Source organism: Flavobacterium sp., from assembly GCF_031422135.1.
GTDB lineage: Bacteria > Bacteroidota > Bacteroidia > Flavobacteriales > Flavobacteriaceae > Flavobacterium.
In genome coordinates this window covers 57,672-173,014 of the sequence record NZ_JANOQD010000003.1, presented here as the reverse complement: position 1 = coordinate 173,014, position 115,343 = coordinate 57,672, and the positions used below count along the sequence as shown (strand labels likewise).

The window sequence follows — 115,343 nt, the reverse complement described above, 5'->3', positions numbered from 1 at the left end:
GACACCGAAGCAATATTATAGAAAAATTAGGTTTGCCTAAAGAGAAAAACACGTTGTTAAAATGGGCAATTCTGCGAGCAGATATTTAAATTTCTGCAATGGTATTAAATTGTTTATTTTTGTGCATTAAAATTCAGTAATGCCAAAAGAACTTTTACTTCAAGTTACACCCGAAATTGCATCAAATGAAAATTTGCTAAAACATCATTTATCGAAACAAATTAATGTTTCGGTGAATGAAATTAAGCATATTTCGATTTTAAAACGTTCTATTGATGCACGTCAAAAAGCCATTAAATTCAATTTGAAAGTCAATATTTATTTTCAAGATGAGGTTTTTATAGACCAAAAAATCGAACTTCCAGAGTATAATGATGTTTCAAAATCACAAGAAGTAATTGTAATAGGAGCAGGTCCATCAGGACTTTTTGCAGGTTTGCAACTCATAGAATTAGGTTTGAAACCAATTATCGTTGAGAGAGGAAAAGATATTCGTGGCAGAAGAAGAGATTTAAAAGCCATAAATGTTGATCATATTGTCAATGAAGATTCTAACTATTGTTTTGGGGAAGGTGGAGCAGGAACGTATTCGGACGGAAAATTATATACACGTTCAAAAAAACGAGGAGATATAGATAGAATTCTTCAATTATTAGTTGCTTTTGGAGCTACTCCAGATATTATGGTCGAGGCCCATCCGCACATTGGAACCAATAAATTACCACAAATCATTCAAGACATTCGAGAAAAAATAATTGAGTTTGGTGGACAAGTATTATTCGAAACTCGAGTTACTGATATTTTAGTGAAAAACAACGAAGTTGAAGGCATCGAAACTCAAAATGGAGAGCGAATTCTTGCCAATAAAATTATTCTTGCTACAGGACATTCTGCCCGTGATATTTTTGAATTATTAGACCGAAAAAAAATTCTAATCGAAGCCAAGCCTTTTGCATTGGGCGTTCGAGCAGAGCATCCACAGAGTTTGATTGACCAAATTCAATATTCTTGCGATTATCGTGGCGAACATTTGCCGCCAGCGCCATATTCTATTGTAAAACAAGTTAATGGGCGCGGAATGTATTCGTTTTGCATGTGTCCGGGTGGTGTAATTGCGCCTTGTGCAACTGCTCAAAACGAAGTGGTTACTAATGGTTGGTCTCCATCAAAACGAGATCAAGCCACAGCAAATTCAGGAATTGTTATTGAATTAAAACTCGAAGATTTCGAACCTTACAAGAAATTTGGTGCTTTGGCAGGATTAGAATTTCAGAAGCAAATAGAACAAAAAGCTTGGAATTTAGCCGGAAAAACGCAGAAAGTTCCTGCGCAACGTATGGTCGATTTTACTCAAAATAAAGTTTCTAGTTCCATACCAAAAACGTCTTATGTACCTGGAACCACATCAGTAGAAATGGGACAAGTTTTCCCCGGATTTTTAAGCCAAATTTTGCGCGAAGGTTTTACCGAATTTGGTAAAGCTATGAAAGGTTATCTTACAAATGAAGCCATTCTGCACGCTCCTGAATCAAGAACATCATCACCAGTGCGAATTCCAAGAGATAACGATACTTTAGAGCATCTTCAAATAAAAGGATTGTATCCTTGTGGTGAAGGCGCTGGTTATGCTGGAGGAATTATCTCGGCAGCTATTGATGGCGAAAAATGTGCTTTGAAAATTGCAGAAAGCTTGAAAATTAACTTGTTTTAAAAAGCAGCTATTTTTCCATCTTTTCATATAAATTGTGAATTTTAAGCAGTATCACACCAAACACGATTGCAGTTACAATTAGTACAATATTCAATATTCCCTCCGTACTAAAAGATAACTTAATCAAAATGGTTGAAATTATAAAGCCTGAATTTCTAATTACCCTACTAAATTTATCTGAGTGCAAGAATGAAAACAACAACAACAAAACATCTACAAGAATCAGTATCGTAAAAAAATCATCAAAAAACACTTTGTTTATGTCTTTAATGTCGGTAACAATTTTACTGATAGAAAAAAAGCTTTCATACAACCAGTGTCCAAGACTATAAATCGAGAGTGCTAAAAAAACAGGAACTAAACAAGTGGCTATAGTCTGTTTTAAAGAGATGAATCTCATGATTTTTGGTTTGGCAATTTCAGGTTCAGTTGGGATTCCCTCTTTAACTAGTCTATAAAAAATAAAAATTAGAAAGAATAAAATTAGAATAGCAATTAAGTCACTTGTAAATAAGATATCATTTTTGATGAAAAACCAGTTGGTAGAAAATTCTACATTTGACAAATCTTTAAAAATTCTTCGTATCACAATTAATGAAATTATTTCATATTGTTTTCCAATATAAATTGAGGTCGATTTCGGTAAATAATACAACAATAAATAAACTTCATAAATAAGTATAAATGAAAATGGAGTATAAATGGCTGATATTGGATTGCTCAATAATTTTGAATGATCATTAATCACAATTATATCCAGGTTTACTAAACCAATGAGTAATAAGTGCAAAAGGAAACTTATTATGGCAAAGTATATTATGACGACTTCGCTTTTTTGTTTTACTTTTTCCGAGAGAAAATAATTATAAAAAGTCAATAGTATTTTATTTGATTGCGACATATTTTTTGTTTAACAAAAATAAATAAAGAATAAACAGTTTTTTATTTTATTTTTTTGTAAATTTACAAATAGCTTGATAGTAAATCGTTTAACAACTGTTAAGATGTTTTAAATTATAAAAAAATAATTATGTTTAATAAATTCAAAAAGTCAGAACTTTTCACCTTGGTTGTTGTAATCTGTTTAATTTTCATATCTGAATATATTTATTTAGTAGAAGAAAATTTCGAAAAAGCAGTTTTTATAGGTCTTTGGCCACCTACAATTGTTGGGTTGTTAATTTTCTTTAATTTAAAATTAAAAAAATAGATGAAAAATTTAGATGTATTAATATTTACAGGTATTGTGGTAATCTGTTTTATCAGTTTTTTTATATCAACATTCAGAGCATTTGAAAATATTGCAACCAAAAACGATTACATTTCTAAAAAGCGGGGTATAATATCTCGATTTTTAGCCTATCTAGAAAGTTTAGTTGCTGATTAGTGTTGTTTTTATTCAGTTTGCATTTTTATTGAATAGTTAATTTTAGTCTCGCAATAATTTTTTCGTTTAAGTATTTAACTTTTCAATGCTATTTATCATTATATCGATATCGTAAATTCTTATCAAGAAAGCTTTATTTTTATGTTTCAAAATTTGTATTTTTATCAAAAACTATGCTATGAATTTAATACCTGACGAATTTAAAATTACTTCACTACTTACACAAGATACTTATCTAGTAAACGGAGAATTAAAAAAATGGACTGGCGAGACCACTTCAGTTTATTCAACAATTTCTTCCACAGAAACCTATCAACCTACAGTATTAGGATCCATTCCTTCTATGGGGGAAGTGGAAGCCAACTTAGTGGTTGAGGCAGCTGTTGCGGCCTATGATAAAGGGCAAGGATTGTGGCCAACAATGAAAGTGGTAGATCGAATCAAGTGTATGCAAAATTTTGTAACACAAATGAAAGCGACACGAGCTGAAGTGGTAAAGTATTTAATGTGGGAAATTGGAAAATCACTACCCGATTCTGAAAAAGAATTTGACAGAACAGTAGAATATATTAATGATACCATTGAAGATTATAAACAATTAGATAGGAATTCTGCTCGCTTTACAAAAAGTCAAGGGGTAAATGCCATGGTAAGACGTGGGCCATTGGGAGTTGTTTTGTGTTTGGGACCGTATAACTATCCTTTAAATGAAACTTTCTCATTGCTTATTCCTGCAATAATTATGGGAAATACGGTTATTTTTAAACCAGCAAAACATGGTGTTTTGTTATTATCGCCATTGTTGGAGGCTTTTAGAAGTAGTTTTCCAAAAGGCGTAATCAACATTGTTTATGGTAGAGGCAGAGAAGTGGCTTCTCCTATTATGAAATCAGGTAAAATAGATATTTTAGCGCTCATTGGAAATAGCACTTCCGCCATTGCTTTGCAAGACCAACATCCAAACAAAAATAGATTGAGACTTGTATTGGGTCTAGAAGCTAAGAATCCAGCTATTATCTTACCTGATGCCGATTTAGATTTGGCCATCCAAGAATGTATAGCGGGAACTTTATCTTTTAACGGACAACGTTGTACTGCCTTGAAAATTTTATACGTGCATGAGTCTGTTGCAGAAGAATTTAACAGAAGATTTGCCCAAAAAGTCGACGAACTAGTTTTTGGAAATCCATGGGACAAAGCAGTATTATTAACCCCATTGCCTGAAAAAGAAAAACCAGCCTACATTCAAGAATTAATTGATGATGCCACTAGCAAAGGAGCAAAAATAATTAATACAAAAGGAGGAGCGTTGTCGGATAATTTTATTTTTCCAGCTGTTTTATTTCCTATTAATAAAGAAATGCGAGTGTATCATGAAGAGCAATTTGGGCCAGTTGTGCCTATATTAACTTTCAAAAATATTCAAGAACCATTGAACGACATGGCCGAATCTAATTATGGTCAGCAAGTAAGTTTATTTGGCAGAGATATAAAAACGATTGCGCCACTTATTGATACCCTAGTAAATTTAGTTTGTAGAGTGAATTTAAACAGCTCATGTCAGAGAGGGCCAGACGTTTATCCGTTTACTGGAAGAAAAGACTCTGCTGTAGGTACTTTAAGTATTTATGATGCTTTGAGATCTTTCTCTATAAGAACTTTTGTGGCTTCAAAAGACAATGAGTATAATAATGAAATATTGCAAGCTTTGTTGAACAGTAAAGAGTCTAACTTTATTAGCACAGATTATATTTTGTAAAAGCTTAATATTACTTTAAATAAAAAAAACAATCCGAAGATTGTTTTTTTTATTTAAAGTAATATTAAGCTAGCTTCTGTTTTGAATATCCAATCGCATATTAATTAAGTGTTTTTTGAAACCTACTTTTTCATATGCACTAATAGCAGATGGATTATCATTGTAAACATCTAATCGTAATTCGAAAATGTTTTTAGTAGCGCACCATTCTTTCAAATAGTCAATTATTTTGGCATTTATTCCTTTGCCACGATGTTCAGTATCAGTATACATAAATCCTAAATAGGCATATAATTTGTGATTTAAGTATGGTTTTGCTTCTTCAATTCTGGCATAGCCTGAACCTACAATTTTAGTTCCTATTTCAGCTACTGCCACTTCAATAGTCGGAGCTAAAATCATTTTTTCAATATTGTAATAGGTTATTTTTTCTGACTTTAAAGTAGGGTCAAAAGGACGCTCAGTTTCAATAATTCCTTGTTCAAATTCAAGTAGAATAGGTAAATCTTCTAGTTTTGCTTTTCTGATTTTTAACATTGCATCCATTGTAATTGTTTTTTAGTTTTCAAAAATAAATAATTTAATCTAAAACAATTTGAAACAGAACGTTAAACGATTATTATAAAAAAATCTTTTTTCGTATTTTTACCAAGTAAAATCTATTTATGACCGAAGAACAAGTAATTTTAGTTAACGAAAACGATGAACAAATAGGTTTAATGCCTAAACTCGAAGCCCACGAAAAAGCAGTTTTACATCGCGCATTCTCCGTATTTGTTTTAAATAGCAACAATGAGATTATGTTGCAACAACGTGCTCATCACAAATACCATTCGCCATTATTGTGGACTAATACGTGTTGCAGTCATCAGCGCGCTGGCGAAACCAATATTCAGGCTGGAACTAGGCGGTTGGAAGAAGAAATGGGTTTTACAACAGAACTTAAAGAGCTTTTTCATTTCATTTATAAAGCGCCTTTTGACAATGGTTTGACAGAACACGAATTGGATCATGTGATGATTGGATATTATAATGAAGAACCAAAAATTAACAACGATGAGGTCGAATCTTGGAAATGGATGGCTATTGATGCTGTGAAATTAGACATGCAACAAAATCCAGAGCAGTATACCATTTGGTTTAAGATAATTTTCGATGAGTTTTACCATTTCCTAGAAGATCATAAATTGTAATTCAATGACAATTTCAAAAATAAATTTCAATATTAAATCAAAAATCAAATGCGAGTAACTATTTCCAGAAAAGCTCATTTCAATGCAGCACATCGATTGTACCGAAAGGATTGGTCTTTTGAGAAAAATGATGCTATTTTTGGCAAATGCAACAACCCAAATTTTCACGGTCATAATTATGATTTGACTGTTAGTGTAACGGGCGAAATCGATCCGGAAACGGGTTATGTGATGGATGTGAAGTTCCTTTCTGATATCATAAAAACAGAAATAGAAAATAAGTTTGACCATAAAAACTTGAATCTTGATGTTCCAGAATTTCAAGATTTGAATCCTACTGCCGAAAATATTGTGGTGGTAATTTGGAGCAAAATTAGAAAAAAAATAAAATCAGAATTCGATTTAGAAGTTGTTTTATATGAAACACCACGAAATTTTGTAACTTATAAAGGAGAGTAATGGCGTTAAAAGTAGGAGATATAATTCCGAATTTTGTATCAAATGACGGAAACGGAAACATTTTTGATGTAGCAAATTATGTCGGTAAAAAACCATTGGTTATTTATTTTTATCCAATGGACAATACACCAGGTTGCACAGCTCAAGCGTGTAGTTTTCGAGATCAATACCAAGATTTTACAGATTTAGGTGCAGAAGTAATAGGAATAAGTAGTGACAGCGAGAAATCTCACGAAAAATTTGCTTCCAAATACAAATTACCCTTTATTTTGCTTTCGGATAATGACAAGAAAATACGCAAACTGTTTGGAGTTTCAGCTGGTTTGTTTGGACTTATGCCTGGACGTGTAACTTATGTAGCGGATAAAAATGGAAAAATTGTACTAATTTTTGACAGTATGATGGCAACAAAACACATTCCAAAAGCACTTGAAGCAATAAAAAAATTGGTTTAGTTTATGAAATTTCAACCCTATCCCATACAATTTTATCCAATTCTGAAAGACAGAATTTGGGGTGGAGAAAAACTCAAAACGTTTCTTCACAAGCCTATCACTTCTTTGATTACTGGCGAAAGCTGGGAAATCTCAACTGTTGAAAACGATATAAGTATTGTTTCAAACGGATTTTATTCAGATAGTAGTTTGAATGAATTGTTATCAGTTTATCCAAAAGAAGTTTTAGGAACTGATGTGTATGAAAAATTTGGAACGCAGTTTCCGCTACTTTTTAAATTTTTAGATGCCAAACAAGATCTGTCAATACAAGTGCATCCTAATGATGTGTTAGCAAAAAAAAGGCATAATACTTTCGGAAAAACGGAGATGTGGTATGTGATGCAAGCTGATGAAGGTTCTAAAATTATTGTTGGTTTTAACGAAAATTCATCATCGGAAGAATATCTACATTATTTAAAAAACAAATCACTAACTTCTATTTTAAAAGAAATTCCAGTAAAAGTTGGGGATGTTTTTTTTCTAGAAACTGGAACAATTCACGCCATAGGCGCAGGGATAGTTGTTGCAGAAATACAACAAACATCTGATATTACTTATCGTGTTTACGATTTTGATCGAAAAGATGCAAATGGGAACGAGCGCGAATTGCATATCGATTTAGCGCTTGAAGCGATTAATTACAACACAACAAAATCGCAAAAGCACTATTCTAAAAATACAAATGTATCGAATGAAATTGTTGATTGTCCATTTTTTACAATCAATTTTATTCCGTTAGATGGAAAATACGAATGTGTTAAAAATGAAAACCACTTTCGAGTGTATATGTGTGTTGATGGTTTTTTTGAATTAGAGTATAATAAAGTAATATTAAAATATAAAAAAGGAGATACGCTATTAATTCCTGCTGCAATGGAGTCCTTTTTTATGATTGGAAAAGGTTCGCTACTAGAAATTTATATTTCATAGTCCATATTATAAAGATTATATGTACTTTTGCACCGAATTTATAAAAAAAATAAATTTCTAAATAAAAATAAAAATGGCAAACGTTAAGAATTTAAAGAAAGACATCAACTACGTATTAGGTGATATTATTGAAGCAGTTTATTTATACGAAATGACTACTACAGGACAGCCTACTGAAGCTACAAATGGTTTAATCGATGAAGCTATAGCTACTTTTGATGGTTTAATTGTAAAAGTTAATGCTAAAAATGTAGAAAACAAAAAAGCACATTTCAAGCAGATAAATGTAGATTTAGAAGCGGCTGCAAATCAGTTGGTTGGAAAAATCAATGCATTGTAGTTAAAAATATTTCAAAAAAAGCGTGAAAATATTTTGGAAATCCAATTTTCGAAATTATATTTGCAGCTGTATTGAGTCGCCAGCGTAGCTCAGTTGGCTAGAGCAGCTGATTTGTAATCAGCAGGTCGTGGGTTCGAGTCCCTCCGCCGGCTCAAGTAAACCATCACTTTTTAGTGATGGTTTTTTTATACAACTATTTGTGAGTTTTGAACATAAAAAAACCATTCGAGTGGAATGGTCATTTATAATATAAAGAATAATTTATTCTTCTTTCTTTCTATCTGCTACATATTCTTTAAGTTTCAAACCGTATTTTGATTTTGCTACTTTCGGAGACATCGATTTTTGAATGGTGTCTAAATACTTCATATTTATATCAAAAATATCAGTCAAAGCGATATATGGTGATACTTCGTAATCAGAATGTGTAACGGCAAAATTCGCCGCATACAGATAGCGACGTCTTAAAAGAACATCTTGTTTTTTAATATTATCTTCTTTAGAAATCACTTTTTTGCCTTTTAAAGCCATCAACTCGTCTTTTACTAATTCAAGTTGTTCGTAGTTGAATTCTGAGATAATATCTTTATATTCAAGATACAATTCATTGTTTTTTGACCCCGTAACTTTAGCTTTTGCTAAAAATAATTCTAGTTCTGTGTCAATAGTCATCTTGCCTGGTTCTGCAAAGAAAAGTAAATTGTTATCTACAGAATTTGAAACACCACGATCCACATATAAATATAACATTTCAGGTGAATCGAGTTTGATGTTGCTCACAAAATTAGAACTTCCGTTTAGGATTATGCTATCAAGTATCACAAGTGTTGAGTCTTGAACTTTTTGTATGTAAAGTTTTCCTTTTTTTAAACCTTTAATATTTCCAGTTATCTCCACTGAATTTGTTGATTTTTCTTCGCCACACGAAGTAAGAATAGTTACTGATAGTAAAGCAATTAGTATTTTTTTCATTCTATTTTTAATTTGGCGCAAAATAACAAAAAAATCCTCAAATCACTTAAATTTTGAGGATTTAATCGGTATTATTTAGTTAAATTATCCTTTGAGCCACGACTCTTTTAGGTTTTTTTTGCTTTGATCTGTTACTTCAAATGTATCGGATAGTTCTTTGGGTAAAACAACTTTGCCTTTCAGCTCTGTTACTTTATTATCTCGCTTTATTTTTAGGGTAATTTTATCATTTTGTTTCCAGTTTTGACTTTCAGATAATAACTCGTAAATATTGTCAAGATTGTACTTTTTGTTATTTACACTTGTAATTACATCTCCGTTTTGAATGCCTAAACTACTATAAAATTCAGGTAGTTCTTCATTTGGAATTACTTTTATTTCTTTAGTGCTTTGATCCACATCTATATATGGTTTTTGGCCTTTTAAAAAAACATTTCCAGTTTTTGAACTCGCTATTCTGCTTACTCCAACTTTTGCAAAATAGTCATCATATGGAATTGAATTTGAGCCACTAACATAAGTTTCTAAAAAAAATTTAACTTCTGGATAGGTCATTGCAGTGACTATGTCAAAAAGTTCATCGTCATTAAACGGTTTTTTTGCACCAAACTTGTTTGACAATTTTTGCATTAAATCGAGCACTCCTTTTTTGCCATTACTCTTTTCTCTAATAATAATATCGATGCACATTCCTATTAATGCTCCTTTTTCATATACATTCAAATATTGTGATTTGTAGGGTTCTATTAAAACATTTTCGCTCATTTTGGTAAATGGCATCTTATCATTCATTGCTGAGGCATTGATAATTTTACTTGATAGTCTTTTGTAAAAATCTTCTTCAGTAATTAGCCCCTGATTTACTTGAAATAAATTAGCAAAATATTCTGTTATTCCTTCATACATCCATAAGTGTTTTGACATTTTGGGAGCATTGAAATCAAAATAATGTATTTCGTTTGAATGAACTGTTAATGGGGTTACAATATGGAAAAATTCGTGTGAAACTACGTCAATTAAGGCTTCAACCATTTGCTCTTTTGGCATCATTTCAGGCATTACAACCGTTGTCGAGGTAGGATGTTCTAAAGCGCCAAAACCTTTTGCATCTGGTTTTTTTAGATCTGATAAATAGAGTAAAACGGCATATTTCTTTGTACTGTTTATTTTTCCAAGAAATTTCTTTTGGGCTCGCATCATTTTTTCCATTTCAGTAGAAATATCAGTTGCTTTATAATTCCCGTTTGGGGAATACACACTAATTAAAATTTCCATACCATCGACTGTGAATGTAGTGTAATCTGGTTTGGTATACATAATAGGATGGTCTATTAATTCCGCATAACGACTCATTTTATAAACATCAACTCTATTACTTTTGTTGGTATCTGTCATAGATGTTGATCCAAATAATGTTTCAGAATGTGTAATAGTTACCGTATATGGAGTTTCATTTGTATGAGAAAAGAAGCCTACAAAACCATGTAAATTCAACATATAATTGTTTGGAGAAATGTTAGTTCCAGCTGGTGAAAACACTTTGTGTTGCGATTCTATATCGTAAGTATCGTTTACTAAATATGTAACTTTATACAGTTTTTTTGCTTCAAAAATTTTCCAAGTACTATCATCTATTTTTATGATTTGAATTTCATTTCCTAACGAATCATACGCTTTTAGACTTTCAATATATTTTCCATAATTGTCAATAGAGTAAGTGCCTGGAACTGTTTTTGGAATATTAAAAAAAACATTATTCTCCATTGATGGAGGAACCAAGACAGTTACTGCCACTTTATCGTTTTTAGTATCATTTAGGTTTATTAATACTTCAATTGCTTTTTGGTTATTAGCCATTTGCCCTGATTTACAACTCCACAATAAAGTAAGTATCACAAGTGCGTAAACTATTTTTTTCATCTAACTATTTTTGATTGCTAGGTTATTAAACGATAAAAGTATAAAAAACTTATGTAGCATTCCATTTTTTACCTATCATTTATTGATTTCAAATATAGTTTAAAACTATGCACTCTTTGTACATTTCTCGCTTTAGATTCTAAAAATTTTACCTCGAATTAGACTAATTTCTATGAATTAATTCGTAGAAATTAGTCTAATTCGAGGTAAATACTCGTTTTTAGCTTGCAGATTTAGTTTGCAAAACCATAACTATAGGCTTTAAGTTTGTAATGGTTTATTTTACTTGTAGTGCAATCCATTTTGAAATTTCTTGTAATGCTATAGGTGAAAATGTCTGTTCAATACTACCATATTCATTAGGTGAACCTGTTTTGCATTCTTGAAATAAGTGATTTAAATTTGGAATTTCTATTGTGGTTATTTTTTTATTGCCACTTTTTGTCAAAATATTTTTTATAGCGACTAAGTTTTCTTTTGATGGAACTTGCAAATCTTTTTCGCCGTTCAACGCTAAAACGGGACATTTAACTTTTTGTAATGCTTGGGTTGGATCATATTTTATAAAATACTGCATCCAAGGAGTAGCAATTTGATTCAATTGTATTTTTATAAAATCATCATCAGACATTCCTGCTGGTTTTACTGATGTTAGATTTTCTTTTAGTGATTGTTTCAGATGAATTGATAAATCGGTTTTTAATTGTTCTAATTTTTTTGATTTTTTTACAATCTTGAAAATATCGATATTAGCATTTTTTGTTTTTTGAATTTCTGTATCAGGTACTCCAGATGCTTTTGCAATCAACTCTTGTTGTAGCAAAAGAATTTGATCTCCGGCAATTCCAGGTCCAGCTAGTAAAACGATGAAGGCAATTTCTTTGGATTTTGCTGCTAGCATTGGAGCTATTAATCCACCTTCGCTATGTCCTATTAGTCCAATTTGGTTTTGATTTATCTCCGTTCGAGTCTTTAAATAGTTTACAGCGGCTTGGGCATCTGTAGAAAAATCTAAACTAGTTCCTGTTTTGAAATCTCCTTTTGACTCTCCAGTTCCTCTGTCATCGTACCGTAGAACCGCAATTCCGTTTCTAGTTAAGTGGTCTGATAAAACCAAAAATGGTTTGTGCCCTAGAATTTCTTCGTCTCTGTTTTGTGGGCTACTTCCACTAATTAGAACCACTACAGGAAATTTTCCTTCTTTTTTTGGAAGTGTCAAAGTTCCAGCCAAAGTGATTCCTGCTTGTTTGTTTTCAAATGTTATATCTTCTGATATATATGGATAAGGTTTTGTAGGTACTTGTGGTCTTACTATTTTTTCTTTTTGGACTTTTTCTTTAGATAATAGTAATGGTATGGATTGTCCTGCCTGTTTAAAATTACCATTTATAGTGGAATCTTTCGCAAGAATTCCTTCAAATTCAATTCGTGCATTTGCAATGGCGATTTTTAAAATTGAATTTTCAAAACTCGTACTTGTAGTTGGAATTCCAAAAGCTTTTTGGTCAGGACTATCCATCGTAGATGTATATCCATTTTCTGATTTGTTTATATTGAAGGTAATATTCAATTGCATTCCTGGAATTTTTAATATGCCATACCATTTTCCTGAAATGTCCTGTGCGAATGTTGATGCGGTTGTCAATACTATGATAAGTAAGATTGTTTTTTTCATTTTGTATGAATTTAATTTATGGTTTTACTGTGTTTTAAGCTAACTGTGAAATTAGTATTCTAGAGAGATAATCTGCCATAAATACAGCTATTGCAAAATATATTTTGTGATTGGTTTTCTTAAAGTTAGTTGCCGTTTTGAAACCATTATAGAGCAAAACGATTGCCCAAATCAAAAGCGCTAGAGATGCTATTGCGAAAAGTGGGAGTATAGGAAAATCAGTTACGGTTATGTTTTTAAACTCCCTAGCAACAATCATTGTTTTTAATGATTCGCTGGAATTATACATATAATCATTAATATTTGAAAAACTCACTAAATACAATGGTATTTTAGCAAACAAACTAGTGTTTAAAATGTCAATAAATCTTGTCTTAGAATTTATAATTTTACCAATTATAAATAAAACTACCGATAAACAGAGTAGTATAACAACCGATTGATAACTTGTTTTAATAAGGCTAATTGTACCATCAAATTGAATTTTCATAAATCCAATAGCATTTACATTGAATAGGAAGAATAGAAATGTACCTAGTATATTTGCAAATACTCCTATAGCTAATAAATGAACGGAATTGTATTTTTCGAATGGATTAAAAAATAGTTGTTTCATTTTAAAGCTTTATTTTTAAATTATTGATTTTCAAAATAATATCATCCAGTTTGTTTCGAACGGTTGGATAACTATTCCCCATTTGAGAAGCCATTTCTTTCAGGCTTCCGCTGGTTAATAAAAATTGAAGGATGAAATTTTGCTCTTCTTCAGAAATTTGAAGGAGTAAGGGTAACGAATAATTACCAGAAACGGATGTAGAGCATTGGCTACAGGAAAGCTGTGTTACGGAAAGGGAACTTTCACAGCTGGGACATTGAATGGGAAGTTTAGGTTGCATACATATGATTTAATTGCACACAAAACTAAATAATATTTAAGTATAAATCAATTTTATTTATAAAATAATTGATATTATTTATTTTTAATAAAAAAAACTCCTGTAAAAACAGGAGCTAAAATTTAATCAAATTTATTTTTTATATAATATTTTCCGTCTAAATCTTCATCAAAATCATCAATTTTGATTTGTTTGGGTTTGGGTTTTGCGGCATTGGCTTTCTTCTTCCAGGTCTCAAATTTGTCGGCAGAAAGTTTCTTCTTCATTATTTCTAGCACTTGTTTCTCATCAATACCAAGGTCTTTTTTGATGATTTCAAAAGGATTTCTTTCTTCTTGTGCTAATGTAATTAGTTTTTGAGTGTCATCCCAACTCAACTCTACGTGTTTACTCTTTTTCATTTTTTTTATTGAAAATAATGCTGTTTTCTGATTAAACAATTTATATACCAATATTAATAAAATTTTAAATACTTTTCAATTATTTTTTTAATTTTTTATGTTGTAGGGTGTCTGTAATTTTTGAAAGGAATTTTGATTAGATTGGACAACTCATTATTCTCCTTAGAATCCATATGCGTATCAACGCCATAAACTATCTTATTACTAGGTAACGTCATAAAGGTACCGAATAATCGGTCCCAAATCGAAAATATATTTCCGTAATTACTATCGGTATATGGTAAAACATAATGGTGATGTACCTTGTGCATATTTGGAGAAACAATAAGATAACTCAATATGTGGTCTAGCTTTTCTGGCAACGCTATATTAGCGTGATTGAATTGTGTGGCTATAACTGAAAGGGTCTGATACAGAAAAAACAACCATATAGGTGCACCAACAAATAGTATGGCTAAAGTAGTAAACACAAATCGAATCACACTTTCTCCAGGATGATGTCTGTTTGCAGTAGTCGTATCAACCCAAGTATCGGTATGATGGATGAGATGAAAACGCCATAAACTTTTTGTTTTATGTTGCACTAAATGCGCTAAATAGGCACCTACTAAATCCATAACAAACAAACCAAGTAGTGCTTGAATCCAAAGTGACTCAAGCGGTAGCCAATATAGTAGCCCAAAGTGATTTTCAGAAGCCCAAACCGAACTTTTAAACAATATAAAAGCCAATGAAAAGTTGATTAAAATGGTAGTTAACGTAAAAAAAATATTGATTCCTGCGTGATGCCACTTTTTATAATTCATTTTTAACAAAGGGAAACCACTTTCTAATAACCAAAAAAAGGTGATTCCACCTACTAGAATTAAACTTCTATGTGATGATGGAATGGTTTCAAAATATTGCGTAATTTCAGTAATCATTATATTTAATTTTTTTATCAAATTTATAAAACAATAACTTAAATAGCACTATTTGAGTATTCTAAAAGTCAGATTAATTCTTGAATCAATTTTTTTAGCAGTTTTTGGAATTTGATGCTTCCAAAAATGCTGTGTTGTTCCTTTCATTAGTAGTAAACTTCCGTGTTGAAGAATGATGTTTCTCTTTGTATCTGGAAGTGTATTGTGTTTCAGTTGAAAAACCCTTTCAGCTCCAAAACTTACTGATGCAATTATTGGATTTCGACCTAATTCTTTTTCATTGTCTGCGTGCCAACCATTGCTGTCTTTACCGTCGCGATACTGATTGAGTAAAACGGTGGTAAAATTCTCGGGACAAACTTCTTCAATTTTATTTTTGATATGCATAAGGAGTGGTGACCAAGAATTTGGTTGCATAATAATGTTAGAATATCCATAAGGTTTTCCTTCATTTCCGAACAAAGAAGTGAGTCTAGGTTGTGGGTGTGTTTTGCCAAAAACCGTAATATTATCTTGTTGCCATGGAATTTCGTTTGCAAGTTTTTCAAATAATTCGTTGGAATTCTTGAAATCAAAAAAATAGGGATAATATTCGACCTCGGCATCAGGCAAATCAAATACTATTTTATCATTAAGAAAAAGCATTTTATTTCTTTGGGAATTTGATATTCATAATCACAATGGCAAGTATGATAAGTACAATCCCAACCCATTGTCCAAAAACAACATTTTCGTTTAAAATAAAAAATGCCATTAGTACTGAAACAGGTAACTCCAAAGACGAAACGATACTGCCTAAACCAATTCCTGTATGAGGAAATCCTGCATTCATTAACATAGGTGGAATTATGGTACCGAAAAGCGATAGGACAATTCCCCACTTCATAAATATTTCAAAGTTAAATGGAGTAACTTGAGTGGCAATAGAAAATCCAAAAACTATTATAGCACCTCCTAAAAGCATATACAAACTTCGTTGCGCCGAAGAAATTTCTGTAGCGACTCTGTTTGCGGTAAACATTGTAGTAGTAAACGAAGCTGCTGCAAGTATTCCCCACATAATGCCACGCCAATCCATATTGATATCCGTTTTTAATAAATTTGTTGCGAGAGCAGTTCCAATAAGAACAATAACAACAGCTATTATTTTTTGCAACGAAGGTGCTTTTTTGTCCAAAAACCATTCAAGTAAAACACCCATCCAAACGGTTTGCATTAGTAATACTATTCCAATCGAAACAGGAATATATTTTACCGCTAAATAATAAAAAACACTAGTCATTCCTAACGAAGTTCCAGCCAGCATTAAATGATATATATTTTTACCAGAAGCTTTCATAGCTGTATTCTTATTTCTAGCTTTTTGAAATGCATTGATAATTAAAATTCCAATAATACCCAATACAAATTGTGATGTAGTTACTTCGGCAGTGGTGAAATTCTCTTGATAAGCGAGTTTTACAAAAGTAGCTAGCATACCATAACTTGTGGCGCCTAGTCCAACTAAAAAGACTCCTTTTAAAATCGTATTGTTTGTCATTTTTTTTAAAAATTTAAGCTGGCAAATATAGTTTATTGTAGTGAACTTTAGAACTGAATGTGTTTTTTATTTTCAAAGGAATGAAAAATTAGGAATGATTTTTGATATTTATTTTCACGCAAATCTCCCTACAATTATGAATCGCTTTTTACCATTATTCTTACTCATACTCTGCAATTGCAATACAAAGACTGTTGAAAAAGACTATATCACAAAACACCAAGAAGCTTTGAGTTATTGCAAAGAAAACGGTTTTAATGATAATTATTATTTCTTGATTGATTTAAGTTTGCATTCTGGTAAGAACAGATTTTTTGTTTATGATTTTAAAGAAGTAAAAATTACAAATCAAAATTTAGTTACGCACGGAGCTTGTGATCATTTTTCAGTGAATTTGAATAAATATAAAACGGCTAAATTTTCAGATAAAATAGACAGTCATTGCTCTATGAAAGGGAAATTTAAAATTGGCAAGCGTGATTATAGTTCTTGGGGAATTAATGTGAAATATTGGTTGTATGGTTTAGAAGTCACAAACAAAAGTGCAGTTGACAGAGTGGTTGTACTTCATTCGTGGTCAAAAGTTTCAAATAAAGAAATAGCTCCTGATTATTCGCCATTAAGTTGGGGTTGCCCTGCTGTTTCTGATGTTTTTATGAAAAAATTAGATGTAAAGCTTCAGGGTTCAAAAAAACCAGTCTTACTATGGATTGTGGATTAAAAGAAACGCTATCGGAACTTAAATTATTTAAAAATTTGAGATATATTTATTATATTTGGTAATCTTACCTTTTTCTAATCTTTTTTTATGAATAAAAACAGTACAGATGAACAAAAAATTACTTCTTTATTAGAAGAGTCCTTTACTGTACGTGTCAACAACTTAACTAAAAGTGTGCAACTTGCTGAGGAAGCGTTGGTATTAAGCAAAAAAATAAACAGTAAACCATTAATTGCTAAATGCTTAAATCAATTGTCATTGTACTTTATGGTAATTGGCGATACCAAACTTTCTGCAAAATATGCTAAAGAAGCAATTGTCTATTTTGAAGAGTTAAATGATGAACAAGGCATTGCAAACGCAAAATACAACATTGCTGGAGTTCATTATAAAACCAATAATTATCAGTTAGGAATTGTCTATTTTATTGATGCATTAAAAATATATCAGAAATACGAAGACTGGTTTAATCAATCCCGAGCTGAGAAATCATTAGGAACAATTTACGAACTTATTGGTGATTTATCAAATGCAAAAAAATCTTATAAAAGCGCGATACAATCCGCAAAAAAAATTAACGATCTTAATCTGGAATCTAATGCATACAATACTTTATCAGGTATTTTATTGAAGAAAAACAAAGTTGTGGAAGCTTTTGAAATGATTCAATTGTCAGTTAAATTAAAAACAGAAACCAATGATTTAAGAGGTTTAGCTTTCGCAATATATGGTAGAGGAAAAGTTTATCTATATAAAAATGAATTTCAAGAAGCCGAAGCTGATTTTCAAAAAGCGGTTAAAATGCATATTGAAACAGGTGACTCCGTAGGACTATCTATGGCATATATTAAGCTAGGGGATATGTATTTGAAAAACGGAGTATTAGATAAAGCAGTAATAAAAGCAAATGAAGCGCTAGAGATTAGTATGAAATACAATGTAGTAATGATAAAAATTAAAGGCTATCATTTGCTATATAGAATTTTTAAAACGGATCATAATAGTGCAGAAGCATTAAAATATTTTGAATTATTTCTCAAAGAAAAAGATGAAGTACTCAATTCTCAAACACTTAAAGTTATTGAAAGTTATGACACCATTGTCAAAATGAATACTTTTGAAAGAGAACGACAGTTACAAAAAGAAAAACAAGAATTACTTGAGAAAAAAAACAAAGATAAAATTGAATCGTTGCGTTTGAAACAAGAGTTTTTATCAATAATGAGTCACGAAATAAGGACGCCTCTAAACGCAATTACAACAATAGTTTCAATGTTAGATTTGGACGATAAAAATATGTTGTCAAGTTTAAAGTTTGCTTCAAATAATTTGATAAATATTGTGAATGATATTCTAGATTTTACAAAGTTAGATTCAAATAAAGCTAAAATTGAGACAAATCCTGTAAATTTTAAAGAATTTACTGATAATATTGCTACTATTTATAATTGTTTGGCTACTGAAAAAGGATTGGACTTTAGTTTTAAAAACGAAATAGCTTCAAATACTACCTATTTGTTAGACGAAACAAAAATTACTCAAATCTTAACAAATCTGATTACTAATGCTATCAAATTTACAGATAATGGTCGCATTGAAGTTAGTATAACAAAAGTAGCTGAGGCCAAGTATTTCGACACTTTATTATTTAAAATATCTGATTCTGGAGAAGGAATATCTAGAAATAATCTTTCGGAAATATTTGTAAGTTTTTCTCAAATCAAACCAGTACTTACCCGAAAACAAGGAGGAACTGGGCTTGGATTGGCAATTGTTAAAAAACTAATTGAGCTGCATAAAAGTAAAATCGAAGTAAAAAGTACCTTGGGTAAAGGTTCAGAATTTTATTTTAAACTTAAATTAAAAAGAGGTAAGCAAATTGAAACTTGTGCTGTTATGAATTTCTACGAGTTGAATAATAAAACAGCTTTGTTGGCTGAGGATACTCCCATAAATGCTTTACTAATGAAAAAATTGCTTTCTAAATGGGGAATTTCTACTGATCATGTTATTAACGGAAAACTTGCTGTTGAGAAAGCGAATCAAAAAAAATACGACTTTATCCTAATGGACATTCATATGCCAGAAATGAACGGGTTTCAGGCTGCAAAACTAATTAAAACGAATAATAATCTCAATAAGAATACTCCAATATTTGCTTTAACAGCTGATGTTACATCTGAAAATAATGAACAAAATCGATTTCTTTTTAATGATTTTTTGTGGAAACCATTAGAAATTGAAAAGCTATATGCAGCTTTGGGTAACGAGATTAATAAGACAATTTTGTTGTAATATTTCCTAAAATAATCCTTCTAATTTTTTGTTTTGAATTCCAATTTTTGTACAATCAAAATTCAATTTATTTTGCAAAAGGGAAGCATAAACACTTCTAAAATCGATTTCGTGTTTTAAATCTCCGTTGTTTAAATTGGATAAATTTGGATTATTGCCAATAATTTTTCCTTTAGTATTTCCACCAATAATAAACATAGGTGCTGCAGTTCCGTGATCGGTTCCCTTTCCATTGTCTTTTACGCGACGACCAAATTCCGAAAAAACTACAACTGTTACGTTTTGTAACAATTTTGCATTTTTCAAATCAGTATAAAAACTAAAAAGAGCATCGTTGAGTTCTGTCAATTTATTTTTATGTGTTATCAACTGGTTGTCGTGTGTGTCAAAACTTCCAAGTGAGGTGTAATAAACCCTTGAGTTCAAATTCCCTTTGATTAATCGAGCAATCCATTCCATATTTTTTGCAAGTCCTGTTTTAGGATATGTGGTTTCTGAAATTGAATTTGACAACGCATTCTGAATATCATCAGAACCTTCCAATACAGAATTGGCAATTTTCCGAACAAAATCCAATTGTGGGTTATTTGACAATTTTATATTGTCGTCAGCATCAGATTTTATTTTGAACCTACTTGGATCTTTTACAGTTATCGAGTTGGGTTCTTGACCTTTTAGAGCCAAATTATCAATCGAATCAATATTAATTCCACCAGTTGGATTGTTTTCTTTATACTTCAAATCAAGATAGCGACCCAGCCAGCCATCATTCAAGTATTCATTAGTTGCAGAGGCTGTTTGCCAAATTTCTTGGCTGCGAAAATGGGAACGAACAGGTTCAGGATAACCCACATTTTGAATCACAGATAAATCACCGTTTTGTTGCATTGTGGCAAATCCTTTTAAAGCTGGGTGAAATGCCATATTTTGATTTTTACCCACTACTTCGTCTTTTGAAAGTGCAATGTTTGGGCGTAAATTATAATACAAAGTATCTTCAAAAGGCACAAAAGTATTTAAGCCATCATTGCCTCCATTTAGCTGAACAAAAACCAAACATTGTTCTCCAACAACCAAATTAGGTTGTGAACCCAATGCAAATAGAAAATCAGGGAGAAGCAAAGCACCACCAGTAAAAGTTCCTGTTAACGATAAAAAATTTCTTCTTTTCATTTCTTGAATTTAAAATATTAGACTTCTGATAACTAGAGTTTTAGATTAGTTGATATTCTGGTAATTTAACCATAGCATTAAATAATCTCAATACGGCTTGATCTGCATTTTGCGCTTCAGGATTAAAGTCATATTTCAAAATTGCTTCAAAATCTTTTTGTGTAGCTTCGTCAACCTGAAAAAGCAACCTTTTTTTGAGTTCGGAAATTATAGTTTTATTGTTTCCGTTTTTTGACCATTTGAGATCCAACTTCGAACTGTTTTCTTGATTTTCAGACATCATTTCAGAATCATTTTCAGCTTTTTTGGCTCGATTCAAATTTTTTCCACTGCAGAGTAAATCTGCGGCGTTGTTGCGTTGCAAATAAATTTGTGAGGTCAGCCAATTGTTACCGCCATCCCAACCTTTCACGTTGGGTTGATTGAATAAATCCATTCCTTGTTGTTTGATAAAAATCGAAATTAGCTTTGACTTTATGGTTTTATTATTCAATTCATCAACGAGTTGCAATGTATATTCAATGGGGTTTTTAATTTTTGAACCAGCAGTATTTTTGGCAAATTCTTCTGTAAAAATTCTAGTTAGTAATGGCTTGATTTCAAAATCTACTTTTCTGAAATAATCACCATAATAGTTGACCAGATCTTCCGATGGATTATCATAAATAAACCATTTTAAAATTTTTCTAGTCAGTAAGTAGGGAATGTTTTTTTGTTCAAAAATAATATCAATCATTTCCTCAATTTTAAAACTCCCATTTTTGCCTAAATAGTCAAAAGGTTCAGGATCTTCAAATATTTTTCTATAAATAGCATTCTCATCTCCAATGCCTAATCCAGCCAAACCTTTTGCTCCGTTTTTAATATCATTTTCGGTGTAATTTCCAATTCCAAGTGTGAAAAGTTCTAGCAATTCGCGACTTAAGTTTTCGTTCAATTTACCTTTTCTATTATCAGTATTGTCAAGATAACGAACCATTGCATTGCTTTTAATCATTTTTTTGGTAAGATCTTTAAAGTTACCAAATGCATTTTCTCTCAAAATTTGATTGTGCTGAAAAATCCAATAATTTACTTTTACTTTTTGATAAGTTGAAACATAATGGTTGTGCCAGAAGCAAGTCATTTTTTCTAGAAGCGGTAAGTCATTCGTTATCATTTTATCAATCCACCATCCTTTCATTTCTAAAGAAGTACTAATTTCTTTTTTTAAAAATTGTTTTTTTTCTTCTTCAGTTGCTTCTTTTCTATTTTTTCTAATTGCCTTAAATTCTTCCAATGATTTTGGACTGTCTTTTAAGAAATCGGGAATTGATGTATCAAATTTTGAATTAAAGGAGTCTTCTAGAAATTTTGCGATACCCGATTTTTCAATTACTTTTTCTTGTTTATTAGAAAAACCAAGCCGCAACGACCAAAGCGTGTTATTATTCATAATCTAAATTTTAAATTAACGTCTACCTCTTTTAGAATGCTTAACAACTTTTACGTTCGATTTTTTTGGAGTTTTAACGTCTTTTACTTTACGATTGTTACTTTTTACAACTACAGTACTGTGTTTGTTATGATGAACAACTATTTTAGAATAACGTCTTTTTGGAATGTATATTTTTTTTACAAAAACCAATCTTCTATTTGGAGTTCGGTGATAGTAAACTCGATGCGGTGCACTACGGCTGTAAAAAAAAGAATATCGGAAAGGTCTCCAAGGTTTCCACCAGCGTGGATGAAACCCAAATCGATATGGAGAAGTCCAAATCACATAATTTGGAGCATAAACAAAACGAACACAAGGCCAAAACCAGACATTTACTAAACGACTAGTAGTTGTAATTTCTCCCAGAGCTGGCCCACCTTTAGTTTTTTCTATTTTATCTGAACTGTCAAAAGGTTCAGCAATTGTATTTGTTGCATACAACTCTTCATCGCCCTCCATTTGTAATGTTGCTTCTTCGTTTCCAGTTTTTTCGATACCAATAGTAGCAATGTCTTGTTTTTCGTTTTCATTTAAAAAAGTACTCAAAACAATAACGTGAGTATTACTTTCTTTAATAGCGTCTACATTGATATAATCTATATTACCATCGTCATTCAAATCAAGATTGTTGACGTTGTTATCTTCTTGATTAATCATTTTTTCAAATTCTTCGAGTGAATTTGCTTTTTTGAATAATGCTAAAGCACCTTCTAAACTAAAATTTTCGCCTGTAAATTCTGGATTGTCATTTTCTTGAGCGGAACCAATTGTTATTCCTAGAACAATAAAAAAGAGTGTGGTTATTTTTTTCATAATCTTAAAATGTTTATTAATAAGACTATAAAAAAGCGGAAAGGTTTAACTAGTAACAAAAAAAACCTGCAAGTTCTCACTCGCAGGTCTATCCTCTATTTGTCTATGATCTAACAATCTATTTAATCAACTCAAAACTTCTTTTTACAAAAGCAGTCAATTCCTCTCCTTTTAATAAATTTTGAGATAATTTTGCCAAGTCTAACGCTTGTTTTACGAAACTTTCTTGAGCAGAACTAAACGTTGTGCTTAGAATAATAACTGGTAGATTGGATATTTTTTTTCATAGTCTATTAAATTTATAATAAGACTATGAAGTATTAATAAGACTATGAAGTATTAATAGATATAACAACTATTTAAGATTAGTCAATTTGGGTATTACAAAATTACCTGACAATGTGAGAATTTTTTCAAACAATCAGTTTAATAAATTTAATAAAACAATTAATTTTAATAGAGCGGTTTGATTATCTAATCCTTGATTCTCTAAATTGATTTCATTTACTTTAGTCCGTATTGTTTTGAGCCCTGAAACAGAACGGTTATACACTGTTTTTTTCTTAATATTTAAATATGCTGCGGTTTCTTCTATTGAATAATTTTTTTTTAGCCTGCAAATAAAAACTTCTTTGGTTAGGGCTGGTAAAGTATCTAGAATTTCATCAATAAGAGTATGTATTTCTTTTTCGTGTATTTCTTCAAGAATATGTGAATACGATAATGTACTTTCTAAATTATCATATTCCCAATCGTTGGCCATAGATTTGTTTCTTTTATTATTAGCGCGTAAATAATCTAGGATTCGATAAGTAAAAAAATGTAACAGAAAATTTTTTGCAGAACCTTCTTCGTTGGTTTTAATTATGTCAGGATTGATCCAAAAACTTGACCAAAACTCTTGGGTTACTTCATTGCAAACTTCATAATTTCCAATTCGATTATATGCCCATTTGTATAATAATACAGAATAATTTTTATAGAATTCATTAAAGGCAATTTCATTTTTGTGGGCAATTTTTTCTAATAATTCTTTATCTGATGTTTTCATATAAATTAAAACTATAAAATTGGTCTAACAAATCTGTAATAATGAATGGAGACAAAAGTAATTTTAAATAATTGTTTAAAAGTTATGAAATAGTTAATATAATTGTAGGTTTTTTTTGGCTTTTTTAAGTTTTATAAATAAATAAAAATAAGTGTGATATTCATATAATATTGATGATTAACGTTTTATTCACAAATCCACAACACAATCATAAACTCTTTTTTTAGCAAAAAGGCCCCAACAATACGATTATCTTTTAGAGACACTAATCACACATTAATTAAATTACACTTTAAACATTTAATGAAAGACAATACAAAAAAATATTTTCGAAATAAGGAATCTGCTCTGCATTGGGTTCATGAATTGTTTGAGCGTTACTTTCAGGGTGAGGCTACAGAGAAAGAAAAAAAAATAGTCGAGAAGTGGGATCCTGAAATTCAAAATTTTAATTATAAAATATCTGATGCCTCTGCTCAAAAGATATGCGATGATATTTGGCTAAAATTATCTGAAAATTTCGATTTTGATAATGAAATGGTTTTTGAAAATACCAAAGTGCGTAAAATACAATGGCACCGATACTCGAAATTTTCTGTAGCAGCAAGTATCACATTTTTTATGGGACTAGGGTTTTATTTTTTTTATTTTGATCATAATGCTAAACCTAGCTTTCAAAATACTACGGCAATGATGATGACCCATTACAAATCTGGCGAAGGAGAAATGAAGAAAATGATGTTGCCCGATGGATCAGTAATTTATCTAAACAGCGATACCAAGTTGGCACTATCAACAAAAGCTTTCAATAAGCAAAAAAGGGAAGTATGGCTACAAGAAGGTGAAGCTTTTTTTGAAGTGGCTAAGGATCCTAGCAAACCTTTTATAGTGCATACCCAAAATATTGAAACCACAGTTAAAGGAACGGCCTTCAATGTCAAAGCCTATGGAGCATTGAACGAAAGTGCTGTTTCTGTCAAAGAAGGGAAAGTGGAGGTAAACAATAATGGCAATGTACTGGGAATTCTTACTGCAAACAAACAAATAACCTACAATAAAACAACAAAAACCTCCAAAACAGAAATTGCGGTTTGGGAAGATGCTACTGCTTGGATGGATCACAGATTGGTGATGTATCATGCAAGTGCAGACGAGCTGAAATTAAGACTAAAACAACATTTTGGAGTTGAAGTCATATTGCAAGACAAAGTTTTAAAAACCGCATTATTGAATGCCTCCTTTAAACAAGACGCTACACTTACGCAAGTAGCAGAGTCTATAGGTGCATTGTATATGGTGAAATATAAAATAGTAAACACAAAATCAATAATTTTTTATAAATAAATAAATCAATCAATCGATGGGATTAAATAGGTACAATAAATTACGAAGCAACTTTTTATTCATACTGTTCACCATATTAACATCACAATTTATAACAGCCAATACAGTAAAACTTCAAAATATAAACAATGAATTTTCCGCCGAACTACTAGAATCACGTTTATTTAAAATAGAAAAAATAGGTAAAATCAATATTGCTTTTGATGTGAATATGGTAAAAAAGACCGAAGTGCCCGCACTAAGTGCAAAAAATAAATCTGTAGAGAATGTACTCAAAAGTACACTATCAACCACTAGTTTTATGTATAAAAAATTATCAAATGACGATTATATCATAGTTGAAGATAAAACGCCAGTTCAAAACCAGCAAAAAGGAACCATTAAAGGTACCGTTCTAGACCAGCAAGGTTTGCCAGTACCTGGTGTTAATATAACAGTGGTTGAAACTGGTGCTGGTACTCAGTCAGGTTATGCTGGCGAGTACAGCTTGTCTCTTCCACAGGGCACTTACACGCTAGATTTGTCGATGCTTTCCTATAAAAAGAAAAGAATAACCGCGGTAGTTGTAACCTCAGGAAAAACTACATCGTTAAATATAGTGATGGATGAAAGTACCAATGTCTTGAATGAGGTGGTTGTAACCACCAGTTACAGAAAAGCATCCACAGCCAGCTTGTTTGCCTTACAAAAAAAGACCGTATCCTTTACTGATGGTATCAGTGCAGAACAAATAAAACTAACACCAGATAACAATGTGGCCGATGTACTCAAAAGAGTTTCTGGAGTGACCATGCAGGACAACAAATTTATAGTTGTGCGCGGTATGAGCGAACGATACAATAGTGTACAACTCAATGGAGCTTCATTGCCCAGTACAGAACCCAACCGCCGTAACTTCTCGTTCGATATTATACCTAGTAACTTAATTGACAATGTGATTATTGCTAAAACCTTCACACCCGATATGTCTGGCGAGTTTGCCGGAGGTGCGGTGCAAGTAAACACACTGTCTGTGCCCCAAGAGAAATTCTTAACCTTGAGCATAGGAAACGGATTTAACTCTCAAAGTTTTGGCAAAGATTTTTTTAGCAATACCAGATACAAAGAAGATTATTTTTTAGGCACGGACAAACGCGACTGGTTCAAGAACGGTTGGAGCGATGAATATAAAAAAGTATATTTAAGACAAGACTTAGGTATAAACCCAAATGCACAAGCACAATACAACCTAGCTGGGGAGTTGCCCAACCATTGGGGGTTACAAAAGTTTAATGCCAACCCCAGCCAGAGTTATGCCATTACAGGCGGTATGCCTTTTACTTTTCAAGACGGCAGTACCATAGGTTTTACATCTGCTTTTACCTACCGGAATGAAGAAAGCCGTGAAGATTATGAATGGAATGATCGATTTTTTCCAGAAGAAATTTCTAAAGATGGAATTAAATCTTCGTTTGTAACCGTTGTAGCAGGCCTTTTTAACACGGGTTGGAAAAATACCAACCACCGTGTTGATTTTCGCAATATATACAACCGTCGCTTTACGCACGATAATTCGAGTCAGACTGATTCTAGTCCTGCTTTTGTTCCAATTGGCTTTCAATTCAGAACCATTAGTAGTGTTAGAGAAAATACTTTGTGGCAAACCAGACTCGACGGAGAACACAAACTGTTTAATAAAAAAGTTATTTTCAATTGGTTTGGCGATTTTAATGAAGTGGTTCGAGACCAGCCAGACGATCGTTTTAATACTGCCGATGTATTTGCATTAGCCACACCTACAACACCTCCAGTGTACAATTGGTTTGAAGCGAATACGGGTAATAATAATGTTTTTAAAGGTGCTGGATTATTCGCTAGTATATTAAAAGAAAAAAAATGGAATGCTGGAACCAATATAGAGTTTAATTTTAAAGTAGCTGGCAACAATCAAAAACTTAAGACAGGCTATTGGGGTACTTTTCGTTCTGCAGATTATCGCCAAGATTTACAATCCATTACCGTTAATCGTAATATTATTCTGACAAGTGAACTCTATGCTACTATTAAGCCCATTCAAGAATTGTTTGCGCCAGAAAATTTTACCTCTGGAGCTTATCTTTTAGAGCCTTATAATGTTGGATTAGCAGGTACATCTAATAATGCTAACAAATATGATGGCACCCAAAATATTAATGCAGGGTATATTATGGGCGATTTTACTTTGTTTAAAAAACTGCATTTCATTGGAGGTTTTCGACTTGAATTAACTGACATCAAATTAAATACGGTTGGTCGCAAGGTCGGACCAACGGGTGGACGAATATTTGTAGATAGTTTATTAACTTTTAAAGAAAGAGATGTACTTCCGTCTATCACAGCCACCTATGATCTCCTATTCTCACTCAAATTTAGGGCTGCCTATTCACGCACCTTGGCGCGTCCAGATTTTAGAGAGCGAGCACCATTTATTTATTTTGATTTGAATGAGCGTTTATCAGTTAATGGAAATGGAAGCTTACTTAATCCTTCTGCTACTAATTATGACCTTCGATTGGAATGGTATCCTTCGCCCAGAGAAATTGTTTCTATCTCTGCTTTTCGTAAATATTTTACCAATGCTATTGAAACTGTTGTTACTGCTTTTAGTGGTGGTGAGACTAGTTTATATATTAATTTAAATGAGGCCAAAGTAAAGGGTATAGAATTTAATGCCAGAAAACACTTTGGTTTTATCACCAAAGACCTTGAAAACCTATATGTTAGTGGCAATTTATCTTTATTAAAAGGTTCTGTCTCTTTAGATCCTGTTGATGTTGGGGGTAACCTTGTTCGTGGTTCTACAAGAGATCGTAATCCAAATGGGCTGTCACCACTCAATTGGAATGCGGGTTTGTCTTATAACTTGGACAAGATAGGAGCCACAGTGAATTATAATTATTTAGGAGAAAAAATTCGTTTTGCAGGTGCAGATGAAGAAACAGATATATACGATGCTGATCGTGGCACACTCGATGCACAATTGCGTTTTAAATTGATGAAAAATAAAGTAGAGTTAAAATTGAATGCCAGTGATATTACAGCTCAGCCTTTTATAGTCTATGTAAATGCTTTTGATTTTAAAGATACTAATGATCAGACTTTAGGTCGTATTGCCACAAACGGCAAAGGCTATGACGAAGGAGAAGACAGGGTACTTAGAAAAAGTTTGGCAGGCACCACCTATTCTTTTTCTATTACGTATTCTTTTTAAAAAAAAATGTTTAATAATTAATTTTTAATAATAATAAAACCATTGGGTGTAATTAATTAGATTATCTAAAAAATGATTTTCTATTCAAATTAAAATCCATTAAAAACCAAAATGTCAGTCTGAGCTTGTCGAAGACTCACTTAAAATAAACTTCGACAAGCTCAGTTTGACAAAACTGTAAAAATTTTAGCTAAAAAAATGAATTACACCCAACGGGTTAAAAATATAAAGAAACTGTTCAAATACTAAAACATTTATTGTAAGGTACCGTGCAATAGTTGCCATAGTTGTTTGGAATGTAAATAAGAGAAAAGGTCAATGCTACTCTTTTTTTCTTATTAAACTTAATAAAGTAGCGCAATAAAAAACTAAAAAAATGAAAAATTTATTTTTGAAAAGGTTCGCAAGTGCGACGAGTTGTTTTGCATTGGTTTTGGCTATGTCATCCTGTACTCAGGATTTCTTGTCAGACGCTTTAGACGGATCAGACAACGATTCAACTGCCAAAGGGGTTCAGGCTACTATTACTTTGCCAAATGTTATACAACCAGGTACGCCTGGTGTTGTACTAGTAGGTGGAGTACAAACTTTTTCTTTAGTTGCTGCTAACACTTACATCGCAGATGGGAAAGTAGTAGTTAAAGGTGGTGTTACATTAAACATTGAAGCAGGTACAAGAATTGAAGGTGTTTTCAAAGCAACACCAGCAGATGCTTCTGCTATCATCATTACAAGAGGATCTAAAATTAATGCCATTGGTACTAATACGCTTCCAATAGTAATGACTGGTCGTATAGATGCTAGCAATCCTTCATTGAATGCTGGTGATTGGGGCGGTTTGGTAGTTATAGGCAACGCTCCATCAAACCATGCAACTGTAGCAGTAATAGAAGGAATTAATGTTCCGAGTCTTCCTGCTGGTGTTACCAATGCAGATGTAAGCTATGGTACTACAACAGGCACAGTTACAACTGACAATTCAGGACGTTTGTCTTTTGTGAGAGTTGAATATGCTGGTGCGGTTATTGTTGATGGCAATGAGTTAAATTCTTTCACTTTTGCAGGTGTTGGAAATGGTACTACATTAGATCATTTACAGGCTTACAGAGGTGCCGATGATGCTTTTGAATTTTTTGGAGGTACAGTAAATGCTAAATTTTTAATAGCTACTTCTGCCAATGACGATTCTTTTGACTTTGATAATGGCTACAATGGAAGAATACAGTTTGCAGTTTCTGCATTAAACCCTACTACAGTATATGGATCTGGTACCAATGGTATAGAAAGTGACAATGATGCTGCTTCATCTTCAAATGCTCCAATTACGCGTGCAGTACTTTCAAACTTTACTATAGTAGGTACTTCAACTGGTACTTCTTCTGGTGCTGGTAGTGTTTTACTTCATGGTGCACTAATCCGTAGAAATTCAAATGTTGTTTTCCGTAACAGTGTTGTTTACGGTTTTGGTACTGCAACTAGTCTAAATGTTATAAGAGATGATAGTCCGCAAACATTTAGCGTATTAAACAATGTTATAGGTCTTATTCCTGGATCTTCTGCTGTTGGAGCATCTGCAGCTTTTGCACCAGCTTTTACACTTGATGCAAGCAATAGTGCACCAGCAACTACTGGTCTTGTTCTTTCAGGTCCATTTACAACCAGTGGTTATTTTAGTACTGCTAGATCGTTAAGACCTAATGCCAATCCAGCACTTTCAGGTGCAAACTTTGCTGGGTTTCCAGCTGGAGCGGGAGTAAACTCTACACTTACCGCTACCGCATACAAAGGTGCTTTTCCAGGTACCAATACTACTTCAGCAACTACATATTGGATCAATGAAAATTGGGTTAACAAAATTTTCTAATCAGTGTTAAGAAGTAAAAAATAATAATAGTAAGGTGTTGGGAAAGGAATTAAAAATTCCTTTCCTCACCTTTTTAATATAAAGCAACAAACTTTTAAATAATAATAAAATGAAAAATAAAATGAACAAATTTTACAAAATAGGAGTAGTATCCTTGCTGTTTTTTAGTGCAAAGGCACAAACCAATCTTTTAGTAAATGGTGGTTTTGAAGGTGCTTTTACAAATAATACACCAGCAGGATGGGTAACACCAAGTACTACTTTGCAAACGAGTGTTTCCTCGGCAATTACTACTATTATGCCGCAAGAGGGCGCAAAAGCATTAAAATTATCTGTAGACCAAGTTCAAGGTATACTTGGTGATGTTTCCCAAATAGTACCTGCAATAGTGGCAGGTTCAAAATATGATGTTTCTTTTTTTTATAAATACAAACAAGTTGATGATGGCTCTGGTGGATTTCTTAGTTTGCAGTGGTTTGATACCATGGGTGACGATGTACCACCTCTTGATGAAGATGCAGAATTTTTTGGTTTTAATCCAGTTCCTTATTTGGCAAAAGACATTTGGTTGCCTTTCACTACTACAGTTACTGCACCTGCTACCACTACCCAACTTTTATTAGTTATTAATTGTGGTGGCGCTACAGATTTTGTTATTGATAACGCAAAAGTAATCAAACAAGCACCCTTAGGGATCAATACTATAGAGAAAAATACAGTCAAGATGTATGCGGAAGGCAACAGTCTGTATGTAGCAACACAAGAAGGCGAACAAGTAGGTGTATACAACTTAATGGGGCAAAAAGTAACAAATACTTTGGCTCAAGGAAATACTACAGTTACTGTATTAAATGATTTGCCTTTAAACCAAATGCTTATTGTAAAGGTTGATAATAAATCTGGAAAAGTTATTTTAAAATAAATTAGTAAACCTTGCGAATTCCCGATAATTAAAGTATTGTATTTATCAGCTAATTTTGATAGGGTACTTACTTAAAATGAATGTAAAGTAATATTTAATAGGTTTAATAAATTTAATAATAAAAATAAATGAAAACTAAAAATAAAATGAGGAATTTAGGTATTGTAGTATGGGTTACTATAATGTCATTAGGGGTAAATGCTCAAGATACAGCTGTAGAAAGATCTCAAATTGGGAATCTTTTGGTAAACGGTAATTTTGAAGGAACCATAGGAGCCAACAATATTCCTTTTGGTTGGACAAGCAGCGATATTCAAACACCGGCCAGTTTATCCTTAATTACTACTGGTATAAGAGTAGGCTGTTTAGGTAAAAAAGCTTTAAAAATGTCTTTGGATACTGTTCAGGGTAAAAGTGGCGATGTGATACAAGTAGTGAGAGGTATTAAACCTGGCAAAACTTACAATGTTTCTTTTTGGTACAAATACACAAAACCAGACAGAGGCGATGGTTCTACAGGATTCAGAGTGTTACAATGGTTGGATGCTAATGATGTAGATATACCACCAACAAGCGCAGATAGTGCCTTGTTTGGTTTTGAAGCTTCTGCTTTTAATGCTATTAATGTTTGGAACAGACAAACCATCAATGTTACAGCGCCACCAATAGGTTCAGATGGTACAGTAGCCAAACTTTTAATTAATATTTCATCAGGTGGTGTTACAGATTTTATCATAGATGATGTAGAAATAGTACGAAAAAAGTCGACAACATCAAAACTTGATATTTATGTGGACGGTAGCATTGTTTACGTAGATACCGAAGCAGGAGAGCAAGTACAGGTATTTGATTTGTTTAATCAAAAAATTGTGGATATACCTGCGGGAGACCCTGTTACAGTATTGGCAAACTTACCAAAAAATAAAATTCTTATTATTCGGGTAGATAATAGGTTTGCGAAAGTTGTTTTAAGGTAAATTTTAACACCTTTTTTCTATACTATTTCGGGACTATAGAAAAATAAGGGGGAGTGAAGAAAAAAATTGGGAATGGCAAGAAGTAAAAATTTTAAAATAAGTAAAAGCCTTTGTCTAAGTTTTAAAAGTTTAGGCAAAGGTTTGTTTTAAATAAATTGTTTACAACATAGTAATAAAAAAAGCAACAATGAAAAAATACATAGTATACATATTAATACCAATAATTACTGCATTTATAATTAACTCGTGTACTACAGAAGGTAAGTATGAAGTAGAGGATACCCTGGTAACTGTAGCCACTAAAATCCCTTATCTAGAAAATCCAAATGCAAGATATCGCATTGATTTTGGAACTACTAAATTGACAGACAGTTTGCCTTTTATTAATAGTGATGGTACTCAAACAGTATTTGAAAGCACTGTAGCTTATTTTAAAGAAAAGGAATTGACACAAGATTTAAAAATATGGCGATTGGGTGCCAGTGGCACAGAAACATTAGAATCGACCACTCCAGTTACTGCACCAGCCAATGGGTTTATATCCTTATTGCAATTGTCTGATAGCAGCCCACTTACTGTTTATAATCCTATAGCACCACCAGCAGATAAAACTTCGCAAACCAATGTGCAGTTTTTTTATGCCAATGCGGCACAGCCAAATCAAGTAAGGGTAACTATCTTGGCAATTGATTTTATAGAATTTTTAACTACAGCGGGACAAAACTTTAATAATCTGACAGCAGATAAAAAATCAGAAATAGCCACTTTTATCATAAACAAAGGAGAATTGAGAGCACCAGTAACCTTAGATCTTAAATTGTTTAACAGTGCCGGTGCCAATGCATTTTTTTATAAAATAACTGATCCAGTATCAGGTGTTATATTACAAGATTATAAAGCCAATAGTAGTATTACAAATAGTAGAATAGCTATAACAACAACAGGAACAAATCCTAAATTTAAGTTTTCTTTATTTCAGTGGGGCTACACATCATCAATTGTACCTTTTAAAGCAACTGCCTTAATTGATGGGGACGTTTGGTAAATCATAACATAACGAATATAAATATAGGTAGTCTATTTTTTATTTTGTTACCTCGAGCGCAGTCGAGAGTCATCAGGGGTTTTAAAATGAGCTCGAGCAGGCAATAGAGGGCTAGATTATATAGTTTAAACGACAGTACACCCAATGGGTGATATATAAAAGAATAGTTAATTGTTGGTTTTTTTATTTTGTGATAAATACCCTGAAATTTTTTTGGGGTATTTTCTAATAATAACAAACAGATAACTTTTAGATTAAATTCATTTATTGAACAACAATTACTCTTATGGTACTTTAAAAAAATACCCTAAATCAATTTACTTATGAAATTTTTTTTATTTTTATTGGTTAATTTACTTTTATGCATTGCAAACTATGGGCAAGAAACTGGTATATTTGGTAATACAAATTGGCTTAGCAACTGGACAAATTTTAAACCCAAAACTACCCTTTATCCAGATTCGACTAATATTTTAAGTGGTGTCATTGATGCAAACCTCACACTCAACAAAAAAAATGTCTATCTTATTTCGGGTATTGTTTATGTAACCAAAAATGCAATCCTTACTATTGAACCTGGAACTGTAATTCGTGGTGATTATGATTCTTGCGGTACTTTAGTGATTACAAGAGGATCAAAAATTATGTGTGAAGGAAAAGAAACAGAGCCTATAATTTTTACCTCAAACAAAGAAGCTTCGGAAAGAAAACCAGGCGATTGGGGCGGCATTATAGTATTGGGTGGTGCACCAACAAATAGACTTGGAGGCATAGGAAGTTTGGATTTTAACTTAGATCAAAAGTTTAACATCTATGGTGGCACAAACGATCAAGATGATTCAGGAGTTTTAAAATATGTTCGTATAGAATTTTCAGGAAGAAAGTTAAATGCTTTAAAGGAACTCAATGGACTATCACTTGCTGGTGTAGGAAGAAAAACCAAGATAGAATTTTTGCAAATAAGTTACTCCAACGACGATTCTTTTGAATGGTATGGGGGCAATGTGCTTGTCAATAATCTAATTTCATATAGAGCGACTGATGATGATTTTGATTTCACTCAAGGCATTCAGTGTTCCATAAACAATAGTATTGCCATACGCCATCCTTTCTCGTCTGATGCCTCACGATCACGATGTTTCGAGATTGATTCTTACGATAAAATTGAACATTTTGATGCCTCTAGAAGTCAAACTAAAATAGTAGCAAAAAACGTAACATTTGTAAATAATGAAGATAATGATCAAGGACTTGTTAAAGAAGCAATTTATGTTAAGAAAGACAGCAATTTAGAAATTAAAAATAGTATTATTTCTGGTTTTAGTCAATGCTTAATTTTAGAAGATCGAATTTTAAGTGATATGAACAACTTACAAAAAATAAAACTTGAAAATATGGTTTTTCATAATTGCAAAGGCTATATACAAACTGAATCAAATAGCAACAACAAACAAATAGAAATTTGGTATAGCAACGAAAAGTTTAATATTTTTTCTTCAATAATTCCTAAAATAGATTTGTTTTTTGAATTTGATATTAAAAAAACACCCGATTTTAGATTAAAATCATCTGCAATGACTACGCGTTTGGCTTCAAACTAGTTGTTAAAAGGAAAAAAAATAGATTCTAGAATTGATAATATTAAATTGATAATAGAAATTTAAAAGCATAAATATCTATGGTAGAAAATAGGCAATGTTACTCAAAGGGTATATGAGCGTGGGTGATTCCATTTTAATTTTAAATAAAAATTCAATTAAACTAATTCACTCAATTCAAGTCTAACGTTTAAGCAAAACAATTAATTAAAAATTTAAATTAAAAAAAATGAAAAAAAGAATGATTTTATTTGGTGTGTTGACTTTGTTATTTTTTAATACCAATCTTTTAGCACAAGACAAAGGATGGGAAAAAATTGGCGCTAGAAAAGTTGATTATCGGGTTGAGAAGGATGTACTTCCAGTAACTGCTGCCAAAGGTACTTTTACAAAACTGAAATTTTTTGTCAAAAATGGGGCAGTAAATTTTAAGGATATAAAAGTCTTTTATAGAAATGGAACAGTACAAGATATTGAAATTAGAAAAAGAATTGCTGCAGGTGGTGAAACTCGTCTAATTGACCTTGATGGGAAAGAAAGAGTAATTACTAAAATTGAGTTTGTTTATGACACTAAGAATTCTGCCGATTCAAAGGCAACTGTAGTAGTGTTCGCAAAAGAATAAAAGGCATACTGTAAACATAGATATCAAGGATAAGCTAGAAATTTGTTTAGCTTTTTTTATATAATAGTACGTACAAAAACTATAAAGACATAATCGCAGTCTATGCTTTGCAACATACATTTTGTTAACCTTATTATAATTTAAATTATTTGTTGAGTGAATAAAAAATTAAATGTTTTAAATGCAAATCTTTGACATATATAATTTTATGATTATTTTTTTGTGACTCAATTTTTAGTCACAAAAAAATAATCATAAAATAAAATAACTTGATGGGTTCAATTAGAAAGTTAATTAAAAAATTGATTTTCTATTGAAAGTAAAATCTATTATAACTAAATTATTTGTCTGAGCTACGTCTTTAATAACAAAGGAAGTATCGAAGACCCCAATTAGAAGATACTTTGCTTCTTTAACCAGCGCAAGCTAAGCTAAGTGAGACAAAATCGTAAAAAATTATCTAAAAAAAATAATTGCACCCAACTGGTTTAGTCCCTAATAACTACTTAATCAACTCAAAACTTCTTTTTACAAAAGCAGTCAATTCCTCTCCTTTTAATAAATTTTGAGATAATTTTGCCAAGTCTAACGCTTGTTTTACCAAACTTTCTTGAGCTGTTTTATCTTTGTTATTCAAGATAGAACTTGCTAAATCCGAATTGGTATTCACTACCAAATTATACATTTCAGGCATATGATTCATTCCAAACATACTACCACCACCAGATTGGCTCATTTCTTTCATTCGACGCATAAATTCTGGTTGCGTAATGATGAAAGGAGATGCGCTACTGTCTAAAGCTTCCAATTGGACAGAATATGCTTTTGGTATAAATGATTCTAAAGATGTTTTTAGACTTTCTTTTTCTTCATCAGATAATTTTGAAATTGCAGTTTCTTCTTTCTTGATTAAATTATCAATATGATCAGAATCCACACGAACAAAAGTTAAATCTGGATTATCACCTTCAATTTTTTGAATCAAATGCGAAATAATAGGAGAATCTAAAAGTAAAACTTCATATCCTTTTTCTTTGGCAGTTTCAATGTATGAATGTTGAGCATCTTTGCTTCCAGCATATAAAACAACCAATTTTCCGTCTTTGTTGGTTTGCTTTTCTTTTAGATTTTCTTTTATTTCATCTAAAGTAAAATATTTACCATCAACTGTTGGATACAAAACAAAAGCACCCGCTTTTTCATAAAACTTATCCTCAGAAAGCATTCCATATTCTAAAACAATTTTGATATCGTTCCATTTTTGCTCAAAATCTTCACGGTTTTCTGTAAATAAGGCTTTTAGTTTATCAGCAACTTTACGAGTTATATAATTGGATATTTTCTTTACAGCACCATCCGCTTGTAAACCAGAACGAGAAACATTTAACGGAATATCTGGTGAATCGACCACACCACGAAGCATCATCAAAAATTCAGGAACAATTCCTTCTACATTATCCGTTACATAAACTTGATTTTGATACAATTGAATCTTGTCCTTCTGAATTTGCAAATCAGAACCCAATTTTGGAAAATATAAAATCCCAGTCAAGTTGAAAGGATAATCAACATTCAAATGAATATTGAACAAAGGATCCTCAAATTGCATTGGATACAATTCTCTATAAAACGTTTTGTAATCTTCGTCCGAAAGTTCTGTTGGTTGTTTTGTCCAAGCTGGATTTGGGTTGTTGATGATATTGTCAACTTCTACTTCGGTAAAAATATTATCTTTATTTTCTGGAGTGATTTCTTCTCCTTTTTTCTGCTCGATTTTCTCGGTTCTAGTTCCAAATTTAATTGGAATAGGCATAAACTTATTGTACTTATTGAGTAAACCTGAAATTTTTGAATCTTCTAAAAACTCTAAAGAATCTTCAGCGATGTGAAGGATAATTTCAGTTCCACGAGTGGTTTTGTCAGCAGAAGTCAACGTAAATTCGGGGCTTCCGTCGCAAGTCCAGTGTGCAGCTGGTTCGTCTTTGTATGATTTTGTAATAATTTCCACTTTTTCTGCTACCATAAAGGCCGAATAAAAACCAAGACCGAAGTGACCAATAATTCCAGAATCTTTGGCGGAATCTTTATATTTGTCCAAAAATTCTTCTGCGCCAGAAAAAGCGACTTGATTTATGTATTTTTCAACCTCGTCAGCTGTCATACCAAGACCTTGATCTATAATGTGAATTTTTTTGCCTTCCTTGTCGATTTTCACTTCGATAATTGGGTTGCCATATTCTACTTTGGCTTCTCCAATGCTAGTCAGGTGTTTTAGTTTTAGGGTGGCATCGGTTCCGTTTGAAATTAACTCTCTCAAGAAAATTTCGTGATCGCTGTATAAGAATTTCTTGATTAAGGGAAATATGTTTTCTACTGAAACATTAATTTTTCCTGTTGTCATAGTTTTTAAATTTAAAGGTTTTTTTTAATCATTTTAATTCTCTCAAATAGAATACCAATTGTATTAACAATGACAAATTGTCGTTACAGTATAATTTTGATGAAAAAAATAATAATTTTGAAACAATTTAGATTTTAAGCTTTTGTATATTTGTTAAAATTTAAATTTATAGTTATGAAAAAAACAATTGTAGTATTGATGTTTTCAATTTTAGCTTTTGGGTGTAAAACGCAATCAATTACCAGTACAAAGGTTGACAACAAGACAGAAAGAGTAATCAAAGGAGATTGGACAATAAGTGGAGTGACTTATCCTGGTTCAGAATATTTTAAAGTGAATTCTTTCGATATTGCTGATTCAAAATGTTTTGTAGGTAGTGCTTGGAAATTTGTATCGAATAATAATAAAGGGACTATGGCATTGACTAGTTCAAGTTGTCCAAATTTTGCTTCTGACATTACATGGTTTATTAATAAAGAAGGACAATTTGTAATGAAAATTTTGGCTGCTGGCGATAAAGCAAAAAAAGTGAGAGATGGTTACATATTGAATGTTGCAAATGTTACGGAAACCTCTTTTCAATTACTAGATAGAATCGATGTAGGTGGAAAAGTAGGAAATGTGGTGTATCAATTTCAAAAAAAATAATTTAAATTTAAAATATGAAAAATATAAAAATAGCGATAGTTGCCATTTTAATGGTTTTAAGCCCAATACTTATAACAAGTTGTGAGGCTGTAAAAAATACAAATAAAACACAAAGAGGTGCTGGAATTGGAGCCGTTGGTGGTGCCATTATTGGGGGTGTTTTAGGGAATAACATTGGAAAAGGTGGAAATGGTGCTCTTGGTGCTGTTCTCGGAGGTGTTATTGGTGGCGTTGCTGGTGGTGTAATTGGTAACAAAATGGACAAGCAAGCTAGAGAAATTAGTACCAGTTTGCCAGGCGCAAAAGTGGAGCGAGTTGGAGAAGGAATTAAATTAACGTTGGGCGAAAATGCTGTGCGTTTTGATACTAATAAATCTACATTAACATCAAATGCTAAAGGAAATCTAGATAAGTTAGTGCCAGTTTTTAACGAATATCCTGATACTGATATTCAAATATATGGATATACAGACAGTGCAGGAGCTGATGATTATAACTTGAATTTGTCCAAACAGAGAGCCGCTTCTGTAAAAACCTATTTGTCGGGAAAAGGCTTAGCATCTTCAAGATTTGTAACTACAGGTTTAGGAGAAGTAGAACCAATAGCTTCAAACGATACTCCTGAGGGTAAATCACAAAATCGTCGTGTGGAGTTTGCAATTACGGCCAATAATAAAATGGTACAAGACGCTAAAAAAGAAACAGGAAACTAAATAAATAATTTATTCTTACTAAAAAAGCGATTTCAGTGATGAAATCGCTTTTTTTTATTTAGTTATTGTAAACTTCAAATGCTGGTAAGGATTTAAAATTAAAATCCCATAAGCAGTGGTTTTCCCACGATGACCCTGTTGTTGATGTAGCTGTATTTCCTGGAAATGAAACCCAGTCAGGAGCCCAATAAACAAATCCAATGCCTTTGTTATTAGGTATTTTTTTTATGATTGAAACTATTTTCATAAGATATTCTTTTTGACCTTTTGAAGTAGCAGGATAATCTGGAATGATTTCATCTAATTGACCAATATAGTTATTTAGATTGTCATTATATCTTAAAGTAAATGGATAGGATACTTCGACTAACATTATCTCTTTATTAAATTTTGATGCAAGCGTATTTAGTTTTGTTTGCACTACATTTAAATCTTTAGTTTGAAATTGAGGGTAATAGGATAATCCAATAACATCATAATCAATAGTATAAGGCTGTAATTTATCAAAAAAATAAATAGAATTTTCTACACTAGAATTGTGCAAAATGATTTTAGTTTTGTCGCCATTTACTTCTCTCACCGCTTCAACTCCTTTTTTAATTAAGGCTACATAATTTCCCCAATTACTATTGAATTCATTCCATACTCTACCATAATTCCAAAAAAAAACCACTATCGGTTTCATTTCCTATTTGTACAAATTCTGGAATGGTATTTTGATTTTTTAATTGTTGCTAAACATCTTTAGTATATAAATACAATTCGTCTTTAAGTTGATTTTGAGTTAAATTTTGCCAAGCTAATGGTGGAGTTTGATTGCCTGGATCAGCCCAAGTATCTGAATAATGAAAATCAAGCATAAACTTCATATTGTTTTATACGCAATGCATACGCCATAACTTGTTCTAAAGTATTTTGATTATCTAGAGGAGTATGCCAAATTTTGATGCGAACTAAATTACAACCTTTATTTTTGATATAAGGCAAAACTTCAATAGGATTATTATTAGCATCTTTATAAACAATAGGGTAATTTTCTAATTCAGATTGAAAAGATAAATCCATTCCTTTATAAAAAACTTTTTCCGTTGCAAGTATCTGTGATGGTGCAGTTTAATTATTTTTACTACAAGAAAAGGTAATGATTATTACTAGTAGCGATAGACTTTTTTTCATCATCGAAAGTTAAAAAAACAAACAGAAAAAATAAGTATCATTTTACTTTTTTATTTTCATTTTTTTTGAAAGACATTTAACAAATATTTTGTTTAACAGATATTAAAAATAAATAGACAAGTGGTATATTTACATAAAATTATACGACTATGGCAACTGCAAAGAAATCGACAGAAAAGAAAACACCAATCGATGACAATCATATCATAAGTTTATATATGAATGATGTTCTAGAAAACAATCATAATACTAAAAACGTATATGTTTTTTGTAAAAACAATGGGATTGAAGAGACTGATTTTTATATGTATTTTGGTTCACTCGATGCGGTAAAACAAGCTATTTGGACTAAGTTTTTTCAAAATGCGGTTATTACTCTAGAAAAAGATAAAAGCTATGCTAATTATCCTGATAAGAATAAATTACTATCCTTATACTTTACTTTATTCGAAATTTTGACATTAAATAGAAGCTATGTTGTTTATTCGTTAATGGAGAATAAAGAAGGAATGAAAAACTTGAAAGATTTCAAGGAATTTAGACATCATTTTAAGGAATTTATCAAAGACATAATGGAAACAAGCACTTCAGAAAATAGCAGTAGAGTAGCGAAAGTAGCTCGACCTGTTTTTTCTGAAGGTGCTTGGATTCAATTTTTATTCATCTTGAAATTTTGGATAGACGATACATCAAAATCATTTGAAAAAACAGATATTATTATCGAAAAATCAGTCAATACAGTTGTTGATTTATTAGACACAAAACCTCTTGAAAATTTATTCGATTTAGGAAAGTTTCTTTGGAAAGAAAAAATGATGTAATTGATTTAATTAAAAAAAACACTCCAAATGAAAACCCTAGATAAAATCCCAACAACCAAAATAGAACGTGCCAGCCAACTTTTAAAAACAGGTGTCAAAGTAAGTGGAAATTACATCTCATATTACAGTGAGAAAATAGTAAATCCGTCACTAACTCGTGATAAACTTAACGAAAATAATGCTGAAGATATCTATGATGGACTCAAAAATCTAAAAGGAAGCGCTTTGAAAGTAGCACAAATGCTGAGTATGGACAAAAGCATTATGCCTCAGGCCTATGTAGACAAGTTTTCGTTATCTCAATTTTCAGTTCCAGCCTTATCAGCTCCATTAGTTCGTAAAACATTTAAAAAATATTTAGGAAAATATCCAGAAGAAATATACGATACGTTTTCTCCAGACTCCGTAAACGCAGCAAGTATAGGACAAGTACACATAGCTACTAAAAATGGTAAAAAACTAGCTATTAAAATTCAATATCCTGGGGTTGCGGATAGTATAAGTTCTGATTTGGCATTAGTAAAACCTATTGCTACAAGAATGTTTAATTTGAAAGGAAAAGATTCAGAAAAATATTTTCAAGAAGTCGAAAACAAACTCATCGAGGAAACCGATTATATTTTGGAGTTAAAGCAAAGTGAGCAAATGTCAGCTGCATGTAAAAATATTGAAAATTTAAAATTTCCAAAATATTATGCTGATTTGTCTTCAGAAAAAATTCTAACAATGGATTGGATGGAAGGAGAGCATCTTTCCGAGTTCACTTCTCACAACCTAGACAGCTCGAAAGGCGATAAATTAGGGCAAACAATGTGGAATTTCTATATGTTTCAAATGCACAGTCTGAAGAGGGTTCACGCTGATCCACATCCAGGAAATTTTTTGGTTGATGCAAATTGTAATTTAATAGCAATTGATTTTGGGTGTATTAAAGAAGTTCCAAACGAATTTTATATACCGTATTTTGAACTTGCAAATCCAGAAGTTATCAATAATCCAGTCTTGTTTAAAGAGAAAATGTATGAACTTGAAATACTTCGTTTAGATGATTCCGAAAAAGAAATTGCCTATTTTTCTGAAATATTTTTTAGATTGTTGAGTTTGTTTACCAAACCCTTTCACGGAGATTATTTTGATTTTTCAGACGATGATTTTTTTGGACAGATAGCCACTATGGGAGAAGAATTTACTAAAGACACACAACTTCGCAAAATGAATGGAAATCGTGGGTCGAAACATTTTTTATACATAAACAGAACCTTCTTTGGTCTTTACAATTTGTTACACGATTTAAAAGCTAGGGTCAACACGCAAGAATTTAAAAAATATGAAATAGCATAGTTTGTTTTTTTTTATGTTTGTTTGAAAAAGCACGATTGTTTAAGAATCGTGCTTTTTTTTGTACAAAAAAATAGAATGATTGATAAAAGTGCATTTAAACGTTTTTATTAATCATTTTGTCGATTTTTTTTTTAGTTTTGTATTTATAGTAGCACTGTGAGGTCTGATTCTTACTTTTATAAAATAAATTCATTTTTTTGTTAAAATTTTAACATTTGTTGAGTTTTAATTTAGCTGTTTTATATTTTTACTATTTAATTTTAATTTTTTAAGTGTATGAATGTCAGTCTTATGGACAATGTGGAGAATGAATATTTAAAGAAAATTATAGGTAAACAAACGAATGTATTTTTTCAGTTTGTTTTGTCTTCTGAAAATGCTATCGAATTTAATTATTTGAATGGAGCTGTTGTCGATATTTTTGAACTATCTATTGAACAGGTTAGAATAAGCCCAAAACTAATATTGGAAGATAGTATTCATGCTGAGGATTCTATACGTTTTAAAAATTCCATATTTAAAGCATTTAACTCTTTAGGAAAATTTGAATTAGATTACAGGATTATTCTGCCATCTCAAAAAATAAAATGGGTTAGGGTTTCAGCAGAAACAGAAAAAGCTGAGAATGGAGGAGTTGCTTTTTATGGAACAATGTCTGATATTTCTTCAATAAAAGAGAAAGAAGAAGATTTTAAAATTTTTGAAGCCAGGAGTCATTTTGCTAATCTAGCTTCAGGAATAGGAGTTTGGGATTGGGATATGGTTACTAATAAAGTTTTTTATTCTACACAATCATTAAAAATTTTAGAATTAGACGATAGTGATTTTGATTTGATTGATAACCCAGAAAAATGGGATGATCGAGTACATCCAGATGATCGTGAAGCTTATTTTGGAAATATTAACTTGCATTTTGAAGGAAAAACACCTTATTATGAAACCTATCACAGGATCTTATGCTACGGAAAATACAAATGGATATTGGATCGAGGTAAAGTTATTTCTCGTGATGTGAATGGTAAGCCACTTCGAATTATTGGAACTCATACCGATGTTTCTGCTCAAAAAGACAGAGAAGAAAAACTGGAAGAAACATTAGGCTTGATAAATGAACAGAAAAATAAATTACTCAATTTTGCTTATATAGTATCTCATAATCTGAAAAATCACACCTCAAATTTGAGCTTATTACTACATACTTTTGATAATGATATACTGACTGCTAACGAATTAATGCCAAATATTAGAATTATTTCAAAAGAACTAAATGGAACAATCGAAAATTTAGTCGAACTTGTTAGTATTCAAACTAATTCTCAAATTAATTCACAGAATTTAGTTGTTTCGGATTATTTAAATAAGGTTTTTGTAGTATTAAATGATGAAATTATTAAAAATAATATTTTGATAGTCAATACTGTTCCAAAAGATTTTAACGTAAATTGTATCCCCGCTTATTTAGAAAGTATATTTTTGAACTTAACAACGAATGCTATAAAATATTTGAGAAAGTCACAACAATCTACCATAGAATTTTATATAGAAAACAAAGATGATTATAAAGTATTGTGTGTAAAAGACAATGGTTTAGGAATAGATTTAGTAAAATATAAAGACTTAATTTTTGGAATGTATAAAACATTTCATAAGCACAAAGATTCAACAGGAATAGGGCTTCACATCACAAAAAATCAAATTGAAGCAATGGGTGGTAAGATAGAGTTGGAAAGTGAAGTTAACGTAGGTTCAATTTTTAAAGTGTATTTTAAATAAGTGACCCTTCATTTTTTTTGTAATAAATAGTAATGTTTTTTTACAATCATCGTAACTTTGGTTTAAAATAGTAAAATGCTTCAAGTACAAAACATTTCATTTGGATATGATTTTCTAAATCCAATACTACACAACATTGATTTCTCAATAAACGAAGGTGAAAATATTGCCATTATTGGTGAGAGTGGATGTGGAAAAAGCACATTACTCAAATTAATTTATGGATTGTATGATTTAAATCACGGACATATTCTGTGGAATGGCACCGCCATTCTTGGACCAAAATTCAATTTAATTCCAGGAATGTCTTTTATGAAATATCTCGCACAAGATTTCGACTTGATGCCCTATATAACAGTGGCTGAAAATGTAGGTCAATACTTGTCTAATGCAAACCAAAGGGTAAAGAGCGAACGCATTCAGGAACTACTAGAAACAGTCGAAATGGCCGAGTATGCTGGTACAAAAGCACAGTTTTTAAGTGGAGGACAGCAACAACGAGTTGCTATTGCTAGAGTTTTGGCGCTTGAGCCAGAGATTCTGTTGTTAGACGAACCCTTTAGTCATATTGATAATTTTAGAAAAAACGCCCTTCGCAGAAATTTATTTGCCTATTTAAAAAATAAAAATATTACCTGTTTAGTGGCTACCCACGATAGTACCGATGCTTTATCCTATTCTGATCAAACTATCGTTTTGTATGATGGAAAAATGGTAGAAAAAACAGATTCTCATACTATTTATATAAACCCAAGCACTAAATATGTTGCGTCTCTTTTTGGAGAAGTTAATGAACTTAAACTATCCGAAGTGTCTGTTTTAGATGGAGATGATAAAACCATATTACTCTATCCACATCAGTTAAAAGTGGATCCAAACGGAATTTTAGAGGTTAGTGTTCGGAAATCATATTTTAAAGGCAGTTATTACCTCATAAAAGCAGTTTTTGACAAAAAAGTAATTTTCTTCGAGCACGATTGTAACTTGATTTTTAATGAGAAAGTGAGTTTGACTTATCATCCTTAACTCGGAAACGAAATTTTCCCCATTGTAACCGACGGAATTCCTTTTCTATTCCCAAAATTTGATGTCCCACCTGAAACAGTTTCATTAGCCAAAATGGCAAATAGCACTGCTTCTTTGGCATCGCCAGAAATGCCCAAATCGTTCGTTTTTAAGAATGTAAATGGCAACAATTCTTTTAGCCAACTTACTAACAACGGGTTGTGCATTCCGCCGCCAGACATATAAATAGTAAATGATTCATCGGCAATGTTTTCTATGGATAGTTTAATTGCTTCGGCAATGGTTTCAGCACTAAATCGAGTCAATGTGGCCAATACATCATTTATGGAAATGCACTCTGTTTGACTTTCTTTTTGAGCAATTCTTACATATTCAAGATTAAATAATTCTGGACCAGTTGTTTTAGGGAATGGTTTTTTGAAAAAATCATTGGCTTTTAATACCTTTAAAAGTTGGGGATTTACATTTCCTTTTTTAGCTATTTCAGCATTAGTATCGTATGCTTTTTCAGGAAAATACAATCTGGTAAAAGCGTCTAAAAGTGTGTTTCCTGTACCAGTATCAGTAACAAAAATAGTTTCAGGGTGCATATTTGATGGTAAAAAAGTAAAATTAGCAATACCGCCCATATTAAGCATAATTCGGTTTTCACCTTTTTTACCAAAAATAAAATAATCGCCATAAACCGCTAGTGGAGCACCTTCGCCACCAGCTGCTATGTGTTTTTGTCTGAAGTCGGAAAGTGTGATAATACCAGTTTTGACAGCAATATGGTCGCCGTCACCAATTTGTAAAGTGGCATTGGGAAATTTTTCTTGGTGGTGCAAAATTTTTGGGGCGTGCATTACTGTTTGTCCGTGTGAGGCAATTAAATCAACTTCGTGAGTTGGAATGTTCCATTTTTTTAGACATTGCAAAATCATATCGGCGTGAAGCAAACCAATCCATTCGTTAAGTAAAGCCAAATGCTTAAAATCGATAACTTCTTTGGCAAATACTTTTCTAATTTCTGTTTTGATGTCTTCAGAATAATCGATGGTGTCAAATTCTAACAGATTTACTTTTGTATTTTCTCCAGCTTCAGAAATTTCACAAAGCGCTATATCAAGTCCATCTAAAGAGGTTCCGGACATTAAACCAATAATTTTGCGAACGGGTTTCTGTGCAATATTATAGAGTGCTTGTATGTTGTGGTTCATTTTGAAGATATTTTGTACTAAAATAGTTTAAACTACTAATATTTATAAATTGCAAGCTATTTTTATTTCAAAAAATTATACTAAACCTAAAATGAGTAATCCTCCAAAAAGGAATAATAGAACAGCTACAATGTTTTGAACTATTGTAATGGTAGTTTTTTGCAATATTTTGTTGCCAAAATAAACGCCGAAAAATGCTGAAATCGTTGCCGATACTATTAACTTATAGTTTAAAGTGGTATCGTTTTTAATAATTTCAGGAATATAAATACTCAATCGAGAAATATCGACCAAACACGCTATAAAAACACCCGTGGCTATAAAGGCTTCTTTAGACAAATGAGTTCTAATCAAAAAAGCAGTGCGCAAAGCTCCTTGATGACCTGAAATACCACCAAAAAAGCCACTTAATACACCGCCAAGAGATAAATATTTTTGGTCAAATCCGATATTTTTAAATTTGGGTATAAAATCAAATACAGAAAAAAGAACTAAAAGGATACCTACGATTAGTTTTATGGGCATAATTTCAACTGTTTTTCCAAATATTGAATAGTCAAATAGCGGTTGCATATTAGTTAGTAGTTTTAGTAAATAAGCTCCAAGAAAGGCTGAAAACAGGGCTGGAATTCCGAATTTTAGAGCCACATTGGTATCAATTTTTTTCCCAAAAATTAAAAGTTTGATACTATTATTTGAAAAGTGAACAATCGATGTCATAATAATGGCAATTTCAATTGGAAAAAATAACCCAAAAACGGGTAATAGCAAAGTGCCTAACCCAAATCCAGAAAATAAGGTCAAAGCTGAGCCCAATAAAGCAACAAGACAAACAATAAAATAGTCCATATTTTTTTTATTTATGCAAATTAAGTAAAACTAGTAATTTTTAATTGCTTAATTTTACAATATATGTAAATTTGCATTTCTTTTTTTAATAAAAATATAATATGTACCATTCAAAAATTACTGGACTTGGTTATTTTGTTCCAGAAAATATAGTGACCAATGATGATTTGTCAAAAATTATTGATACCAACGATGAGTGGATTCAAGAACGAACAGGGATTCAAGAACGCCGACATATTGTAAAGGGAAGTGGGGAAACCACCACTACAATGGGATTAAAAGCTGCGAAAATTGCTATCGAAAGATCAGGAATTGCTAAGGATGATATTGATTTTATAGTTTTTGCAACCATATCACCAGATTACTATTTTCCTGGACCGGGAGTGGCTTTGCAAAAAGAATTGGGTTTAAAAACTATTGGTGCATTGGATATTCGCAACCAATGCTCTGGTTTTATTTATGCATTGTCCGTTGCAGATCAATATATTAAAACGGGTATGTATAAAAATATTTTAATTGTAGGTGCTGAATTGCAATCCATAGGATTGGATATGACAACTCGTGGACGCAATGTTTCTGTTATTTTTGGAGATGGAGCAGGAGCTGCCATAATTTCTCGTGAAGAAGATTTGACTAAAGGGATTTTATCAACCCATTTGCATTCTGAAGGGGAACATGCACTTGAATTAGCGGTTGCTTCACCTGGAATGGGAGGAAAGTGGGTTACAGATATTTTGGCAGAAAACAATCCAGATGATATTAGCTATTTCCCTTATATGAATGGGCAATTTGTTTTTAAACATGCTGTAACCAGATTTGCTGAAGTCATAAACGAAGGTTTGGGAGCTAATAATTTGCAAATTTCTGATATTGATATGCTAATTCCACATCAAGCAAATTTGCGAATATCTCAATTTATTCAGAAAAAATTTAATCTTACTGACGATCAGGTTTTTAATAACATTCAAAAATACGGAAATACCACCGCAGCATCTATCCCAATTGCTTTAACAGAAGCTTGGGAATTGGGTAAAATAAAATCAGGTGATACAGTTGTTTTAGCTGCCTTCGGTTCAGGTTTTACTTGGGCAAGTGCTATTATTAAATGGTAACAGTATTTGGATGAATATAGAATAATGTTAAAGGCTGTCTAAATTAATTTTAGATAGCCTTTTCGTGTAATAGTACAAATAAAATAACTAATTTCGCACAAATTTTAAAACCCCAAATAAAATGAAAAAATTACTTTTAGTGGCTTTAGCTATTTCATTGTTTTCGTGTAGTAGTGATGATAGTGCTGCACCAATTGTGCCAATTCCTACTAGTTCCATAGCCTATTTTAGAGCGTTGTTAAATGGCGTTGCTTTAGATTATAGTATGAATAACAATATTAATCCAACGCATAGTAATGGATTTTATATTGGTTTTTCTGGAGTAAACACTTTTGATAGGTCTTATTATTATGGTAGTTACTTGATACCTTCAACAACTATCAATGATTTTCCTCAAATAAGTTTAACATTTAATAATATGTTCAATACTTCATTATCAACAGAAAGTGAAACAAGTGCATTTAATACAAATTTTACAACTCCTCCAACAAATTTTATAACAAATACAGAAAATTCTAATAATATTAAGGGAATTGATGTAAGTTATCAATCGCCAAATGGTGTAAGATATTCAACTCTTTCTGGAAGTCAAACAGGAAGTATAATGGCAGTTTTGTCATCAGTTGCAGGAATAGAATCTGGTGGTTTCCTGAAAACGCAAACAGTAACCGGAACAGTCTCTTGTAAGTTGTATAATGAAAATGACGCTTCTGATGTGATTGTTTTAACAAATGGAACTTACAAACTTGTCTTCAGAGAAGATAATTAAAAAAGTATAAAAAAATCTCGAAGGATAAACTTCGAGATTTTTTTATGTGATTTCAGCATATTATCTTTTTAAGCTAAAATGAGATTTAAACGTTTTAGCACTTCCTTTCTCTGTGAAATCTACCGTAAACCAATAATCCGTTGCAGGTAATGGTTGTTCGTTAAATTTCCCGTCCCAACCATCAGTGGAAGGAGTTATTTGTTTGATGAGTTTTCCAAATCGATCAAAAATAGATATTGAAGCATCTGGATTAGTAGTTTTTAAACTCTCTAGATTCCATTTTTCGTGAAAACCATCACCATTTGGCGTGAAAAACTTCGGGTAGTTTATAATAAATACTTTTGATGGAGCTGGTGAGCAAAGACCATTTTTATCTCTAACCGTGGCAAGGTGTTCGCCAGCTGATACATTATAAAAAATAGGACTATCCTGAAAATTACTATCGTCTAACTGGTATTCGTAATTTTCGGAACCAGCACCAAGCACATTTATGGTAATATAAGTTGGATCTTCAAAAGCATCACTATACTCAATTGTTATGTATGGAGTATATAGTTTTACAACAGTGCTCATTATTTTTTCACACAGAAATGCTGTTTTGTCTGTAACAGTTACTTCGTATGTTCCTATTTCGGTAACAATCAATGTAGCTATATTTCCTCCAGTTGCAACTCCGTTTAGTGTCCAAGCAAAGTTATAGTTTGCGCTAGTTAATCCAGTATCTAAAGTGGCTGGATTTAGTATTGTCCCTTTTTCGTAATCACTACAAATAAAATATTCAGGTGCCAGTTGTACATTAGGTAATAAATTTACGTTTAGTTTTAGTTCCACAACATCAAAACAAGGATTTGCTATGGTGTTGTTTGTCAATCTCACCCAAACACTATCGGTAAATGGAATCGTATTTTGATATTTATTTGGCAAATTTATTGGAGTTGCAGTACTATCATTTGCAGCAACTTCGGTTATGAAAAATGCTAATGTAAAATCAGCATCTGGCGTTTGTCCGTTTAGAATGTTGGTTTTAATTGCGCTGTCTGTCAAATCAAATTCAAAAATACCATCGTTCAAACCAAAGGTGTCGCATTTCTGAATTTCAGTTGGAAACGGATTTGCAATTGGTCTTTTTACTATGGTAATAGTAAAACTACTTTCGTCTGCACAAATTCGTCTCACATTAGTTTGTGTATAAATATAAATTGGAGTCGTTGTCGAATTAGTATATTGTGTTAATGCAGGAATCATGCTTCCTCCTCCAGTTCCATCAGGATTATGAGGTTGAGTGTAATAGAATACATTTGGTGGTAAAACAGGTAAGGTGTAACTCTCACAAGCTATTTTGTCTCCCTTAAATGTACTAGGAATAGCTACGCCATCTAAATCTACGATAAACGAAGTTTCACTAAAACAAGTAGGATCATTTGTATTAACAGCATAAATATATACTGTTTTAATATTGTTTATTGTATTGGTATTGTCAATAGTATATGGTAGTGTAATTGGGTTAACTCCACCTGGACTATTGAAATAATTTCCAACAGAAAGTGGTGCTAATGTAAAACTATAACAATCAATATATCTCGTTGCAACAGGATCTAAAATAGGTTTTTGATTAATAGTTATTGTCCAAGGTTTCTCATTATAACAAGTTATAGACGATGCTGAAGGTTTAAAAACATATATAGTTGTTGTAGTTGTAATAGAATCTACACCGCCAAACAATTGCACATTACTTGCATTATTAGGTCCGCCATTCAATGTGTAATAGCTAGCTCCTTCGGTATTTACGGGAAGAGTATAGCTTTCGCATCGTGTAACAGGAACAGGGTCGGTTAAGGCTGGTTTGAGTATTCGTATGGTGAATGAATATGTATCAGTACAAGCTGCGCCAGGAATATATTGGTATATGGTCGTGGTTTGCGTGATTAATCCAAGTTGAATTAGTGCGCCCAAACCATTTGGTTCTGTTCTGTATTCTCCAACAGTTGGAGCAAGTAAATTATATGGTTCGCAGCTGTCAAAAGTGTCTAAAAAGCTACTAGTTCCTATAACAGCTGTAAAGCTTAAGATAGGTGTTCTACACGTGTTATTTTCTGAAAAAAGATATAAAACAGTATCGCTTGTAATGGGTAAAATAACTGGAATGTAAGCACCTGTATTGTCAATTGTATAATAATTTGCAATTCCAATATCAGTACTTATGGGCTGTAAAGTAGTAATTGAGATACAATCAAATAGGTTTGGAAAAGTGCCAGTTATGGTTGGAGTTTTGCTAATAGTTACGGTATAACTTGAAAAGATAATACAAGTTAAGTCAGTTGGGGATTGAAAATACACATAAATGGTATTCAGTCCTAAAGTATTTAAAGTATTACCTGGAAAGAGCTCAATATTTCCAGCAATCGGACCTCCATCTTGTCTGAAATAACGTGTTCCAGGATATGGGTATGAAGGAATCGAATAAGAATCACAAGCGACTGTATTTGCAGGTGTTAAATCTTGTATTTCCACTATAGTTACCATAAAATTTGTTTCTGTATCACATCCAGTAACAAGATTTTTATAGTATATGTAAATAGTTTGATCTGTTGAAATAATATCATTTGCATTAAGTTGTAATCCTGTTCCATTTATTCCTGAATAGTAATTACCTAATGTTAAACTTGGCAAAGCGTAATTTATACAAACATATTGATCGGGTAAGTCGATAACAACAGGTTTTGGATTTACAACCAAATTAAAACTCACCGAAGCATTAAAACAACTTGGATCAGAAATAAGTTGAACCCTAACATAAATAGTTGCGTTTCCAGAATTATGAAATCCAATAATATTGGAACCATTGCCACTAATCGCTTCAGCTTGTGTTGCGTAATATAGAACTTCAAAAATAGTAGAAGATTGTGTTCCTAAAATTGTACCTGTATTTGCCGATAAAAGAAAATTTGCCAGACCACTGCCAGAAGTAACTTCACAACCTTCCAATGTTCCAGGATTCGAAGCGGTAGGTCCAGAAGTAATATTTAAAATGAAACTTTTAGTAATATAACAAACCCGTAAAGTTATCTTCTGCACGAATCCAAATTGTTTTTGGCAAATCAACGGCATTCACATTGTAAATTAATGGTATTGCAGCTTGTTCGTTTTCAGCTTCATTTTCTAGTTCGTGAAAAGTTACATTTACTCCGCTGGTTTGAACTAAAGTTTGATTTGAGTTAAAATCGAAAGTATAACTGCTTTGTCCTGAACTGCACAAAAACAAATCCAAAGGCTCATTTGTAAAAACGACAGAATTGTATTCTATTGTAATATTATTAGTTGCTACCTCACAATTAGTTGATTGTACGTAGTAGGTAAGGAGATAAGTCCCAGCTTGATTGATAGTTAAGTCACTATTCGTTGCTCCAGGAATAGGAATTCCATTGGCATCTTTCCAAACAAAATCGAATAGATTGGAATCTAATCCAGAAGTTATAGTATATGGTTCGTTAATCCCGTTATTAGAGCACAATGCACTATTTGTGTTTATTGTTAAATCTGGTCCTAAAACATCTTGACCAAAATTAAAACTTCCACCACCTAAAAAAACGGCTGAATCAAACTGATTGTCATTGTTTCCATCAGCAATGACAAGTTTAATATGATAGGTAGTGTTTGGTACTAAGCTTGTTGAAGAAGCATTCATCAAAACTGTTTGCCCGTTATAGTTTGTTGCAGATGCAGCTGCCGCTGTTCCGTCATTAAATAAACCAAAAAAACCAGCATTTTCGCTTGTACAGGAAGGATTGTATGTTGTGTTTCGAATCGTTTGAACTGAAATTGGTATTGTTGTATTAGGAATTACGGCAAGGTTTTGAGTGACTCCAAAACTATCAGTTAATAAAAATGCAAAGGCATCTGGTGAAAAACATTGGTAGGTTCCATATTCTTCGGATGCAAACAAAAACTGAAAATTAAAATTTGGAGAAATAGGGGTAAAGTCAAACTCTAAAACAGTAGCATTTTTAGAAACCATTGTAACTCCTGCCGCTGCTAATGCGTTTTCTAGAGCGGAATCTCCATTCCAAGCTAATGTTCCGTCACTTAAAGTTGTTGTATTTGGGCCTGGAGAATTCAACACATTTCCAGTTGTTAAAATCACTCCGTTTTGTAGCGGAAAATTAGGATTTGTATTGGTAAAATATCCAATTCCATTTGTTGAACTAGGAATCGCACTTGTACCAGTACTAGACTGAACATTTCTAATATTTATGCAAGGACTATTGTTAGTCAAAACAGTTTTTACCAATTCATCAGAAGTATACGTAGTAGTATTAATAGTTATTGCTTGGGAAAAGCAAACTATTGAAAAAAGAAAAGTAATAAGTAGTAAAACTTTTTTCATAAAATAATTAGTAGTTGGTTTCTGGCTGTAAAGATAATTTTTTTTCGATAAAAAGTAATATTTAATCGATTAAATGCAGCGAAATGTTAATAACTATTTTTTTATAGCATTAAAATTCAATACGTTAGAACTAAATATGTATAACGATTTGAGAAGCTTTTTATTTGAATTAAAAACAATAATTTTTTTCGGTATTAATACTATCTTTGACATCTAAAAAAAGAATGATGAAAATACAAGAAATTTTAACCCAAAGTATAACAAAATCAATTCAAGAACTGTTTCAAGTAGCCATCGATAAAATCGAATTTCAGCAAACTAGGAAGGAATTTGATGGAGATATTACAATGGTTATTTTTCCGTTATTGAAACTCATTAAAGGAAATCCTGTTGAATTGGGTAACAAAATAGGAAATTATCTTGTTGAAAATGTGTCTGAAGTAAAAGCATTTAATGTAGTTTCAGGATTTTTAAACATTGTAATTTCTGATGATTATTATATTAATTTCTTCAACCAAATTAAAAATAACGAGCAGTTTGGTTTTGTTACTCCAACATCCGACGCCAAAGCAGTTATAGTCGAATATTCTTCGCCAAACACTAATAAACCTCTGCATTTAGGTCACGTTCGTAATATTTTGTTAGGTTATTCAGTAGCTGAAATCATCAAAGCATCTGGGAAAAAAGCATACAAAACCCAAATTATCAACGATCGTGGGATTCATATTTGCAAATCGATGTTGGCTTGGCAGAAATTCGGAAATGGGGAAACACCAACTACTTCGGGTTTAAAAGGCGATAAATTGGTTGGGAAATATTATGTTAGATTTGAACAAGAATTTCAAATAGAGTTTGATAATGAAATTAAGAACAATTTAAATGTTGATTTTGTAAATCAATGCATTGAATTTACAAACACTAATGAGTGGAATGAAACTATAGATGAAGGTATAAAAGAATATATTGAAAATGGGGGTTCAGATGATATTAGCGAAAGAGAAGAATATGTAAAAGAAGTTTTACATCCAAAAGTTTTAAAGAAACACTTTAAAAATATATATTTCAATAGATATAGCAAAATTGGAGCTGAGGTTCAACAAATGCTTCTCGATTGGGAAGCAGGAAAACCAGAAGTCATTGCGCTTTGGAAAACAATGAACCAATGGGTTTACGATGGTTTCGAACAAACCTATGAAAGCTTAGGAGTTAATTTCGATTCGTATTATTATGAAAGCAATACCTATTTGTTAGGAAAAGAAGTCGTACAACTAGGTCTAGAAAAAGGCGTTTTCGAAAAAGATCCTGATGGCTCGGTTTGGATCGATTTAACAGAAGATGGTTTGGACCGTAAAATTGTGCTACGTTCTGACGGAACAGCCGTTTATATGACACAAGATATTGGCACCGCCATTCAACGTGTTAAAGACTGCAAAGAAAAAAACATCGATATCGAAGGAATGGTTTATACTGTAGGAAACGAGCAAGATTACCATTTCAAAGTTTTGTTTTTAATCTTGAAAAAACTAGGTTTCGATTGGGCCAAAAGCCTACACCATTTGTCCTACGGAATGGTCGAATTGCCTTCTGGAAAAATGAAATCTCGTGAAGGAACCGTTGTCGATGCGGATGATTTGATAGAAGAAATGACGAAAACGGCCCAAAAACTTTCCGAAGATTTAGGAAAACTCGAAGGCTATTCTGACGATGAAAAAACCAAATTATACAACACAATTGGTCTTGGTGCTTTGAAATATTATATGCTCAAAGTAGATCCTAAAAAATCAATGCTTTTCAATCCCGAAGAATCTGTTGATTTTGCAGGAAATACAGGGCCTTTTATTCAATATACCTATGCTCGTATTCAATCTATTTTGCGAAAAGCCGATTTTGATTTTTCACTTAATATTCAAACTGAACTGCATCCAAAAGAAAAAGAACTCATCAAACAAATAGAACTCTATCCAGAAGTAATTCAAAACGCAGCACAACATCATAGTCCAGCATTATTGGCTAATTATACTTATGATTTAGTGAAAGAATACAACTCGTTTTACCAAACCGTTTCAATTTTGGGAGAAGAAAATCAAGTCAAAAAAGTGTTTCGAGTACAATTGTCTCAAAAAGTAGCGGATATTATAAAATCGGCTTTTCACCTATTAGGAATTGATGTTCCTGAGAGAATGTAATTTATTACAAATAGGGTCTTTTTTAAATAATTACTCGTAATATAACATATAACAGTTATTGTATTAGTTTTTTACTTCAGATTACTAGGAGCTATTCCTGCTGTCCATTACAAGAACTCAGTATAAAATTCGTTTTAGTAAACACTAACACGAGCTTCCTCTGGTCGCTGTGTTACTGTAACTAAAACTGCTTTTTATACTTTGTTGCTTTTCATTTCCATCAGGGCTAACCGCCGTAAAAGGAATGTTTCAGATTCTTAATGGTATTTAATTATCAGGTATGTGGTGTTAGTTTTTACGTTTTATTATCTATTCATTGTATAACAATAAACTCATTGTCAGATTAATATCTAATTTATTTGGTAAACCATTCTTTCATTGGAGTTATCGCAAAGAAATCACTTTATAATTGTTTTAAAATATCTATTTTAACAGTTTTTTTATCAGGATTATATTTCATAAACAAAAAGCTATTATTGTTTCTTGGTATTAGTTTAAAAGATACTTCATTAGCATTTAATTCCAGTTTAGAAAAATCTGATATAGTAAAAATATTATTTTCTAAAACACCTTTTTTAATTCTAAAATCTGGCTTTTCATTTACTATTTTTCTGTCCAAATAATAGATATTTTGCAAATCATTATTGTTTTTTGATAAAAACAAATAGTCTAATTTTCCATCATATTCCATTTCAGTCAAATTAAAATAAGGTCTAACAACCATAGTGTTTAAACCAGTAAATGTTTTATCTTTTTCTAACTAGTGAGTTGTGACTAGTTTTAAATTTTCATCAAGTTCAACTACAACCATATTTTCCATAGTGTATTTAGTGTCCCAATTGTTCGAAATTAATCCACCTATAACACCGCCAATAGCATAAGATGTAACTGCTTTTGCAAGGGTAAAGCCTTGTTTGTCTCTTCTTGCTATTTCTCCAATAGCAAAAAAATGACCATTGGATTCTAAAACATCATAGAAAAAAACATTTCCAAATGCTTTTTGTTTAGCTTCTATTTTAAATTCCAATGAAGTTTTAAATACTGAATCTTTAAAACTGAGAACTTGACTATTTATTAATTCTCCTTTTTTAGAATATTTTTCAATAAAATAGCCATTAGGGTAATCGTTATCAGGGTAATTATTGCCTAAATTATAATTTTCACCAAATAAGAATACATCACCTTTTTGATTCACAGTAGCCTTAGTGTAATAGTTTGGTGTAGTTTCATATTCATGACTAACTCTAAATAATTCTTTTCCTGTATTCATATCTAACGCGATAGCAGTAAATGTGGGTTGTCGATCATAAACTGAACCCCATTCTTTTTCCATAATTACAGCCATTTCTTCATTAGCAAACATAGGACAAGCAGATTTTCTATTGTTATGGTCAGGAGGAGATTGGTAAATCCAGTTTTTGCTTTTATCATCACCTAAAAAATGAATATTATAGCCTGACCTTTTTTTCTTGACTTCTTCGGATATTAGAAAACCTTTATTTTTTATTGCATACGTTAGTGAAAAATCTCCTATTTTCTCTATTGCTTTATAATCAAAGTACTTGTTTTCAATTTTTAGTTCTTTTGAGTTAATTAGATCCCCACCACTTGAATAAACTTTGAAAGTGATAAGTTCTTTCACTCTATCCTCAAAAACTACTATAACATTAGTGCCGTTGTTTTTTGCTTGTAAAAAAGTATTACTTTTAGCATTAAGGACGAAATTTTCTTTTTTTGTCTCCGATAAATCTTCATTGTAAAAAGTCAAAACTCCTTCCCTTTGTTTATTCTCCAAAACTTTATTAGTTATAAGAAAGGAGTAGTGAGATAAAGATGAATTATTTGTTAGTGTTCCAAAATCTCTAAAGTCAAAAGTATTAATATTTTCAATTGTTTTGGTTTGAGAGAATACAAAAGAGTTGATGAGTAGGACTATTATGTTAATTTTTCTGTTCATATTTTTATTATTTACAAACTTATTTTTAAAAATACCATTTTTAATGGTTTAGTAATAATTGATTGATTCCTCATTAATATTTTTTTAAAAGAATATTAATCTTTTCTTTTAATAATTATGCTCAGAAGTATTTATTTATGGCAAAAATAAAAAAATATTTGAATAATAAGGAATTAATTAAAATTCTGTATTAAATAATAATTCCAATAAATCTCTTAAAACAGTATACATATAGTTGGTTAAAATATTTTTTGATTTCCTTGACTCTAAGGTTAACAAAAACATAAATTGGTAAAAATTAAGTACATCCAAAAAAAGAAGAAGGACCATACTAAAAAGAGAAAAATAATTGTCAACTAAATTATTTAGAATAGTTGATTTCTAATATCAAATTCACATTACAATAAGAAAAAGAACTCATCAAACAAATAGAACTCTATCCAGAAGTAATTCAGAACGCAGCGCAACATCATAGTCCAGCGTTATTGGCTAATTATACTTATGATTTAGTGAAAGAATACAATTCGTTTTACCAAACTGTTTCAATTTTGGGAGAAGAAAATCAAGTCAAAAAAGTGTTTCGAGTACAATTGTCTCAAAAAGTAGCGGATATTATAAAATCGGCTTTTCACCTATTAGGAATTGATGTTCCGTAAAGAATGTAAAATTTATTATTGGTTCTCATAAAAATTAGATGACTTTAATGGGCTCACTTTTTTATTGCAAAATATTAAAATTTTTTAATTTTCTAATTCACAAATTCTCTCAATTACTCTATATTTGCAACTCTTAAAAAAGACAAGATTATGTTTAATAATTTATCCGAAAAGCTAGATAAAGCTTTCCATATACTAAAAGGTCACGGAAAAATAACCGAAGTAAACGTTGCTGACACTCTAAAAGAAGTACGTCGTGCCTTACTAGATGCCGACGTTAACTTTAAAATCGCTAAAGATTTTACCACCAAAGTAAAAGAAAAAGCAATTGGATCTGACGTGTTAACCACGTTGCAACCAGGACAATTGTTAGTCAAAATCGTAAAAGACGAATTAACAGAGTTAATGGGTGGCGATGTTGCAGGAATCAATCTTTCTGGAACACCAACCGTAATTTTAATGTCGGGTTTACAAGGATCAGGAAAAACTACTTTCTCTGGAAAACTAGCTAATTTTCTGAAAACTAAAAAGAACAAAAAACCATTATTAGTTGCTTGTGATATTTATCGTCCAGCGGCTATTAACCAATTAAAAGTAGTTGGAGAACAAATAGGAGTTGAAGTTTATGCTGAACCTGAAAACAAAAATCCAGTCGAAATTGCTCAAAATGCAATTAAACACGCAAAAGCCAATGGTTTTAATGTTGTGATTGTCGATACAGCTGGTCGTCTAGCTGTCGATGAAGAAATGATGGATGAAATTTCTCGAGTACACAAAGCCATTCAGCCACAAGAAACCTTATTTGTTGTCGATGCAATGACGGGTCAAGATGCTGTAAATACGGCAAAAGCTTTCAACGATATTTTAAACTTCGACGGAGTTATTCTTACCAAATTAGATGGTGATACTCGTGGTGGAGCTGCAATTTCAATTAAATCAGTAGTAAACAAACCAATCAAATTTGTTGGAACTGGCGAAAAGATGGATGCTATTGATGTGTTCTATCCAGATCGTATGGCAGAACGTATTTTGGGTATGGGAGATGTTGTGTCTCTTGTGGAGAGAGCACAAGAACAATACGACGAGGAAGAAGCTAGAAAAATACAGAAGAAAATTGCCAAAAACGAATTTGGTTTCGACGATTTTCTTTCTCAAATTCAACAGGTGAAGAAAATGGGTAATATGAAAGATCTTGTAGGTATGATTCCGGGTGCAGGAAAAGCCTTAAAAGATGTTGAGATTGAAGATGATGCTTTCAAACACATTGAGGCCATCATTCACTCAATGACTCCAGCCGAAAGAAGCAAACCAGCCATTATCGATGTAAAGCGAAAAACCAGAATTGCAAAAGGAGCTGGACGAAAACTAGAAGAAGTAAACCAACTGATGAAACAGTTTGACCAAATGAGCAAGATGATGAAAATGATGCAAGGTCCAGGCGGAAAAAATATGATGAAAATGATGGGCGGAATGAAAGGCGGTATACCAGGAATGAAATAATAATTAGTCAGAAAGTCGAGAGTCATAAAGTCATAAAGATTTTCGACTTTCGACTTTCGACTTTAAGACCAAATAATAATGATATTACTCGACGGAAAGAAAACGGCACAAGACATTAAAGACGAAATTACAACTGAAGTAAACAAGATGAAAGCCAATGGCGAAAAAGTACCACATTTAGCTGCTGTAATTGTAGGCAACGATGGTGCAAGTTTAACTTATGTAGGTAGTAAAGTAAAAGCTTGTGAGCTCGTAGGCTTTGAATCGACAATGGTTAGAATGCCAAATACCACTTCAGAAACCGAGTTGCTCAAAAAAATTAAAGAACTCAACGAAAATGACGATATTGATGGATTCATAGTCCAGTTGCCATTGCCAGAACAAATAGATACTCAAAAAGTATTGATGGCGATTGATCCCAGCAAAGATGTCGATGGTTTTCATCCAGAAAATTTTGGAAAAATGGCACTCGATATGAGCACCTTTATTCCAGCAACACCATTCGGAATTCTAGAACTTTTAGAACGCTATGGAGTAGAAACCAAAGGAAAACATACCGTAGTTATTGGTCGCAGTCATATTGTAGGTCGCCCAATGAGTATTTTGATGGGACGAAAAGGCTTTCCAGGAAATTCGACAGTGACATTAACACATAGTTATACCAAAAATATTGCACAGATTACCACGCAAGCCGACATTATAATATCGGCGTTGGGCGTTCCAAATTATTTAAAAGCCGAAATGGTAAAGGACGGAGCAGTTATCATAGATGTTGGTATCACTCGTGTGGAAGATAAATCTACCGAAAAAGGATATGTAATTACTGGAGATGTCGATTTTGAAAATGTTAGTAAAAAAGCATCCTATATTACACCAGTTCCGGGTGGAGTTGGTCCAATGACTATTGCGATGTTGCTTAAAAATACGTTGTTGGCTAGAGAACAAAGAAAGATGTAATTTTTATATGAAAATAACAGAAGTTACAAAAGAAGGATTACATATAATTCAAGATTTAGCGTATAGAATTTGGCCTAGTACTTACGGTGCTATTTTATCAAAAGTGCAACTGGATTATATGTTGAATATGTTTTATGACATCCATTTTTTAGAGATTCAAATGCTTCAAAAAAATCAGACTTTCCTTTTAATAGAAGAAAATCAAGAATATTTAGGATTTTGCGCTTATGAATTAAATCACGAAAATTCCGAGAATACTAAATTGCACAAATTATACGTTCTACCTAAAACCCAAGGAAAAGGAGTTGGAAAATTGCTTTTGCAAGAAGTAGAAAAAATAGCGCTTCAGAATAATAACAATACTGTTTTATTAAATGTAAATCGGTTTAACAAAGCACAAGAATTTTATAAATATCTAGGATATCAAACTATCGAAACAGTTAATATTGAAATTGGGAATGGTTATTTAATGGAAGATTATGTAATGAAAAAAGTACTTAAATGATAATGAAATCTGTAGATATAGTAAGTTACATTACTAAAAATATAAACGAGTTTATTGACTATTCACCTAGACTAATTACTGCTTTTTTAATACTATTAGTTGGGCATTATCTAATTAAGGTATTTAAAAGAGTTTTAAATGTTAAAGTCAAAAAAAGAGAATACGAACCTACTTTGTCAAAATTTCTTGTCAATATTTTAATTTGGGTGTTGCGGGTATTGCTTTTTGTAACTTTTATATCCAAATTAGGTATTGAAACTGCCTCTTTTGTGGCTATAATTGGTGCTGCTGGTTTGGCTATTGGACTATCTTTACAAGGGTCGTTATCTAATTTTGCTGGTGGAATACTTATTATCCTTTTCAAACCGTTTGAAGTAGGTGATTCGATAGAAGCGCAAGGAGTTTCTGGAACGGTAATTGAAATTCAGATTTTTGTAACCAAATTGCTTACGGGTAACAATCAAACTATTTTTATTCCAAATGGAGTTTTGTCTAACGGAAACATAATTAATCATTCTATTGAAGGAACTCGTAGAGCGGATTTAGCTATTTCAATTTCGTATGATTCCGATTTGAAAATAGCAAAAGATATTATTTTGAATATTTTGAATACTAATGCAAAAGTGCTAGACGAACCTGCTCCAAGTGTTGAGGTTATAGCACTTACTGATATTTCCATAAAACTAGCGATACGTCCTTGGGCTGAAAACGAAAATTTTTCGAAAGTTTGCTCTGAAACCTTAGAAAGCTGTAAAATAGAATTGCATAAGGCTGGAATTGTGATGAAAAATCAATAATGTTTTAATAATCCCTTTACTTTTTAAATGGATTGTCTTTTGGAACAAACTCTATTCTTCTTTTTGGAGTTTCATTTTTTGCAAAACTAGCTTCTTCTGTTTTGCTCGATGGTTCAATAAGTGCGTTGAGTTCTTTTATTTCGGCATCTGTTAAATCTCGGTAACGTCCTACTGGTACATCAAGCGAAATGTTGATAATTCGTGTGCGTTTTAAAGCGGTTACTTCATAACCTAAATATTCACACATTCTACGAATTTGTCTGTTTAAACCTTGAGTTAGAATAATTCGGAAAACGGTTTTACTTATTTGTTCTACTTTACATTTTTTGGTTACCGTATCTAGAATTGGAATTCCGTTACTCATTCGGTCAATAAATCGATTGGTGATGAGTTTGTTTACGGTTACAACATATTCTTTTTCGTGGTTGTTTCGGGCACGAAGTATTTTGTTTACAATATCACCATCGTTGGTCATAAAAATGAGTCCTTCGCTGGCTTTGTCTAGTCTTCCGATTGGGAAAATGCGTTTTGGATAGTTTATATAATCAACAATATTGTAGCGTACTTCAAGATTGGTAGTACACTCGATGCCAACAGGTTTGTTGAAGGCAAGATATACTGGTTTTTCCGTTTTTTCTCGAACTAATTTCCCATCTACTCGAACTTCATCGTTTGGAGAAACTTTGGTTCCCATTTCAGGCACCACTCCGTTGATGGTGATGCGTCCTTCTTCTAGTAATTTATCGGCTTCACGACGGGAACAGTATCCTGTTTCGGATAGAAATTTGTTTATTCTAGTGAGATTTTCTTCCATTGTGCAAAGATAGTATAATTTGATAATTTGATGATTCGAAAATTTGATTATTAGATTTTTCGAAAAATCTAATAATCCATAAATCGAATATTTATAGATAATTTGAAAATATTTCTCCAAGTGCCTAAAATTTGTCGCTAGCCCTGATCGAGCCGATATCCTTTGTGAGGTACGAGCAAAGATAAAGGCGAGAGCAGGCGCAAGCACTTGTCGAAGATGCCCAAGCTCTTATGCTTCAAATAAATACTGGTATATGCTTTGGTATAATTTGTCGTCGTGCATACTGTGACCTAAGTCTTTGGTTTCTATAAATTGTGCTTTTTGCCATGTTGCGGCAAGTTTTTGTGCTTCGGAAAATGCGACTACATTGTCGTTTATATCGTGGGCAATTATACCTGTAATGGTTGTGTTTTTGAGAAATTTTTGACTGTTGAACTCGTCTGTATTGATGCTGAATCGCTTTTTGATGTGGTCTTTGATGAGTTGGCAAACTCTGAAGTTTAGTCCTAGTGTGTTGGCAAAATTTTGCATCAGCACGTTAAAATCAGATGGGGAACCTAATAAAATCATTTTTTCGAGATGATTTTGAGGGTAATGGTGCTGGTAAAAACTACAGGCAACGCCACCCATGGAGTGACCTATGATGATTTTTGGGCTGTGTATTTTGCAAATTTCGTTTATAAACTCGGCATAAGTTGGGACGTTAAATTCTGTTCCAGAGCTTAGTCCGTGTGCTGGTCCATCAATAGCGATAATGGTGCTGTTTGATTTTTTTAAAATATGTAATAATTTTTCCCAGCGTGCTGCATTGCTTTCCCAGCCGTGGACTAATAAAATTTTGTTTTGATTGCCTAGCCAAGTGTAGGTTTGAAATTCGTGTTCTTTGTATTTGATGTTTTCTAAAGTGGCTTGTTGTAAAATTTCGGGCAGTTTGTCTTTTTGAAGTTTGCCATTTCTGGGTTCGCTAAAAAAACCATATGCCAATACCAATGCTTTGTCAGGCAATATATAACTCAATAAATTTATATATTGTCCAATGATTTTGGCTAGTATTTTTTTGAAATTATCTGACATAAAAAAAGTCCCGCTTTTGCGGGACTTAAGGTATTACATTTTTGCGAATAATTTTTCCATTTTTTCTCTTTCTTCTTCAGCAAGTGCGCTGTCGACAAGAATTCGTCCACTGTGCTCGTCTGTGATTACTTTCTTTCTAGAAGCAATTTCCATTTGTGTTTGCGGTGGAATAGTGAAGAATGATCCCGCTGAAGCTCCTCTTTCGATTGATACTACTGCTAACCCGTTGCGAACGCTAGAACGAATTCTTTTGTAAGCGATTAACAAACGTTCTTCGATTTGTGCTTGGTACTCCTCTGATTTTTGAGATAAGAAACCTTCTTCTTTTGCAGTTTCAGACATAATAGCGTCTAATTCTGATTTTTTGTGTTTCAAGTGGGTTGATTTTACATCCAAACGTTCTTTAGATTGTGAAATCACTTCTTTTTTATGTTCGATAGACGCTTTCATTTCTTTAATTTGCTTTTCAGCCAATTGAATTTCTAGCTCTTGAAACTCAACTTCTTTGGTTAAAGAGTTGAATTCTCTGTTGTTACGAACACTATCTTGTTGTTTTGTATATTTTTTGATAGATTCTTTGTGGTCTTCAATAGCATTTTTCTTTTCTTTGATAACCTCTTCGATAGATTCTAAATCTGTTTTTAATTTCTCTAAACGAGTGCTTAAACCAGCTACTTCATCTTCTAAATCTTCTACTTCAAGCGGCAATTCACCTCTTACGTTTCTGATTTCGTCAATTCTTGTGTCAATTAATTGTAAATCGTATAGCGCTCTTAACTTCTCTTCAACGCTCAATTCTTTTGTAGTTGCCATATTCTATAAGTACTTAACTGGATTTGTATTTACTTCCGATAGAATAATTCTTTCTATTGGAAATTCAGGTGCAAAATTAAGAATTTTTTTCGTAAGAAAGGCAACTATATAATTTTTTGTGTAACGTTCGCTTTCAAAATGTCCAATATCGGCTAAAAGCAACTGATTTTCAGCTTCGTAGAAATTATGATATTTTAAATCGGCTGTTAAAAAAGCATCAGCACCAGCTTGAATGGCGTTTTTTATGGCGAAACTTCCTGATCCGCCAAGCACCGCTACTTTCTTTATTTTTTTTGACAAATACTCACTGTGGCGTATGCTTTCGCATTGCATTTTTTGTTTGACAAAATTTAGGAAATCTTTTTCAGGCATTTCTGTTTCGAGTTCGCCAATCATTCCCAACCCAATATTTTGATGTATGTTTTGCAAATCGTAAATTTCATAAGCCACTTCTTCGTAAACGTGATTGGCAAATAAGGTTTTTAGGATTTTGCTTTGCAACTGTTTTTCAAATACTACTTCGATTTTTATTTCTTCCGCTTCTACAAACTCAAAACGTTCTCCAATTTCAGGATTGCTATTTTCGTTTCCCATATAGCTCCCAATTCCTTTTGAATTGAAACTACAGTTTTCATAATTGCCAATTTTGCCAGCTCCAGCTTCAAAAAGTGCATTACGAACTTTTTCTACATTTTCTGGAATGGTATAGGTAATTAATTTTTGAATAAAATTTGGCTTTGGAATCAGAATTTTAGTGTTTACTAGCCTTAATGCATCACAGAAAATTTTATTTACACCTTCTTTATGATTGTCCAATGCGGTGTGTACTGCATAAATAGCAATGTCGTTTTTTATGGCCTTGATAACAGCTCTTTCAACATAATTTTTGCCAGTAATTTTCTTGATTCCCGAAAATAAAATGGGATGAAAACAAACTACCAGGTTGCAGTTTTTAGCAATAGCCTCTTCAATCACATTTTCTAAAGCATCGTGGCAAACCAAAATACCCGTGGCTTCAATATTTGCATCGCCAACAAGTAAACCCACATTGTCAAAATCTTCAGCGTAGGCGAGTGGTGCCATTTCATCGAGTAGGGAAAGTATATCTTTGATTTTCATTTTCTATTTTTTTGAAAGCTTTATGTTTCTAATCACAAATTAACGAATAATCAAATCAACTTTAAAATAAAATAGCCTCCTTTCTATAATTGCTAATAGTATAATTGATCCATTTCCTAAAATAGTTCCCTTCTAAGTAGTTTTTCAGGTTTCGTTTGGAGCTATTCCTGCTGTTCGTTGCAAGGAATCCCTCAAAAGGCGGTTTTTCTAAAGCCGTTGCAAGAGCTTCCTTTGGTCGCTTTGCAACGTCAAGAAAAAACGCCCCTTTTTACGTGATTCCTTTTCACTGCCATCAGGGCTAGGGTGTTTTTAGATATAAATATTTTTTTGTTCTCGTTGTGGGTACAGAATGCAGTCGGGGTATTCTTTTGTCGAGTGAAACGGATTTAAAATATGTCAAATCCATTTTTTCAATTCATTTGTTATAAACTAAATTTTAATATAATTTTCTACATTTGCCCATTTTTTCAAAAATGGCTTACAAAAACTCACGTATTTCTTGGGATACTTCCGTGAAACATTATATTCGTTTTGGGTTGTATGATAATTTACCAAGCAGTATTCAAAATAAAATTTCACCAACCAACAAACACCGATGGATAAATGAATCAGATTCGAAATATTTGGGTTGCGAGGTTTCTAAATTCATAAAAGACGAGTTAGCACTCCTAAAACGAACTGGACAAAACAACAATGCAAAACGAATCCTAGAGGGATATTTCGCTTTATCAGACACTTACAATGACATTTTAAGTTCCGTTGGCGGAATCAAAAAACAACTTGCCAATCAAAAAGAAAAATTGGTAAATGTTATCGAAAATCTTAAAGAGTTTATCCCGATTGATACTGCTTTGACCGTTTTTAATATTTCTCGAGCAACGTATCAGAATTATAAAAATTTGGTACTTAATAAATGTGGTTCTTCCTATTTTGAATGGTGCGTTACGAACTATCCAAATCAATTGTTGAAAAATGAAGTTTCTAAAATCAAACACTATCTTGAAAACAAGGACTATCAATTTTGGTCGAAATCTTCCCTTTATTTATTGGCTTTGCGCAACAAAGAGGTGTCGGTTTGTTTGGCTACTTTTTACAAATATGCTAAACTTTTGGGGTTTAATGGCAACCGACATTTGCAAGTTCGTGCAAAATATAGTTCTTTGAAAAGTTATTATCCCAATGAAATTTGGTGTGCCGATGTTACTATTTTAAAAACCAGTGATGGAGCAAAACATTACATTCATTTTTTGATGGATCATTTCTCAAAAAAAATTCTTGGATTTGCTGTTGAAGAAAGCTCGAAACCAATAGCCATCCGGGATTTATTGAAAGAGGCTTATAGCAAATACAAAAATAAGTTGCCTATACAATTTGTTACCGATGCTGGAATAGAAAACGTAAATTTAACTGTAAAAGATTTTATTGCAACCACCAATTTAGGCATCAAGCATTTGATTGCTCAGAAGGACATCCCGTTTTCAAATTCTAAAATCGAAGCTTTTAATAAGATTATCAAGCACCAGTTTTTGCTGCCCAAGCCTCTTGAAAACCGCAAACAATTACTTTTAGCTCTTGATGAAGTTGTGCCTATTTACAACGGTATTCGACCACAATTGTCTTTGAAAGGAAATACACCCAACGAAACTTTTGCTGGAAAAGCCCTTGATAGTGCCGTTTATAAAACCCATTTTGAACAACAAAAAGCATTGAGAATCGCTAAAAACCAAAAAAGTAAATGCAATTCGTGTAAGGTTTAAGGCTATCATTACTAAAAAAAAACCAATATTGATTAATGTTGAATATTGAGTTTTGGTTTTTATTTTAAAATTATTTAATCTTTTAACATCATCGCTTAACTATTTCATTTTCAATACTAATTCCTAAATGGAATCGATTATTGTAAAAGTGTTGTGGGAATAGCAGGTCCGTTAGCAGCAGTCCAGTTAATCCAATCTGTCGGTTTCATTCCATCAGGGTCAGTAAAACGCATTGGATTATTAAAACAATACGCATAAGTTGACCATCGTCTCATTTGCTCTGCTTTCGGGTCAATATTATTTCTTCTTCCAGTTGCTGGGTCGTAAAGCATCATCCCATAATCATAAACATTCAGCCCCAACTCGTCTTGTAGTTCTTTCCCATTATATTTATACTTGTACAGTCCTGCTCAATATTTATCCTCGCCCGAGCGTTTGTTTATGCGCTCCCGCAAGCAACAACTATTTTTTAAGAACGTTCCTTTTCATTTTCCTTATCGCTCAAAAATAACCTTTTTATTTTCAATTGAAAAAAAAAGAAGATTGTTTTTTTATCCGCGAACCAAAGCAAAAAAGCCTGAACATTAAATTTATTACTGGTTTTAGCTGATTAGCTTTAAACTTGCGCTCGATTTTTTTGGAAGGAAGCCAAAAAACAAAGTTTGCTTTTTAGATAAAAGCCCGTTGGCTTTCTTCTAAAAAAATGAGCAAACAACCGAAGGGCGTTAGTTTGCGATAACACAATAAACACCCCAAGTGAGCAAAAAAAGCGTTATTTATCAACATCGGTAGAAAGCTTTTTATTGTGAACGGGTGGCGGTGTTGCGGCATCGAACAGCCACCGCAGACCAGGAACTGACGAGGAACGAGGAAGTGAAGGGATGCGAGCGTGCAACGGCAACCGAAGAAGTGAAGCGATAGCGGAACAAATAATTTACATCAGTCCCGCTTTTTCAGCGGGACGTTCCTAATAAGGTTGATGGCTGGGCGAAAGAGCAACCGCTGAAAAAATAAGTGGCGGCAGATGCAAAAACTGCTTGGCGTCGGACGAAGCTTGGGAGCGGTTTTGCAGCTGCAGTAGCCACGACGAACGCAGGAAGTGACCGTGTGAAGACCGGGAACGAAGCAAAGAAAAAAAGAGCTGCCATTTTTCTTGGCTGCTCTTATTTTTCTTTGCGAGTGGTCTGTGGAACGGAAGGAGGAACGACTGACTGGAACAGCCCGGCGCAACAAAGGGAACGACCGAAGGGAGACCGCTTGTTTGCTTTCCATTGTTTTTTATTTTATTTGATTGGGTGTAATTTATCAATAGCCGTCTTTAGTGCATTTAATCCTGTTTGCCTGTATTTTTCTGTGGTGTCTGGGCTTTTGTGTCCTGCAAAATATTGTACTACTCGCAAGTCGTTATTTTTGATTAATAAATTGGCTATTACACTTTGTCTGATAGTTGTACTGGTTAATCTCTTTTTGGATTGTTTTTGATACGTGCTAATTAAATAATCAACATCTTCTTTTGTAATTGGCGTTCCTAATTTCCCCAACAATAAAGCATTTTCATCATTTCTCCAGGTTTTAAGTTTGTTTCTGTCTTTACTTATAAATTCATATAATAAAAGGATTTGCTCGGCTTTTAAAGGTAAATTTCTAGCGTTGGTTATTCCTGTTTTATGTATTTGTATGGTGGCTTTTTCTAAATCTAGATCATTTAATTTTATGTTTTCTATTTCTCCAAGTCGCAAGCCTTGATGAACGAGTAAACCCATTATAATTTTGTTTTTTTTAATTAAAAATGGATAACGTTCTATTCTTGGAACTAATAATATTTGTAGTTCTTTTTCAGTAAATAAATCTTGTAATTGGATTGGGTTTTCTTTTCCGTCCCGTATTCTTATGGCTCTGGCTGGATTATCTTTTCTTTTTCCTATTTCAATTAAATAATCATAATACTTTTTGATAGAAGCTATTACTCTTTTTACATTGCTTACGCTGTGTTCATTTCGTACTATTTCTATGTATTGCATTACTTTTTGATAGTCGTATTTGTCTGCATTTTTATTGTTCTTTTTGTATTTATTGATGTCGTAAACATAACTTTCTACGGAACTTTGCATTAAACTTTGGCTTAAAAATTCCTCAATACTCATTGCTGTAACTTTGTTTTTAAAAAATTAATTCTAGTATAAATCTGTGTCGTTACTAATTGGCTGTGTCCTAAAAAATCCCGAACCATTTCTATACTCATTTCATTTTCTAAAAGATGTGTTGCAATACTATGGCGAAGCGAGTGCAGACAATAGTTTTCGGATTTTAGGCTTTGGGTTCTTTTGAGTATTCTTTTAAATAAAAGATAGACATTATCGCCTTTTATTTTATTACCGTAGATGTTTACTAAAAAGCTTTCTTCATCTTCTTTTCTAACAATTTCAGTATAACTATAATAGTCTTTTAAGTCTTTTACAATGGCTTCTGTAAGTGGTATTACTCTGCGTTTTTTGCCTTTTCCTTTTCTAATAAATAGTAGTTTTTGTTCAAAATGCACATCTTTTATATTCAAGTCTTGGGCTTCACTTCTCCGTAATCCACAACCATAACACAAGTGTAATATTGTTTTTTCTTCTATGTTTTGAGTGTTTTTGTAGAGTAGTTGGATTTCTTCCTGAGTAAATACTATTCTCTCATTTTTAGTGGTTTGTTTTACTTTTAGATTGTATGGATTTCGTTTTATATTTCTGGTTCTTTCTAAATAGTCAAAGTATAATTTAATAGCTAATAGTTGGCTGTAAATGTGGCTTTCGCTGATGGTTTTCTTTGTTATTCTGCTTGTTTTTGTTTTTAAATATTCGTAGTAGTTTTTTATGTGTATATCCGTTATTTTTTGAGGAATTTCTTTGATATAATCTAATAAATTTTGTGCATATTTTGGATAATTTACTACTGCATTTTTGCTATATCCCAGGTTTAATAATTCTCTTCTAAAGTCATTTATTGTATTATCTAGTATCATATATTATGTTTTTTAGGTTGTACTTTTTATTTCGACCGAACGCTAGAGTCATTTTTTGGATTTTTGCTTATATAATAGGGTTTTATAAATTTTTTAGTGTTCGTTTGGTTGCCGTTTAGCGTTCGTTAGTGTTCGGTTTTAAGTTTTGGATCTGTTTTATAAAATGGTCTTTTAATTTTTTTCTAACATTTTGTATATCATCAAAATAGGCTATTCTATATTTAAATCCTTTGTTGCTGTGTCCAAATTGTTTGATGTATTCCAGTTGTACTAATTGATTGATATAGTATTGTAATTGTGTCTTTTTAAATCCTGTAGTTTCCATTGCTTCAAAACGTGTAAAATCATCGGTTTTAAAATTCTTTTTTAATCGCTCAAAAAATTGTCTTAAACTTCCATCTAACTCGTCTATTTTTAGAATAATGCTTTCAAAAAATATTTCTACGGCTTCTTCTACGTCTGTAATTTCGGTGATTAATTTATTGTTTTGGGTTCTTCTTTGGTATTGATTTATAATAGTTATTTGCTTAATAATGCTTTGGAACATTTCATTTAATCTCCGTTTTTTATGTACGTTTTCGGGTAGTTGTATTTGTGTCGCATACGGATTTTGTACTTCTTCTGTTTTTAAAGCTCTCAATATTTTTTGTAATTGTTCTTTGGCTTTCTCTTGTTGGGTTTCATTTATTTCTCCTGCTATTCGTTTGTTTTGATAGCTTATAATTTTATCGGTTTGGTCCTGGCTTTCATCTACTGCTAACAAAAAACTCCTACTCATATTATCCTCGTATAAATCGCCTTTGGTTGTAGCACTTAATGAACTAAAAACGCCTTTTACTTCTTTCTTAACGCTCTTGATATTTCCTTTTTTATCTTTGATTGATACCGAACTCGATAGTTTTTGATTACTGATTAACTCCCGCATTGCAAAAAGTGCTTCTTCTTTTAATCCGTCCAAATCTTCAATAATTAAGAGTTTGTTTACTAGGTCATATTCGCCCCAATTGTACAAACTGCTTTCTGTAATTCTTGTAAATCGCAATACATCTTCTGGTGGAACTAAATCGGCTATCTTACTAATTAAATGTGTTTTTCCGCTTCCGCTACTTCCTTGTACTATAGCGTGTAATGGCTGTTTTGTTTTGTATGAACTGGCAATAATAAAGAGTAATAATCGGCTGTTTGCTTCTCCAACTATTCCGCTTTGTTCTATGAGTTTGTTGATTTCCTGTAATAGATTATCTTGTTTTAAAATGTCTATAGTAGTAGGAAGTTGGGAGTTAGAAGTTGGAAGTTTTGGCTCTCTTTTTTCAATTTCAATTTCTTTTTTAACTGTAATATGTTCTTCAATAGAAAATAAAAAAGGTAGTTCTTTTCTTTGGTCGATTAAGTGGATTAAAATGTCTGTTTCGTGTCCAATGATTAAACTATTAATATCTTCGTCTTTGGGTGTTTCCACTTGGCTTATTTTAGCTTTTGGGTGTAACGTTCTTAAGATTTCAGCATATTTTGCTACGGCTTCGTTTCCTGCTTTGTCGCCATCAAAAAAGAAAATAATTTCTTCTAATTGTTTTAAGGGCTTTATAGCGTTTAGGATTTCTTCATTTAGTCCATTCGTTCCGTAACTTGTAAGTAGTGTATAATTTTCTTTGACTTCGTCTATTTGTAATAAACTCGCCGTGTCGATTATAGCTTCAGTAAGTAATAGTTTTCTAGTATCAGGATTTGGATAATTTGGATATAAACCTTGTCTGTTCTTCAGATAAAAATGTTTTGAGTTTTCATTGTTTATAGTACTTCTAAAGTAAAATGATACAATTTGGTTTTCCTTATTTTTTAATGGGAACAAAATTGATTTATTTCCAAAAGGTTTATAGGCTTGTCCGCCTGTTCTTGAGTTGGTTCCGCCCAGTATAAGTAATCCAGATTGCAAAGCATCATTGATTAACTTTTCGTCTTTTCTTGCTCCGTGATGGAACTGACCGCTATTAAAACCTACTTCTAATTTATCAAAGTCTAAATTTCTACTCTTGCAATATTCTTTGGCTGGTTCACTACATAACAATCCTTTTCTAAAACTTAAAAACATCTTTTCAATAAAATAAGTATTTACTATGGCTGTTGTTGTTGGTTCTTGTTTTACTGTTTGATTTGCTTTTTGCGTTGGTGCTATCGTTTCTATCATTGCCGTACATTTTTTTAATGCTTCGTGTTTGGTTAGCTTTTCATAATCCTGAACAAACTGGATCACATCGCCTTTTTTATCGCAAGCGTGGCACTTGTATTTATTTTGTGAAAAACTTACTTGTAAACTTGCTGTAGTGTCTTCGTGGAATGGACAACGGAGCATATTGTTTTTATCGGCTGTAAAGTTGTAGTGTTGCAGTACGTTTGCTAGTGGTAGGTTTTGTTTGATGAGTGATATTTCCATTGTTGAAAAAAAATTTCTATTTTATTTTTTATGACTTATAATTCACAAATGTAAATAATCAATCTTATTCTACAAAATTTTTTATACTTGTTTATGACTTTTAAATCTTGTAAATTTGCTTAATCAATGACTTTACAGGCATTTTTAATACTTATAATTATGGAACTAGGACAAAATATAATGCTCATCAGAAAGAAAAAAGGTTTATCTCAAGCAGATTTGGGTAAAATTATTGGAACTTCGGGTGATGTAATTGGACGATATGAACGAGGAGATATAAAACCATCTATTGAAGTTGTAGAAAAAATTGCTGAAGCATTTGAAATCTCGATTGATTATTTAGTAGGTAAAACAAACATCATTGTAGATAAACAAGTTATAGAGCGTTTGGAGAATATTACAAATTTACCTGATGAAAAAAAAGATTATATCTTCAATTTAATCGATATGTGTTTAAGGGATTTCAAAAATAAACAAGTGTACGCATCTTAAAAATTTAAAACTATGCAAACAATAAATATCACCGCACACCCACAAGACGATTCGCAGGTTGAAGCCGTAAAAGCTTTTATGAAAGCTTTAAAAATTAAGTTTGAGATTTCTAAAGAAAAACCATATAATCCCGAGTTTGTAGCTAAGATAAAAAAGAGTGAACAAGAGTTTAAAGATGGTAAATTTACACAAGTTAAAAAAGAGGATTTACAAAGCTTTTTAGGTCTATAATGGTTTATCATTTAGACTTTTCTGACCAAGCCAAAAAAGATATTGATTTCCATAAGAAATCAGGTAATAAAGTTATTTTGAAAAAATTGTTTGTTCTCTTAAACGAACTTACCCAAAATCCTTTTGAAGGCACAGGCAAACCCGAACCCCTAAAACACAATCTAACTGGCTATTGGTCTCGTAGAATTAACCTCGAACATCGATTAGTTTACAAAATTCTTGAAGAAACGATTTTGATTTATTCTGCTAAAGGGCATTATTTATAACAATAAACCACTCGAGAGAGTGGTTTATTCGTTACACACATAGTTTGAAAAACTGCAAACTATTGCAATTATTTTTCCCAGCAACTAATACATAAAGTTATTCCTATTTCACCCATTTTTTTCATTAAATCTGGAGAAAATTCCATATTACATTGTTGTTCAAATTCATACATATACCAAAAAGTTATTATTTCCTCTACTATACCAACTTCTTTCAATGATTTAAGATTGTTGGATATTAGATCAATAAAAATGTTAAGCGCATTAGTGTATAAAGGAGAGTCTTCTTCAATTATAAGATTCCAACCTATTTCAGGGTCGCTACTTGATACCCCTAAAATTGAATCAACTGCATTTATTTTTTCAATATCACACTGAATGAGTAAACGATAAAAACTTCCCATTTGTTTAAATTATTATTAATGTGTTAAATAATCAGAGGCTTTCAAATCTGTTTTAAAAGTTTTACCTTTAAAAGGCCCAGTTCCTGTTAAGTTTATGTTCCCTCCAACAACACTTATATCAGGGTTGTTTCCAACTTTTGAAGAAAAACTACCCGCACTTTTTAGTATTTTAGGTTTTAGTGATTTGTGAAATATATCTTTATTTACAGCAAGTCTGCCAAAATATAAAAGCTTTCCGCCACCTTTCATCCCTGCTTTAACTATTCCAGATACTGATGGTTTTTTACCTTTTAACAACCCTAAAGAAGAAGTTACTAATCTTGTCTTGTCCTCCAAATTACCATACTCAAAAACACTTGACACATTACTTGGAATATTAGTTATTCCTTCCCACCATTCACTTAATGTTTCAGGATCACCCTCTTCAGCTATTCTAATTGGGGCAATAGCTTTCAGTAAATCATCCAAGCCATTAACAATTCCGCTAACTAATTGTTCACTTTTACTCTTTTGATTTTCTGTTCCTTTCTTTTTATCTTTCTCTTCATCTCCTTCACCACCATCTATTTGAGATACTAAAGATTTAAACATATTTTGTGCATCAGCCCCAGTATATGTAGTGCCATCTTTGTGTTCTATAACTTCCATACCAGTGGGGTCAATAAAACTTAATGGATTGTTATTTAAAAATGATTGTGGTGATAAGTCATAGAACTTTTCGGCAAGAGGGTCAAGTGTAGTTGTTCTTCCGATATCTTGCATAAATTGTCTTCCTTCAAAATCATACCAGTTAAGCCCTAACTCGTCTTGCAGTTCTTTCCCATTATATTTATATTTGTATTCTTTATAACATCCGTTACAATTACTAGCTAAAGTTATTATACCTAAATTACTCATAAGATACTGTTTATAGCTTACATTATAGTTGTTGTGTTTCATCCCAAAAGGGTAATAATTACTCTCTTCTAACACTTTTAAGGTTGTGGTTCCGGGCTCAAGACCATAACTCAAACGCACATTGCCCAAATGATCGGTATAATTGTACACATAAAAAAAATACATTTGATCCTCTTGAAACGCTTTGACATAGCCTTCAGCGTGCGGGAAAAACTCTAACGCTTCATTACGATACTGAAAACCTGAAAGATATTCTGTTTTTGTAGGAACTGGATTGCAAGTTGTATTTTCTCGCCATCCTGAGCAAACTATTTGTGTGACTATTTTACTCAATTTTTGTCCTACTGCATTGTAAAGGTATTCAATTTTACTATCCTCACTATTACCAAACACAATTTTAACAGGTAAATTTAGGTGGTTGTAGGTTATTGTAGTAATCCCTTTGTTGGTGTCGGTAATTAGATTCCCATTGTCATCATAGGTGTAATCGTCCTCTGGGTCTGTAATTCCACTAGTGTCATCTCTAAACCCATTAGGATTGTTGGTATTGTCAAACACTTTTGTGAGTTGGTTGGGTTTATCTGGTGAGTAGCTATAATTTAACTGATCTATTATTAATGGGCTGTATGGGTCGTCATATTCTCCATTTCGTGATAAGGTAACTATGTTTCCATTCTTGTCATAGGTCATACTCTCTCCATAGGAATTTGGTGATTGGATAACTCCTTTCTGGTATATGGCACTGTTCAATCGGTTGAGATTATCGTAACTGTAACTGTATTTTCGCAGTACATTGTCACTTTTGGTTTTCCAGAATGTTTCGGCGATATTTCCGTTGAACAATGCGGTGGCTGTTGTTGGGTCGTTGTAGTTCAACTGGAACGAGAACAAATCCTGAGGCGCGCCGCTTTGGGTTAAGTTTGCTGTATCGTTAATGCTCTTGAGCCAACCCCGAATGTTGTAATTGTAGTCTACCTTTTGCAAGCCTGTTGCGCCTGTAGTATCTGTGCCACCTACTTTTTTGGATACCAGTTGCCCAAGTTCGTCATAGGTATTGCTCACAATAAGTTCTTCGGGTGTCTCGTTTACTTGTTGCTTGTGTAACAGCAATCGGTCTTGTGCGGAATACGTAAAGCGGTCGGTTATGATCACAGGTTCATCGGTATCCAGCCGTTTGTGCATGGTTACAGTGCTTACTGTTTTACCCACAAAATCCAGCTGGCTGTCCACTTGGGTAAAGCCACCTAAATGGTTGGTGCTGTGGGTGCGTACGGGACGGTATTTGTCATCGTAAAAAGTATAGGACAATTCCCCATTGGTTTCTGTAGCCGTTGTGAGTGTGCGTACCCACGAACCAGTGGCAAATCCTTTTACTTTTTGCGCTATGGGGTAAGTGCTGTTTGGTAGCGTTGTGGGTAACGTTGGCGCATTTGGGTAGGTGTAGTTGTCGTAATAGTTTTTGGTGAGGATGTCGATGGTTGTTAGCACAAACGGGTTACTGCCATTGTTTGTGTTAGTTTGCCACGAGGCTCTTAGGGTTTCGTTTACAGGAGTAGGTTTCCAGCCAGTTTGGGTAACGCGATTGAAAACGTCATATTCGGTAACCATAACACCTACGGTTCCATAACCCCAAGGTGAAAACGCTGGGCCTGTGATTACAGGACGGTCTAGTTTGTCATATACAATATAGTCCCATTGCTTTCCTGGTAATTTTTTTTCTACTAATCGGTTGCGGTAATCGTATTTGTACTGGTAGCACAAGCCGTCGAGCGTGTTGGCGTCAGTAGTTCCATTCGCTAGCGGAGGCAAGACATAGGTTAAATTATCATATTGGTCATAAACATAGTAGGTGTCGTGTTTTTCATTGTTATTATACGTTCTTTTTAAAACAACTTTACCTTCTTTATTTTTAAATTCTTCGCTGGTGTTGTTACTTCCAGATGTCCAGTTCTCGTCTTTTGTGATGGTTTTGTACAACTGGTTTACATCGTAATCACTAAGGTTTGTAATACTAATATCATATAAACCTTTGGTAATATTCCAAATCGCGGTAGCTTTAAAATATTTTACCTCAGTAGCAGTATTGGTTTGGTAATCCATACGAATGGTGTGCTTTACCGCATTAGTCAAACTCCACATATTTCCGGGTGCAGCTTGCTCCAAAACACGGTTTAACGGCGAGTTTTCGAGTAACTTTTCGCTGTACGGGTTGGTCGTGTTTTCATACGCTGCGGTGTTGTAGAAACTACTTACGGCAGTACCAGCACCTGTATTATAATTTAACGAAGGCGCTAGGTTTGCATACGGCAAAAACTCTTTGGTTTGACGACCAAAGGCATCGTATTCGATATGAGTTACTATGTCTTTACCCGTATTGGATTGTGCATTGGCTATTTGTTGTATGGGGCGACCTAGTCCATCAAAATAGGTTATTTGTGACACAGGAAGTGTGGCTCCAGCTCCTTTGTAAGTGGTGGATTTAACATAATTCTGGTTCGCACTTTGCGCTAAAACAAGAACGGGTATCATGGAAATGATAAATAGTATTTTTTTCATCTTGTTTTAGTTTATTGTTTAAAATGATATAAATTCTCAGAAAGGATATTGTTGTCTTTGTCCCTTATGTACAATAATCTTCCGTAGTCATCATAAGTATATGTGATTTTGTTACATTTTGGGTCAGTAACACTAATTAAATTATTAGTGTTGTCATCATAAGTGTAACTCGTTACCATAGCGTTTGGATACTCATTTTGGTAAAAACAAGGAGTAGTTGGACTTACTCTATCTGCTATTGAAAATGTGCTGTTTAAATTTTCAATTTTCACGATCACCTGTTGTTTACTATTATATACATACTGTGTTTTCATACCATCTTTCATAGATACTATGAGTGGATTACTATAAAAATTATAATTGTCAAAAACTACCCTATCTTCAAACGGTGTAGCTGGATTACTTCCGTTCTTTGTTTTTATAAATCTAGGTAATATTTTACCTCCGAAATTCTTGAATGAAACTTGCTTACTCTCTAAAAGTTCGTTATTTACAAAACTTTCTGTTTTGATAATCTCTGCTAGATTGTGTTTGGTTGTTAGTATCGGGATAGAAGCTGCATCGTCTGGAGTTAAATTACCTATTATTGCAATATCACTTGGATAATACATTTTTACTTTCTTCACTTCGTTAGCGCTATTGGTTGTTTCTATAGTGCTAGGCAAACTTACTTTATCTGCTGCAAAAGTCTGAGTAGTTGTAGTTACTAGTGGATCTATAACTCCTGAAAAATATTCTTTTGTTATTGTTGAAAGTAAGCGATACTTGAATGATTTTGTTTGATAAAGTAAATAAACATAATTATCAATCTGAGGAAGGCCTGAAAATGGTACCAAAAGGTAAGGTTTTATATTGTTTGCAATTTTATTTACAGAACCTTGATAATTGTATACAGTCTCTTTTATTTTTTTTTTGTTTTTATCATAAAAATATTCTTCCCTTAAAACAGATTTTTGATACGAAATGTCATTTGTTCCTACATTAACATCGTTACTAAAATTAACTTGCCCAGCTACACTGCGTATTTTTCCTAAATAATATTCATCTGCAGAACGATCTCCATAAATAAAGAAACGCATACTTTTCCCTCCATTTTCAAAATTATCTCCACCGTAGCTTACTGTAATGTTTTCGTACAAAAGCGTATCAAAATTTGCAACACTAGAGCTGTTCAAAATTGGAACTAAAACAAGTGGTGATGTACTATTTGCTGGGTCAGAAATCATGTGGAGGTTATTAATATAATTTGGATTAAATTTATAACTTTCTATATTCAAATCAGAAATAGTGTTGTAGTAATAACGTGTTGTTTCAACATTACTATTATTGTTATTATTCGTAACTTTTTTAATTCGTAAACCAGGGTAAAATACATCTCTAGAAAATGCGGGTAATTCAAGTTGCACATTAGCTAAAATTGAATTACCTACTGCACTATCATGTCTTTTTATTTCGATTCTAAATTTATAACTACCTGGAGATAAAGTATAACTAAATGGACGAGAATAGTTACGGGTATCATTATCAGTATTAACAAAATTATAATCACCTATTAAATATTTTTGTTCAGGTTGGTTTAAACTTGTTTTAATTGCATAAACCGCAACTCTACTATGGTGTGTTATAGAACCCATAACTGTAGCGTTTAATACAGCTCTTATTACTATTGGTGAGGTAACAATTAGATTAGCATCACCATCATCTGGATAATAATCATCGTAATATATTACAAAAGGACCTAAATTATATGGGTAAGAGCTTGAAGAACTGTATCCGCTATTAGGATCTCTATATTTTGCAAAAATACGATGTTCTGAATATACTTGTTTATTACCTTTATATGGCAATTCGTATTCAAACCATGTGGAACCTCCTGTTGGGTATTTAATTTGAGATAAAGAACCATATAGCGAATATTGTAGAAAAGCTTCTCTATCTCCTAATTCTCCGCAATAACTTTTAAGCCAAGTATGATCTGGCAATAGAGTTGTATTAGTATCTTTTCCATTATAATATCCCAATTCATCTTGTGCAAACGAAAATTTCATTGGTAATAATTCAGGGGAATTATATGTCATTTCATAATTATATTCGTATTGATTGTTTTTATTAAAAAACTCCACCTTTTGTAGGAAAAATTTATTTTTACTTGATACAATTTCTTTATAAATAGTTAAGTAATTAAGTTTAATTTTTTTTAAAATCGTTTCAGCACCAGTAGTAGATACTGTTTTAAGAAACACACTATTCAATTGATATATGCCTGCACAATTATTTAAAGTTGAAGTATCAAAATCAATAATTTGATTGTTTATCGTATTACTTATTCGTTCTAATTTTATAAGACTTTCTACTTCGCTGTTTATTACTACGCCAGATTTAAGACAACTGTTGAATGATCTTAGGGTTGCAGTTTCTTGATAATCAATTTTACTGGAACAATCATTACTACCATATTGTTCGTATTTAAAGTTTACGATTCCCCCAGTTAGAAAAGAAATTGTATTTAAATAAAAAGCATTTTGAGCATAGTCGGATCCAACTCTTGAGCCAGATCCTTTCAATGCCCATGTTCTGGAAGATTCGGAAGCAGTAGGGCCACCAAAAGTATAAATATGTCCTTCTGGAGTTTGTATCATAATAGAACTTTTGTTATCTGCGAGTAGACTAAATGTAATAGCTATTTCTTTATCATATTTAATCAAATGCGCTTTGTTATTTTTATCTAAATAAAAACTTCCAGAATAGCCTAAAAAATTATAACTAAAAACATCAGTTTCAGAATCAATATTATCACTATAGGCTATGTTAGTTATGGTTTGGTACCATGTTGTATTTGGATTATAAACAAGCCCTATTTGTGCATTCATAAAAGCTCTAGCCCCAGAAAGACTATCTAATGCTTGTGCTGAATAATATTTTCTATTTTCAAATAAAGTTAGCTCATCTATTTCATCTCTTACTTCACGTGTAATTATCCCACCTGGATTCAAGTTCCAGTTAATACCTGCCCAAGTAGGGTCTTGGTTTACTCGAACGCCATTGCCACTGTAGCTTAACGTAATAGGAATGTTCATCTTACCCGCATTGTATTCAAACAAGGGTATCGATGGCGATATGGTGCCTGTGGATTCATTGACTTGTACTTCACCATACTTACCCAAATCTGCTGTGGTAGGCGATTGAGGAGATAAAACAGGCAGTTGCGTGCTTATTTCCTGTCCAAAACCTAAACTACTTATTCCTACTATTAAAATAAACTTGATTTTATGTACTATTCCCATCGTTATTGTTTTATTACTTTAATTCCTTCTTGTCCGCCATTAGTCTTAATGTCTATAATGTATAAACCACTGGGTAAGGCACTCATATCAAAAGGGATGGTGTGTTCGCCGTGTATTTTAGACTGGTTGAGCTGTCTTCCGTTAAGATCGTAGAGTGTGGCTTCGCCGCTGGTGTATTCAAAATTGACTATCACATTGGTAAAAGTAACCACAGGATTGGGCAATACTTCGAGCTTGATTTTTACTTTCTCGAGCTTGGTTTTATCCTTGAGTTTCACTACCCAAAAATCACTACCGCCTATTGCCGTGTTCTTGTCTCTGGACTTCTCCCCTTGAGAGGTTCCCGCCAGTAAGTAGCCACCATCACGGGTTTCTAGTAGTTTTTTAAGTACTTCTTCGCCTTTACTCCCTACCGTTTGCGACCAAATTTCTTCGCCTTTTGCTGTAATTTTTAAGGCAATATAATCGCTAATACCTTCTTTGTCTGTTTTTTTACCCATTCCTATTGCGCTTTGGTCTTTGGTCTTCTGACTATCGACTTCACTCTGCGCATACCCACCTATGAGCAATGTTCCATCTGTATTTTCAACTATCGAAGTCAAGACATCCGTTTTGCCATAATTGTAGGTTTCTTGCCAAAGGATTTCGCCTTTTTCGTCAAACTTAACAACCCAGAAATCAGTTCCGTTGCTGTTGCCTTTGCTTTTAGAATCGGTAGCTCCTGAGTTGGAGTTTCCACCCGCTATAAAACCGCCATCGTTGGTTTGTGTCAACGCAAACAGGTTGTCGTCTTGGTCGCCACCTACGGTTTTTTGCCACTCGATAGTACCTATTTTATCAAGTTTCACAATCCAATAATCCCCTACACCGATGTTCTTGTCAGTTTTATTTCCCGAAACGGGTGAGTTGGAATAACCACCTAAAATGTAACCACCGTCTTTCGTTTGTTCAATACTTTTGAGTTCATCGATATACTCACCACCTATTGTTTTTTGCCATTCGATATCGCCATTTTCTTTGAGTTTGATGACCCAATAGTCTAGATTACCTTGACTATTTTCGGTTTTACCATATTTGTCTGCAGTGCCTTTTTCGTCTTTTGGGGTTTTGTCTGAGGCAGAACTTCCGCCTATAATATAACCACCATCCGTGGTTCTAGAAATGCTTTGTAGTTTTTCTTGTCCGTTTCCGCCAATGGTTTTTTGCCACATTTCTCCGCCTTTGGCATCGAGTTTGATAATCCAGAAATCGGCATCGCCTTTACTATCTTGCGTTTTAAATTCGCCACTGTTGGAAGTAGAGGTTCCTGCTAGAATAAAGCCTGCGTCTTTAGTGAGTTTAATACTTTGAAGTAAATCTACTCCAGCACCACCAAAGCTTTTTTGCCAGTCTAGGTCGCCTTTTTCGTCCATTTTCCAAACCCAATAATCGAGATCGCCTTTGTTGTTGTCGGACTTGTTACCGTTCTTGTTCGAAATGGAACTTCCCGCTAGGATAAAACCATAATCGGGTGTGGGAACAGCATCAAACAGAAACTCGGCGTGTTTGCCACCATAAGATTTTTCCCAAAGAATGTCTTGAGCTTGTGCCGAAAAAAGGCAAAATTGTAGTGTGAGTATCGTTAAGATACCTTGAAGTGTATATCGCATTAAAATAGGTAGTTTTATTCTTGAATAATTTATTTTTTTGCAAAAGTACTGTAAAATAGCACATTAACCAATGGCTAAATGTTATGAAGCTTAATGATAAAACTATTTTTAGTAGGCAACCGATTGTTAATTAGTGTTTTACTAAATAAAATTTGATGTTATTTTATTGTAAAATCGATAAAGTGCATTATTTCTTGGTAAATGGATAGGGTTTGTTTAGTTATAACTGTTCGTTTTTTACGGACTACATTTATTTTTTAGTCACAGAGTTAAATGATTTTCATTGATTTCTTAAATAATTCGTACTCGTTGGGTGTAATTAGTTTTTAATGATATTTTTTCGTCAATTTGATTTTGGCGCAATACTCACGAACAATGCGGAAAAGTTCTTCGCCAAAATGGTATCGAGAAGTATTCAAAAACGCTTCTCGATACCATTTTTAAAGTTGGGAAGATTCTACAACTTCACAATTACAGCAAACTTTAAAAACTACTCGAAGTGACGGGGAAATTAGTGTCACTTAGAGCTTGTCACTTGGGCAAAGGCTTCGTTACTTCGAGTGATTTTGGCGCAATACTCACGAACAATGCGGAAAAGTTCTTAGCCAAAATGGTATCGAGAAGTATTCAAAAACGCTTCTCGATACCATTTTTAAAGCTAGAAACATTCTACAACTTCACAATTACAGCAAACTTTAAAAACTATTCGAAGTGACGGGGAAATTAGTGTCACTTCGAGCTTGTCACTTGGACAAAGGCTTCGTTACTTCGAGTGATTTTGGCGCAATACTCACGAATAATTCGGAAAGTTCTTCGCCAAAATGGTATCGAGAAGTATTCAAAAACGCTTCTCGATACCATTTTTAAAGTTGGGAACATTCTGCAACTTCACAATTATAGCAAACTTTAAAATCGAACTCACTTTTCTCAATAATTACAACCAACGGGCTACTATTTTAAAATCTGTGTATCTTAATTAATTCTATCTTTTTATTTGGAGCATAAATAATTTATGCTTTTATTTAGAAGATGAAAGGGACTAAACTATTTAAAGATTTTTTTGAAAGCGAGAAAACGGGTGGGCTAACATTGATTTCTTGTACCATTTTATCATTGGTATTTGCAAATTCAACTTTTGGTGCTGATTATCATAACTTTTTTCTAACCCAATTTGCAGGACATAGTTTGGAGCATTGGATAAATGACGGATTAATGACTGTTTTCTTTTTGCTGATTGGCTTAGAGCTAGAAAGAGAAATTTATCAAGGAGAACTTTCTAATATTAAAGATGCTTTATTGCCTATTTTTGGTGCATTAGGCGGAATGCTACTTCCTGCAGGAGTATTTTTAATTTTCAACTTTGGAACCACAACACAATCAGGTGCAGGAATACCAATGGCAACAGACATTGCTTTTGCATTAGGAATATTATCCTTGTTAGGCAATCGAGTTCCGACATCATTGAAAATTTTTTTAACAGCATTAGCTGTAATTGACGACTTGGGAGCAATACTAATTATTGCCATATTTTATACAAAAAGCTTACTTTGGACAAATCTATTTATTGCCTTAGGTATTTTTGCATTGCTTTTAGCATTTAATAGACTAAAAATCAGAAATCTTATTCCGTATTTAATTGGAGGAATCGCCATGTGGTATTTTATGTTACATTCTGGAGTTCACGCCACTATTACAGGTGTTTTATTAGCATTTGCAATTCCTTTTGGAAACGGAGATGAAAAATCAACTTCCTATATTTTGCAACATTTTTTGCACAAACCTGTAGCATTTATAATAATACCAATTTTTACATTAGCCAATACAGCAATAGTCTTTAGCGGAAATATGGGAGAAACGCTAACCAAAAATTATAGTTTAGGAATTGCACTAGGTTTACTTGTTGGAAAACCACTTGGAATTTTTTTATTTTCATTTCTGGCGGTAAAATTTGGAGTTTGTAAACTTCCAAACGATTTAAATTGGAAATCAGTTTTTGGAGTTGGACTATTAGGCGGAATTGGTTTTACAATGTCAATTTTTATAACATTACTTGCTTTTGAGGAGGAAATCACAATCAATAATTCAAAATTAGTAATCTTACTTTCCTCATTTATTGCAGGGCTTTTAGGATTTTTTGCACTGAAAATGGTATTGAAAAAAGAAGAGGTTAACGAAAACTAAAATAAAAAATAGAATTCATTAGTTATGATTTCTTTTCTTGGTTTAAGAACTATTAAAATAAAATAGTATTTTCGTAAAATGAATTTTTTGAGAAAATTACTTTTCCCTTTCGCCATTTTGTACGGATGCATTACTGGTTTTCGTAATTTTCTTTACGATAAAGGCATTTTTAAATCCTACTCGTTTGCTATACCAGTTATTGCAGTAGGTAATTTGAGCGTAGGTGGTACTGGAAAAACCCCTCAAATAGAATATCTTATTCGATTATTATCCGATAAATATAAGGTGTCTACTTTGAGTCGTGGTTACAAACGAAAATCCGTAGGATTTGTTTTGGCTGATGAAAATGCTACAGCAGAAATTTTAGGTGATGAGCCTTTTCAGTTTTATAAAAAATTTCCAAACATTCAAGTTGCTGTCGATGCCAATCGGAAAAACGGCATTGAGCAATTGCTTTTGCAAAAAAATAAACCCGATATCATATTGCTTGACGACGCTTTTCAGCATAGAAGAGTGAAGGCTGGATTTTATATTTTACTTACTACTTATAATGATTTGTTTACAAACGATTTTATAGTGCCCACTGGGAATTTGCGCGAAAGTCGTGTCGGGTCTAAACGTGCTGATGTCATTGTGGTTACAAAATCTCCAAATACTTTGTCTGACAGTGAGCAAATTAGAATTAAAAAGGAATTAAAATTGAAGAATAATCAACAATTGTATTTTTCTGCTATTGAATATGATAATTTTGTAATTAATAATGAAAAAGAAATAGAATTATCGCAAATAAAAGATTCAGATAAATTAATTTTGGCAGGAATTGCAAAGCCAGAATCATTTTTTGAATATTTGAAGAAGGACAATGATATTGTGATGAAATTTCCAGATCATCACAATTTTACAGAAAATGATATTATAGATATAAAAAATAAATCAAAAGATAAAATCATTATTACAACCGAAAAAGATTATGTGCGATTGGTTGATAAATTAAACTCGAAAGCGCTTTATTATTTACCTATTAAAAGTACATTCATTACGAAAGGGAATTATTTTGATAAAACAGTATTAAGTTATGTGGTATAAAGTTCAAGAAACGATTCGTTTTATAGCAACAAAAACAAGTATTCAACCGGAATATGGTGTTATTCTAGGTTCAGGTTTGGGAGGATTTGTTGATGATATTGAAATTGATTGTATTTTGGAATACAAAGACATCCCTAATTTTCCTATTTGTACAGTGGAGGGGCACGTTGGTGCACTAGTTTTTGGTAAAATTGGAGACAAACAAGTCGTTGCAATGCAAGGGAGAGCTCATTATTATGAGGGTTATTCAATGCAACAAATCACTTTTCCTATACGTGTTATGAAACAACTGGGAATTACAAAAATGATTGTTTCTAATGCTTCTGGGGGTGTCAATTCTGCTTATGCAGTTGGAACAATAGTCTTGATAAAAGACCATATTAATTATTTTCCTGAAAATCCATTACGAGGGATAAACGATACTCGTTTTGGTCCACAGTTTATAAGTATGACAGGTGCTTACAGTTCTGAAATGATTTCGAAAGCTAAAACTATCGCTTCCAGTTTAAATTTTAAGGTGGAAGAAGGTGTTTATTTTGGTCTTCAGGGGCCTACTTTTGAAAATCTTGCCGAATATAAAATGTTTAAGATATTGGGTGCAGATTGTGTGGGTATGTCAACTGTTCCAGAAGTTATTGTGGCGAGACATATGGATGTTGAATGTTTTGGCGTATCAGTAGTTGCAGATACTAGTAACGAACACCCTACTGAAATTCCACTTTCTCACGAAGAAGTTCTGAAAGAAATGGGTAAAGTAGATCCGCTAGTGAGAGGTTTAATTATGGGTTTAATAACGCAACATTAACAATCAGAAAATTTTGTTCTAAAGTTTTGTAAAAAGCGTCAGGATTAAACGGTTTTGTGATTACATCTGTCATTCCATACGATAGTAACATTTCTCTGTTTTCATCTAATGAAATTGCTGTTAATGCAATAATAGGAGTGTTTTTGTCAAATTTTCTAATTTCTTCAGTAGCAATTGTACCGTTTATTCCAGGCAAATGAACATCCATTAGAACTAAATCGTATTTGTTTGTTTGCATTTTTGTTATGGCATCTTCTCCAGTTTCACAAAGCTCGCAAATCATTTCTTTTTTCTCCAGAATTTTTTTGGTAATCATTTGGTTGATTTTATTGTCCTCTACCAATAAAATACTTTTATTAACAAATATGCTTTCGTCTTCGATAGAATTAATAGTGGATTCAACTAATGCTTTTCCAATTTGGAATTCTAAATTATAAGTGAATGTGGAACCTTTGCCAATTTCACTTGAAACCGCTATTTTTCCTCCAAGTAATGATACTAATCGTTTTACAATAGTTAAACCTAGTCCCGTGCCCCCATATTTTCTGTTTATTTCGACTGAACCTTGAGAGAAACTGTCAAAGATAGATTCTAGTTTTTCAGTTGGAATTCCTATTCCCGTGTCTTGAACATCAAATCGGATATTACAGGTATCATCATAGATGTGATTTATTTTGGTGCTCACTGTAATAATACCATTTTCAGTAAATTTGAGTGCATTATTGATTAGATTAATTGATATTTGAGATATTTTAGTTGGATCACTAATAACAACATTTGGTACATCTTCATCAATATTTAAGAGTAGTTGATTGTTGTTTTTGCTTGCTTCTTCTTTTAACGAGTTTTGAATGTTATGCAATAATTCTCTCAAATTGAAGCTAATTTTCTCGACTTCAATATTATTAGATTCAATTCGATTAATTTCTAGAATTTCATTGATATAAGTTAGAAGGTAATTTCCAGAAAATTTTAATGATTTTAAATATTCTATTTGATTTGGTTTTGGGTCATCATCAAGTAAAATATGAGATATTCCGTTTATAGCATTCAACGGAGTTCGTAGTTCGTGGCTTACAGTTGATAAGAATTCTGCACGTGCTTTTGAGGCTTTTTCTATTCTTTCTTTAGCGATTTCGAGTTCGTTATTTTTTCCTTTAAGCAATTCGTTTGATTTGTTTCGAATAATATTGTTTTTATACAATGATAACATCGAAAGCGAAAGAATTGTAATCAATGCAATGCTTAAAATATTAATTAGTTTTGAAAACTTTACAGATTTTTCTTGTTGCTTTTTTTGAATCTCCATTCTTTCCATAGAGCGCAACATTTCATCTACTTTAAATTTGTCTGAAGCAATGTTTATTTTTTTAGATTTATATATTTTGTCCAATGAATCTCTAAGCTGTGTATTTATTTTTAAATATTTAAAAGAATTGTTGTTTTGAAGCATATTTCCGTATACTTCACTGACTTTTTTTGTTATTTTAATTTGCTGACTTATGTTGTTAGATTCTTTACTAAGTTCATAACCTCGAAACAAATAATTCAGAGCAAGATTGTTTATTTTTGCCTTTGATTTAAGTAATCCTAATTGGTACAAAGCTTCAGATTGTGTTTCGTAAATATTTTTATTTTTTTGTAAAAGAGAAATTTCTGCTAGAATTTTTTCTGCAATTAAATATTCTTCTTTTTCTATATATAAAATTGCTTTTTGAAGGTTTACCATATTTTTTGCGTCCGGCAAGTCAATACTGTCATATGCTGAATTTGCTTTTTCAAAATAAGACTCTGCTTTAGAGAATTTGAGTTTTTGCATATAGCACAACCCTAAATTATAGTAGGTTAATGCTAATCTTGATCCAGGTTCAATTGAATTTAATATAGAAACACTTCGAATGAGATTTTCTATCGCTTTGTCGAACTCTTTTAAATCAATGTAAACTAGTGCTAATGTGAAATATCCATCAGCTAGTCTTGAAATATTTTTTGTTTTTTGGGCATAAATTATAGCTTTATTAGAGTTCTCTAAAGCTTTGTCAAACAATTTATTGTCCTTGTGAAGTTTTGAATTCTCGTTGTAATAAAAGGCACTATCAATTATTGTTACATTATTCCTTGTATTTTGTCCAAAAACAAAATAGTTAGTCAAAAAGAATACAATCAGAATTAAATGTTTACTCATATATTAAAAACATAATACCATAAATGTAATTATTTTTTTGCAATAAAAGTAATTAAGTCAATAATTCTGCTTGAATATCCTATTTCGTTATCATACCAACCTACAATTTTGACCATTTTATCGATTACAGATGTTAACTGAGCATCAAACAAACAGGAGTTTCTGTTTCCTAGAATATCTACCGAAACAATTGGGTCTTCAGTGTAAGCAAGTATTCCTTTTAATTCATTTTCAGAAGCTCTTTTGAATGCCAAATTAATTTCATCTATGGATACCTCACGTTTTACATTTACCGTTATATCTGTTAGTGATCCATCTGGAACAGGAACTCTAATGCCGCAACCCCCAATTTTTCCTTTCAATTCTGGAAAAATTTTTGTCAACGCTTTTGCTGCGCCAGTTGTTGTAGGAACTATCGACTGGCTTGCGCCACGTGCTCTACGCAAATCTTTGTGCGGTTGATCGTGTAAACTTTGATCTGTGGTATAGGAATGAATGGTTGTAATGTATGCTTGCTCAATGCCGCATAATTCTTGCAATATTTTAATCATTGGTGCAGCATTATTGGTGGTGCAACTTGCATTGGAAATGATTGTTTCGCTTCCATCAAGACTGTTTTCGTTTACACCAAGAACCACCGTTTTAATATTTTCAACTTCAGCAGGAGCTGATAAAATTACTTTTTTTGCACCAGCAAGAATATGGTTGTTTATGTCTTCAAAACTATGGTACTTGCCAGTCGATTCGATAACGAAATCAATATTTAATGATTTCCAATCTAGTTTTAAAATTTCCTTTTCGTGGAAAAACAAGTACGGTTTTTCGTCTACTACAATCGAGGATTCATTATGCGAAATACTATTGGGTAATACTCCGTGAATGCTGTCATATTTGAGTAAATGTGCCATTGTTTTATTGTCAGCAATATCATTTATCGCCACGATTTCAATGGTAGGGTGGTTTAATAATAATCTAAATAAGTTTCGACCAATTCGTCCAAAACCATTAATAGCAATTCTTGTTTTTGTCATTTTTATTTTCAAAAGTCAATCACAATTTCAATTACAGGGTTCGTTTTTTCAAATTTTAGCAGTATCAAAATGAATTCTTGATATTGAATTTGATTTTTGAAATTGAAATTTTTTAAAGTATGTGTTTTTGTGCTTTGTAGGAGGAACGAACTAATGCACCACTTTCTACGTGACGGAATCCCATTTCTAGTCCAATTTTTTCGTATTTTTGAAATTGTTCAGGCAAAATATACTCCTTTACTGGAAGGTGTTTTTTGCTGGGTTGCAAATATTGACCTATGGTTACAATGTCTACATTAGCATTTCGTAAATCTCGCATTGTTTGTATTACTTCTTCTTCAGTTTCTCCTAAACCTAACATAATACCTGATTTTGTTCTACGAATTCCTTGTTGTTTTAAGTAACGCAAAACCTCTAAACTTTTGTCATATTTGGCTTGAATTCGCACTTCACGAGTTAATCGACGTACCGTTTCCATATTATGTGAAACCACCTCGGGATTAGCTTCGACTATTCGATCTAAATTTCTTTCGACTCCTTGAAAATCTGGAATTAGTGTTTCTAGAGTGGTTTCTGGATTCATTCTGCGAATGGCTTTTACGGTTTCGATCCAAATAATAGAACCCATATCTTTCAAATCGTCACGATCCACACTAGTAATCACAGCGTGTTTGATATTCATAATCTTGATAGAACGGGCTACTTTTTCTGGTTCGTCCCAATCAACAGTTTCTGGACGACCCGTTTTTACGCCGCAAAATCCACACGAACGAGTGCAAATATTTCCAAGAATCATAAATGTTGCAGTGCCTTCGCCCCAACATTCGCCCATATTTGGACAGCTTCCAGAGGTGCAAATGGTGTTTAATTTATATTTATCAACAAGTCCTCGTAGTTCGGTATATTTTTGACCAATGGGTAATTTTACCTTTAGCCATTTCGGCTTTGCAATTGGGAGTATGTTTGATTCAAGTACGGTTTCCATAACTTTTAATTTCAAAATACAAAGATAGGTAAAGATTGATAATTTTAGATTTTAGCAATAAAATTTATTGTAAAAATGAATACTAATTTATTCAGATTAAATATTGTTGACATTGTATTATTGTAATATTTTTTCTAAAAATTAGTATTTACATATAAGTAACTCATATTTAATGATTTATTAAAATATTTTAAACAATAAAAGAATGATAATTAAATACATTTGATAGTATTATCAAAAAAACTAAAATCATGAAAAAGACTATTTTTTATTCGTTTGTGCTAACACTATTTACTTTAGGGCAAATTTATTCGCAAGCTACGACGCAACAAAATTTGAATTCTGCGATTGAATCTGCTGAGAAAATTAAAGTGGATGTCAAAACGGCAAGAAGAGCCGTAAATCAATTGGTTAAGGAATTAACTATTCTTGGAAATCCAAATTCTAATTTGTTCAATAACAAAATGATAGCCCAAATTAATGCTGTTCAGAATAATGCTGATGATGTTGATTATTTAGTCAATGAAGCAAAGAATGTTTCAGCACTTCCATTTTCATCTCAAGAAATAAATGGACTAACTGCGGATTTGGTTATTTTAAATGATAATTTAATGTATTTAAACAATCAAATTGTAACTGCTTTGAACAATAATAGTAACAATGTTGCTTTAAATTATGTTCCTCAAGTTAGATCCGTTTTAACATCTCAAAACAACAAAGCTATCGAGATTATAAATAAAATTGATGCAATAAAACTGGCTGTAAAAACATATAATGTATGTATTCAAACTGTCGATAATCAAGGAAATCCAGTTGCCGCATCAGATTTATTTGGTTTTTATGGAGAAAATTTAACTACAAATGAAGGGTTTTATCCAACAAATCAAGAAGGAACTTGTTTTGAAAATTTACTTCCAGGAACTTATAGATTTGATTCTTTTGACGGATATTTTAGCGGAACAGGCTCTGCTCAAGTTACACTTTCTGATAGTTTGGTAAATGCTGATGGAGTAATAGTAGTGAATTTAGTATATTGGTCAGAATAATTTTTTTAATGTAAATAGAAAAGGTGTTTGAAATTGATATTCAAACACCTTTTTTTATACTATTATTCTTGAAATTCTGTTTTAACCATAATTGGTAATGAATAGGAAGTTCTTACTTTTTCGCCTTTGTAAACTCCTGCTTCCCATTTTGTTTTAATTGATTTCAAAACTCGAATCGCTTCTTTGTCCATTCCAAAACCTGGATTATTTGGTACAGTTATATTAGACAATGTTCCATCTTTTTCGACTACAAAATACACAATTACTTTTATAATTTTTTCCTCTTCCATTTCTGGAGCTACAAATTTCTTACCAACGGTTTTCAAAAACTCATTGATTCCTCCTGGGAAATTTGGTTTTTTATCCAATTCAAAAACTCCCTTAATAGCATTAGGATCTAGTTTAGTTGGTTCAATGATATTTGTATTTGTTGTATTTTCATTTCCACTTGTATTTTCAACGGTGTTTCCTGATGTGTTATTAGAATTATTGTTTTCTAAATTTTCATTTTTTGTAATTTCATCAGTAGATGCTTTTTTTTGCTCCACAATAGTTGGATCAATAAGTTCCGTGGTTTCTACTGGATTTTTTACAGCTGCTTTTTTTGGAAGTACTGGTTCTACTTTAATTTCTTCTTTCTCAGGGAATATAACTTCTATAACTTCTGAACTTTCTAAAGAAGGTGGTATTTCTGGCGTTTTCTCAACTGTAAAGGAACTTGATAATAAGATGATTCCAACAAATGATGTTAGTAATCCAATGGATACAAAAAAGGCTTTAATTGTAGTGTTGGCTTCTTCTTTGCGCAATTGATATGCACCATATTCTTTGTTTTTTCCTTCAAAGACTAATTCCAACCATTCGTTTTTGTTACTATTTAATTTTGACATAATTTCTAGGGTTTTATAATTAATAATCTGTTCTTTTTTGATTAATTAATTGAAAAAATCGTGCCAAAATTATGTTAAACATATAAATAGTTTAAATTTTTACATAAAAAATTGAATTTTATTCAATTTGATTCGAATTGTTTGAAGGAAAGTGTTTTTTGGAAGTAAAATATTAGTTATTGCTAATAATCTCCGCTAATAATTTTTTAGCTCTAAGGAGTTTAATTTTTACATTATTAAGAGGCTCGTTCAAATCTTCGGCTATTTCTTGATAAGTCATTTCTTGAAAATAACGCATTTGAATCACTTCCTGATACGCAGGCTTGAGTTGTTTTATAAACTGAAGCAATCGGGATAAGTTTTGTTCTGTAATTAATTTATCTTCTGCTGAAGGGGTTGTGTCTGCAACACGGTAGGCAATATCATCTTCTTCATCAGTAATATCAATGAATAGTGATGATTTTTTTTTGCGAAGCAAGTCAATATGAACATTTTTTGCAATCGCAATTATCCAAGTGTTAAATTGAAATTCGGGGTTGTACGTGGCTATTTTATCAAAAGCTTTTGAAAAAGTTTCTATGGTTATGTCTTCGGCATCTGTTTCATTTTCAGTGCGTTGAAGCATAAATCCATACACTTCATTCCAATAATGATCTAGTAAAGCGGTAAAAGCCACTTGGTCGCCTCCTTTAGCTTTTTCTATTAACTTATTTATTTCCAATATACAGGTTTTGAAAAAATATTTCTAAAAAACACATTTAATTGTGTGAATATAAGCATTATTTCAAGAATTGGATAATAATACATTACATCTTTTTCATAAAGTTTTCCTGCGGCATAGCCTAATGATATCCAAGAAATGATATATCGAAACACAATTATGGAGACTACAATCATCCACTGAAATTGAAATAGCAATAGTAAAATAGATAACGTAAAAAATAGAAATTGAGAGGCAAAAAATAAACCCAATTGTGTTTTGTCAAATAATTTGTAGTTTTTTGCAGTTGAAATATGTCTTCTTTTTTGCATAATCCAATCCCGAAATGTGTTTTTTGCTTTGGAATAGGTAAAGCTTTCAGGATTGAAATTGATTGCTGTATTTCTTGAAGTTGCTGCTTCATTTATGAATAAATCGTCGTCACCTGAACGAATTTTCATATGATGAATAAAACCATTAGTATTGAAAAATTCTTGACGTTTGTAGGCTAAGTTACGTCCAACTCCCATATAGGGTTTTCCAAATTTTGCCCAAGCAAAATATTGTGTTGCGGTTAGTAATGTTTCAAAACGAATTAGTTTATTTAATAACCCATCCTCTTTTTCGTAAGCACCATATCCTAAAACTATGGTTTTTTGCTCTGAAAATTGCGAACTCATTTCGGTTATCCAATTTTCAGAATCTGGGTAACAATCCGCATCTATAAACAATAGATTATCATGTGTTGCCGATTTAATACCAAGAGTAAGTGCAAATTTTTTGTTTCCCCAAAAGGCTTCGTTATTTTCTACTTTAATGAGTTTTACGTTTGCATTATTTTTCTCAAATCCCTCCAAAACTTCCAGTGTTTCATCGCTTGATGCATCATTGATTAGGACTAATTCGAAGTTAGGGTAATTTTGTTTTAATAGTAAAGGAATGTAATTCGAAACGTTTTCTTCTTCGTTTTTGGCACATACAATTACGGATATTGGATTATTTGTTGCTTTGTTTTCTTGTGTTTTCGAAAAAGAAAATTTACCAAATAGCAATGCGTAATAAATTACCTGAATGATTGTAATTACTATAAAAAAATAGAGTAAAAAGAGTAAAAATTGCGCCATAAATCAGTCTGAAATTATTTTGCAAAGGTAGCTAAAAGATTTAGGAATTACGAATTACAAATTAGGAATTTTAAAACCGATTATTTTATGGTTTTTTACTCATTTCTTGGGCAACTAGAATTGAATTTGGACAGCCTGTTTTTTCTAATTCTGAAATAATGTTTTGATGGTTTTTTGCATCACGATTTTGCGACATTTTTTTCACTGCTTCGATGCCCGTAATTTCGATTTCAAATGCCGTTATTCCTCTTGCTTGTAACATTGTTTGCTTCGATAAATCTTCTATTCGTAATGGTTTTTCTGATGTTGCTTCGTATTTATCAACTAGTTTTTTGAGTGATTTGGTTGCTTCCTCAAGATTTAAAGTTTTTACTTTTCCATATACGTGTACTGCCACATAATTCCAAGTGGGCACGTTTTCGTGGTCGTACCAAGACGATGAAATATAAGAATGAACTCCTGTAAAAATGGCTAAAACTTCCGTATTAGTCTTGAAACTTTCTCCTTGTGGATTTTCTTTGGAAATGTGTCCAACTAAAATAGCTTTACCCGCTTCGTTTTCATCCAGAATAAGTGGAATATGTGTTGCCCAGAGTTTTGCATTGGTCTGATTGACTAAAATGGCAAAGCCGTTTTCGGCAATAAATTTTTTAATATCCTCTTGATTTTCATTTTTATAAATAGCTGGAATGTACATTTTGAATTACGATTTACGATTGTGAATTACGATTTTTCGAATCGCAACCAAAATCAGATTACATTAACTTCTGCTTCGATTGCGATGCCATATTTTTCAAAAATGGTTTTTTGAATTTCTTTTGATACGTTTAATATTTCTTGCCCTGTTGCGTTACCATAATTTACTAAAACTAAGGCTTGATTCTTATGAATTCCTGCATCACCAAAACGTTTTCCTTTGAAACCCGCTTGTTCTATAAGCCACCCAGCTGGAACTTTGACCTCGGTTTCAGAAACATCATAATGTTTAATTTCTGGAAATTTAGCTTTGACTTCATTAAATAATGTTCTAGTTATAATAGGATTTTTAAAAAAACTACCACTATTTCCTAGTTCTTTTGGATCGGGCAATTTACTCTGACGAATAGCAATTACTGCATTACTAACATCTTTCAAAGTTGGTGTTTTAATATTATGTTTTTCTAATTCAGCAGTAATGTCTCCATAGGAAGTGTTTATTTTATGGTTTCGTTTGGTCAACTTAAAAACGACTGAGGTGATAATATATTGGTCTTTGACTTCGTGTTTAAAAACACTTTCTCTATAACCAAAGTGACATTCAGATTTTGAAAAAGTTTTAATTTCTTGACTTTCAATATGTATGGCTTGGCATAAAACAAAAGTGTCTTTAATTTCGGTACCATACGCTCCTATGTTTTGAACGGGAGTTGTTCCCACATTGCCTGGAATAAGTGACATATTTTCTAATCCTCCAAAATTTTGATTTATTGTCCACAGTACAAACTCGTGCCAGTTTTCGCCAGCTTGACTTTCTACCCAAACAAAATCATCGTCTTCCTTGATTATTTTTTTTCCTTTCAAATCAATATGAATCACTAATGCTTCTATGTCTTGTGTTAGCAACATATTACTTCCGCCGCCTAAAATAAATTTTTCTTGGGCTTTGTTTTCAAGTAAAACGGTTTTTAAATCTGGAACGGAATGAACAGCGACAAATTGTTTTGCTTTTGCTTCAATTCCAAAAGTGTTGTGTTTTTTTAAAGAAAAGTTAGAAATGATATTCATAATAAAGGTTTCAATTGGATACAAAAATAAGCAAAGAATTTAGACAAATTTCTGAAAGTAGTTTTTTTGCTAAAGATTATAATTAGGTATGTTTTGTTGCGATTAATTGATGGTAAGCATCAGCAATTTTCTTCATATTTTTTTCATAATTAGCATTTTCTTCTACAAATTTTCTATTTGTGACAATCGATTTTTGTCTAACGTTATGATTTTGAAAAGCCCATTCCATTTCTGAGGCTAACTTTGTGTAATTTTCTGAAGGAACCAGAATGCCATTTTCTTTGTGTTTAATCCAACTACGATTTCCTGGTAAATCTGTCACAATTGGAAAACATCCACAAGCCATCGCTTCAAATAAGGAAGCTGAAACACCTTCTGTGGTGGGCATACTGATATAAAAATTAGATTTTTGAAGTAGTTTTGGTAAATCAGTATTGTTAACTCTTCCTGTAAAATAAACTTCATTTTCAATTTGCAAAGCAATCGCTTGTTTTTTCAAATTTTCTAACAAAACTCCATCTCCTACAATAGTCAACTGGAAAGGGATGTTTTTTTGTTTTAAAATTCCAAAAGCATTTAGTATCACCTCGTGTTTGTATTCTTGTTGAAGTGTTCGGGTTACGATAGCGTTTAGTATCGATTCGTCAGAATTATTTTGAAATTCAAAAAAGGATAAGTTTATTCCTTTTGGTAAAATCATCACTTTTGACATATCCACTTTACTCGCTTTCATATGCTTGGCCATTACTGGTCCCCAGGCGTGAATTAAAGTAGCTTTTTTGAAAGCATATCTCTGAATTATTTTTTTAAATGGATAGGTTATTGAGTTTTCTGGCCACAAATCCGTAATACCTTGCTGCGCAATGGCAATTGGGGTTACGCCACTCAATGCTGCAAGAAAGCCATAACTGGTAGTCCTTTCGGCTATTATCATATCCACTTTAGAGGTTTTTGCAATACTTCTTATAGTTGTAAATGCTTTAATGAGTTCTAGTATTCTTGCTACTCTACCTAAGCCATTACTCTTGCTCTTTAATTCCCAAGTTACAATTTCAAAATCGCCAAATTCTTTTAAGCCGTTTATCCAAGTAATGGCATCGGCTCGATAGGTTTCACCAAGAAAAAGGATTCTTTTTTTTTGCATTATTGTTTTATTCTTCAGTTTCTAAAGCTCTATTTAAGAAATCATTGAATGGTTTTAAAACAATTAGTTTTTGGACTATTTTTTTAGAAAAATCAGTATCTAAAAATAATTTGTCTTCAATTTTTTGAGAACAAGTAAAGCTTTTTAATTTTAAAAATTCAATAGCAGGATGACTTGGGTCGTAACCTTTTGGTGCATTTTTCAAAACATTGTTTTCTTCACGAGTTATTGCTTTAAATTCAGTAACAAAATTTTTATTTTCTACAATTGCTGTTAAATCATCGTGAAAAAATTCGATTTCTTTTCTAATTTTTTTTAATTGATTAGCTTCTGGACACCAAACTCCGCCAGCTATGAAAGAGCTCCCTTTTTCGAAATGAATATAGTAACCAGGGCTGTTCTTACTGTTTTTGTTAGTGGTCAACCACATTCCAATATTGGTTTTGTATGGTGATTTATCTTTAGAAAATCGAATGTCTCGATTGATACGAAAAGTACAATTTTTCACCTCCAATGGCTCTAGAGATTTGTCCAATGGTTTCATTTCATTTAATACAGATGCGATATGTAGGTGGTAATCTTTTTTATAATCCTCATATCTGTTCTTATTGGCGTGCATCCACTCCGTATTATTGTTGTTTTTTAAGTCTTCGATAAATTGAATTGCTTCTTTAGATAACATAACTTTATTTTTTTACTGGAAATTTATTTGCAATCCAATTGGTAATGCCACCTTCCAGTTCGTAAACTTCAACAAATCCCATTTCAATTAGTTTGTTTGCAGATCTTTTGCTCCGTCCACCACTAAGGCAGTATACAAAAACAGGAGTGTTTTTGTCAAGTTTTTTAATTTTTTCTTCAAAATTTTCGCCATTCCAATCTATATTTTTTGCGTTGTTTAGGTGTTGCAATTCAAATTCTTCGGGTGATCTGGCATCAATAAGTTGCACCGTTTCGTTGTCTAACATTTTTGTTGCAAACACTTTAGGCGAAATGGTTTGGTATTTTTTTGAATTTTGTCCGTTGCAACTCAATATTACAAATGAAATCAAAATGAATGTTGAAACTAAATTTTTCATAGTCTTAAAATTTTTGCTAATATAATAATTTTACAGATTAAATATTTTGTAACTCTGATGAGTTGATTTTACAATATTTTCTGTTCTTTCCGTGTGTGTATCCGAAATGAATAATTGTCCAAAATCATCATTATTGACCATTGCAACAATTTTTTCGACTCTAGTTTCATCAAGTTTATCAAAAATATCGTCAAAAAGTAAAATGGGTTTTTCGCCACTTTGTTTTTTAACAAATTCAAATTGTGCTAGCTTTAAAGCAATTAAAAATGATTTTTGCTGCCCTTGTGAGCCGAATTTCTTAATGGGATATTGACCTATTTCAAACGATAAATCATCTTTATGAATTCCTACGCTTGTGTATTGCAAGGCTCTGTCTTTATTTATATTTGCTTTTAAAAGCGATAGTAAATCCTGATTTTCTAATTGGCTTTCATAATTCAATTGTACCGTTTCGGCAGAATTTGAAATATTTTGATAAAAAGTATTGAAAATAGGAATAAAATCATTTAAAAATTGTTTTCTCTTTTCATAAATTCGTTTTCCAAAAACATTTAATTGTCCATCATAAATCTCTAATGTTTCTGTTTCAAAAACGCGATTTAGGGCAAAATATTTTAGTAGGGCATTGCGTTGACTCAATACTTTTTGATACAGAATCAATTCTTGCAAATAGGCATTGTCTAATTGAGAAATAACACTGTCAATAAATTTTCTTCGAGTTTCGCTTCCTTCACGAATCAAATCCACATCAGTTGGTGAGATAATTACAAGTGGTATAAACCCCAAATGATCCGAAAATTTCTCATATATTTTTGCATTCCGTTTCAATATTTTTTTTTGACCTTTTTTAAAACTACAAAGTATATTTTCCGTCCGATTTTGTTTTTCAAATTCGCCGTCAATCACAAAGAAATCTTGATTGTGTTTGATGTTTTGTACAGCAAGTGTATTGAAATAGCTTTTTCCAAAAGCTAAATGGTAAATTGCATCGAGTATATTGGTTTTCCCAACACCGTTTTTTCCTACAAAACAGTTTATTTTATGTTCAAATTCAAAATTAACTTCGTTAAAGTTCTTGAAATTGAATAAAGAAAGTTTTTTTAAGTACATATATTAAGGTAGAAATGTCTGTTTTAGACCACTTGCAAAAGAACATTTCGAATTGGATTGCAAATTATTAAAAATAACCGTAAAACATCTTTTATTTATGAATAAAAATTTTATTTTTGCACCTCATTAAATTTGATAAAAATGGCAACATATAATAAAAGAGGTTATAAAGCTCCAAAACCTGAAGAAGAAAAAGTAGAAACGGATGTTAATGATATTGAGAACACAATCAATGTTGATGAAAAGGACAGTACAACTGCTAGAGCATTTAATACTTTAGATGAAACAGCTTCAAAAACGGAAGAGTTTGTTGCAAAAAATCAAAATATTATATTGTCCATTGTTGGTGGAATTGCATTGCTAACGGTAGGTTATTTGTTATACAACAAATTCGTTGCTGAACCAGCTCAAAATGAAGCAGCAAGCGATATGTTTCAAGCACAACAATATTTCAAATTAGCTGTCGAAGGTACTGGAAAAGCGAGTGACTCGTTATACAACTTGGCATTAAATGGCGGAGAAGGAAAACAAGGTTTTCTTGATATAATTGCTTCGGGTTCAAACGGTGAAGCTGGAAATCTAGCACATTATTATGCTGGAATGTCTTTTTTGAATACCAAGCAATACCAAAAAGCTATCGATCAATTGTCTGAATTCAGTTCAAAAGACGCTTTTACAAATGCTATGGCCATTGGAGCAATAGGTGATGCAAAATCAGAATTAAAAAAACCAGCGGAAGCTTTGGAATTTTATATTAAAGCTGCCGAAAGTGATAAAAATGAAATGACAACGCCACGTTTTTTATTGAAAGCTGGTCAAACCGCTATGTCATTAGGTAAAAAAGAAGATGCACTAAAGTATTTTACAGATATCAAGGACAATTTTGACGCTACACCAGAAGCTCAAAACATTGATGCTTTGATAGGAATGGCTCAGTAATAATTTAGGATTTAACAATTTGGATTAAGGATTTAAAAGTCTTAAATTCGTAATTCCTAATTCCTAATTCATTATGGCTACAGCAAATAAAAATTTATCCAATTACGATAAAAACACAATCCCAAACGCGAAAGATTTTCGGTTTGGGATTGTTGTTTCTGAATGGAACGATCACATCACTGAAGGTTTATATGCGGGAGCAGTTACCGCGCTTTCAGATTGTGGTGCATTACACAAAAACATCATTCGTTGGAATGTGCCAGGAAGCTTTGAGCTTGTTTATGGTGCCAAGAAAATGATTGAAACCCAAAAACCCGATGTAGTAATTACCATTGGAAGCGTTATAAAAGGCGAAACACAACATTTTGATTTTGTTTGCGATGGCGTAACACAGGGCATCAAAGATTTGAATGTTTTGTCTGATGTTCCTGTAATTTTTTGTGTTTTAACGGACAACACAGAACAACAATCCATTGATAGAAGTGGTGGAATTCACGGAAACAAAGGTACGGAAGCTGCAATTGCAGCTATAAAAATGGCTTTTTTAAGAAGACAAGCAAATTCTGGATACCAGTTTGGGAATCAAAATTTGTTGACGGAACACCAATTGCGAATAGAAGAAGGAACAAAAAGATTAGAAGAATAGAAATTTAATATAAATAAATACTTAATTACTTAGAATGAAAAAAATTACACTTATTTTACTTGCTTCAGGATTAATACTATTCAATAGTTGTGCTTCTGGGTATAAAAAAATAAACCCACAATCTTTAAATTATCTTTCAAAAAACATTACAAACGACATTGTTTTAGAATATAAATATGATTTACTAAATAAAAAATATAAAAAGAAAGAAACTGCAAACGATATTAAAGTCGTATCTATAAAAATCACAAATAATTCTAATAATGATGTGGTTTTTGGTAAAGATGTAAGGTTAGCCTTCGAAAATGGAAATGAAGCCTTGATTATGGAAAATGAAAGAGTATTCAAAACCATAAAACAAAGTCCAGCATCTTACTTATGGTACTTATTATTGTCACCATTACAGTTGTATAAAACGCAGTCATCAGGGCCATATGGTCAACCAGTTGCTCAAGAATCTTTCCCAATAGGATTGATTGTTGGGCCAGGAATAGCATTTGGAAATATGATAGGAGCTGCTTCTGCAAATGCAAATTTTAAAAATGAGTTGTTTGAAAATAATTTAATTGGTAAAACAATTAAAAAAGGCGAAATTGCATATGGTATAATTGGTATTCAATCGACGGGCTACGAAGCTTTAAAATTGAAACAATAAGTTCTTACTTATTTTAAAAAATCTTAAAACCTGTATCCTAAAAAAATACAGGTTTTTTTTCTTTTAAGAAACCTTTGGCAGCAAAAACCAAAACCTTTTCCTTAAATTTGCCTTTATGAGATATTCATAACTCATAATTTGTAATTCATAATTTTTCAATGTCAAGCATAATTCAATTACTTCCCGATCACGTTGCCAATCAGATTGCTGCTGGCGAAGTGGTGCAACGTCCAGCCTCAGTAGTCAAAGAACTGCTGGAAAATGCTATTGACGCTGGTGCTACTGATGTTAAACTAATTTGTAAAGAAGCTGGAAAAGTGTTGGTGCAAGTGATTGATAATGGCAAAGGGATGTCGGTTACTGATGCGCGATTGTGTTTTGAACGTCATGCTACGTCAAAAATTCGTCAGGCGGAAGATTTATTTGATTTGCACACCAAAGGGTTTCGAGGCGAAGCATTGGCATCTATCGCTGCGATTGCTCACGTGGAAATGAAAACCAAACAAGATCAGGAAGAATTAGGTACGCATATCGTGATTGAAGGTAGTAAATTTGTCTCACAGGATGTGGCGGTTTTGCCTAAAGGAACTTCATTTTTGGTCAAAAATTTATTTTATAATATTCCTGCACGACGCAATTTTCTAAAATCTGATATTGTGGAATTGCGCCATATTATCGATGAGTTTCAACGGGTTGCTTTGGCACACCACAACATCCATTTTACATTGTTTCACAACGGAAGTGAATTGTTTAATTTACCACAATCCAATGCAAGACAACGAATTGTGAATGTTTTTGCAGGTAAAACGAATGAAAAGTTGGTGCCTATACAAGAAAATACAGATATTTTAAGCATACAAGGTTTTATAGGAAAGCCAGAATTTGCTAAAAAAAATAGAGGAGAACAATTCTTTTTTGTTAATGATAGATTTATAAAAAGTGGCTATTTGCATCACGCCATTATTTCGGCATACGACGGTTTGCTTCGTGATGGAGCACAACCAAGTTATTTTTTGTACTTGACTGTCCCACCACATACTATCGATATTAATATTCATCCCACTAAAACCGAAATTAAGTTTGACGACGAACACGCTTTGTACGCTATACTTCGGTCAGCTGCAAAACACAGTTTAGGACAGTTTAATGTAGCTCCAGTTTTAGATTTTGAGCGTGATTTTAATTTGGATACACCTTATAATTATCAAAATAAAGAAGCCGAAACTCCATTAATTCAAGTGGATCGTAATTTTAATCCTTTTCAGGAAGAAAAAAAACAGACCCATTCTGGTTTTAAACCAAAGGCTATCAATCAACCGCACTGGGAAAGTTTGTATGTGGGTTTAAATAATGATTCTATAGATGTTAAAGAAATGCATTTTGAATCGGAAGCGGTTACAAGTTCGCTTTTTTCTGAAAATGAAATTGATAAAGCACCTACTACAACCTACCAAATCCATAAAAAATACATTGTTAATCCTATAAAATCCGGAATGTTAATCATTGACCAACAAAGAGCGCACCAACGCATCTTGTATGAGAAATTTTTAAAAAATTTAACCTTAAAACAAGCCGATAGTCAGCAATTATTATTCCCTTTGACGTTGTATTTCTCTGGGAATGATATGGCTTTGATACACGAAATTAAGCCTTCGTTAGAAAACACAGGTTTTATTTTTGAAGAAATGAATACCGATTCGGTAGTCATTTCCGGATTGCCAGTAACGGTTTCAGAAAGTGAAGTTTCAATGGTTTTGGAGCAATTGGTTTCTGATATGCAACAAGAAATTCCAGACAGCAGTTTCAGCCAAATGGATATGATGGCCAAATCGATGGCGAAAAGTTTGGCTGTAAAAACAGGAACTTATTTGACAGAAGCTTCGCAAGAGAGCATTGTAAACAAATTATTTGCTTGCAAAGAAGCTACTGTTTCCCCGTTTAATAAAACCACTTTTATCACGTTAAGTGTAGAAGATTTGGATAAAAAATTTAGTTTATGAGAGAGATAACGGATACTGTAAAACAATTAATAATCATTAATATTATTTTTTTTATTGGTACTGAGCTAATTGGGACTCAAGCCAAAGAATTGCTGTCATTGTATTATTTTGAAAGTTCAAAATTTCGATTCTGGCAACCTATAACGCATATATTTATGCACGGTGGCATAATGCACATTGCATTCAATATGTTTGCATTGTATTCGTTCGGGAGTATGTTAGAGTCGTTTTGGGGTGGAAAAAAGTTTTTGTTTTTTTACATCTCATGCGGATTAGGAGCTGCGGCGTTGCATACAGGTATTAGTTATTTTGAAATGCAGGATATGTTAAAAGGAGTTTCAGATTTGAATCTTTCCAAAGAAACTATGAATCAAATTTTAAGTTTAACGGTTTCTGATGATTTTAGTTATAGACCTGATTTGTTTGTAAAAGAATTAGAACCTTTAATGAATAGTTTAGGTAAAACTCAATTAATAAATGATGCTAATTTTGAAATTCTTTTTGAAACGGCAAAACACAGTCAAATCCCAATGGTTGGTGCTTCTGGTGCTATTTATGGGTTGTTAGTTGCTTTTGCTTTTATGTTTCCAAATGCGGGTTTGATGTTGCTATTTGTTCCATTTCCAATAAAAGCGAAGTATTTTGTGCCAGGATTATTGGTAGTGGATTTATTTTTAGGCTTAAAAGGAAATTCTATTTTTGGAGGTGGTGGAACAGGAATTGCTCATTTTGCTCATATCGGTGGTGCTTTAATCGGTTTTATAATGATGTGGTTTTGGAAAAAAAACTCATTTAATGACAGGCGTTGGAATTAATTTTCAATGTCAAATGCAATATCAAAAATCAATTTCAAATACTAATTATTAATGAATATTATTAACGATTTAAAACTACAATATAGAATAGGAGGGATGACCACCAAATTGATTTTTTGGAACATAATCCTATTTGTAATTCCTGCATTGGTTTTTGGAATGCTAAAATTATTTAAAATAGACATTGATTACCATAATTATATCGCTTTATCTAATAATTATGCGACATTGTTAGTTAAGCCGTGGACATTAATTTCCTATTCTTTTTTTCATATCGGTTTTTTTCACTTGTTGTTTAATGTGTTGGTTTTAAATTTTGTAGGCAAACTATTTACTACTTTTTTTACACAAAAACAATTGTTGAGTTTGTACCTTTTAGGCGGCATTTTAGGCGGAATACTATACATTATTAGTTATACGTTTTTACCCTTATTAGCAAATGAAAATGCATTATTGATAGGAGCATCAGGATCTATAATGGCGATTTTAGTTGCTACAGCAACCTATCAGCCTGAAATGGAAGTTCGCTTACTTTTTTTAGGAAGTATAAAACTAGTGTATCTGGCTATTGGTTTGTTTTTGCTAGATTTGATTAACTTATCTATAGAAAATACGGGTGGTCATTTGGCACACATCGGCGGAGCGTTGTTTGGATTTGTTTATATCAAGTCGATTCAAAATGGTACCGATTTAGGGAGTGGTTTAACTTCATTTTTAGATTGGTGTGTTACACTATTTTCACCAAGAAAAGCAAAACCATTCAAAAAAGTACATCGCAATCCGAAAACCTCAATTTCTAGTAAGCCTCAAAGTAAAATAGTTGTAAAGGATAAGGCTCAACAGCAAATAGATGAGATACTTGATAAAATTAGTAAATCAGGTTACGATAGTTTGACAACTGCCGAAAAAGAGTTCTTGTTTCAAGCTGGAAAGTAAGAAACGATTTAAAATTTTCATAAAAAAATTGTTTCTTTGCCAGTAAAATCTGTAATTAGTAGAATGAAAAAACTTTCGTGGTTTAATAAATTTGGTTTTTTTTGTAATGTAGTACTCACGGTACTTACATTTCTTGCCTATGCATTACCATTTTTAGCACCCAATTGGTTTCCATTCCTATCCGTTTTGACCTTAATTTTGCCTTTGTTTTTGATACTCAATGGGTTGTTTTTTGTCTATTGGTTTTTGCAATTCAAACGCCAAATGGTTTTGTCAGGGCTGGTGCTTATTTTAGGGATTACTTTTATCAATAAATTTTATAAGTTTTCATCAAAAGATTTACCTGTAACTGACAAAGATTTTGTAGTTATGAGTTACAATGTGAGGTTGTTAAATCTTTTTAATTGGATTCCAAGAGACAATGTAGCTCAAGAGATTCTAGCTTTTGTAAATGAGCAAAACCCAGATGTTTTATGTGTGCAAGAATACTCAACTTCTGCAAAAATAGATTTAAAGATTTATCCCTACAGGGCTATATTTATGAAAGGAAGTCAAATTAAAACGGGACAAGCTATTTTTTCTAAATTTCCAATTGTAAACGAAGGCGAAATTGTTTTTCCTGATTCTGACAACAGTGCTATTTTTGCCGATGTTAAAATTGGAAAAGATATAGTTCGGTTTTATAACCTGCATTTACAATCGATTAAAATATCGCCAGATGTTCAAGAAATTAATAATAATGTAGATCAAATCAATCAACAAAAATCAGAAATATTATTCAAGCGTATAAGTGAAGCTTTCAAACAGCAACAACAGCAAGCAGAAATAATAAGCAATCATAAAAAAACGGGTAAATATCCCTTAGTAATTTGCGGCGATATGAACAATAGTGCCTTTTCGTATGTTTATCGAATTGTGAAAGGTACAATGCAAGATAGTTTTGAGGAAGCTGGATCTGGTTTTGGACAAACCTATAATTTTAAATACTATCCCGCTCGAATCGACTATATTTTTGCCGACAGTAAAATGAATGTAAAGAGTTTTAAAAACTTTCCTGAATTTCTAAATTCAGACCATTTGCCTATTATGACTAGGTTGACTATTGAGTAAATTGGTGTCAGTCAAAATAGTATTTTTATAATTTCAATGCCTTTACTGTCAATTTTTAAATAAAATATTTTATCAATGAGCATAAACTATAAGCCTGAAAAAGAATTCAATATCTACAAATTGAAAGAAAAAGATACTTTAAAAAGTATTGCTTTATTTTTAAACAAATCGGAATGGGAAGTAGCTGGATTTCATAATTGTTATGCCAAAGGGAATGAAATTATAGGCTATGAATTTCCAAAGGAGTTAAAAAATTTATACCTCAATCCAAATATAAGTGAAAAGCATCTTGAAGGTGTTCCAAAAGCGAAGTTTGAATCGGGATATCTAAACATTAAACCATTTGAAAAGATAAACTACAAAGTAAAATTCATCTCGACTATTGAAGATGAAATTAATACTATTGAATACGATGTTTGTATTAAACATAAAGAAAGCAAACAGGAATATCATTTATTTGAAATAGACCGAATATCCAAAGTTTACGTTAACAATCAACTTGCTGACACTAAAATAGAGGAACTCGCTCAAAAAGTGTCAGAAGTATTATTTCCAATAGTTGTTTTTGTAAATCCAAACGGAAAATGGGAAGAGATTTATAATCACCAAGACATCAGTAAACGTTGGGTAAACAATAAATCGAAAATTCTCTCGGAGTTTCAAGGAGATGAATTTGAAAATTATTGCATCGCATTTGAGCAAAGTATAACAACCAAAGCCAGTTTAACAGAAAGTTTACAAAATGATTGGTTTCTAAATGCTTATTTTGGTGAGATTTATGCTAATTCTTATCAAAATTTAGTTACTGAATTTACCCTTAATTTTCCTTTGCAAACGGATAGTAATGCTATTCAATATAAAGTTTTACAAACTATTGACGAGTATCTGGATTCCGAGGATAATATTAGCATTGAACGAAAAGGCATAGTGGTTTATGACAATTTTGACAATACAGCAGGTAATTTTTACTCAAATTATGCATTAAACACAAAAGATAATTCCATAAAGATGATACGATTGGAATGCAATATTGAAGGGAATAGCACTGAAAAACTTCAAATAGCAATCGTTACGTTAACCGACAAAAAGTAAATGTAATAGGGAGAGAACAAGTAAGTTTTTTATCTTTACTTTGCTCAGAAAATAAATAAATATGGCTGATAAACACTTCGTAGTACAAGGTGCTAAACTAAAATGTATGTTTAGTGTTGAACCTAAGACCGATATTCTTAAAGTAAAAACACAATCCAAGCATTATATAAATGATGTTGATGGCGAAGAAAAGCCAACTGCAACCAATAAGGACATTGGACAAACACTAGAAAAAAACACTTTTGGTAAATGTAAAAAACAACCCAATGGTAGTGGTGATTTTTTGCCTTGTCAATGTGTGATACAAAAATGGAGTGGTTTTTATAAAAAGGTAACTTTTGAAGAAAATAAGGGTAATCCACTACTTGAAGATAGCAAAGCTACTTGCCCTATGGGTGCGCCTGATTGCATCACTATTGATAATCACGGACAACAAGCCGAAGCTTCAAAACAAAATACTATGAAGGCAAATGATTCAGTTATGAAAGCCATAAACCCAACTGTTAATATGGCTGAGGTAAAAAATAAGTCAATCAATAATCCGAACGTAACAAAATAAAACTATGAGTAAAATTAAAAAAGTACTTATAGTGCTATTTTTTTTATGTTTAATATTTTTTTTAAAATATTTTTTTAATGATTATAAAATAAAATCTACAAATTTTATTACTCAAATTAAGAGTAATTCAAAATATACTATTCAAAGAATTACCAATAAAGGATTATGTAACCATAACTGTTATGAATATTCCACACCCGAAGAAATAAAAGAATATTTTAAAATTATAAATCCTAAAAAAAGCATTAATGGGAGTATTTATTTAGATACTTTAAAAAATACTATTTGGACACAAACAAGTGAATATATAGAACCTAAAGACGACGGTCTTATATATTATATTCATACTGAATGGATCAATTTTAATTTAACTGGGAAAATTTTAAATACAGTTGAAAATGGTAATTTTAAAAAAGCTCCTGGTGTAATCCTTGAAAATGAAATAACAAATTTCTATAATTGGGATAACAAAAGCTCAAATTTTTATGTGAATGATTTTATACGACAATCATTCAATTGGAATTGTTTAAATCCTTTTAGTGGTTATGGAAATCCCAATAGCGATGGTAATTCAGACATATGGGAAGGTTATGTTTTTTTTAATTTAAAAATAAATAAAAAAAATTTAATTCAATTTAAATCGATTGCAAACAGTACTACCTATGGCTATAGTTTTAATATGGAATTTTATCACCTCCCAAAAACAAAAAAATTGAATGAAGAAATAATTTTAATTTATTTTGACCCAATATCAGATAGTTACGAAGATATAAGTAGTAAAGGATTATATTTAATCAAGTCAAAATCATAACAAAATAAAATTATGAGTAAAATTATTGGTTCTACAAAACCACAATTAGGAAAACACACTTATACTTTATCGGGAGCAATACCAAAAGAGCAACATTGGCGATTACTCATAAATGATATTCTAGCAGTCGATTTAGGCACTGACGGTGGCGTAACTTTTAATCAAGGTAGTCTAGTGTAACTTATGTTATAGAAGTTTCTTATATTGATAGTAATAAGGTTAAACATAAAGAAAGTCTTACAGTATCCCCAGTTTCAGGAAAACCTGCTATACAAACACTAAGATGGCTTGACGAATATTATGAAGAAATAAAGAATGGTACACGACTTGGCTACCAAGACAATGCCCGATTGCAAATACATACCATTAATATTCCTGTTGGAGAAAAAATAGATATAACTGTTTTTGAGGGCGAATGGCTTACGAAAAAACATAGCGATGATTCTCGAAATATGGGAACCTATAAAGCAACAGTAGATAAATACGGTCGTGCCGAATTGCATTTCACAAACATGAAATTGTACATGAAAATCTTAAATAATAAAGATTATATAAATGATTTAGAGCATTATTATTATGTACAAGTAAAATACAAAAACACCATTAACACCATTGAAGATGGAATACAACTTATAGTATTTAATAGTTTAGCAAAACATATACAACCACCCACAGCCAAAAGCAAGGTATATGTTTCTGAACCTGAAAAGCAACCCAAGCCTACAAACAAAAAAGGAGTAAAAGTAAAAGTGAATATCTTTTTTGATGGAACGCTAAATAATGCTACAAACACAAAAGCTAGAGAAGACCATACTAAAGAAAAAGCACTAAAAATTGACGATAAAAACTTTAGCAAAAGTGCCAAAGCATATAAAGATAACGATGGAGATGAAAGTAGTTATGACAACTACTACTCCAATGTGGCAATACTATATGATATTAACAAGGTTATCCCAAAACAAAGAGAAATTAAAATTTATATTGAAGGAGAAGGCACAACTGATGGAGGAGAAGATGATATGCAAGGTTATGCATTTGGGAGTGGCTATCAATCAGAGGGATTCCTGTAAAAGTAAAAAAGGGTTTTGCTAAAATAAAAGAAGGAATTGACCAATTGATAAAAGATAAGAACCTCAAAGAAAATGAATATGTTAACGAAATGGAGTTAACGGTTTTTGGTTTTAGTCGAGGTGCGGCAGCAGCCCGAAATTTTATTTCGCAACGATTCAAATTACAAGATATGTACGATATAGAATCTAACAAACTCAATTTTAGTTTCGTGGGGCTTTTTGATACTGTTTCTTCCTATTCCGAAAATTTTTCAGTATCTCCTAATTTTGATGATGATGTAGAAGGCAAAAAAGGATTGAATTTAAAAATGTATGGCAATGTTCAAAAAGTAGTACATCTTACTGCGGGCGATGAATATCGTGCATTTTTCTCGCTCACCAACATTAAAAGTTCTATTGAGGCTGGAGTAGGTTTTGAACTAGAATTGCCAGGAGTGCATAGTGATATAGGTGGCGGTTATGCAGAAATTGAAATTGAAAAGAGACAATTACACTTTGAGCTCGGTTATTATAATATCAAAGAAAATCTTATAGCACAAGGTTGGTATGACCCAAATCAAATAACAACAGTAGAAAAAGAGGTAACGTTAGAACACGGTATAAAAGTTATTGAAACAGAACATTATGCAAAACGAACGATACCTCTTCATTATCAGTTTATTCCTCTTGCTATTATGGTACAACTTTCTGAAAAACATGGGTTACAGTTTGATAAAAGAGATCTGGAAAAAGGAGTAAAGAAAGATTTATATGCAGTGCCTGATGATTTAAAGTTAGTAAAACAACAAATGATGAATTTTGCCAATACAAACGATGGTGCACACAGTAAAGCTATAAAAGTTAGTGATGCCTTTAAACCCATTCGCAAAAAATATTTACACCGTTCTGCTTCTACTGCTACTGGAAAAAACGGTAGGTACAAAGACGGCAAACCCTATCGTAAACCCATTGATGGATAAAATGAAAAATATGAAAAATATGAAAAAAATAGTAGCACTAGTATTATTGACCCTAATAGCCAGTTGCAAACCAAACAAAGAAGACATAATACAATCAGAAAAATTTGAATACCTAGCAGAAACAGGAGCAGATGAGAGTGCACCTATGGAAATAGTTGATGCCCGTTTTATTTGTTCTGACCAAAGTACCGTTTTTATACCAGCGGGGCAATTCTTAGAAAACTCATGGGGAAGTAGTGGTAGTGGTATTATGGCAGTGGGAGAAGATAGGAAGAGAGTACCTGAAAAAATGGAACTCACTTGGTTTTCTTATGCCGAAGATAAATTTTATCAAGGTAGTTTTGACTTGCCTTAACAAAAAATATATGACATTTTTAAAAAAGATTATGGTAAATCTAAACAATTTGATGGTACAGAATATGATAATAAATATAATAGACTCATGCTAAGTATAGCCCCACAGGGCATGATAACCCTTTGGATTGGAGGACTAGGAAACAAAGAAATAGGCACTTATTACGCTAAAGAAACACTTGATGTGGAGTGGAGTAGTTTTAGCAAAAACTTAAACAGGTATCAAGTTATAAAAAATACTCAAAAAGATATGCTTCCTTTTGTGCAAGATGCCATTGCCAAAGGCGAAATAAAAAACACTTATTTCAAAAACCGTTTGCAACGCTACCAATATACCATAGACACAAATAGACCCGATTTTAAAATTTATGATTACAGTATTGGGTTTATTAACAACGAGGTTATTAGTAAAGAAAACTCAGGGATGGATTTTTTAAAAGATACAATTGAAGGAAAAGGAATCCCTTATAATGTAACCCTTTTTATAAAAGATAAATTCTTGAGAACGATTGAAGTACGAATAGATGTTGATTTGCCTGATAGTAAAATTGATTATTATGATTTAGAACCGCTGGCTTTTATAAATTTTAATAATCAGCTAATGGAACGATTTAAAATTTTTTTCGAGAAAAACAAAGACGTACAATTGTACATTAAGTTTGATGACAAAATTGTAAAAAGTAATATAGACAAGCCTGTTTATTGTGGTAAAGTGTTTCTAAAATCGGCTACAAATGAATTTGAAATTCCCAACTCAAGAGTTGAGGTATATGATGCTTATGATGAAAATGGGAGGTAAAAACCTAAATATTTAAAAATAAATCAAATGAAAAAAAACACATTGTTTGTTATTGTATCAATTTTATTAATAGTATTTGCTAAAATTTGCTCTGTATTTAATTATATGTTTTTGAATTATGATTTTGGCTATTTTTTTTATATAATTGAAATAATAGGGTTTGCAGGATTACTGCCTTTTTTTATAAACTTGTATAAAAAACAATAAATTTATGAATGAGGAATTAAAAAAGCTATTTGAAATTAAAGAAATTGATTCAAAAGATAAAATCTATAAGATTGACTATCCAAAACATTGGTTAATACGATTAGGAATTCCTGTAGTTATTTTCTTTTTAATATGGCAAGCTAGTGTTGGAGCTAATTTAGACATACTCTTTTTGAAATTGAGTGCTTCCAGTATAGTGCTTTTTGTAACTAGCTTATTATTAATCATTGAAACTATTTCACTACGTCAAACTAAAGTAACTGAGTTAAGAAATATTAATTATTTCCTTTTAACAATATATATTTTTGGATTTATAATTTTTACATTTTTTAGCATTGCATTAGCTAATTTTTAAATGAATGTAAAGAGTTTTAAAAACTTTCCTGAATTTCTAAATTCAGACCATTTGCCTATTATGACTAGGCTGACGATTGAGTAAATTTTATTTCAATTCTTGCTTTTTCAAGTAATCCATCGCATATCTTCCTTCGTTAAACAACAAATCCAGAATACTAAGATTATTCAAAAAGCCTTCTTTAGCATTAAATACCTGAGTGTATAATTCAAATTCATTAGTGTCCTTTTTACCATTAGCTAAAACACGATAGTCTTCAAATTGTGGCACTTCGTGAAAATATTCTATGGTTTTTTGAGGAGTTAAATCAAGCTTTAAACATTTAGAAACTAAATCGATAGTTTCTAAATTCAAGTCCATCAAGAAAGTATGTTTTTTAGTAAAAATAGGCATCAAAGTATCTTCAAAATACTCAAAAAAGGGTGAAGTTCTATAGGCAGATTCTAAGGATTTAAAATGTTGTTTTTGCCAGTCGAAAGCCGTTTCCAGCTTGACATCTTTAGTCATTTGCTTGCTATTGCAACTTTTTACAGGAACATTTAACAACTGAATACCGTTTGGGCTATACACATACATCCTGTTTCGGTTGGTTTGTTTCTGGAAATTGTCTTCCATTTCAAAGGTAATGGTTTCTGCTTTTGATATGGCTACAAAATGACTTATGGATGGAAAATAGGTTGGGTGTATGAGAATGTTCATTTGTTTAAATGTTTTAAATATTTAATCGGTTGTTTGTTTAATCGGAATATTTTTTTCGATTAAGCAATTAAACAAATAACCAAATCCACAATTTACCCTTTTCTTCTTTTTCTATAAAAATCAAATCCAAACCAACCTACTAATAGTATCAAGAAGTATTTGAAGTACGATACTGGTTCTCCATCGCCACCAACGGTTGAAAATAATCTTTCCCAACGAATTTTATCAATCGCTTTAGACCAAGGAATGTTTTGATTCAAACTCCACCAAATAAATACGGGTTTTCCCACCACATGATCAAAAGGGACAAATCCCCAGTAGCGACTGTCTTCTGAGTTGTGACGGTTGTCTCCCATCATCCAGTAATAATCTTGTTTGAAAGTATAGTTTAGTGTTGGTTTGTCGTTTATCAAAATTTGTCCGCCTTTTTCTTCCAGTTTATTGCCTTCGTAAATGGTAATTAGTCTTTTGTAAAATGGTAAGTTTTCTTTGTTTAACGCAATAAGTTTTCCAGCTTTAGGAATATAAATTGGACCTAAATTATCTTGACTCCATTCTTGATTGTGAGGAAATATTTTTTTCTCATTTTTATGAATGAACCTCGAAACGCTTAAAACTCTTTCATCTTTACTCAAATTAGTTAGTTTTTCTTGGGTTAGATTTACATAAAATTTATTTGGAACAAATTCTAATCCTAGTTTTTCAGCCATTTCATCATTAGCACCTCCATAAACATAAACATACTCTGAATTGTCTCTTTCAAATTCAAACAACTGTACTTTTTTTGGATTGTCTTTTAGAAAATCTTTCAATACAGGATTGTCCCATAATTCTTTTTTGATTTTTGAGACATTATTTATTTCATCAATTCCAAATTCATTAAAAAACGCCATTGTAGGTTGTTCTTTA

Annotated in this window: 108 protein-coding genes, 1 tRNA gene and 1 pseudogene (2 of these 110 cut by a window edge); 59 read left to right on the top strand and 51 right to left on the bottom strand. The window is 32.2% G+C overall.

The genetic code is table 11. The features are described 5' to 3' along the window. A protein-coding gene (locus RMO70_RS00965; RefSeq protein ID WP_310554545.1) for a response regulator transcription factor crosses the window boundary here: on the top strand, positions 1–89 show its end. Its footprint begins 532 nt before the window's first position; the window shows 89 of its 621 coding nt (coding positions 533–621); its start codon lies beyond the left edge, outside the window; its stop codon occupies positions 87–89. Positions 90–139: 50 nt separating this feature from the next. Next, positions 140–1,711, top strand: a complete 1,572-nt coding sequence (locus RMO70_RS00960) for an FAD-dependent protein (protein WP_310554544.1) — start codon at positions 140–142, stop codon at positions 1,709–1,711. A 7-nt stretch (positions 1,712–1,718) separates the two neighbouring features. On the opposite strand, the gene RMO70_RS00955 is transcribed toward RMO70_RS00960, so the two are convergent. Next, positions 1,719–2,612 (bottom strand): hypothetical protein, encoded by an 894-nt coding sequence (locus RMO70_RS00955; protein ID WP_310554543.1) that lies wholly within the window; start codon positions 2,610–2,612, stop codon positions 1,719–1,721. 309 nt (positions 2,613–2,921) lie between these two features. Here RMO70_RS00955 and RMO70_RS00950 point away from each other — a divergent pair, with 309 nt between their 5' ends. Both RMO70_RS00950 and RMO70_RS00945 read left to right on the top strand, forming a co-directional pair. Further along, positions 2,922–3,098, top strand: coding sequence for a hypothetical protein (locus RMO70_RS00950; RefSeq protein ID WP_310554542.1), 177 nt, complete (start codon positions 2,922–2,924; stop codon positions 3,096–3,098). A 178-nt stretch (positions 3,099–3,276) separates the two neighbouring features. Continuing rightward, complete coding sequence (locus RMO70_RS00945) at positions 3,277–4,857, top strand: NADP-dependent glyceraldehyde-3-phosphate dehydrogenase (protein ID WP_310554541.1); 1,581 nt, start codon at positions 3,277–3,279, stop codon at positions 4,855–4,857. Positions 4,858–4,926: 69 nt separating this feature from the next. Here the strand turns inward: RMO70_RS00945 and RMO70_RS00940 are convergent, their stop codons facing one another. Further along, positions 4,927–5,403, bottom strand: coding sequence for a GNAT family N-acetyltransferase (locus RMO70_RS00940; protein ID WP_310554540.1), 477 nt, complete (start codon positions 5,401–5,403; stop codon positions 4,927–4,929). Positions 5,404–5,522: 119 nt separating this feature from the next. Here RMO70_RS00940 and idi point away from each other — a divergent pair, with 119 nt between their 5' ends. The 6 genes from idi to RMO70_RS00910 all read left to right on the top strand — a co-directional run bounded on the left by idi (position 5,523) and on the right by RMO70_RS00910 (position 8,428). Continuing rightward, positions 5,523–6,050 (top strand): isopentenyl-diphosphate Delta-isomerase, encoded by a 528-nt coding sequence (gene idi, locus RMO70_RS00935; RefSeq protein WP_310554539.1) that lies wholly within the window; start codon positions 5,523–5,525, stop codon positions 6,048–6,050. Between the two features lie 48 nt (positions 6,051–6,098). After that, the gene (locus RMO70_RS00930; protein ID WP_310554538.1) at positions 6,099–6,509 is read left to right on the top strand and encodes a 6-carboxytetrahydropterin synthase; all 411 of its coding nucleotides are present in this window, start codon (positions 6,099–6,101) and stop codon (positions 6,507–6,509) included. Next, entirely contained in the window at positions 6,509–6,964 is a 456-nt protein-coding gene (locus tag RMO70_RS00925; RefSeq protein ID WP_310554537.1) for a peroxiredoxin, read from the top strand. The genes RMO70_RS00930 and RMO70_RS00925 overlap by 1 nt, the downstream gene beginning before the upstream one ends. A 3-nt stretch (positions 6,965–6,967) precedes the next feature. Next, complete coding sequence (locus RMO70_RS00920; protein ID WP_310554536.1) at positions 6,968–7,936, top strand: type I phosphomannose isomerase catalytic subunit; 969 nt, start codon at positions 6,968–6,970, stop codon at positions 7,934–7,936. 73 nt (positions 7,937–8,009) lie between these two features. Next, entirely contained in the window at positions 8,010–8,276 is a 267-nt protein-coding gene (locus tag RMO70_RS00915) for a hypothetical protein (protein ID WP_310554535.1), read from the top strand. 78 nt (positions 8,277–8,354) lie between these two features. Continuing rightward, positions 8,355–8,428: transfer RNA gene (locus RMO70_RS00910), tRNA-Thr, on the top strand. 109 nt (positions 8,429–8,537) lie between these two features. On the opposite strand, the gene RMO70_RS00905 is transcribed toward RMO70_RS00910, so the two are convergent. From RMO70_RS00905 to RMO70_RS00865, 9 genes are all read right to left on the bottom strand, one after another. Beyond that, on the bottom strand, positions 8,538–9,248 hold the full coding sequence (locus RMO70_RS00905; protein WP_310554534.1) for a DUF4369 domain-containing protein: 711 nt from the start codon (positions 9,246–9,248) through the stop codon (positions 8,538–8,540). An 84-nt stretch (positions 9,249–9,332) separates the two neighbouring features. Beyond that, on the bottom strand, positions 9,333–11,168 hold the full coding sequence (locus RMO70_RS00900; protein ID WP_310554533.1) for a peptidase M61: 1,836 nt from the start codon (positions 11,166–11,168) through the stop codon (positions 9,333–9,335). A 277-nt stretch (positions 11,169–11,445) separates the two neighbouring features. Further along, positions 11,446–12,843 carry an alpha/beta fold hydrolase gene (locus RMO70_RS00895; RefSeq protein ID WP_310554532.1) on the bottom strand — a complete coding sequence of 466 codons (1,398 nt, stop codon included), beginning with the start codon at positions 12,841–12,843 and terminating at the stop codon, positions 11,446–11,448. A gap of 34 nt (positions 12,844–12,877) precedes the next feature. Next, a complete protein-coding gene (locus RMO70_RS00890; RefSeq protein ID WP_310554531.1) occupies positions 12,878–13,459 on the bottom strand; it encodes a YIP1 family protein in 582 nt (193 codons plus the stop codon). Position 13,460: 1 nt separating this feature from the next. Next, complete coding sequence (locus RMO70_RS00885; protein WP_310554530.1) at positions 13,461–13,739, bottom strand: DUF2089 family protein; 279 nt, start codon at positions 13,737–13,739, stop codon at positions 13,461–13,463. Positions 13,740–13,861: 122 nt separating this feature from the next. Beyond that, positions 13,862–14,140: a DUF2805 domain-containing protein gene (locus tag RMO70_RS00880; RefSeq protein WP_310554529.1), complete on the bottom strand. Its 279-nt coding sequence runs from the start codon at positions 14,138–14,140 to the stop codon at positions 13,862–13,864. A 95-nt stretch (positions 14,141–14,235) separates the two neighbouring features. After that, positions 14,236–15,060: a sterol desaturase family protein gene (locus tag RMO70_RS00875; protein WP_310554552.1), complete on the bottom strand. Its 825-nt coding sequence runs from the start codon at positions 15,058–15,060 to the stop codon at positions 14,236–14,238. A gap of 51 nt (positions 15,061–15,111) precedes the next feature. Next, positions 15,112–15,708, bottom strand: coding sequence for an alpha-ketoglutarate-dependent dioxygenase AlkB (locus RMO70_RS00870; protein ID WP_310554528.1), 597 nt, complete (start codon positions 15,706–15,708; stop codon positions 15,112–15,114). A gap of 1 nt (position 15,709) precedes the next feature. Continuing rightward, a complete protein-coding gene (locus tag RMO70_RS00865; protein WP_310554527.1) occupies positions 15,710–16,603 on the bottom strand; it encodes a DMT family transporter in 894 nt (297 codons plus the stop codon). A 136-nt stretch (positions 16,604–16,739) separates the two neighbouring features. On the opposite strand from RMO70_RS00865, the gene RMO70_RS00860 reads away from it, so the two are divergent. Together RMO70_RS00860 and RMO70_RS00855 are read left to right on the top strand one after the other, a co-directional pair. Further along, the gene (locus RMO70_RS00860) at positions 16,740–17,324 is read left to right on the top strand and encodes a murein L,D-transpeptidase catalytic domain-containing protein (RefSeq protein ID WP_310554526.1); all 585 of its coding nucleotides are present in this window, start codon (positions 16,740–16,742) and stop codon (positions 17,322–17,324) included. An 87-nt stretch (positions 17,325–17,411) separates the two neighbouring features. Then, entirely contained in the window at positions 17,412–19,619 is a 2,208-nt protein-coding gene (locus tag RMO70_RS00855) for an ATP-binding protein (RefSeq protein ID WP_310554525.1), read from the top strand. A gap of 6 nt (positions 19,620–19,625) precedes the next feature. Here the strand turns inward: RMO70_RS00855 and RMO70_RS00850 are convergent, their stop codons facing one another. From RMO70_RS00850 to RMO70_RS00835, 4 genes are all read right to left on the bottom strand, one after another. Beyond that, complete coding sequence (locus tag RMO70_RS00850) at positions 19,626–20,792, bottom strand: DUF1501 domain-containing protein (protein WP_310554524.1); 1,167 nt, start codon at positions 20,790–20,792, stop codon at positions 19,626–19,628. 40 nt (positions 20,793–20,832) lie between these two features. Then, positions 20,833–22,227, bottom strand: coding sequence for a DUF1800 domain-containing protein (locus tag RMO70_RS00845; protein ID WP_310554523.1), 1,395 nt, complete (start codon positions 22,225–22,227; stop codon positions 20,833–20,835). A gap of 15 nt (positions 22,228–22,242) precedes the next feature. After that, positions 22,243–23,082: a hypothetical protein gene (locus RMO70_RS00840; RefSeq protein WP_310554522.1), complete on the bottom strand. Its 840-nt coding sequence runs from the start codon at positions 23,080–23,082 to the stop codon at positions 22,243–22,245. Positions 23,083–23,503: 421 nt separating this feature from the next. After that, a complete protein-coding gene (locus RMO70_RS00835; protein ID WP_310554521.1) occupies positions 23,504–24,133 on the bottom strand; it encodes a sigma-70 family RNA polymerase sigma factor in 630 nt (209 codons plus the stop codon). Between the two features lie 303 nt (positions 24,134–24,436). Here RMO70_RS00835 and RMO70_RS00830 point away from each other — a divergent pair, with 303 nt between their 5' ends. From RMO70_RS00830 to RMO70_RS00795, 8 genes are all read left to right on the top strand, one after another. After that, complete coding sequence (locus RMO70_RS00830; protein WP_310554520.1) at positions 24,437–25,477, top strand: FecR domain-containing protein; 1,041 nt, start codon at positions 24,437–24,439, stop codon at positions 25,475–25,477. A gap of 16 nt (positions 25,478–25,493) precedes the next feature. Next, positions 25,494–28,706 (top strand): TonB-dependent receptor domain-containing protein, encoded by a 3,213-nt coding sequence (locus tag RMO70_RS00825; RefSeq protein ID WP_310554519.1) that lies wholly within the window; start codon positions 25,494–25,496, stop codon positions 28,704–28,706. A gap of 376 nt (positions 28,707–29,082) precedes the next feature. Next, positions 29,083–30,570, top strand: coding sequence for a hypothetical protein (locus tag RMO70_RS00820; RefSeq protein WP_310554518.1), 1,488 nt, complete (start codon positions 29,083–29,085; stop codon positions 30,568–30,570). A 121-nt stretch (positions 30,571–30,691) separates the two neighbouring features. Further along, positions 30,692–31,492, top strand: a complete 801-nt coding sequence (locus tag RMO70_RS00815) for a hypothetical protein (protein WP_310554517.1) — start codon at positions 30,692–30,694, stop codon at positions 31,490–31,492. Between the two features lie 128 nt (positions 31,493–31,620). Then, entirely contained in the window at positions 31,621–32,469 is an 849-nt protein-coding gene (locus tag RMO70_RS00810) for a hypothetical protein (RefSeq protein WP_310554516.1), read from the top strand. Between the two features lie 187 nt (positions 32,470–32,656). Then, positions 32,657–33,514 (top strand): hypothetical protein, encoded by an 858-nt coding sequence (locus RMO70_RS00805; protein ID WP_310554515.1) that lies wholly within the window; start codon positions 32,657–32,659, stop codon positions 33,512–33,514. Positions 33,515–33,837: 323 nt separating this feature from the next. Continuing rightward, on the top strand, positions 33,838–35,115 hold the full coding sequence (locus tag RMO70_RS00800; RefSeq protein ID WP_310554514.1) for a hypothetical protein: 1,278 nt from the start codon (positions 33,838–33,840) through the stop codon (positions 35,113–35,115). 226 nt (positions 35,116–35,341) lie between these two features. Further along, complete coding sequence (locus RMO70_RS00795; protein WP_310554513.1) at positions 35,342–35,737, top strand: DUF2541 family protein; 396 nt, start codon at positions 35,342–35,344, stop codon at positions 35,735–35,737. Between the two features lie 502 nt (positions 35,738–36,239). Here RMO70_RS00795 and htpG read toward each other — a convergent pair. Further along, the gene (gene htpG, locus RMO70_RS00790) at positions 36,240–38,138 is read right to left on the bottom strand and encodes a molecular chaperone HtpG (protein ID WP_310554512.1); all 1,899 of its coding nucleotides are present in this window, start codon (positions 38,136–38,138) and stop codon (positions 36,240–36,242) included. A 174-nt stretch (positions 38,139–38,312) separates the two neighbouring features. Here htpG and RMO70_RS00785 point away from each other — a divergent pair, with 174 nt between their 5' ends. Together RMO70_RS00785 and RMO70_RS00780 are read left to right on the top strand one after the other, a co-directional pair. Then, the gene (locus RMO70_RS00785) at positions 38,313–38,786 is read left to right on the top strand and encodes a lipocalin family protein (RefSeq protein WP_310554511.1); all 474 of its coding nucleotides are present in this window, start codon (positions 38,313–38,315) and stop codon (positions 38,784–38,786) included. A 14-nt stretch (positions 38,787–38,800) separates the two neighbouring features. Next, positions 38,801–39,499 carry an OmpA family protein gene (locus RMO70_RS00780; protein WP_310554510.1) on the top strand — a complete coding sequence of 233 codons (699 nt, stop codon included), beginning with the start codon at positions 38,801–38,803 and terminating at the stop codon, positions 39,497–39,499. Between the two features lie 58 nt (positions 39,500–39,557). On the opposite strand, the gene RMO70_RS00775 is transcribed toward RMO70_RS00780, so the two are convergent. From RMO70_RS00775 to RMO70_RS00765, 3 genes are read right to left on the bottom strand one after another with little or no spacing between them, the layout of a single operon-like run. Continuing rightward, entirely contained in the window at positions 39,558–40,184 is a 627-nt protein-coding gene (locus RMO70_RS00775) for a glycosyl hydrolase 53 family protein (protein WP_310554509.1), read from the bottom strand. Between the two features lie 49 nt (positions 40,185–40,233). Next, positions 40,234–40,359, bottom strand: a complete 126-nt coding sequence (locus tag RMO70_RS00770) for a glycosyl hydrolase 53 family protein (RefSeq protein ID WP_310554508.1) — start codon at positions 40,357–40,359, stop codon at positions 40,234–40,236. Next, positions 40,352–40,564: a glycosyl hydrolase 53 family protein gene (locus RMO70_RS00765; protein ID WP_310554507.1), complete on the bottom strand. Its 213-nt coding sequence runs from the start codon at positions 40,562–40,564 to the stop codon at positions 40,352–40,354. Before RMO70_RS00765 ends, RMO70_RS00770 begins: the two co-directional genes overlap by 8 nt. Positions 40,565–40,824: 260 nt before the next feature. Between RMO70_RS00765 and RMO70_RS00760 the strand changes: the two genes are divergently transcribed. The 4 genes from RMO70_RS00760 (at position 40,825) to RMO70_RS00745 (ending at position 45,636) form a co-directional block, all read left to right on the top strand. Continuing rightward, positions 40,825–41,496 (top strand): TetR family transcriptional regulator C-terminal domain-containing protein, encoded by a 672-nt coding sequence (locus RMO70_RS00760; RefSeq protein ID WP_310554506.1) that lies wholly within the window; start codon positions 40,825–40,827, stop codon positions 41,494–41,496. A 27-nt stretch (positions 41,497–41,523) separates the two neighbouring features. Next, positions 41,524–42,837, top strand: a complete 1,314-nt coding sequence (locus RMO70_RS00755) for an AarF/UbiB family protein (protein WP_310554505.1) — start codon at positions 41,524–41,526, stop codon at positions 42,835–42,837. 276 nt (positions 42,838–43,113) lie between these two features. Next, the gene (locus tag RMO70_RS00750; RefSeq protein WP_310554504.1) at positions 43,114–44,610 is read left to right on the top strand and encodes a PAS domain-containing sensor histidine kinase; all 1,497 of its coding nucleotides are present in this window, start codon (positions 43,114–43,116) and stop codon (positions 44,608–44,610) included. Between the two features lie 75 nt (positions 44,611–44,685). Continuing rightward, complete coding sequence (locus tag RMO70_RS00745; protein WP_310554503.1) at positions 44,686–45,636, top strand: ABC transporter ATP-binding protein; 951 nt, start codon at positions 44,686–44,688, stop codon at positions 45,634–45,636. Here RMO70_RS00745 and RMO70_RS00740 read toward each other — a convergent pair. Both RMO70_RS00740 and RMO70_RS00735 read right to left on the bottom strand, forming a co-directional pair. After that, entirely contained in the window at positions 45,633–46,835 is a 1,203-nt protein-coding gene (locus RMO70_RS00740) for an anhydro-N-acetylmuramic acid kinase (protein WP_310554502.1), read from the bottom strand. The two genes, RMO70_RS00745 and RMO70_RS00740, sit on opposite strands and share 4 nt — an antisense overlap. A 75-nt stretch (positions 46,836–46,910) precedes the next feature. After that, a complete protein-coding gene (locus RMO70_RS00735; RefSeq protein ID WP_310554501.1) occupies positions 46,911–47,684 on the bottom strand; it encodes a sulfite exporter TauE/SafE family protein in 774 nt (257 codons plus the stop codon). Between the two features lie 101 nt (positions 47,685–47,785). Between RMO70_RS00735 and RMO70_RS00730 the strand changes: the two genes are divergently transcribed. Together RMO70_RS00730 and RMO70_RS00725 are read left to right on the top strand one after the other, a co-directional pair. After that, positions 47,786–48,796 (top strand): beta-ketoacyl-ACP synthase III, encoded by a 1,011-nt coding sequence (locus tag RMO70_RS00730; RefSeq protein ID WP_310554500.1) that lies wholly within the window; start codon positions 47,786–47,788, stop codon positions 48,794–48,796. 121 nt (positions 48,797–48,917) lie between these two features. Further along, positions 48,918–49,565: a hypothetical protein gene (locus tag RMO70_RS00725; protein ID WP_310554499.1), complete on the top strand. Its 648-nt coding sequence runs from the start codon at positions 48,918–48,920 to the stop codon at positions 49,563–49,565. Between the two features lie 60 nt (positions 49,566–49,625). On the opposite strand, the gene RMO70_RS00720 is transcribed toward RMO70_RS00725, so the two are convergent. Both RMO70_RS00720 and RMO70_RS00715 read right to left on the bottom strand, forming a co-directional pair. Continuing rightward, entirely contained in the window at positions 49,626–52,640 is a 3,015-nt protein-coding gene (locus RMO70_RS00720; RefSeq protein WP_310554498.1) for a T9SS type B sorting domain-containing protein, read from the bottom strand. Beyond that, positions 52,603–53,949: a choice-of-anchor L domain-containing protein gene (locus RMO70_RS00715; RefSeq protein WP_310554497.1), complete on the bottom strand. Its 1,347-nt coding sequence runs from the start codon at positions 53,947–53,949 to the stop codon at positions 52,603–52,605. The genes RMO70_RS00720 and RMO70_RS00715 overlap by 38 nt, the downstream gene beginning before the upstream one ends. Before the next feature lie 227 nt (positions 53,950–54,176). Here RMO70_RS00715 and argS point away from each other — a divergent pair, with 227 nt between their 5' ends. Next, on the top strand, positions 54,177–56,135 hold the full coding sequence (argS, locus tag RMO70_RS00710) for an arginine--tRNA ligase (RefSeq protein WP_310554551.1): 1,959 nt from the start codon (positions 54,177–54,179) through the stop codon (positions 56,133–56,135). Positions 56,136–56,538: 403 nt separating this feature from the next. Here argS and RMO70_RS00705 read toward each other — a convergent pair whose 3' ends face one another. Further along, positions 56,539–56,859, bottom strand: coding sequence for a hypothetical protein (locus tag RMO70_RS00705; protein ID WP_310554496.1), 321 nt, complete (start codon positions 56,857–56,859; stop codon positions 56,539–56,541). A gap of 36 nt (positions 56,860–56,895) precedes the next feature. Then, positions 56,896–58,092, bottom strand: a complete 1,197-nt coding sequence (locus RMO70_RS00700; protein ID WP_310554495.1) for a DUF6770 family protein — start codon at positions 58,090–58,092, stop codon at positions 56,896–56,898. A gap of 407 nt (positions 58,093–58,499) precedes the next feature. Here RMO70_RS00700 and RMO70_RS00695 point away from each other — a divergent pair. From RMO70_RS00695 to RMO70_RS00675, 5 genes and pseudogenes are all read left to right on the top strand, one after another. After that, positions 58,500–58,748, top strand: a pseudogene (locus tag RMO70_RS00695) (DALR anticodon-binding domain-containing protein); the annotation flags it as partial. A gap of 150 nt (positions 58,749–58,898) precedes the next feature. Beyond that, positions 58,899–60,248 carry a signal recognition particle protein gene (gene ffh / locus RMO70_RS00690; RefSeq protein ID WP_310554494.1) on the top strand — a complete coding sequence of 450 codons (1,350 nt, stop codon included), beginning with the start codon at positions 58,899–58,901 and terminating at the stop codon, positions 60,246–60,248. Positions 60,249–60,326: 78 nt separating this feature from the next. Further along, positions 60,327–61,205: a tetrahydrofolate dehydrogenase/cyclohydrolase catalytic domain-containing protein gene (locus tag RMO70_RS00685; protein ID WP_310554493.1), complete on the top strand. Its 879-nt coding sequence runs from the start codon at positions 60,327–60,329 to the stop codon at positions 61,203–61,205. A 7-nt stretch (positions 61,206–61,212) separates the two neighbouring features. Continuing rightward, positions 61,213–61,710 (top strand): GNAT family N-acetyltransferase, encoded by a 498-nt coding sequence (locus tag RMO70_RS00680; protein WP_310554492.1) that lies wholly within the window; start codon positions 61,213–61,215, stop codon positions 61,708–61,710. Positions 61,711–61,712: 2 nt separating this feature from the next. Beyond that, positions 61,713–62,507 (top strand): mechanosensitive ion channel family protein, encoded by a 795-nt coding sequence (locus tag RMO70_RS00675; RefSeq protein WP_409025063.1) that lies wholly within the window; start codon positions 61,713–61,715, stop codon positions 62,505–62,507. A 16-nt stretch (positions 62,508–62,523) separates the two neighbouring features. Here the strand turns inward: RMO70_RS00675 and rluF are convergent, their stop codons facing one another. From rluF to RMO70_RS00655, 4 genes are all read right to left on the bottom strand, one after another. After that, positions 62,524–63,321, bottom strand: a complete 798-nt coding sequence (gene rluF / locus RMO70_RS00670; RefSeq protein WP_310554490.1) for a 23S rRNA pseudouridine(2604) synthase RluF — start codon at positions 63,319–63,321, stop codon at positions 62,524–62,526. 228 nt (positions 63,322–63,549) lie between these two features. Beyond that, positions 63,550–64,395: an alpha/beta hydrolase gene (locus RMO70_RS00665; protein WP_310554489.1), complete on the bottom strand. Its 846-nt coding sequence runs from the start codon at positions 64,393–64,395 to the stop codon at positions 63,550–63,552. A 33-nt stretch (positions 64,396–64,428) separates the two neighbouring features. Next, positions 64,429–65,208 carry a C4-type zinc ribbon domain-containing protein gene (locus tag RMO70_RS00660; RefSeq protein WP_310554488.1) on the bottom strand — a complete coding sequence of 260 codons (780 nt, stop codon included), beginning with the start codon at positions 65,206–65,208 and terminating at the stop codon, positions 64,429–64,431. A gap of 3 nt (positions 65,209–65,211) precedes the next feature. Then, entirely contained in the window at positions 65,212–66,327 is a 1,116-nt protein-coding gene (locus RMO70_RS00655) for a Nif3-like dinuclear metal center hexameric protein (RefSeq protein WP_310554487.1), read from the bottom strand. Positions 66,328–66,800: 473 nt separating this feature from the next. On the opposite strand from RMO70_RS00655, the gene RMO70_RS00650 reads away from it, so the two are divergent. Next, a complete protein-coding gene (locus RMO70_RS00650; protein ID WP_310554486.1) occupies positions 66,801–68,084 on the top strand; it encodes a DDE-type integrase/transposase/recombinase in 1,284 nt (427 codons plus the stop codon). Positions 68,085–68,221: 137 nt separating this feature from the next. Here RMO70_RS00650 and RMO70_RS00645 read toward each other — a convergent pair whose 3' ends face one another. The 4 genes from RMO70_RS00645 to RMO70_RS00630 form a co-directional block, all read right to left on the bottom strand. Continuing rightward, complete coding sequence (locus tag RMO70_RS00645; RefSeq protein WP_310554550.1) at positions 68,222–68,488, bottom strand: RHS repeat-associated core domain-containing protein; 267 nt, start codon at positions 68,486–68,488, stop codon at positions 68,222–68,224. 879 nt (positions 68,489–69,367) lie between these two features. Beyond that, complete coding sequence (locus tag RMO70_RS00640; protein ID WP_310554485.1) at positions 69,368–70,228, bottom strand: site-specific integrase; 861 nt, start codon at positions 70,226–70,228, stop codon at positions 69,368–69,370. Next, the gene (locus RMO70_RS00635) at positions 70,225–71,088 is read right to left on the bottom strand and encodes a tyrosine-type recombinase/integrase (RefSeq protein WP_310554484.1); all 864 of its coding nucleotides are present in this window, start codon (positions 71,086–71,088) and stop codon (positions 70,225–70,227) included. Before RMO70_RS00635 ends, RMO70_RS00640 begins: the two co-directional genes overlap by 4 nt. A gap of 115 nt (positions 71,089–71,203) precedes the next feature. Then, positions 71,204–73,519, bottom strand: coding sequence for a CHC2 zinc finger domain-containing protein (locus RMO70_RS00630; protein ID WP_310554483.1), 2,316 nt, complete (start codon positions 73,517–73,519; stop codon positions 71,204–71,206). A gap of 159 nt (positions 73,520–73,678) precedes the next feature. On the opposite strand from RMO70_RS00630, the gene RMO70_RS00625 reads away from it, so the two are divergent. Genes RMO70_RS00625 through RMO70_RS00615 form a run of 3 tightly spaced genes read left to right on the top strand, consistent with a single transcriptional unit; the run spans position 73,679 to position 74,508 of the window. Beyond that, positions 73,679–74,011 (top strand): helix-turn-helix transcriptional regulator, encoded by a 333-nt coding sequence (locus tag RMO70_RS00625; RefSeq protein WP_310554482.1) that lies wholly within the window; start codon positions 73,679–73,681, stop codon positions 74,009–74,011. Between the two features lie 12 nt (positions 74,012–74,023). Then, the gene (locus RMO70_RS00620; protein ID WP_310554481.1) at positions 74,024–74,242 is read left to right on the top strand and encodes a DUF2683 family protein; all 219 of its coding nucleotides are present in this window, start codon (positions 74,024–74,026) and stop codon (positions 74,240–74,242) included. After that, on the top strand, positions 74,242–74,508 hold the full coding sequence (locus tag RMO70_RS00615) for a Txe/YoeB family addiction module toxin (protein ID WP_310554480.1): 267 nt from the start codon (positions 74,242–74,244) through the stop codon (positions 74,506–74,508). The genes RMO70_RS00620 and RMO70_RS00615 overlap by 1 nt, the downstream gene beginning before the upstream one ends. A 68-nt stretch (positions 74,509–74,576) precedes the next feature. Here the strand turns inward: RMO70_RS00615 and RMO70_RS00610 are convergent, their stop codons facing one another. Genes RMO70_RS00610 through RMO70_RS00595 form a run of 4 tightly spaced genes read right to left on the bottom strand, consistent with a single transcriptional unit; the run spans position 74,577 to position 83,298 of the window. Further along, a complete protein-coding gene (locus RMO70_RS00610; protein WP_310554479.1) occupies positions 74,577–74,912 on the bottom strand; it encodes a hypothetical protein in 336 nt (111 codons plus the stop codon). Positions 74,913–74,927: 15 nt separating this feature from the next. Further along, a complete protein-coding gene (locus RMO70_RS00605) occupies positions 74,928–78,365 on the bottom strand; it encodes a DUF6443 domain-containing protein (RefSeq protein WP_310554478.1) in 3,438 nt (1,145 codons plus the stop codon). An 11-nt stretch (positions 78,366–78,376) separates the two neighbouring features. Beyond that, positions 78,377–81,649 (bottom strand): RHS repeat domain-containing protein, encoded by a 3,273-nt coding sequence (locus RMO70_RS00600; protein WP_310554477.1) that lies wholly within the window; start codon positions 81,647–81,649, stop codon positions 78,377–78,379. Positions 81,650–81,651: 2 nt separating this feature from the next. Then, complete coding sequence (locus RMO70_RS00595) at positions 81,652–83,298, bottom strand: T9SS type A sorting domain-containing protein (RefSeq protein WP_310554476.1); 1,647 nt, start codon at positions 83,296–83,298, stop codon at positions 81,652–81,654. A 711-nt stretch (positions 83,299–84,009) separates the two neighbouring features. On the opposite strand from RMO70_RS00595, the gene RMO70_RS00590 reads away from it, so the two are divergent. From RMO70_RS00590 to RMO70_RS00575, 4 genes are all read left to right on the top strand, one after another. Further along, entirely contained in the window at positions 84,010–84,165 is a 156-nt protein-coding gene (locus RMO70_RS00590) for a hypothetical protein (protein ID WP_310554475.1), read from the top strand. A gap of 162 nt (positions 84,166–84,327) precedes the next feature. Continuing rightward, positions 84,328–85,479, top strand: a complete 1,152-nt coding sequence (gene nhaA / locus RMO70_RS00585) for a Na+/H+ antiporter NhaA (RefSeq protein ID WP_310554474.1) — start codon at positions 84,328–84,330, stop codon at positions 85,477–85,479. Between the two features lie 78 nt (positions 85,480–85,557). Further along, entirely contained in the window at positions 85,558–86,565 is a 1,008-nt protein-coding gene (gene lpxK / locus RMO70_RS00580; protein ID WP_310554473.1) for a tetraacyldisaccharide 4'-kinase, read from the top strand. After that, the gene (locus tag RMO70_RS00575; protein WP_310554472.1) at positions 86,555–87,370 is read left to right on the top strand and encodes a purine-nucleoside phosphorylase; all 816 of its coding nucleotides are present in this window, start codon (positions 86,555–86,557) and stop codon (positions 87,368–87,370) included. Before lpxK ends, RMO70_RS00575 begins: the two co-directional genes overlap by 11 nt. Here the strand turns inward: RMO70_RS00575 and RMO70_RS00570 are convergent. The 3 genes from RMO70_RS00570 to lipA all read right to left on the bottom strand — a co-directional run bounded on the left by RMO70_RS00570 (position 87,345) and on the right by lipA (position 91,571). Further along, entirely contained in the window at positions 87,345–89,555 is a 2,211-nt protein-coding gene (locus RMO70_RS00570) for a response regulator (RefSeq protein WP_310554471.1), read from the bottom strand. The genes RMO70_RS00575 and RMO70_RS00570 overlap by 26 nt on opposite strands. 29 nt (positions 89,556–89,584) lie before the next feature. Then, the gene (gene gap, locus RMO70_RS00565) at positions 89,585–90,586 is read right to left on the bottom strand and encodes a type I glyceraldehyde-3-phosphate dehydrogenase (RefSeq protein WP_310554470.1); all 1,002 of its coding nucleotides are present in this window, start codon (positions 90,584–90,586) and stop codon (positions 89,585–89,587) included. Positions 90,587–90,698: 112 nt separating this feature from the next. Next, the gene (gene lipA, locus RMO70_RS00560; protein WP_310554469.1) at positions 90,699–91,571 is read right to left on the bottom strand and encodes a lipoyl synthase; all 873 of its coding nucleotides are present in this window, start codon (positions 91,569–91,571) and stop codon (positions 90,699–90,701) included. 251 nt (positions 91,572–91,822) lie between these two features. Here lipA and RMO70_RS00555 point away from each other — a divergent pair, with 251 nt between their 5' ends. Continuing rightward, the gene (locus tag RMO70_RS00555) at positions 91,823–92,617 is read left to right on the top strand and encodes a hypothetical protein (protein ID WP_310554468.1); all 795 of its coding nucleotides are present in this window, start codon (positions 91,823–91,825) and stop codon (positions 92,615–92,617) included. A 62-nt stretch (positions 92,618–92,679) separates the two neighbouring features. Here RMO70_RS00555 and RMO70_RS00550 read toward each other — a convergent pair whose 3' ends face one another. The 9 genes from RMO70_RS00550 to recF form a co-directional block, all read right to left on the bottom strand. Beyond that, complete coding sequence (locus RMO70_RS00550) at positions 92,680–93,507, bottom strand: energy transducer TonB (protein ID WP_310554467.1); 828 nt, start codon at positions 93,505–93,507, stop codon at positions 92,680–92,682. Positions 93,508–93,679: 172 nt separating this feature from the next. Next, entirely contained in the window at positions 93,680–94,228 is a 549-nt protein-coding gene (locus RMO70_RS00545; RefSeq protein ID WP_310554466.1) for a sigma-70 family RNA polymerase sigma factor, read from the bottom strand. Further along, positions 94,219–95,331 (bottom strand): glycosyltransferase, encoded by a 1,113-nt coding sequence (locus RMO70_RS00540; protein ID WP_310554465.1) that lies wholly within the window; start codon positions 95,329–95,331, stop codon positions 94,219–94,221. Before RMO70_RS00540 ends, RMO70_RS00545 begins: the two co-directional genes overlap by 10 nt. Before the next feature lie 85 nt (positions 95,332–95,416). Next, the gene (locus RMO70_RS00535) at positions 95,417–96,028 is read right to left on the bottom strand and encodes an FMN-binding negative transcriptional regulator (RefSeq protein WP_310554464.1); all 612 of its coding nucleotides are present in this window, start codon (positions 96,026–96,028) and stop codon (positions 95,417–95,419) included. 53 nt (positions 96,029–96,081) lie between these two features. Beyond that, on the bottom strand, positions 96,082–97,095 hold the full coding sequence (gene murB, locus RMO70_RS00530) for a UDP-N-acetylmuramate dehydrogenase (protein ID WP_310554463.1): 1,014 nt from the start codon (positions 97,093–97,095) through the stop codon (positions 96,082–96,084). An 82-nt stretch (positions 97,096–97,177) separates the two neighbouring features. Continuing rightward, positions 97,178–98,239 carry a glycosyltransferase gene (locus tag RMO70_RS00525; protein ID WP_310554462.1) on the bottom strand — a complete coding sequence of 354 codons (1,062 nt, stop codon included), beginning with the start codon at positions 98,237–98,239 and terminating at the stop codon, positions 97,178–97,180. A 7-nt stretch (positions 98,240–98,246) separates the two neighbouring features. Continuing rightward, complete coding sequence (locus RMO70_RS00520) at positions 98,247–98,921, bottom strand: DUF2461 domain-containing protein (RefSeq protein ID WP_310554461.1); 675 nt, start codon at positions 98,919–98,921, stop codon at positions 98,247–98,249. A 4-nt stretch (positions 98,922–98,925) separates the two neighbouring features. After that, positions 98,926–99,318 (bottom strand): rhodanese-like domain-containing protein, encoded by a 393-nt coding sequence (locus RMO70_RS00515; RefSeq protein WP_310554460.1) that lies wholly within the window; start codon positions 99,316–99,318, stop codon positions 98,926–98,928. Between the two features lie 30 nt (positions 99,319–99,348). After that, positions 99,349–100,428 carry a DNA replication/repair protein RecF gene (gene recF / locus RMO70_RS00510; protein WP_310554459.1) on the bottom strand — a complete coding sequence of 360 codons (1,080 nt, stop codon included), beginning with the start codon at positions 100,426–100,428 and terminating at the stop codon, positions 99,349–99,351. A gap of 141 nt (positions 100,429–100,569) precedes the next feature. On the opposite strand from recF, the gene RMO70_RS00505 reads away from it, so the two are divergent. The 16 genes from RMO70_RS00505 to RMO70_RS00430 all read left to right on the top strand — a co-directional run bounded on the left by RMO70_RS00505 (position 100,570) and on the right by RMO70_RS00430 (position 113,735). Then, entirely contained in the window at positions 100,570–101,367 is a 798-nt protein-coding gene (locus RMO70_RS00505; RefSeq protein ID WP_310554458.1) for a hypothetical protein, read from the top strand. A 73-nt stretch (positions 101,368–101,440) separates the two neighbouring features. Then, positions 101,441–102,013: a 6,7-dimethyl-8-ribityllumazine synthase gene (gene ribH / locus RMO70_RS00500; RefSeq protein WP_310554457.1), complete on the top strand. Its 573-nt coding sequence runs from the start codon at positions 101,441–101,443 to the stop codon at positions 102,011–102,013. A 34-nt stretch (positions 102,014–102,047) separates the two neighbouring features. Further along, the gene (locus RMO70_RS00495) at positions 102,048–102,668 is read left to right on the top strand and encodes a hypothetical protein (protein ID WP_310554456.1); all 621 of its coding nucleotides are present in this window, start codon (positions 102,048–102,050) and stop codon (positions 102,666–102,668) included. Between the two features lie 158 nt (positions 102,669–102,826). Next, positions 102,827–104,668, top strand: coding sequence for a DNA mismatch repair endonuclease MutL (gene mutL / locus RMO70_RS00490; protein WP_310554455.1), 1,842 nt, complete (start codon positions 102,827–102,829; stop codon positions 104,666–104,668). Next, positions 104,665–105,483, top strand: coding sequence for a rhomboid family intramembrane serine protease (locus RMO70_RS00485; RefSeq protein ID WP_310554454.1), 819 nt, complete (start codon positions 104,665–104,667; stop codon positions 105,481–105,483). Before mutL ends, RMO70_RS00485 begins: the two co-directional genes overlap by 4 nt. A 51-nt stretch (positions 105,484–105,534) precedes the next feature. Next, positions 105,535–106,419 (top strand): rhomboid family intramembrane serine protease, encoded by an 885-nt coding sequence (locus RMO70_RS00480; protein ID WP_310554453.1) that lies wholly within the window; start codon positions 105,535–105,537, stop codon positions 106,417–106,419. Positions 106,420–106,482: 63 nt separating this feature from the next. Next, positions 106,483–107,529: an endonuclease/exonuclease/phosphatase family protein gene (locus tag RMO70_RS00475; RefSeq protein ID WP_310554452.1), complete on the top strand. Its 1,047-nt coding sequence runs from the start codon at positions 106,483–106,485 to the stop codon at positions 107,527–107,529. Between the two features lie 75 nt (positions 107,530–107,604). Continuing rightward, on the top strand, positions 107,605–108,621 hold the full coding sequence (locus RMO70_RS00470; RefSeq protein ID WP_310554451.1) for a hypothetical protein: 1,017 nt from the start codon (positions 107,605–107,607) through the stop codon (positions 108,619–108,621). A gap of 61 nt (positions 108,622–108,682) precedes the next feature. Continuing rightward, on the top strand, positions 108,683–109,180 hold the full coding sequence (locus tag RMO70_RS00465) for a DUF4280 domain-containing protein (protein ID WP_310554450.1): 498 nt from the start codon (positions 108,683–108,685) through the stop codon (positions 109,178–109,180). A gap of 4 nt (positions 109,181–109,184) precedes the next feature. Next, positions 109,185–109,991, top strand: coding sequence for a hypothetical protein (locus tag RMO70_RS00460; protein WP_310554449.1), 807 nt, complete (start codon positions 109,185–109,187; stop codon positions 109,989–109,991). Positions 109,992–110,003: 12 nt separating this feature from the next. Then, positions 110,004–110,171 carry a hypothetical protein gene (locus tag RMO70_RS00455; protein ID WP_310554448.1) on the top strand — a complete coding sequence of 56 codons (168 nt, stop codon included), beginning with the start codon at positions 110,004–110,006 and terminating at the stop codon, positions 110,169–110,171. 170 nt (positions 110,172–110,341) lie between these two features. Further along, the gene (locus RMO70_RS00450; protein WP_310554447.1) at positions 110,342–111,061 is read left to right on the top strand and encodes a hypothetical protein; all 720 of its coding nucleotides are present in this window, start codon (positions 110,342–110,344) and stop codon (positions 111,059–111,061) included. Positions 111,062–111,105: 44 nt separating this feature from the next. Further along, positions 111,106–112,020, top strand: a complete 915-nt coding sequence (locus RMO70_RS00445) for a phospholipase effector Tle1 domain-containing protein (RefSeq protein ID WP_310554446.1) — start codon at positions 111,106–111,108, stop codon at positions 112,018–112,020. Next, the gene (locus tag RMO70_RS00440) at positions 112,013–112,375 is read left to right on the top strand and encodes a DUF2931 family protein (RefSeq protein WP_310554549.1); all 363 of its coding nucleotides are present in this window, start codon (positions 112,013–112,015) and stop codon (positions 112,373–112,375) included. Before RMO70_RS00445 ends, RMO70_RS00440 begins: the two co-directional genes overlap by 8 nt. 87 nt (positions 112,376–112,462) lie before the next feature. Beyond that, positions 112,463–113,173: a hypothetical protein gene (locus tag RMO70_RS00435; protein ID WP_310554445.1), complete on the top strand. Its 711-nt coding sequence runs from the start codon at positions 112,463–112,465 to the stop codon at positions 113,171–113,173. 211 nt (positions 113,174–113,384) lie between these two features. After that, complete coding sequence (locus RMO70_RS00430) at positions 113,385–113,735, top strand: hypothetical protein (protein ID WP_310554444.1); 351 nt, start codon at positions 113,385–113,387, stop codon at positions 113,733–113,735. An 87-nt stretch (positions 113,736–113,822) separates the two neighbouring features. Here RMO70_RS00430 and RMO70_RS00425 read toward each other — a convergent pair whose 3' ends face one another. Then, positions 113,823–114,434 (bottom strand): WbqC family protein, encoded by a 612-nt coding sequence (locus tag RMO70_RS00425; RefSeq protein WP_310554443.1) that lies wholly within the window; start codon positions 114,432–114,434, stop codon positions 113,823–113,825. A gap of 92 nt (positions 114,435–114,526) precedes the next feature. Further along, positions 114,527–115,343, bottom strand: the end of a protein-coding gene (lepB, locus tag RMO70_RS00420; RefSeq protein WP_310554442.1) for a signal peptidase I. The gene runs 875 nt beyond the window's last position; the window shows 817 of its 1,692 coding nt (coding positions 876–1,692); its start codon lies off the right edge, out of view — the gene reads right to left on this strand; it ends in the stop codon at positions 114,527–114,529.

Coding starts and splice junctions, on each gene's coding strand:
- lpxK (WP_310554473.1), top strand. CDS start 85,558: ATGAATTTTTTGAGAAAATTACTTTTCCCTTTCGCCATTTTGTACGGA.
- recF (WP_310554459.1), bottom strand. CDS start 100,428: ATGTACTTAAAAAAACTTTCTTTATTCAATTTCAAGAACTTTAACGAA.
- RMO70_RS00840 (WP_310554522.1), bottom strand. CDS start 23,082: ATGAAAAAAATAACCACACTCTTTTTTATTGTTCTAGGAATAACAATT.
- RMO70_RS00930 (WP_310554538.1), top strand. CDS start 6,099: ATGCGAGTAACTATTTCCAGAAAAGCTCATTTCAATGCAGCACATCGA.
- RMO70_RS00730 (WP_310554500.1), top strand. CDS start 47,786: ATGTACCATTCAAAAATTACTGGACTTGGTTATTTTGTTCCAGAAAAT.
- RMO70_RS00455 (WP_310554448.1), top strand. CDS start 110,004: ATGAGTAAAATTATTGGTTCTACAAAACCACAATTAGGAAAACACACT.
- RMO70_RS00570 (WP_310554471.1), bottom strand. CDS start 89,555: ATGAGTAAACATTTAATTCTGATTGTATTCTTTTTGACTAACTATTTT.
- RMO70_RS00535 (WP_310554464.1), bottom strand. CDS start 96,028: ATGTACATTCCAGCTATTTATAAAAATGAAAATCAAGAGGATATTAAA.
- RMO70_RS00540 (WP_310554465.1), bottom strand. CDS start 95,331: ATGGCGCAATTTTTACTCTTTTTACTCTATTTTTTTATAGTAATTACA.
- RMO70_RS00760 (WP_310554506.1), top strand. CDS start 40,825: ATGGCAACTGCAAAGAAATCGACAGAAAAGAAAACACCAATCGATGAC.
- RMO70_RS00655 (WP_310554487.1), bottom strand. CDS start 66,327: ATGAAAATCAAAGATATACTTTCCCTACTCGATGAAATGGCACCACTC.
- htpG (WP_310554512.1), bottom strand. CDS start 38,138: ATGACAACAGGAAAAATTAATGTTTCAGTAGAAAACATATTTCCCTTA.
- RMO70_RS00775 (WP_310554509.1), bottom strand. CDS start 40,184: ATGAAACCGATAGTGGTTTTTTTTTGGAATTATGGTAGAGTATGGAAT.
- RMO70_RS00870 (WP_310554528.1), bottom strand. CDS start 15,708: ATGCTTTTTCTTAATGATAAAATAGTATTTGATTTGCCTGATGCCGAG.
- RMO70_RS00495 (WP_310554456.1), top strand. CDS start 102,048: ATGAAAAAAATTACACTTATTTTACTTGCTTCAGGATTAATACTATTC.
- RMO70_RS00905 (WP_310554534.1), bottom strand. CDS start 9,248: ATGAAAAAAATACTAATTGCTTTACTATCAGTAACTATTCTTACTTCG.
- RMO70_RS00610 (WP_310554479.1), bottom strand. CDS start 74,912: ATGGGAAGTTTTTATCGTTTACTCATTCAGTGTGATATTGAAAAAATA.
- RMO70_RS00700 (WP_310554495.1), bottom strand. CDS start 58,092: ATGAACAGAAAAATTAACATAATAGTCCTACTCATCAACTCTTTTGTA.
- RMO70_RS00515 (WP_310554460.1), bottom strand. CDS start 99,318: ATGAAAAATTTAGTTTCAACATTCATTTTGATTTCATTTGTAATATTG.
- RMO70_RS00750 (WP_310554504.1), top strand. CDS start 43,114: ATGAATGTCAGTCTTATGGACAATGTGGAGAATGAATATTTAAAGAAA.
- RMO70_RS00820 (WP_310554518.1), top strand. CDS start 29,083: ATGAAAAATTTATTTTTGAAAAGGTTCGCAAGTGCGACGAGTTGTTTT.
- RMO70_RS00640 (WP_310554485.1), bottom strand. CDS start 70,228: ATGAGTATTGAGGAATTTTTAAGCCAAAGTTTAATGCAAAGTTCCGTA.
- RMO70_RS00505 (WP_310554458.1), top strand. CDS start 100,570: ATGGCAACATATAATAAAAGAGGTTATAAAGCTCCAAAACCTGAAGAA.
- RMO70_RS00785 (WP_310554511.1), top strand. CDS start 38,313: ATGAAAAAAACAATTGTAGTATTGATGTTTTCAATTTTAGCTTTTGGG.
- RMO70_RS00795 (WP_310554513.1), top strand. CDS start 35,342: ATGAAAAAAAGAATGATTTTATTTGGTGTGTTGACTTTGTTATTTTTT.
- RMO70_RS00945 (WP_310554541.1), top strand. CDS start 3,277: ATGAATTTAATACCTGACGAATTTAAAATTACTTCACTACTTACACAA.
- RMO70_RS00855 (WP_310554525.1), top strand. CDS start 17,412: ATGAATAAAAACAGTACAGATGAACAAAAAATTACTTCTTTATTAGAA.
- ffh (WP_310554494.1), top strand. CDS start 58,899: ATGTTTAATAATTTATCCGAAAAGCTAGATAAAGCTTTCCATATACTA.
- RMO70_RS00755 (WP_310554505.1), top strand. CDS start 41,524: ATGAAAACCCTAGATAAAATCCCAACAACCAAAATAGAACGTGCCAGC.
- RMO70_RS00715 (WP_310554497.1), bottom strand. CDS start 53,949: ATGAAAAAAGTTTTACTACTTATTACTTTTCTTTTTTCAATAGTTTGC.
- nhaA (WP_310554474.1), top strand. CDS start 84,328: ATGAAAGGGACTAAACTATTTAAAGATTTTTTTGAAAGCGAGAAAACG.
- argS (WP_310554551.1), top strand. CDS start 54,177: ATGAAAATACAAGAAATTTTAACCCAAAGTATAACAAAATCAATTCAA.
- RMO70_RS00475 (WP_310554452.1), top strand. CDS start 106,483: ATGAAAAAACTTTCGTGGTTTAATAAATTTGGTTTTTTTTGTAATGTA.
- RMO70_RS00825 (WP_310554519.1), top strand. CDS start 25,494: ATGGGATTAAATAGGTACAATAAATTACGAAGCAACTTTTTATTCATA.
- RMO70_RS00780 (WP_310554510.1), top strand. CDS start 38,801: ATGAAAAATATAAAAATAGCGATAGTTGCCATTTTAATGGTTTTAAGC.
- RMO70_RS00625 (WP_310554482.1), top strand. CDS start 73,679: ATGGAACTAGGACAAAATATAATGCTCATCAGAAAGAAAAAAGGTTTA.
- RMO70_RS00895 (WP_310554532.1), bottom strand. CDS start 12,843: ATGAAAAAAACAATCTTACTTATCATAGTATTGACAACCGCATCAACA.
- RMO70_RS00810 (WP_310554516.1), top strand. CDS start 31,621: ATGAAAACTAAAAATAAAATGAGGAATTTAGGTATTGTAGTATGGGTT.
- RMO70_RS00435 (WP_310554445.1), top strand. CDS start 112,463: ATGCTAAGTATAGCCCCACAGGGCATGATAACCCTTTGGATTGGAGGA.
- RMO70_RS00890 (WP_310554531.1), bottom strand. CDS start 13,459: ATGAAACAACTATTTTTTAATCCATTCGAAAAATACAATTCCGTTCAT.
- RMO70_RS00740 (WP_310554502.1), bottom strand. CDS start 46,835: ATGAACCACAACATACAAGCACTCTATAATATTGCACAGAAACCCGTT.
- RMO70_RS00685 (WP_310554493.1), top strand. CDS start 60,327: ATGATATTACTCGACGGAAAGAAAACGGCACAAGACATTAAAGACGAA.
- RMO70_RS00650 (WP_310554486.1), top strand. CDS start 66,801: ATGGCTTACAAAAACTCACGTATTTCTTGGGATACTTCCGTGAAACAT.
- RMO70_RS00805 (WP_310554515.1), top strand. CDS start 32,657: ATGAAAAAATACATAGTATACATATTAATACCAATAATTACTGCATTT.
- ribH (WP_310554457.1), top strand. CDS start 101,441: ATGGCTACAGCAAATAAAAATTTATCCAATTACGATAAAAACACAATC.
- RMO70_RS00620 (WP_310554481.1), top strand. CDS start 74,024: ATGCAAACAATAAATATCACCGCACACCCACAAGACGATTCGCAGGTT.
- RMO70_RS00425 (WP_310554443.1), bottom strand. CDS start 114,434: ATGAACATTCTCATACACCCAACCTATTTTCCATCCATAAGTCATTTT.
- RMO70_RS00705 (WP_310554496.1), bottom strand. CDS start 56,859: ATGGTTGTTAGACCTTATTTTAATTTGACTGAAATGGAATATGATGGA.
- RMO70_RS00635 (WP_310554484.1), bottom strand. CDS start 71,088: ATGATACTAGATAATACAATAAATGACTTTAGAAGAGAATTATTAAAC.
- RMO70_RS00885 (WP_310554530.1), bottom strand. CDS start 13,739: ATGCAACCTAAACTTCCCATTCAATGTCCCAGCTGTGAAAGTTCCCTT.
- gap (WP_310554470.1), bottom strand. CDS start 90,586: ATGACAAAAACAAGAATTGCTATTAATGGTTTTGGACGAATTGGTCGA.
- RMO70_RS00725 (WP_310554499.1), top strand. CDS start 48,918: ATGAAAAAATTACTTTTAGTGGCTTTAGCTATTTCATTGTTTTCGTGT.
- RMO70_RS00555 (WP_310554468.1), top strand. CDS start 91,823: ATGAAAAAGACTATTTTTTATTCGTTTGTGCTAACACTATTTACTTTA.
- RMO70_RS00595 (WP_310554476.1), bottom strand. CDS start 83,298: ATGCGATATACACTTCAAGGTATCTTAACGATACTCACACTACAATTT.
- RMO70_RS00605 (WP_310554478.1), bottom strand. CDS start 78,365: ATGAAAAAAATACTATTTATCATTTCCATGATACCCGTTCTTGTTTTA.
- RMO70_RS00835 (WP_310554521.1), bottom strand. CDS start 24,133: ATGAAAACATCAGATAAAGAATTATTAGAAAAAATTGCCCACAAAAAT.
- RMO70_RS00680 (WP_310554492.1), top strand. CDS start 61,213: ATGAAAATAACAGAAGTTACAAAAGAAGGATTACATATAATTCAAGAT.
- RMO70_RS00950 (WP_310554542.1), top strand. CDS start 2,922: ATGAAAAATTTAGATGTATTAATATTTACAGGTATTGTGGTAATCTGT.
- RMO70_RS00440 (WP_310554549.1), top strand. CDS start 112,013: ATGGATAAAATGAAAAATATGAAAAATATGAAAAAAATAGTAGCACTA.
- lipA (WP_310554469.1), bottom strand. CDS start 91,571: ATGGAAACCGTACTTGAATCAAACATACTCCCAATTGCAAAGCCGAAA.
- RMO70_RS00770 (WP_310554508.1), bottom strand. CDS start 40,359: ATGCTTGATTTTCATTATTCAGATACTTGGGCTGATCCAGGCAATCAA.
- RMO70_RS00765 (WP_310554507.1), bottom strand. CDS start 40,564: ATGGATTTATCTTTTCAATCTGAATTAGAAAATTACCCTATTGTTTAT.
- rluF (WP_310554490.1), bottom strand. CDS start 63,321: ATGGAAGAAAATCTCACTAGAATAAACAAATTTCTATCCGAAACAGGA.
- RMO70_RS00630 (WP_310554483.1), bottom strand. CDS start 73,519: ATGGAAATATCACTCATCAAACAAAACCTACCACTAGCAAACGTACTG.
- RMO70_RS00480 (WP_310554453.1), top strand. CDS start 105,535: ATGAATATTATTAACGATTTAAAACTACAATATAGAATAGGAGGGATG.
- RMO70_RS00575 (WP_310554472.1), top strand. CDS start 86,555: ATGTGGTATAAAGTTCAAGAAACGATTCGTTTTATAGCAACAAAAACA.
- RMO70_RS00940 (WP_310554540.1), bottom strand. CDS start 5,403: ATGGATGCAATGTTAAAAATCAGAAAAGCAAAACTAGAAGATTTACCT.
- RMO70_RS00920 (WP_310554536.1), top strand. CDS start 6,968: ATGAAATTTCAACCCTATCCCATACAATTTTATCCAATTCTGAAAGAC.
- RMO70_RS00660 (WP_310554488.1), bottom strand. CDS start 65,208: ATGGCAACTACAAAAGAATTGAGCGTTGAAGAGAAGTTAAGAGCGCTA.
- RMO70_RS00675 (WP_409025063.1), top strand. CDS start 61,713: ATGAAATCTGTAGATATAGTAAGTTACATTACTAAAAATATAAACGAG.
- RMO70_RS00745 (WP_310554503.1), top strand. CDS start 44,686: ATGCTTCAAGTACAAAACATTTCATTTGGATATGATTTTCTAAATCCA.
- RMO70_RS00830 (WP_310554520.1), top strand. CDS start 24,437: ATGAAAGACAATACAAAAAAATATTTTCGAAATAAGGAATCTGCTCTG.
- RMO70_RS00485 (WP_310554454.1), top strand. CDS start 104,665: ATGAGAGAGATAACGGATACTGTAAAACAATTAATAATCATTAATATT.
- RMO70_RS00520 (WP_310554461.1), bottom strand. CDS start 98,921: ATGTTATCTAAAGAAGCAATTCAATTTATCGAAGACTTAAAAAACAAC.
- mutL (WP_310554455.1), top strand. CDS start 102,827: ATGTCAAGCATAATTCAATTACTTCCCGATCACGTTGCCAATCAGATT.
- RMO70_RS00925 (WP_310554537.1), top strand. CDS start 6,509: ATGGCGTTAAAAGTAGGAGATATAATTCCGAATTTTGTATCAAATGAC.
- RMO70_RS00615 (WP_310554480.1), top strand. CDS start 74,242: ATGGTTTATCATTTAGACTTTTCTGACCAAGCCAAAAAAGATATTGAT.
- murB (WP_310554463.1), bottom strand. CDS start 97,095: ATGAATATCATTTCTAACTTTTCTTTAAAAAAACACAACACTTTTGGA.
- RMO70_RS00460 (WP_310554449.1), top strand. CDS start 109,185: ATGAGTAAAATTAAAAAAGTACTTATAGTGCTATTTTTTTTATGTTTA.
- RMO70_RS00800 (WP_310554514.1), top strand. CDS start 33,838: ATGAAATTTTTTTTATTTTTATTGGTTAATTTACTTTTATGCATTGCA.
- RMO70_RS00470 (WP_310554451.1), top strand. CDS start 107,605: ATGAGCATAAACTATAAGCCTGAAAAAGAATTCAATATCTACAAATTG.
- RMO70_RS00880 (WP_310554529.1), bottom strand. CDS start 14,140: ATGAAAAAGAGTAAACACGTAGAGTTGAGTTGGGATGACACTCAAAAA.
- RMO70_RS00850 (WP_310554524.1), bottom strand. CDS start 20,792: ATGAAAAGAAGAAATTTTTTATCGTTAACAGGAACTTTTACTGGTGGT.
- RMO70_RS00665 (WP_310554489.1), bottom strand. CDS start 64,395: ATGTCAGATAATTTCAAAAAAATACTAGCCAAAATCATTGGACAATAT.
- RMO70_RS00900 (WP_310554533.1), bottom strand. CDS start 11,168: ATGAAAAAAATAGTTTACGCACTTGTGATACTTACTTTATTGTGGAGT.
- RMO70_RS00865 (WP_310554527.1), bottom strand. CDS start 16,603: ATGACAAACAATACGATTTTAAAAGGAGTCTTTTTAGTTGGACTAGGC.
- RMO70_RS00525 (WP_310554462.1), bottom strand. CDS start 98,239: ATGCAAAAAAAAAGAATCCTTTTTCTTGGTGAAACCTATCGAGCCGAT.
- RMO70_RS00430 (WP_310554444.1), top strand. CDS start 113,385: ATGAATGAGGAATTAAAAAAGCTATTTGAAATTAAAGAAATTGATTCA.
- RMO70_RS00815 (WP_310554517.1), top strand. CDS start 30,692: ATGAACAAATTTTACAAAATAGGAGTAGTATCCTTGCTGTTTTTTAGT.
- RMO70_RS00955 (WP_310554543.1), bottom strand. CDS start 2,612: ATGTCGCAATCAAATAAAATACTATTGACTTTTTATAATTATTTTCTC.
- RMO70_RS00845 (WP_310554523.1), bottom strand. CDS start 22,227: ATGAATAATAACACGCTTTGGTCGTTGCGGCTTGGTTTTTCTAATAAA.
- RMO70_RS00860 (WP_310554526.1), top strand. CDS start 16,740: ATGAATCGCTTTTTACCATTATTCTTACTCATACTCTGCAATTGCAAT.
- RMO70_RS00960 (WP_310554544.1), top strand. CDS start 140: ATGCCAAAAGAACTTTTACTTCAAGTTACACCCGAAATTGCATCAAAT.
- RMO70_RS00735 (WP_310554501.1), bottom strand. CDS start 47,684: ATGGACTATTTTATTGTTTGTCTTGTTGCTTTATTGGGCTCAGCTTTG.
- RMO70_RS00465 (WP_310554450.1), top strand. CDS start 108,683: ATGGCTGATAAACACTTCGTAGTACAAGGTGCTAAACTAAAATGTATG.
- idi (WP_310554539.1), top strand. CDS start 5,523: ATGACCGAAGAACAAGTAATTTTAGTTAACGAAAACGATGAACAAATA.
- RMO70_RS00550 (WP_310554467.1), bottom strand. CDS start 93,507: ATGTCAAAATTAAATAGTAACAAAAACGAATGGTTGGAATTAGTCTTT.
- RMO70_RS00600 (WP_310554477.1), bottom strand. CDS start 81,649: ATGGGAATAGTACATAAAATCAAGTTTATTTTAATAGTAGGAATAAGT.
- RMO70_RS00915 (WP_310554535.1), top strand. CDS start 8,010: ATGGCAAACGTTAAGAATTTAAAGAAAGACATCAACTACGTATTAGGT.